The sequence below is a fragment of the Streptomyces sp. NPDC014656 genome, assembly GCF_043084305.1.
Classification (GTDB): domain Bacteria; phylum Actinomycetota; class Actinomycetes; order Streptomycetales; family Streptomycetaceae; genus Streptomyces.
On the sequence record NZ_JBIBZN010000007.1, the window covers coordinates 57,282 to 168,714 of the forward strand.

General features: G+C 73.7%; 106 protein-coding genes, 8 tRNA genes and 1 pseudogene (2 of these 115 only partly in view). 82 read left to right on the forward strand and 33 right to left on the reverse strand.

The window, feature by feature from the left end; genetic code table 11:
* A protein-coding gene (mycP, locus tag ACF1ED_RS17835) for a type VII secretion-associated serine protease mycosin (protein ID WP_391761433.1) crosses the window boundary here: on the forward strand, positions 1–999 show its 3' portion. 192 nt of this gene lie to the left of the window's left edge; 999 of the gene's 1,191 nt are visible here — the last part of the coding sequence; its start codon lies off the left edge, out of view; its stop codon occupies positions 997–999.
* A gap of 46 nt (positions 1,000–1,045) precedes the next feature.
* Positions 1,046–1,780, forward strand: coding sequence for an SseB family protein (locus tag ACF1ED_RS17840; RefSeq protein WP_391761435.1), 735 nt, complete (start codon positions 1,046–1,048; stop codon positions 1,778–1,780).
* Positions 1,781–1,811: 31 nt separating this feature from the next.
* Here the strand turns inward: ACF1ED_RS17840 and ACF1ED_RS17845 are convergent, their stop codons facing one another.
* On the reverse strand, positions 1,812–2,201 hold the full coding sequence (locus ACF1ED_RS17845) for a DUF1844 domain-containing protein (protein WP_391761437.1): 390 nt from the start codon (positions 2,199–2,201) through the stop codon (positions 1,812–1,814).
* Between the two features lie 330 nt (positions 2,202–2,531).
* Here ACF1ED_RS17845 and infC point away from each other — a divergent pair, with 330 nt between their 5' ends.
* From infC to ACF1ED_RS17895, 10 genes are all read left to right on the forward strand, one after another.
* Positions 2,532–3,215 (forward strand): translation initiation factor IF-3, encoded by a 684-nt coding sequence (gene infC, locus ACF1ED_RS17850; protein WP_391761439.1) that lies wholly within the window; start codon positions 2,532–2,534, stop codon positions 3,213–3,215.
* Between the two features lie 121 nt (positions 3,216–3,336).
* Entirely contained in the window at positions 3,337–3,531 is a 195-nt protein-coding gene (rpmI, locus tag ACF1ED_RS17855; protein ID WP_015032399.1) for a 50S ribosomal protein L35, read from the forward strand.
* 106 nt (positions 3,532–3,637) lie between these two features.
* Positions 3,638–4,024 carry a 50S ribosomal protein L20 gene (gene rplT, locus ACF1ED_RS17860; protein ID WP_030493496.1) on the forward strand — a complete coding sequence of 129 codons (387 nt, stop codon included), beginning with the start codon at positions 3,638–3,640 and terminating at the stop codon, positions 4,022–4,024.
* A gap of 114 nt (positions 4,025–4,138) precedes the next feature.
* Entirely contained in the window at positions 4,139–4,978 is an 840-nt protein-coding gene (locus ACF1ED_RS17865; RefSeq protein ID WP_391761442.1) for a TrmH family RNA methyltransferase, read from the forward strand.
* Positions 4,979–5,126: 148 nt separating this feature from the next.
* Positions 5,127–6,260 carry an ATP-binding protein gene (locus tag ACF1ED_RS17870; protein WP_391761444.1) on the forward strand — a complete coding sequence of 378 codons (1,134 nt, stop codon included), beginning with the start codon at positions 5,127–5,129 and terminating at the stop codon, positions 6,258–6,260.
* A gap of 166 nt (positions 6,261–6,426) precedes the next feature.
* Positions 6,427–7,554 carry a phenylalanine--tRNA ligase subunit alpha gene (pheS, locus tag ACF1ED_RS17875; RefSeq protein WP_391761446.1) on the forward strand — a complete coding sequence of 376 codons (1,128 nt, stop codon included), beginning with the start codon at positions 6,427–6,429 and terminating at the stop codon, positions 7,552–7,554.
* Entirely contained in the window at positions 7,554–10,082 is a 2,529-nt protein-coding gene (pheT, locus tag ACF1ED_RS17880) for a phenylalanine--tRNA ligase subunit beta (protein ID WP_391761448.1), read from the forward strand. The genes pheS and pheT overlap by 1 nt, the downstream gene beginning before the upstream one ends.
* Before the next feature lie 291 nt (positions 10,083–10,373).
* Positions 10,374–11,459 carry a PP2C family protein-serine/threonine phosphatase gene (locus ACF1ED_RS17885; RefSeq protein WP_391761450.1) on the forward strand — a complete coding sequence of 362 codons (1,086 nt, stop codon included), beginning with the start codon at positions 10,374–10,376 and terminating at the stop codon, positions 11,457–11,459.
* Between the two features lie 285 nt (positions 11,460–11,744).
* Complete coding sequence (locus ACF1ED_RS17890) at positions 11,745–13,085, forward strand: transcriptional regulator (RefSeq protein ID WP_391761452.1); 1,341 nt, start codon at positions 11,745–11,747, stop codon at positions 13,083–13,085.
* A 62-nt stretch (positions 13,086–13,147) separates the two neighbouring features.
* The gene (locus ACF1ED_RS17895; protein ID WP_391761454.1) at positions 13,148–13,678 is read left to right on the forward strand and encodes an NUDIX hydrolase; all 531 of its coding nucleotides are present in this window, start codon (positions 13,148–13,150) and stop codon (positions 13,676–13,678) included.
* 111 nt (positions 13,679–13,789) lie between these two features.
* Here ACF1ED_RS17895 and ACF1ED_RS17900 read toward each other — a convergent pair whose 3' ends face one another.
* The gene (locus tag ACF1ED_RS17900; protein ID WP_391761456.1) at positions 13,790–14,650 is read right to left on the reverse strand and encodes a 3-hydroxybutyryl-CoA dehydrogenase; all 861 of its coding nucleotides are present in this window, start codon (positions 14,648–14,650) and stop codon (positions 13,790–13,792) included.
* A gap of 198 nt (positions 14,651–14,848) precedes the next feature.
* Between ACF1ED_RS17900 and ACF1ED_RS17905 the strand changes: the two genes are divergently transcribed.
* A complete protein-coding gene (locus ACF1ED_RS17905) occupies positions 14,849–16,090 on the forward strand; it encodes a glycoside hydrolase family 10 protein (RefSeq protein WP_391761458.1) in 1,242 nt (413 codons plus the stop codon).
* On the opposite strand, the gene ACF1ED_RS17910 is transcribed toward ACF1ED_RS17905, so the two are convergent.
* Both ACF1ED_RS17910 and ACF1ED_RS17915 read right to left on the reverse strand, forming a co-directional pair.
* Complete coding sequence (locus ACF1ED_RS17910; RefSeq protein ID WP_391761460.1) at positions 16,087–16,284, reverse strand: DUF1918 domain-containing protein; 198 nt, start codon at positions 16,282–16,284, stop codon at positions 16,087–16,089. The two genes, ACF1ED_RS17905 and ACF1ED_RS17910, sit on opposite strands and share 4 nt — an antisense overlap.
* Positions 16,285–16,382: 98 nt before the next feature.
* Positions 16,383–17,354: a DMT family transporter gene (locus ACF1ED_RS17915; RefSeq protein ID WP_391761462.1), complete on the reverse strand. Its 972-nt coding sequence runs from the start codon at positions 17,352–17,354 to the stop codon at positions 16,383–16,385.
* Between ACF1ED_RS17915 and ACF1ED_RS17920 the strand changes: the two genes are divergently transcribed.
* The 4 genes from ACF1ED_RS17920 to ACF1ED_RS17935 all read left to right on the forward strand — a co-directional run bounded on the left by ACF1ED_RS17920 (position 17,353) and on the right by ACF1ED_RS17935 (position 21,253).
* Complete coding sequence (locus ACF1ED_RS17920; protein ID WP_391761464.1) at positions 17,353–18,786, forward strand: PLP-dependent aminotransferase family protein; 1,434 nt, start codon at positions 17,353–17,355, stop codon at positions 18,784–18,786. The genes ACF1ED_RS17915 and ACF1ED_RS17920 overlap by 2 nt on opposite strands.
* A gap of 101 nt (positions 18,787–18,887) precedes the next feature.
* Positions 18,888–19,352, forward strand: a complete 465-nt coding sequence (locus ACF1ED_RS17925) for a GNAT family N-acetyltransferase (RefSeq protein ID WP_391761466.1) — start codon at positions 18,888–18,890, stop codon at positions 19,350–19,352.
* Between the two features lie 68 nt (positions 19,353–19,420).
* Positions 19,421–19,999, forward strand: a complete 579-nt coding sequence (locus tag ACF1ED_RS17930) for a histidine phosphatase family protein (RefSeq protein ID WP_391761468.1) — start codon at positions 19,421–19,423, stop codon at positions 19,997–19,999.
* A gap of 93 nt (positions 20,000–20,092) precedes the next feature.
* Complete coding sequence (locus ACF1ED_RS17935; protein ID WP_391761470.1) at positions 20,093–21,253, forward strand: methyltransferase; 1,161 nt, start codon at positions 20,093–20,095, stop codon at positions 21,251–21,253.
* A gap of 18 nt (positions 21,254–21,271) precedes the next feature.
* Here ACF1ED_RS17935 and ACF1ED_RS17940 read toward each other — a convergent pair whose 3' ends face one another.
* From ACF1ED_RS17940 to ACF1ED_RS17955, 4 genes and pseudogenes are all read right to left on the reverse strand, one after another.
* A complete protein-coding gene (locus ACF1ED_RS17940) occupies positions 21,272–22,126 on the reverse strand; it encodes a sigma factor-like helix-turn-helix DNA-binding protein (protein ID WP_391761472.1) in 855 nt (284 codons plus the stop codon).
* A 160-nt stretch (positions 22,127–22,286) separates the two neighbouring features.
* Positions 22,287–23,600 (reverse strand): M48 family metallopeptidase, encoded by a 1,314-nt coding sequence (locus tag ACF1ED_RS17945; protein ID WP_391761474.1) that lies wholly within the window; start codon positions 23,598–23,600, stop codon positions 22,287–22,289.
* 191 nt (positions 23,601–23,791) lie between these two features.
* On the reverse strand, positions 23,792–24,289 hold the full coding sequence (locus ACF1ED_RS17950; RefSeq protein ID WP_391761476.1) for a MarR family transcriptional regulator: 498 nt from the start codon (positions 24,287–24,289) through the stop codon (positions 23,792–23,794).
* 164 nt (positions 24,290–24,453) lie between these two features.
* Positions 24,454–24,909, reverse strand: a pseudogene (locus ACF1ED_RS17955) (MarR family winged helix-turn-helix transcriptional regulator); the annotation flags it as partial.
* A gap of 240 nt (positions 24,910–25,149) precedes the next feature.
* On the opposite strand from ACF1ED_RS17955, the gene argC reads away from it, so the two are divergent.
* From argC to ACF1ED_RS17980, 5 genes are read left to right on the forward strand one after another with little or no spacing between them, the layout of a single operon-like run.
* Positions 25,150–26,178, forward strand: coding sequence for an N-acetyl-gamma-glutamyl-phosphate reductase (argC, locus tag ACF1ED_RS17960; protein ID WP_391761478.1), 1,029 nt, complete (start codon positions 25,150–25,152; stop codon positions 26,176–26,178).
* The gene (gene argJ, locus ACF1ED_RS17965; RefSeq protein WP_391761480.1) at positions 26,175–27,341 is read left to right on the forward strand and encodes a bifunctional glutamate N-acetyltransferase/amino-acid acetyltransferase ArgJ; all 1,167 of its coding nucleotides are present in this window, start codon (positions 26,175–26,177) and stop codon (positions 27,339–27,341) included. Before argC ends, argJ begins: the two co-directional genes overlap by 4 nt.
* A complete protein-coding gene (argB, locus tag ACF1ED_RS17970) occupies positions 27,338–28,243 on the forward strand; it encodes an acetylglutamate kinase (RefSeq protein WP_391761482.1) in 906 nt (301 codons plus the stop codon). The genes argJ and argB overlap by 4 nt, the downstream gene beginning before the upstream one ends.
* Positions 28,240–29,445 carry an acetylornithine transaminase gene (locus ACF1ED_RS17975; protein WP_391761484.1) on the forward strand — a complete coding sequence of 402 codons (1,206 nt, stop codon included), beginning with the start codon at positions 28,240–28,242 and terminating at the stop codon, positions 29,443–29,445. Before argB ends, ACF1ED_RS17975 begins: the two co-directional genes overlap by 4 nt.
* 7 nt (positions 29,446–29,452) lie before the next feature.
* A complete protein-coding gene (locus tag ACF1ED_RS17980) occupies positions 29,453–29,989 on the forward strand; it encodes an arginine repressor (RefSeq protein ID WP_030756161.1) in 537 nt (178 codons plus the stop codon).
* A gap of 7 nt (positions 29,990–29,996) precedes the next feature.
* On the opposite strand, the gene ACF1ED_RS17985 is transcribed toward ACF1ED_RS17980, so the two are convergent.
* The 3 genes from ACF1ED_RS17985 to ACF1ED_RS17995 form a co-directional block, all read right to left on the reverse strand.
* Positions 29,997–30,698, reverse strand: coding sequence for a L,D-transpeptidase (locus tag ACF1ED_RS17985; RefSeq protein WP_391761487.1), 702 nt, complete (start codon positions 30,696–30,698; stop codon positions 29,997–29,999).
* Between the two features lie 38 nt (positions 30,699–30,736).
* Positions 30,737–31,342, reverse strand: a complete 606-nt coding sequence (locus ACF1ED_RS17990) for a pyridoxamine 5'-phosphate oxidase family protein (protein ID WP_391761489.1) — start codon at positions 31,340–31,342, stop codon at positions 30,737–30,739.
* 125 nt (positions 31,343–31,467) lie between these two features.
* Positions 31,468–32,775, reverse strand: a complete 1,308-nt coding sequence (locus tag ACF1ED_RS17995; protein ID WP_391761491.1) for a hypothetical protein — start codon at positions 32,773–32,775, stop codon at positions 31,468–31,470.
* 177 nt (positions 32,776–32,952) lie between these two features.
* Between ACF1ED_RS17995 and argH the strand changes: the two genes are divergently transcribed.
* Positions 32,953–34,380 (forward strand): argininosuccinate lyase, encoded by a 1,428-nt coding sequence (gene argH, locus ACF1ED_RS18000; RefSeq protein ID WP_391761492.1) that lies wholly within the window; start codon positions 32,953–32,955, stop codon positions 34,378–34,380.
* Between the two features lie 9 nt (positions 34,381–34,389).
* Here argH and ACF1ED_RS18005 read toward each other — a convergent pair whose 3' ends face one another.
* Positions 34,390–34,899 carry an HAD domain-containing protein gene (locus tag ACF1ED_RS18005; RefSeq protein WP_391761494.1) on the reverse strand — a complete coding sequence of 170 codons (510 nt, stop codon included), beginning with the start codon at positions 34,897–34,899 and terminating at the stop codon, positions 34,390–34,392.
* An 84-nt stretch (positions 34,900–34,983) separates the two neighbouring features.
* Between ACF1ED_RS18005 and ACF1ED_RS18010 the strand changes: the two genes are divergently transcribed.
* Together ACF1ED_RS18010 and ACF1ED_RS18015 are read left to right on the forward strand one after the other, a co-directional pair.
* The gene (locus ACF1ED_RS18010; RefSeq protein WP_391761496.1) at positions 34,984–35,535 is read left to right on the forward strand and encodes a TetR/AcrR family transcriptional regulator; all 552 of its coding nucleotides are present in this window, start codon (positions 34,984–34,986) and stop codon (positions 35,533–35,535) included.
* Positions 35,536–35,579: 44 nt separating this feature from the next.
* Positions 35,580–37,091 (forward strand): MFS transporter, encoded by a 1,512-nt coding sequence (locus ACF1ED_RS18015; protein WP_391761892.1) that lies wholly within the window; start codon positions 35,580–35,582, stop codon positions 37,089–37,091.
* Positions 37,092–37,169: 78 nt separating this feature from the next.
* On the opposite strand, the gene ACF1ED_RS18020 is transcribed toward ACF1ED_RS18015, so the two are convergent.
* Positions 37,170–37,793, reverse strand: coding sequence for a lysophospholipid acyltransferase family protein (locus ACF1ED_RS18020; RefSeq protein WP_370531643.1), 624 nt, complete (start codon positions 37,791–37,793; stop codon positions 37,170–37,172).
* Positions 37,794–38,067: 274 nt separating this feature from the next.
* Between ACF1ED_RS18020 and ACF1ED_RS18025 the strand changes: the two genes are divergently transcribed.
* The 3 genes from ACF1ED_RS18025 to ACF1ED_RS18035 all read left to right on the forward strand — a co-directional run bounded on the left by ACF1ED_RS18025 (position 38,068) and on the right by ACF1ED_RS18035 (position 40,390).
* Entirely contained in the window at positions 38,068–39,249 is a 1,182-nt protein-coding gene (locus tag ACF1ED_RS18025) for a glycerophosphodiester phosphodiesterase (protein ID WP_391761498.1), read from the forward strand.
* A 93-nt stretch (positions 39,250–39,342) separates the two neighbouring features.
* Positions 39,343–39,885, forward strand: coding sequence for an RNA polymerase sigma factor (locus ACF1ED_RS18030; RefSeq protein ID WP_391761500.1), 543 nt, complete (start codon positions 39,343–39,345; stop codon positions 39,883–39,885).
* 25 nt (positions 39,886–39,910) lie between these two features.
* Positions 39,911–40,390 (forward strand): GNAT family N-acetyltransferase, encoded by a 480-nt coding sequence (locus ACF1ED_RS18035; protein WP_391761502.1) that lies wholly within the window; start codon positions 39,911–39,913, stop codon positions 40,388–40,390.
* A gap of 15 nt (positions 40,391–40,405) precedes the next feature.
* Here the strand turns inward: ACF1ED_RS18035 and ACF1ED_RS18040 are convergent, their stop codons facing one another.
* Positions 40,406–40,834, reverse strand: coding sequence for a hypothetical protein (locus ACF1ED_RS18040; protein WP_391761504.1), 429 nt, complete (start codon positions 40,832–40,834; stop codon positions 40,406–40,408).
* Positions 40,835–40,836: 2 nt separating this feature from the next.
* Positions 40,837–41,199 carry a hypothetical protein gene (locus tag ACF1ED_RS18045; protein WP_351848332.1) on the reverse strand — a complete coding sequence of 121 codons (363 nt, stop codon included), beginning with the start codon at positions 41,197–41,199 and terminating at the stop codon, positions 40,837–40,839.
* Positions 41,200–41,757: 558 nt separating this feature from the next.
* Here ACF1ED_RS18045 and ACF1ED_RS18050 point away from each other — a divergent pair.
* The 8 genes from ACF1ED_RS18050 (at position 41,758) to ACF1ED_RS18085 (ending at position 52,930) form a co-directional block, all read left to right on the forward strand.
* A complete protein-coding gene (locus tag ACF1ED_RS18050) occupies positions 41,758–42,837 on the forward strand; it encodes a methionine ABC transporter ATP-binding protein (RefSeq protein ID WP_391761506.1) in 1,080 nt (359 codons plus the stop codon).
* Positions 42,834–43,502 carry a methionine ABC transporter permease gene (locus ACF1ED_RS18055; RefSeq protein ID WP_391761508.1) on the forward strand — a complete coding sequence of 223 codons (669 nt, stop codon included), beginning with the start codon at positions 42,834–42,836 and terminating at the stop codon, positions 43,500–43,502. The genes ACF1ED_RS18050 and ACF1ED_RS18055 overlap by 4 nt, the downstream gene beginning before the upstream one ends.
* A 77-nt stretch (positions 43,503–43,579) precedes the next feature.
* Positions 43,580–44,434: a MetQ/NlpA family ABC transporter substrate-binding protein gene (locus tag ACF1ED_RS18060; protein ID WP_391761894.1), complete on the forward strand. Its 855-nt coding sequence runs from the start codon at positions 43,580–43,582 to the stop codon at positions 44,432–44,434.
* Positions 44,435–44,572: 138 nt separating this feature from the next.
* Positions 44,573–45,208 (forward strand): GNAT family N-acetyltransferase, encoded by a 636-nt coding sequence (locus ACF1ED_RS18065; protein WP_391761510.1) that lies wholly within the window; start codon positions 44,573–44,575, stop codon positions 45,206–45,208.
* 73 nt (positions 45,209–45,281) lie between these two features.
* Positions 45,282–46,505 carry a precorrin-6y C5,15-methyltransferase (decarboxylating) subunit CbiE gene (gene cbiE, locus ACF1ED_RS18070; RefSeq protein ID WP_391761512.1) on the forward strand — a complete coding sequence of 408 codons (1,224 nt, stop codon included), beginning with the start codon at positions 45,282–45,284 and terminating at the stop codon, positions 46,503–46,505.
* A gap of 314 nt (positions 46,506–46,819) precedes the next feature.
* Complete coding sequence (cobT, locus tag ACF1ED_RS18075) at positions 46,820–50,416, forward strand: nicotinate-nucleotide--dimethylbenzimidazole phosphoribosyltransferase (RefSeq protein ID WP_391761514.1); 3,597 nt, start codon at positions 46,820–46,822, stop codon at positions 50,414–50,416.
* Between the two features lie 373 nt (positions 50,417–50,789).
* Positions 50,790–52,022 (forward strand): uroporphyrinogen-III C-methyltransferase, encoded by a 1,233-nt coding sequence (gene cobA / locus ACF1ED_RS18080; protein ID WP_391761516.1) that lies wholly within the window; start codon positions 50,790–50,792, stop codon positions 52,020–52,022.
* Positions 52,023–52,111: 89 nt separating this feature from the next.
* Positions 52,112–52,930 (forward strand): RNA methyltransferase, encoded by an 819-nt coding sequence (locus ACF1ED_RS18085; RefSeq protein ID WP_351848311.1) that lies wholly within the window; start codon positions 52,112–52,114, stop codon positions 52,928–52,930.
* Between the two features lie 10 nt (positions 52,931–52,940).
* Here the strand turns inward: ACF1ED_RS18085 and ACF1ED_RS18090 are convergent, their stop codons facing one another.
* The gene (locus tag ACF1ED_RS18090; protein ID WP_391761518.1) at positions 52,941–54,110 is read right to left on the reverse strand and encodes a serine/threonine-protein kinase; all 1,170 of its coding nucleotides are present in this window, start codon (positions 54,108–54,110) and stop codon (positions 52,941–52,943) included.
* Between the two features lie 506 nt (positions 54,111–54,616).
* Here ACF1ED_RS18090 and ACF1ED_RS18095 point away from each other — a divergent pair.
* The 3 genes from ACF1ED_RS18095 to ACF1ED_RS18105 all read left to right on the forward strand — a co-directional run bounded on the left by ACF1ED_RS18095 (position 54,617) and on the right by ACF1ED_RS18105 (position 56,255).
* A complete protein-coding gene (locus tag ACF1ED_RS18095) occupies positions 54,617–54,784 on the forward strand; it encodes a hypothetical protein (protein ID WP_189949504.1) in 168 nt (55 codons plus the stop codon).
* Between the two features lie 175 nt (positions 54,785–54,959).
* Positions 54,960–55,925 carry a phosphotransferase family protein gene (locus ACF1ED_RS18100; protein WP_391761521.1) on the forward strand — a complete coding sequence of 322 codons (966 nt, stop codon included), beginning with the start codon at positions 54,960–54,962 and terminating at the stop codon, positions 55,923–55,925.
* Between the two features lie 45 nt (positions 55,926–55,970).
* On the forward strand, positions 55,971–56,255 hold the full coding sequence (locus ACF1ED_RS18105) for a zf-TFIIB domain-containing protein (RefSeq protein ID WP_079022306.1): 285 nt from the start codon (positions 55,971–55,973) through the stop codon (positions 56,253–56,255).
* 112 nt (positions 56,256–56,367) lie between these two features.
* Here the strand turns inward: ACF1ED_RS18105 and ACF1ED_RS18110 are convergent.
* The 6 genes from ACF1ED_RS18110 to ACF1ED_RS18135 form a co-directional block, all read right to left on the reverse strand.
* Positions 56,368–56,439: transfer RNA gene (locus tag ACF1ED_RS18110), tRNA-Val, on the reverse strand.
* A 27-nt stretch (positions 56,440–56,466) separates the two neighbouring features.
* Positions 56,467–56,541, reverse strand: a tRNA-Val gene (locus tag ACF1ED_RS18115).
* 27 nt (positions 56,542–56,568) lie between these two features.
* Positions 56,569–56,643 (reverse strand) — tRNA-Val (locus ACF1ED_RS18120).
* Positions 56,644–56,677: 34 nt separating this feature from the next.
* Positions 56,678–56,749 (reverse strand) — tRNA-Val (locus ACF1ED_RS18125).
* Between the two features lies 1 nt (position 56,750).
* Positions 56,751–56,824, reverse strand: a tRNA-Cys gene (locus tag ACF1ED_RS18130).
* A 39-nt stretch (positions 56,825–56,863) separates the two neighbouring features.
* Positions 56,864–56,936, reverse strand: a tRNA-Gly gene (locus tag ACF1ED_RS18135).
* Positions 56,937–57,169: 233 nt separating this feature from the next.
* Between ACF1ED_RS18135 and ACF1ED_RS18140 the strand changes: the two genes are divergently transcribed.
* Genes ACF1ED_RS18140 through ACF1ED_RS18150 form a run of 3 tightly spaced genes read left to right on the forward strand, consistent with a single transcriptional unit; the run spans position 57,170 to position 59,961 of the window.
* Positions 57,170–58,252, forward strand: a complete 1,083-nt coding sequence (locus ACF1ED_RS18140; protein WP_391761523.1) for a chorismate-binding protein — start codon at positions 57,170–57,172, stop codon at positions 58,250–58,252.
* Positions 58,249–59,079 (forward strand): aminotransferase class IV, encoded by an 831-nt coding sequence (locus ACF1ED_RS18145; protein ID WP_391761525.1) that lies wholly within the window; start codon positions 58,249–58,251, stop codon positions 59,077–59,079. Before ACF1ED_RS18140 ends, ACF1ED_RS18145 begins: the two co-directional genes overlap by 4 nt.
* A 42-nt stretch (positions 59,080–59,121) precedes the next feature.
* A complete protein-coding gene (locus ACF1ED_RS18150) occupies positions 59,122–59,961 on the forward strand; it encodes a GNAT family N-acetyltransferase (protein WP_391761527.1) in 840 nt (279 codons plus the stop codon).
* Between the two features lie 35 nt (positions 59,962–59,996).
* Here ACF1ED_RS18150 and ACF1ED_RS18155 read toward each other — a convergent pair whose 3' ends face one another.
* A complete protein-coding gene (locus tag ACF1ED_RS18155) occupies positions 59,997–60,509 on the reverse strand; it encodes a DsbA family protein (RefSeq protein ID WP_391761529.1) in 513 nt (170 codons plus the stop codon).
* 192 nt (positions 60,510–60,701) lie between these two features.
* On the opposite strand from ACF1ED_RS18155, the gene ACF1ED_RS18160 reads away from it, so the two are divergent.
* A complete protein-coding gene (locus tag ACF1ED_RS18160; protein ID WP_391761531.1) occupies positions 60,702–61,127 on the forward strand; it encodes a hypothetical protein in 426 nt (141 codons plus the stop codon).
* A 132-nt stretch (positions 61,128–61,259) separates the two neighbouring features.
* Positions 61,260–61,442 (forward strand): hypothetical protein, encoded by a 183-nt coding sequence (locus tag ACF1ED_RS18165; RefSeq protein WP_351112900.1) that lies wholly within the window; start codon positions 61,260–61,262, stop codon positions 61,440–61,442.
* Positions 61,443–61,473: 31 nt separating this feature from the next.
* Here the strand turns inward: ACF1ED_RS18165 and ACF1ED_RS18170 are convergent, their stop codons facing one another.
* Positions 61,474–62,031, reverse strand: coding sequence for a CGNR zinc finger domain-containing protein (locus ACF1ED_RS18170; protein ID WP_391761533.1), 558 nt, complete (start codon positions 62,029–62,031; stop codon positions 61,474–61,476).
* A gap of 193 nt (positions 62,032–62,224) precedes the next feature.
* A complete protein-coding gene (locus ACF1ED_RS18175) occupies positions 62,225–62,638 on the reverse strand; it encodes an SsgA family sporulation/cell division regulator (protein ID WP_030493555.1) in 414 nt (137 codons plus the stop codon).
* A gap of 189 nt (positions 62,639–62,827) precedes the next feature.
* Between ACF1ED_RS18175 and ACF1ED_RS18180 the strand changes: the two genes are divergently transcribed.
* The gene (locus ACF1ED_RS18180) at positions 62,828–63,250 is read left to right on the forward strand and encodes a TIGR02611 family protein (RefSeq protein ID WP_391761536.1); all 423 of its coding nucleotides are present in this window, start codon (positions 62,828–62,830) and stop codon (positions 63,248–63,250) included.
* Between the two features lie 54 nt (positions 63,251–63,304).
* Positions 63,305–63,379 (forward strand) — tRNA-Val (locus ACF1ED_RS18185).
* 62 nt (positions 63,380–63,441) lie between these two features.
* Here ACF1ED_RS18185 and ACF1ED_RS18190 read toward each other — a convergent pair.
* Positions 63,442–65,880, reverse strand: coding sequence for an SCO7613 C-terminal domain-containing membrane protein (locus ACF1ED_RS18190; RefSeq protein WP_391761538.1), 2,439 nt, complete (start codon positions 65,878–65,880; stop codon positions 63,442–63,444).
* Between the two features lie 80 nt (positions 65,881–65,960).
* Between ACF1ED_RS18190 and ACF1ED_RS18195 the strand changes: the two genes are divergently transcribed.
* Complete coding sequence (locus tag ACF1ED_RS18195; RefSeq protein ID WP_391761540.1) at positions 65,961–66,407, forward strand: SRPBCC family protein; 447 nt, start codon at positions 65,961–65,963, stop codon at positions 66,405–66,407.
* Positions 66,408–66,452: 45 nt separating this feature from the next.
* Positions 66,453–66,524, forward strand: a tRNA-Val gene (locus ACF1ED_RS18200).
* A gap of 59 nt (positions 66,525–66,583) precedes the next feature.
* Here ACF1ED_RS18200 and ACF1ED_RS18205 read toward each other — a convergent pair.
* Positions 66,584–67,312 (reverse strand): 3'-5' exonuclease, encoded by a 729-nt coding sequence (locus ACF1ED_RS18205; RefSeq protein WP_391761542.1) that lies wholly within the window; start codon positions 67,310–67,312, stop codon positions 66,584–66,586.
* A 122-nt stretch (positions 67,313–67,434) separates the two neighbouring features.
* Here ACF1ED_RS18205 and ACF1ED_RS18210 point away from each other — a divergent pair, with 122 nt between their 5' ends.
* The 3 genes from ACF1ED_RS18210 to thrS all read left to right on the forward strand — a co-directional run bounded on the left by ACF1ED_RS18210 (position 67,435) and on the right by thrS (position 71,390).
* Positions 67,435–68,001, forward strand: a complete 567-nt coding sequence (locus ACF1ED_RS18210; RefSeq protein WP_391761544.1) for a DUF4365 domain-containing protein — start codon at positions 67,435–67,437, stop codon at positions 67,999–68,001.
* Positions 68,001–69,302 (forward strand): hypothetical protein, encoded by a 1,302-nt coding sequence (locus ACF1ED_RS18215; RefSeq protein ID WP_391761546.1) that lies wholly within the window; start codon positions 68,001–68,003, stop codon positions 69,300–69,302. The genes ACF1ED_RS18210 and ACF1ED_RS18215 overlap by 1 nt, the downstream gene beginning before the upstream one ends.
* A 111-nt stretch (positions 69,303–69,413) precedes the next feature.
* Positions 69,414–71,390 (forward strand): threonine--tRNA ligase, encoded by a 1,977-nt coding sequence (gene thrS / locus ACF1ED_RS18220; protein ID WP_391761548.1) that lies wholly within the window; start codon positions 69,414–69,416, stop codon positions 71,388–71,390.
* 24 nt (positions 71,391–71,414) lie between these two features.
* Here the strand turns inward: thrS and ACF1ED_RS18225 are convergent, their stop codons facing one another.
* Entirely contained in the window at positions 71,415–72,116 is a 702-nt protein-coding gene (locus ACF1ED_RS18225) for a potassium channel family protein (protein WP_391761550.1), read from the reverse strand.
* Positions 72,117–72,181: 65 nt separating this feature from the next.
* On the opposite strand from ACF1ED_RS18225, the gene ACF1ED_RS18230 reads away from it, so the two are divergent.
* Positions 72,182–72,745: an HIT family protein gene (locus ACF1ED_RS18230; protein ID WP_391761552.1), complete on the forward strand. Its 564-nt coding sequence runs from the start codon at positions 72,182–72,184 to the stop codon at positions 72,743–72,745.
* Between the two features lie 50 nt (positions 72,746–72,795).
* Here the strand turns inward: ACF1ED_RS18230 and ACF1ED_RS18235 are convergent, their stop codons facing one another.
* Together ACF1ED_RS18235 and ACF1ED_RS18240 are read right to left on the reverse strand one after the other, a co-directional pair.
* Positions 72,796–74,454, reverse strand: coding sequence for a hypothetical protein (locus ACF1ED_RS18235; protein ID WP_391761554.1), 1,659 nt, complete (start codon positions 74,452–74,454; stop codon positions 72,796–72,798).
* Between the two features lie 176 nt (positions 74,455–74,630).
* Entirely contained in the window at positions 74,631–76,838 is a 2,208-nt protein-coding gene (locus tag ACF1ED_RS18240; RefSeq protein ID WP_391761896.1) for an elongation factor G-like protein EF-G2, read from the reverse strand.
* Positions 76,839–77,101: 263 nt separating this feature from the next.
* On the opposite strand from ACF1ED_RS18240, the gene pgsA reads away from it, so the two are divergent.
* From pgsA to ACF1ED_RS18320, 16 genes are all read left to right on the forward strand, one after another.
* Positions 77,102–77,767, forward strand: a complete 666-nt coding sequence (gene pgsA, locus ACF1ED_RS18245) for a phosphatidylinositol phosphate synthase (protein ID WP_391761556.1) — start codon at positions 77,102–77,104, stop codon at positions 77,765–77,767.
* A complete protein-coding gene (locus ACF1ED_RS18250) occupies positions 77,764–78,669 on the forward strand; it encodes a phosphatidylinositol mannoside acyltransferase (RefSeq protein ID WP_391761558.1) in 906 nt (301 codons plus the stop codon). The genes pgsA and ACF1ED_RS18250 overlap by 4 nt, the downstream gene beginning before the upstream one ends.
* On the forward strand, positions 78,666–79,820 hold the full coding sequence (locus ACF1ED_RS18255; protein WP_391761560.1) for a glycosyltransferase family 4 protein: 1,155 nt from the start codon (positions 78,666–78,668) through the stop codon (positions 79,818–79,820). Before ACF1ED_RS18250 ends, ACF1ED_RS18255 begins: the two co-directional genes overlap by 4 nt.
* Before the next feature lie 162 nt (positions 79,821–79,982).
* Positions 79,983–80,525: a hypothetical protein gene (locus ACF1ED_RS18260; RefSeq protein ID WP_043228051.1), complete on the forward strand. Its 543-nt coding sequence runs from the start codon at positions 79,983–79,985 to the stop codon at positions 80,523–80,525.
* Between the two features lie 135 nt (positions 80,526–80,660).
* Entirely contained in the window at positions 80,661–81,569 is a 909-nt protein-coding gene (pdxS, locus tag ACF1ED_RS18265) for a pyridoxal 5'-phosphate synthase lyase subunit PdxS (protein ID WP_169092686.1), read from the forward strand.
* Positions 81,570–81,575: 6 nt separating this feature from the next.
* Positions 81,576–82,166 carry a pyridoxal 5'-phosphate synthase glutaminase subunit PdxT gene (gene pdxT / locus ACF1ED_RS18270; RefSeq protein ID WP_391761563.1) on the forward strand — a complete coding sequence of 197 codons (591 nt, stop codon included), beginning with the start codon at positions 81,576–81,578 and terminating at the stop codon, positions 82,164–82,166.
* 63 nt (positions 82,167–82,229) lie between these two features.
* Positions 82,230–82,982: a YebC/PmpR family DNA-binding transcriptional regulator gene (locus tag ACF1ED_RS18275; RefSeq protein WP_391761565.1), complete on the forward strand. Its 753-nt coding sequence runs from the start codon at positions 82,230–82,232 to the stop codon at positions 82,980–82,982.
* A gap of 110 nt (positions 82,983–83,092) precedes the next feature.
* On the forward strand, positions 83,093–83,623 hold the full coding sequence (gene ruvC / locus ACF1ED_RS18280) for a crossover junction endodeoxyribonuclease RuvC (protein ID WP_391761567.1): 531 nt from the start codon (positions 83,093–83,095) through the stop codon (positions 83,621–83,623).
* The gene (gene ruvA, locus ACF1ED_RS18285) at positions 83,620–84,252 is read left to right on the forward strand and encodes a Holliday junction branch migration protein RuvA (RefSeq protein ID WP_043228056.1); all 633 of its coding nucleotides are present in this window, start codon (positions 83,620–83,622) and stop codon (positions 84,250–84,252) included. The genes ruvC and ruvA overlap by 4 nt, the downstream gene beginning before the upstream one ends.
* A gap of 38 nt (positions 84,253–84,290) precedes the next feature.
* Entirely contained in the window at positions 84,291–85,370 is a 1,080-nt protein-coding gene (gene ruvB, locus ACF1ED_RS18290) for a Holliday junction branch migration DNA helicase RuvB (RefSeq protein WP_391761569.1), read from the forward strand.
* Between the two features lie 202 nt (positions 85,371–85,572).
* Positions 85,573–86,019 (forward strand): preprotein translocase subunit YajC, encoded by a 447-nt coding sequence (gene yajC / locus ACF1ED_RS18295; RefSeq protein ID WP_391761898.1) that lies wholly within the window; start codon positions 85,573–85,575, stop codon positions 86,017–86,019.
* 147 nt (positions 86,020–86,166) lie between these two features.
* Positions 86,167–87,948, forward strand: a complete 1,782-nt coding sequence (gene secD / locus ACF1ED_RS18300) for a protein translocase subunit SecD (protein ID WP_391761571.1) — start codon at positions 86,167–86,169, stop codon at positions 87,946–87,948.
* Position 87,949: 1 nt separating this feature from the next.
* Positions 87,950–89,017: a protein translocase subunit SecF gene (gene secF, locus ACF1ED_RS18305; RefSeq protein ID WP_391761573.1), complete on the forward strand. Its 1,068-nt coding sequence runs from the start codon at positions 87,950–87,952 to the stop codon at positions 89,015–89,017.
* Positions 89,014–89,565, forward strand: a complete 552-nt coding sequence (locus ACF1ED_RS18310) for an adenine phosphoribosyltransferase (protein ID WP_391761575.1) — start codon at positions 89,014–89,016, stop codon at positions 89,563–89,565. The genes secF and ACF1ED_RS18310 overlap by 4 nt, the downstream gene beginning before the upstream one ends.
* Positions 89,566–89,683: 118 nt before the next feature.
* Complete coding sequence (locus ACF1ED_RS18315) at positions 89,684–90,094, forward strand: hypothetical protein (protein ID WP_391761577.1); 411 nt, start codon at positions 89,684–89,686, stop codon at positions 90,092–90,094.
* A 240-nt stretch (positions 90,095–90,334) separates the two neighbouring features.
* Positions 90,335–92,785: a RelA/SpoT family protein gene (locus tag ACF1ED_RS18320; RefSeq protein WP_391761579.1), complete on the forward strand. Its 2,451-nt coding sequence runs from the start codon at positions 90,335–90,337 to the stop codon at positions 92,783–92,785.
* A 69-nt stretch (positions 92,786–92,854) separates the two neighbouring features.
* On the opposite strand, the gene ACF1ED_RS18325 is transcribed toward ACF1ED_RS18320, so the two are convergent.
* Complete coding sequence (locus ACF1ED_RS18325; protein ID WP_391761581.1) at positions 92,855–94,084, reverse strand: DUF349 domain-containing protein; 1,230 nt, start codon at positions 94,082–94,084, stop codon at positions 92,855–92,857.
* A 226-nt stretch (positions 94,085–94,310) separates the two neighbouring features.
* Positions 94,311–95,063 (reverse strand): peptidylprolyl isomerase, encoded by a 753-nt coding sequence (locus tag ACF1ED_RS18330; RefSeq protein WP_391761583.1) that lies wholly within the window; start codon positions 95,061–95,063, stop codon positions 94,311–94,313.
* A 154-nt stretch (positions 95,064–95,217) separates the two neighbouring features.
* Between ACF1ED_RS18330 and ACF1ED_RS18335 the strand changes: the two genes are divergently transcribed.
* The 5 genes from ACF1ED_RS18335 to rpsD all read left to right on the forward strand — a co-directional run bounded on the left by ACF1ED_RS18335 (position 95,218) and on the right by rpsD (position 100,331).
* Positions 95,218–95,928: an MBL fold metallo-hydrolase gene (locus tag ACF1ED_RS18335; protein WP_391761585.1), complete on the forward strand. Its 711-nt coding sequence runs from the start codon at positions 95,218–95,220 to the stop codon at positions 95,926–95,928.
* Between the two features lie 10 nt (positions 95,929–95,938).
* A complete protein-coding gene (gene hisS / locus ACF1ED_RS18340; RefSeq protein WP_391761587.1) occupies positions 95,939–97,201 on the forward strand; it encodes a histidine--tRNA ligase in 1,263 nt (420 codons plus the stop codon).
* 137 nt (positions 97,202–97,338) lie between these two features.
* Positions 97,339–97,953 (forward strand): vitamin K epoxide reductase family protein, encoded by a 615-nt coding sequence (locus ACF1ED_RS18345; RefSeq protein WP_391761589.1) that lies wholly within the window; start codon positions 97,339–97,341, stop codon positions 97,951–97,953.
* A 51-nt stretch (positions 97,954–98,004) separates the two neighbouring features.
* Complete coding sequence (locus ACF1ED_RS18350; RefSeq protein WP_391761591.1) at positions 98,005–99,360, forward strand: replication-associated recombination protein A; 1,356 nt, start codon at positions 98,005–98,007, stop codon at positions 99,358–99,360.
* A 356-nt stretch (positions 99,361–99,716) separates the two neighbouring features.
* Positions 99,717–100,331 (forward strand): 30S ribosomal protein S4, encoded by a 615-nt coding sequence (gene rpsD, locus ACF1ED_RS18355; RefSeq protein ID WP_306313359.1) that lies wholly within the window; start codon positions 99,717–99,719, stop codon positions 100,329–100,331.
* 28 nt (positions 100,332–100,359) lie between these two features.
* On the opposite strand, the gene ACF1ED_RS18360 is transcribed toward rpsD, so the two are convergent.
* The gene (locus ACF1ED_RS18360) at positions 100,360–102,519 is read right to left on the reverse strand and encodes an ATP-binding protein (RefSeq protein ID WP_391761594.1); all 2,160 of its coding nucleotides are present in this window, start codon (positions 102,517–102,519) and stop codon (positions 100,360–100,362) included.
* Between the two features lie 168 nt (positions 102,520–102,687).
* Between ACF1ED_RS18360 and ACF1ED_RS18365 the strand changes: the two genes are divergently transcribed.
* From ACF1ED_RS18365 to aroB, 9 genes are all read left to right on the forward strand, one after another.
* Complete coding sequence (locus tag ACF1ED_RS18365) at positions 102,688–103,131, forward strand: DUF948 domain-containing protein (RefSeq protein WP_391761596.1); 444 nt, start codon at positions 102,688–102,690, stop codon at positions 103,129–103,131.
* A 5-nt stretch (positions 103,132–103,136) separates the two neighbouring features.
* Positions 103,137–103,472 (forward strand): DUF6167 family protein, encoded by a 336-nt coding sequence (locus ACF1ED_RS18370; RefSeq protein WP_391761598.1) that lies wholly within the window; start codon positions 103,137–103,139, stop codon positions 103,470–103,472.
* Positions 103,472–106,141 carry an alanine--tRNA ligase gene (gene alaS, locus ACF1ED_RS18375; protein WP_391761600.1) on the forward strand — a complete coding sequence of 890 codons (2,670 nt, stop codon included), beginning with the start codon at positions 103,472–103,474 and terminating at the stop codon, positions 106,139–106,141. Before ACF1ED_RS18370 ends, alaS begins: the two co-directional genes overlap by 1 nt.
* Before the next feature lie 2 nt (positions 106,142–106,143).
* Positions 106,144–106,608 carry a Holliday junction resolvase RuvX gene (ruvX, locus tag ACF1ED_RS18380; protein WP_063766091.1) on the forward strand — a complete coding sequence of 155 codons (465 nt, stop codon included), beginning with the start codon at positions 106,144–106,146 and terminating at the stop codon, positions 106,606–106,608.
* 101 nt (positions 106,609–106,709) lie between these two features.
* Positions 106,710–108,518, forward strand: a complete 1,809-nt coding sequence (gene mltG / locus ACF1ED_RS18385) for an endolytic transglycosylase MltG (RefSeq protein WP_391761602.1) — start codon at positions 106,710–106,712, stop codon at positions 108,516–108,518.
* Positions 108,515–109,342: a shikimate dehydrogenase gene (locus tag ACF1ED_RS18390; RefSeq protein ID WP_391761604.1), complete on the forward strand. Its 828-nt coding sequence runs from the start codon at positions 108,515–108,517 to the stop codon at positions 109,340–109,342. Before mltG ends, ACF1ED_RS18390 begins: the two co-directional genes overlap by 4 nt.
* A 178-nt stretch (positions 109,343–109,520) precedes the next feature.
* Positions 109,521–110,705 (forward strand): chorismate synthase, encoded by a 1,185-nt coding sequence (gene aroC / locus ACF1ED_RS18395; RefSeq protein ID WP_391761605.1) that lies wholly within the window; start codon positions 109,521–109,523, stop codon positions 110,703–110,705.
* Entirely contained in the window at positions 110,702–111,220 is a 519-nt protein-coding gene (locus ACF1ED_RS18400) for a shikimate kinase (RefSeq protein WP_391761607.1), read from the forward strand. Before aroC ends, ACF1ED_RS18400 begins: the two co-directional genes overlap by 4 nt.
* A protein-coding gene (aroB, locus tag ACF1ED_RS18405) for a 3-dehydroquinate synthase (RefSeq protein WP_391761609.1) crosses the window boundary here: on the forward strand, positions 111,217–111,433 show its 5' portion. The gene runs 881 nt beyond the window's last position; only the first 217 of its 1,098 coding nucleotides appear in the window; it begins with the start codon at positions 111,217–111,219; the stop codon falls past the right edge of the window. The genes ACF1ED_RS18400 and aroB overlap by 4 nt, the downstream gene beginning before the upstream one ends.

The window sequence follows — 111,433 nt, forward strand, 5'->3', positions numbered from 1 at the left end:
GTCGCCGTCCTCGACACCGGGGTCGACGCCGACCACCCGGACCTCACCGGCTCCGTCCTGCCCGGCCACGACCTCATCGGCTTCGGCGCCGCCGAGGGCGACGAGCACTGGGCCCGCCACGGCACCGCGATGGCCGGGATCATCGCCGGGCACGGCCACGGCTGGGCCGACGACAGCGGGGTCCTGGGCATCGCCCCCGGCGCCCGCGTCCTGCCCGTGCGGGTCATCCTCGAAGGCAAGGACAAGGCCCGCGAGAAGGCCCGCGAGACCCGGGGCACGGCCCTCGCCGAGGGCATCCGCTGGGCCGCCGACCACGGCGCCGACGTCATCAACCTCTCCCTCGGCGACGACTCGAAGTCCGCCCACCCCGACCCCGGCGAGGACGCCGCCGTCCAGTACGCCCTCGGCAAGGGCGTCTCCGTCGTCGCCTCCGCCGGCAACGGCGGCGAGAAGGGCGACCACATCTCCTACCCGGCCGCCTACCCCGGCGTCATCGCCGTCACCGCCGTCGACCGCTACGGCACCCGCGCCCTCTTCTCCACCCGCCGCTGGTACGCCACGGTCAGCGCCCCCGGCGTCGACATCGTCATCGCCGACCCCGACCGCAAGTACTACGAGGGCTGGGGCACCAGCGCCGCCGCCGCCTTCGTCTCGGGCGCCGTCGCCCTCGTCCGCTCCGCCCACCCCGACCTGACCCCCGCCCAGGTCAAGAAGCTCCTCGTCGACACCGCCCGCGACCGGCCCGAGGGGGGCCGCAGCGACGCCAAGGGCTACGGCACGGTCGACCCGGCCGCCGCCATCGCGGCCGGGGCGGCGCTGAAGGCCGGCGACCCGAAGGACGCCACCGCCGGATACCGCGGCCAGTACTTCGGCCCCGGTCCCCTCCCGGCCGCCGAGGAGAGCACCGCCCCCGGGCTCCTCGCCCCCCTCGCCGGCGGCCTCGGCGCCCTCCTCCTGCTGACGGCCCTCGTCCTCCACCGGGCCGGCCGCACCCGCTGACGGCCCGGCGGCCGGAGCCCCGCGCACGGCCCGTTAGGCTCGGGGCGTGGAGCTCAAGAACATCCCCGACCCCGGTTTCTCCGACGACGACGGCACCGCCGACCCGGCGCTCGCCGCGGCCCTCGCGGCCTGGGCGGAGGACAGGACCGCGCACGGCCCCGTCCTGGAGGCCCTGCGCGGCGCCCGGCTCCTCGTCCCCGTCGTCGCCGTCCTCGGCGAGGTGGAGACCGACCCGGAGACGGGCCTCAAGCGGGAGAAGACCAGCGACATGGCGGTGCCGACGCTGACCGCCGGCGACCGGCGCGGCCTGCCCGCCTTCACCTCGACCGCCTCGCTCGCCCTGTGGGACCCGGCCGCCCGGCCCGTCGCCGTCCCCCTCCGGCAGGCGCTCGCCGCGCTCGTCCACGAGAAGGCCGACACCCTGGTCCTCGACATGGCGGGACCCGTGCCGTACCAGGTGAGCGGCTCCGCGCTGCTGGCCCTGGCCGAGGGCCGCACCGGCACCGACCCGCTGGACGACCCGGCGGTCCGGGACGCGGTCCGCGCCGCCGTCGCCGCCGAGCCCGCCGTGCTCCGCGCCCACCTGGGCCCCGGCACCGCCGACGGCACCCTCGCCCTGGTCCTCGCCGGGGACGCGGCCCCCGCCGAGACCGCCCGGCGCGTGGCCCGCGCCCTGGCCGCCGACGAAACACTGAGGGCCCGCCTGGTGCGGGGCCTCGACCTGGCACTGCTGCCGGCCGCGGCCACCCCTCCGGGCGAGCCCTTCTACGTACGGGACTGAGCGGGGGAGCGGCGTCCCCCGCCCGGCGGCCCTAGCCGAACACCCGGCCCGTGTACTTCTCGCCCGGGCCCTGGCCCGGCTCGTCCGGGACGAGGGACGTCTCGCGGAAGGCGAGCTGGAGGGACTTCAGGCCGTCGCGCAGGGGGGCGGCGTGGAAGGACGAGATCTCCGTGGTGCTGGCGTCGAGGAGACCGGCGAGCGCGTGGATGAGCTTGCGCGCCTCGTCGAGGTCCTTGTGCGCGTCGCCCTCCTCGGTGAGGCCGAGCTTGACCGCGGCGGCGCTCATCAGGTTGACGGCCACGGTCACGATCACCTCGACCGCCGGGACCTCGGCGATGTCGCGGGCCATGGCGTCGAAGTCGGGGTTGTCGCCGGAGGCGTCGGGGGCGGTCGTGGACTCGTTCTGGGGGGTCTCGCTCATGCCCCACACGATAAGCGGGCGCACGGTTCGCGCCGACCGCCGGGTCCTGCTAACCTTGTGTAACGACCGGCCGGACACCTGTGTGCCCGGCCCACAAGTGGAGGCTCCGATCTCCCACCTGACCGCCCTCGCGGGCGGCGGGTCACCGGTCAGGTGGCGCCCATCGTTCCGTACGGACGATGGAGCCGCCCGATGTGCGCCCCGCGGCTGACCGTGGTGGTGTTCCGGTTTTTTCTTGGAGCCCCGCCTGTGTCCCGTCCGGGGCATTTTTCATGTGCCGGCTCGGTTGGTCTCAGAAACAGATGTTGCGCGTCCGTCCGCCAGGCGGTCGTGTGGTGCTACCGAGGAGGATCCATCAGCGCCGAGCCCCGCATCAACGACAGGATTCGCGTTCCCGAGGTGCGACTTGTCGGACCCAGCGGCGAGCAGGTCGGGATTGTTCCGCTTGCCAAGGCCCTGGAGCTCGCACAGGAGTACGACCTCGACCTGGTCGAGGTGGCGGCGACCGCCCGCCCGCCCGTGTGCAAGCTCATGGACTACGGGAAGTTCAAGTACGAGTCGGCCATGAAGGCCCGTGAGGCGCGCAAGAACCAGGCGCACACGGTCATCAAGGAGATGAAGCTCCGGCCGAAGATCGACCCGCACGACTATGACACCAAGAAGGGTCACGTCGTCCGGTTCCTCAAGCAGGGCGACAAGGTCAAGATCACGATCATGTTCCGTGGTCGTGAGCAGTCCCGTCCCGAGCTTGGTTTCCGGCTGCTCCAGCGGCTGGCGTCGGACGTCGAGGAGCTCGGCTTCATCGAGTCCAACCCGAAGCAGGACGGCCGGAACATGATCATGGTTCTCGGTCCGCACAAGAAGAAGACCGAGGCCATGGCCGAGGCTCGCGAGGCCCAGGCCGCGCGCAAGGCCGAGCGTCAGGGCATCACCTCCGACGAGGCGCCCGCGGCTCCGGCCGAGGAAGCCCCGGTCGCCGAGGCCGAGGCCCCGACCGACACCACCGAGGCGTGATCCGGCGGGCTGCCACCCAGGCAGCCCCAGGCCCCGCCCGGAACCACCAACGAAGAACTGACGCTCCCTGACGTCCGGTGCCCGCACCGGGGGAGCGCCACTGACGAGGAGATACGGCGCGATGCCGAAGAACAAGACGCACTCCGGTGCCAAGAAGCGCTTCAAGGTCACCGGCTCCGGCAAGATCCTGCGCGAGCGCGCCGGTAAGCGCCACCTGCTCGAGCACAAGTCGTCCAAGCTGACGCGTCGCCTCACCGGCAACGCCGAGATGGCCCCGGGTGACGCCGCCAAGATCAAGAAGATGCTGGGCATCTGAGCTTGATCTCCCGCCCTCGGCGACGAGGGCATCCGGCCAAGACCGGGTTCCATCCGTTTTTCGGGTCGTGTGAGGACCACCACGACCCCGCTGCAAGGAGTTAAAAGTGGCACGCGTCAAGCGGGCGGTCAACGCCCACAAGAAGCGCCGGGCGATCCTCGAGCAGGCCTCCGGCTACCGCGGTCAGCGTTCGCGCCTGTACCGCAAGGCCAAGGAGCAGGTCACCCACTCGCTGGTCTACAACTACAACGACCGGAAGAAGCGCAAGGGCGACTTCCGTCAGCTGTGGATCCAGCGCATCAACGCCGCTGCCCGTCAGAACGGCATGACGTACAACCGCCTCATCCAGGGTCTGAAGGCCGCCAACATCGAGGTGGACCGCAAGATCCTCGCCGAGCTGGCCGTCAACGACATCAACGCGTTCGCCGCGCTGGTCGAGGTCGCGCAGAAGGCCCTCCCGGCCGACGTCAACGCCCCGAAGGCCGCCGCCTGATCTTCCAGGCCGCAGTGCTTCCGCCCGGACCCGCAGGCCCCGCGCCTGCGGGTCCGGTGCGTTGACCACCGCACCCCGCACCCCGACGAGACCGAGACAGAGAGCCCCAGGCACATGTCCACCCCCGAGCTGATCTCCCCGCGTTCCCCGCGCGTCGTCGCCGCCCGGCGGCTCGCCAAGCGCAACTTCCGGGGGAAGGACCGCCTCTTCCTCGCCGAGGGCCCCCAGGCCGTCCGCGAGGCCGTCGCGCACCGGGGCCCCGACGGCGCCCCCGCCCTCGTCGAGCTCTTCACCACCGTCGAGGCCGCCGAGCGGTACGCGCCCATCGTCGAGGCCGCCCGCGCCGCCGGCGCCCGCGTCCACCACGCCTCCGACGCCGTCCTCGCCGAGGTCTCCCAGACCGTCACCCCGCAGGGCCTCGTCGGCGTCTGCCGCTTCCTCGACTCGCCGTTCGAGGAGATCCTCGCCGCGAAGCCCAAGCTGGTCGCCGTCCTCGCGCACGTCCGCGACCCCGGGAACGCCGGCACCGTGCTGCGCTGCGCCGACGCCGCCGGAGCCGACGCGGTGATCCTCACCGACGCCTCCGTCGACCTCTACAACCCCAAGTCGGTCCGCGCCTCCGTCGGCTCCCTCTTCCACCTCCCCGTCGCCGTCGGCGTCCCCGTCGAGCAGGCCGTCGCCGGCCTCAAGGCCGCGGGCGTCCGCATCCTCGCCGCCGACGGCGCCGGCCAGGACGACCTCGACGACGAGCTCGACGCCGGCACCATGGGCGGCCCCACCGCCTGGATCTTCGGCAACGAGGCATGGGGGCTCCCGGAGGAGACCCGCGCCCTCGCCGACGCCGTCGTCCGCGTCCCCATCCACGGCAAGGCCGAGAGCCTCAATCTCGCCACCGCCGCCGCGGTCTGCCTGTACGCCTCCGCCCGCGCCCAGCGCCCCCGCCGCACCGCCTGACGCGCCCCGCCGCCGCGCCCCGCCGCCGCGCCCCGCCGTCGCGATCCGGCCACCCCGTGTGTCCTTCCGGCTCCCGCCGGTCACCCTCGCCCAGTAGAGTGACGCACTCGGGGGCCCACTGCGCTACACGGAGGGGTGGGAGACGGGGATGACGGCCGGCACGGACAGTCCCGCACGGACCGCGCGACGACACGGCGACGGGACGCGCGCGCCCGAGCCGTGGCCCGCGATCGACCCCGACGACCTGCCCGACGGACTCGTCGTCGCCGACGAGCGGGGCCGCGTCGTCTGCTTCAACGCCGCCGCCAGCCGCATCACCGCCGTCCCCGGGGACGAGGCCCTCGGCCGCCCGCTCGACCAGGCGCTGCCCCTGGAGGACCTCAAGGGGCACCGCTGGTGGTCCCTCACCGACCCGTACGGCGGCCTCGCCACCCGGCGCGGCCAGCCCGAGCGCAACCTGCTGCTGCCCGGCGGCCGCGAGGTCCTCGTCTCCGCCCGGTACGTCCGGGAGCACCCCACGGGCCCCGTCCGCAGGGTCGTCGTCTCCCTGCGCGGCACCGAGGCCCGCCGCCGCTCCGAGCGCAGCCACGCCGAGCTCATCGCCACCGTCGCCCACGAGCTCCGCTCCCCGCTCACCTCCGTCAAGGGCTTCACCGCCACCCTCCTCAGCAAGTGGGAGCGGTTCACCGACGAGCAGAAGCGGCTCATGCTGGAGACCGTCGACGCCGACGCCGGCCGCATCAAACGGCTCATCGCGGAACTCCTCGACATCTCCCGGATCGACTCCGGCCGCCTGGAGGTGCGCCGCCAGCCCGTCGACATCACCGCCGCCGTCGGCCGCCACATCCAGGTGCACACCACCGGCGGCCAGCCCCCCGACCGCTTCTTCGTCCGGACCCGGCCCGGACTGCCCGCGCTCTGGGCCGACCCCGACAAGATCGACCAGATCCTCGGCAACCTCCTGGAAAACGCGGTGCGCCACGGCGCCGGAACCGTCACCATCGAGGTGGCGCCCCGCACCGCGGGCGACGACGGCACCGGCGAGGAGGGGACGGAGGTCACCGTGAGCGACGAGGGCCCGGGCATCCCCGAGGAGTCCGTGAACCGCGTCTTCACCCGCTTCTGGCGGGGCAGCAAGCGCGGCGGCACCGGACTCGGCCTCTACATCGTCAAGGGCCTCGTCGAGGCCCACGGCGGCACCATCACCGTCGGACGCGGCCCGCGCGGCGGCGCCGAGTTCCGATTTACCCTGCCCGTCGGCGCCCCGGCCCATCTCGTCTGACGTCTCACGCACCGAGACCCGACGGGAACCAGAGCCACCGGGGCCCCCACGGGCTCATCAGCGTGTCCCCACCCCGTTAGACTCGACCTTTGGCACGTTCGCGCCCTTGTCGTCTGTCGTCGAACCGGGGTCGCCCCAGCCAAGCCCAACGGAAGCACGGGAAGAAATGTCGGCACCCAATAAGTCGTACGACCCGGTCGAGGTCGAAGCCTTGAAACCGGAAGAGATCGAGCGCATGCGGGACGAGGCGCTCGCCGCCTTCGCGGCCGCCGGCGACCTCGACGCGCTCGCGCACGCCAAGACGGCGCACACCGGCGGCACCTCGCCGCTCGCCCTCGCCAACCGCGAGATCGGCGCGCTGCCCCCGCAGGCCAAGGCCGCGGCCGGCAAGCTCGTCGGCCAGGCCCGAGGCGTCGTCTCCAAGGCGCTCGCCGCCCGCCAGGCCGAACTGGAGGACGAGCGCGACGCGCGCGTCCTCGTCGAGGAGGCCGTCGACGTCACCCTGCCGTACGACCGCGTCCCGGCCGGCGCCCGCCACCCGCTGACCACGCTGATGGAGCGCGTCGCCGACGTCTTCGTCTCCATGGGCTACGAGGTCGCCGAGGGCCCCGAGGTCGAGGCCGAGTGGTTCAACTTCGACGCCCTGAACTTCGTGCCGGACCACCCGGCGCGGCAGATGCAGGACACCTTCTTCGTCCGGGGCCCGGAAGGGACGACGGGCGACGAGTCCGGCGTCGTCCTGCGCACCCACACCTCGCCGGTCCAGGCCCGCACCCTCATCGACCGGGAGCCCCCGGTCTACGTGGTGTGCCCCGGCCGCGTCTACCGCACCGACGAGCTCGACGCCACGCACACCCCGGTCTTCCACCAGATCGAGCTGCTCGCCGTCGACGAGGGCCTCACCATGGCCGACCTCAAGGGCACCCTCGACCACATGGTCCAGGCGCTCTTCGGCGCGGACATGAAGACCCGGCTCCGCCCGAACTTCTTCCCGTTCACCGAGCCGTCCGCCGAGATGGACATGCTCTGCTACGTCTGCCGCGGCGAGTCCGTCGGCGACCCCGACCGCCCCTGCCGCACCTGCGGCAGCGAGGGCTGGATCGAGCTCGGCGGCTGCGGCATGGTCAACCCGAAGGTGCTCGTCGCCTGCGGCGTGGACCCGGAGAAGTACAGCGGCTTCGCCTTCGGCTTCGGCATCGAGCGGATGCTGATGTTCCGGCACAACGTGGAAGACATGCGAGACATGGTCGAGGGTGACGTCCGGTTCACCCGGCCGTTCGGGATGGAGATCTGATGCGGGTCCCGCTTTCTTGGCTGCGGGAGTACGTCGACCTGCCGGCGACGGAGACCGGCCGCGACGTCCAGGCCAAGCTCATCACCGCCGGCCTCGAGGTCGAGACCGTCGAGCGGCTCGGCGCCGGCCTCACCGGCCCGCTGGTGGTCGGCAAGGTCCTCACCATCGAGGAGCTGACGGAGTTCAAGAAGCCCATCCGCTTCTGCACCGTCGACGTCGGCTCCGCCAACGGCACCGGCGAGCCCCAGGAGATCATCTGCGGCGCCCGGAACTTCGCCGTCGGCGACAAGGTCGTCGTGGCCCTGCCCGGCGCCGTCCTCCCCGGTGACTTCCGGATCGCCGAGCGCAAGACCTACGGCAAGGTCTCGCGCGGCATGATCTGCTCCAGCGAGGAGCTGGGCATGGGCGAGGACCCGAACCACGGGATCATCATCCTGCCGCCGGAGCACGAGGTCGGCATCGACGCCACCGTCCTGCTGGAGCTGTACGACGAGGTCCTCGACATCGCCGTCACCCCGGACCGCGGCTACTGCCTCTCGATGCGCGGAGTGGCCCGCGAGGCCGCCATCGCGTACGGGCTGCCGCTGCGTGACCCGGCGCTCCTCGACGTGCCCGCGCCGAACTCGTACGGCTACCCGGTCCAGATCGCCGACCCGGTCGGCTGCGACCGCTTCACGGCCCGCACGGTCGTCGGCCTCGCCCCCGAGGCCCGGTCGCCGATCTGGCTCCAGCGCCGCCTCCAGAAGGCGGGCATGCGCCCGATCTCGCTCGCCGTCGACATCACCAACTACGTGATGCTGGAGCTGGGTCAGCCGCTGCACGCCTACGACCGCACCCGGATCGACGGCCCCATCGGGGTCCGCCGCGCCGAGGCCGGCGAGAAGATCACCACCCTCGACGGCACGGTCCGCGTCCTCGACGCCGCCGACCTGGTCATCACCGACAACCGCGGCCCCATCGGCATCGCGGGCGTCATGGGCGGCGCCGACACCGAGATCGCCGACCCGGTGACCGACGCCGAGACCGGCGCCGTCACCGGCTCCAGCGAGGTCGTCATCGAGGCCGCGCACTTCGACGCGATCTCGATCGCCCGCACGGCCCGCCGCCACAAGCTGTCCTCCGAGGCGTCCAAGCGCTTCGAGCGCGGCGTCGACCCGCAGGCCGCGGCCGCCGCCGCGCAGCGCTGCGTCGACCTGCTGGTGCTGCTCGCGGGCGGCACCGCCGAGGCCGGCGTCACCGAGATCGCCGCCCCGTCCGCGCCGCGCACGATCACCATGCCGGCGAACCACCCCGACCGGGTGGCGGGCATGGCGTACGGCCGCGAGACCGTCGTCCGCCGCCTCCAGGAGGTCGGCTGCGACGTCTACGGCCAGGACGAGCTCGTCGTCACCGTGCCGTCGTGGCGCCCCGACCTGAACGCGCCGAACGACCTCGCCGAGGAGGTCATCCGGCTGGAGGGCTACGAGAACCTGCCCTCGACGCTGCCGAAGCCCCCGGCCGGCCGCGGCCTCACCGAGCGCCAGCGCGTCCACCGCCGGGTCGGCCGCGCGCTGGCCGGCGCCGGCTACGTCGAGGCGCTGAACTACCCCTTCATGGGGCAGCAGGCCCTCGACCAGCTCGGCCTCGACGCGGACGACGCCCGCCGGAAGGTCGTCACCCTCGTCAACCCGCTCTCCGACGAGGAGCCCGCGCTCCGCACCACGCTGCTCCCCGGCCTGCTCGCCGCGCTGCGCCGGAACGACAGCCGGGGCAGCCACGACCTGGCCCTCTTCGAGACCGGCCTGGTCTTCCGCCCGGAGGGCGAGCCGAGGGTCGCGGTCCGTCTCCCGGTGGACCGCCGTCCCACCGACGAGGAGATCGCCGGCGTCAACGCCGCGCTGCCCGCGCAGCCGCGCCGCGCCGCCGTCGTCCTCGCCGGTGCCCGCGAGCAGTCCGGCTGGTGGGGCAAGGGCCGCCCGGCCGACTGGGCCGACGCGATCGAGGCCGCCCGCACCATCGCCACCGAGGCCGGTGCGGAGCTGCTGATCGACGCCGACCAGCACGCGCCGTTCCACCCGGGCCGCTGCGCCGCCTTCCACGTGGTGATCGACGGGGTCAAGACCCTCGCCGGCCACGGCGGCGAGCTCCACCCGCGCGTCGTCAAGGCGCTGGGCCTGCCGGCCCGCTCCTGCGCGATGGAGCTGGACCTGGACGTCCTGGAGCGGGCGAGCGGGGGACCGGTCAAGGCCCCGCGCATCTCCGCCTTCCCGGTCGCCACCCAGGACGTCGCCCTGGTCGTCGACCAGGACGTGCCGTCCGCCGCGGTCGAGTACTACCTGGCCGGCGGCGCGGGCGAACTCCTGGAGTCCATCCGCCTGTTCGACGTCTACACCGGCGACCAGGTCGGCGAGGGCAAGAAGTCCCTGGCGTACGCGCTGAAGTTCCGCGCCGCGGACCGCACCCTCACCGTGGAGGAGGCCACCGCCGCCCGCGACGCCGCGGTCGCCCTGGCCGCCGAGCACACGGGCGCCGTGCTGCGCGGCGCCTGACCCGCCGGCGGAAACGCCACGAAGGGCCGCCCCGGGACCAGCTCCCGGGGCGGCCCTTCGCCGTCCGCCCGGACCCGCCCGCCTCGCACACGGCCGCGACCGTCGGGACCGTGTGCCCGTGGCGCGGGCCTGGCGCGGGGCGGCGCGCCGGGGGCGCTCACTCCTTCGGGTGAGATCGCCGGGGGGTGTTCCCCCGTGGTCCGTACGGTCGGCAGAATCGACGCGGCCACAGGGGCGGACCTGTGTGCCGCAGGGCCTCCGGGCGCTGTCGGGGCTCGGGAAGGGCCGTACATGATCCGTACCAGCCGTAGCGACCGCAGCCGTACGAGGACCGCCCTCGGGTCCCGGATCCGGGGCTCCGCCCCGCTCGCCCTGCCGGTCGGCTGGGGCGCGGTGGCGGTGGCGTGGAAGTTCGGCTGTCCGCTGGCCCGGCAGCCGGGGCTGCCGATGCGGATCGCGACCAGCATCGTCTTCCTGACCGTCGGCACCGGACTCGTCCTCGGGGTGCGGCGGCAGCTGCGGCGCGAGCTCGCCCGGGTGCGGGCCGTGGCCGAGGCGGCCCAGCGGGTGCTGCTGCGCCCGCCGCCCGCCCGGCTCGACGGACTCGCCCTGGCGGCGGGGCAGTTGTCGGCCACCCGCGGCGCCTCGGTCGGCGGCGACCTGTACGAGGCGGTGGCGACGCCGTACGGCGTGCGGATCGTCATCGGGGACGTGCGGGGCCACGGTCTGGCCGCGCTGGGCGCCGTCGTCGCGGTGCTGGGGAGCTTCCGGGAGGCCGCGCACGACGAGGCCGAACTCGGCGGGGTGCTGCGGCGGCTGGAGCGGGCGCTGCAGCGGCACCTGCGGGAGCGGGCGCGCGACGAGCACCCGGCGCGCGGCGCGGGCGCCCCCGAGCACCCGGTGGCCGAGGAGTTCGTGACGCTGCTGCTCCTGGAGGTCCGCGCCGACGGGCGGCTCGCCGTCCTCGACTGCGGCCATCCCGCCCCGTACCGGCTGGGACCCCGGACGGAGCGGCTGCCCGTCGGTGAGCCGCTGCCGCCGCTCGGCGTGCTGCCGCTGCCGGCCGTGCTCGTCCCGTACACCGGCGCCCGGCTGCTGCCCGGCGAGACGCTGGTGCTGCACACCGACGGGGCGGAGGAGGCCCGCGACCACCGCGGCCGCTTCTTCGGCCTGGAGGCGGAGCTCGCCCGCGGCGCCGGCGGCTCGCCGGAGGGGGTCGTCCGGCAGGTGCACGAGGCGCTGCTGCGCCACACCGGCGGCCGGCTCGCCGACGACGTCGCGCTGCTCGTCGTCCGCAACGACCGCGTCCGCGTGCCGGCGCAGCCCGCCGAACCCGGGCTGCGCCGTCCCCGGCCCGCTCCCTCCACCCACTGCTGAGCGGAGGGTCCGGGGGTACGGGCGCCACCCGCCCCGCCACGGAGTGTCGGGCAGATCGGCGGGGCGGGCGGCGCGGACCGGGCGACCGCACTGTACGAGGGGGGAGCCGGCGGCCCGGTCGCTCCTCGCCGGCCGGCGAGGAGGAGCCCAGTCAAGCGGTACGGCTCCGCCGGCGGCAGCGCGCGCGGAGCGGAAGAACGGGTACTTCATTCACACCCCGTGCGAAAACGCACCGGGCGAATTCGGCCACCGCTACGCTGAGTTCACCGAGCGACCGGAGGGGCCATGCAGCCCAACACCCTGCTCGACGCCCTCCTGGACGAGGCGGGCGTCTCGCACGCCGGGCTCGCCGACCGTGTGAACCGGGCCGGCCGGGCCAGGGGACTTGCCCTGCGTTACGAACACACCGCCGTGGCGCGGTGGCTGAAGGGCCAGCGGCCGCGCGGCCAGGTGCCCGACCTCATCTGCGAGGTGCTCGCGGCCCGGCTGCGCAGGCCCGTCACCCTCGACGACATCGGGCTCGGGGTGCCCGGCGGCGGGCCGCCCGCGCCCGGCAGCCCGCTCTCCGGCTTCGTCGACCGCGCCACCGCGCTGTGGCGTTCGGACGAGCAGCAGCGCCCGCACCTGGTGAGCGCGCCCGCGGTGACCGGCACGCCCGCGGTGATCCCGGTGTGGGAGTGGGAGAACCCGCCGGAGGACACCGACGTCTCCCGGTCCGGCCTGACCCGGGTGGAGCCCGCCGACATCGCCCTGCTCAGCGCGGCCCGCGCGCACTACGAGCAGATGTACCGCAAGGCCGGCGGCATCGCGACGCGCGCCCGGATCGTCGGCTTCCTCACCACCGAGGCCGCGCCCCGGCTGCGCGGCTCCTACAGCGACGCCCTGGGCCGCTCCCTGCACCGGGCCACCGGGGGGCTGGTGGCGGTGGCCGGGATCTGCGCCTACGACGCCGACGCGCACGGGCTCGCGCAGCGCTACTTCCAGCAGGCGCTGCGGCTGGCGAAGGCCAGCGGGGACCGGGCGTTCGGCGCCTATGTGATCGCGCTGATGGTCAACCAGTGCCTGCTGCTGGGGGAGTTCCGGCAGGCGGTGGCCTTCGCGGAGGCGGCGCTGCGGGCGGCGGACGGGACCATCACCCCGGCGCTGGCGGCGGACCTGACGGCGATGCAGGCGAAGGCGTACGCCAGGCTGGGGGACGGGGCGGCGGCGCTCGACTGCATCCTGCGGGCCGAGCGCGCGGCGGAGCGGATCGCGCCGGCGGCGGAGCCGGCCGAGACCGGTTACGTCCAGCCCGGGCTCGTCAACGTGCAGGTCGCGGAGGCCCTCCTCAGTCTGGGTGATCTCGCGGGGGCGTACGAGCACGCGGCGCGGGCGGCCGGGACGCCCTCGCACGACCGGGGCCGGGTGCACCGGCTGGCGCTGCTCTGCCAGGTCGAACTGCGGCAGGGCGAGGCGGACTCGGCGGCGCGTACGGCGGTCGAGATGACCGAGCGGGCGCGCGGTATGGAGTCGCGGCGGCTGCGGGACCGGCTGCTCCAGGCCCGGGAGCACCTGCTGGCCAGTGACGCGGGGGACGCGCGGGAGGCGGCGGCGCTGATCGACGGGGCCCTGCGCGTTCCGCTCTGACCGTCCAGCTGCTGCGATATTGCCACCGAACACGCACCTACCAGTCGGAAGGTGGCAAGAACGTGCAGTGGACGAAAGTAAGTGAGCGATCGGTCTATGAGAACCGTTGGTTCCGGGTGAACCTCGCGGACGTCGAACTCCCGGACGGCCGCCACCTCGACCACTACCTGATCAGGCTCCGCCCCGTCGCCGTCGCGACGGTCGTCAACGACGCCGACGAGGTCCTGATGCTCTGGCGCCACCGCTTCATCACCGACAGCTGGGGCTGGGAGCTGGCCGCCGGCGTCGTCGAGGACGGCGAGACCCCCGAGGCCGCCGCCGCCCGCGAGATGGAGGAGGAGACCGGCTGGCGGCCGGGGCCGCTGCGCCACCTCCTCACCGTCGAGCCCTCCAACGGGCTCAGCGACGCCCGGCACCACCTCTACTGGGCCGACCGGGCCACCTGGACCGGCCCGCCGGTCGACGGCTTCGAGTCCTCGCGGCGCGCGTGGGTGCCGCTGAAGGAGGTCCCGGAGCTGATCGCCCGGGGCGAGATCCCGGCGGCCAACATGGCGGCCGGCCTGCTGATGCTCCACCACCTGCGGCTCGGCTGACGGCCGCCGGGAAAGACGGAACGGCCCGTACCTGTGCGGGGGTACGAGCCGTTCCTGCCGCGGAGAGCGACATTCGGGGGACGCCGGGGGCGTCGGGGGGACGCCGGGGCGTCAGGAGTAGACGTAGAAGCCGGAGCCCGTCTTGCGGCCCAGCCGGCCCGCGTCGACCATCCGCTGGAGCAGCGGGGGAGCGGCGTACAGGGGCTCCTTGAACTCGGAGTACATCGAGTCGGCGATCGAGACGATCGTGTCGAGGCCGATGAGGTCCGCGAGCTTGAGCGGGCCCATCGGGTGGGCGCAGCCGTACTCCATGCCGTTGTCGATGTCCTCGCGGCTCGCGATGCCGGACTCGAACATCCGGATCGCGGAGAGCAGGTACGGCACGAGCAGGGCGTTCACGACGAAGCCCGAGCGGTCCTGGGCGCGGATCGCGTGCTTGCCGAGCAGCTTCTCGGCGAAGGCCTGCGCCCGGCTGATCGTGCCCTCGGAGGTGGTGAGGGCCGGGATCAGCTCGACGAGCTTCTGCACCGGGGCCGGGTTGAAGAAGTGGATGCCGATGACGTGGTCGGGGCGGGAGGTCGCCACGGCCAGCTTCACCAGCGGGATGGAGGAGGTGTTCGAGGCCAGGATGGCGTCGGGCCGGGTCAGGACCTGGTCGAGCACCTGGAAGATCTCGGTCTTGACCTGCTCGTTCTCGACGACCGCCTCGATGACGAGGTCACGGTCGGCGAACTCGCCCAGGTCGGTCGTGAAGGAGAGGTTCGCGAGCGCCGCGTCCCGCTCCTCCTCGCTGATCTTGCCGCGTTCGGCGGCCTTGGTCAGCGAGTTCAGCAGTCGGGTGCGGCCGATCTCCAGCGCCTCGCCGGTGGTCTCGGCGACCTTCACCTCGAGGCCGCTCCGGGCACACACCTCTGCGATGCCCGCGCCCATCTGGCCGCAGCCCACCACTCCGACGCGCTCAATGTCGGCCATGGAGTCCGTCACCTCGTGCCTTTCGCTCTTCTCTGGCGGCGGGCCCCCGTGTGATTCCGGTGCGCACGCCTCGACCCCATGACGTTACTCCGATTCGCGCGATGATCGATCGGCCGGAGCGGGCATGCTGTCCCGGGGGGTTGTGACGTATCCGACAGCTGAGGGGTACAAGTGCGGCCTATCGGGAGAAGAGGGTTTGTGACGACCGCCACGGGAGCGGCATTCGCCGTCCTGGGGGCGGGCGCTCCGGGCGTCGCCGCGGAGCGCCGTCCGGGACGGGAGCGGGCCGCGCCGGAGGGCGGCTTCCGGGGCATGTGGGTGGCGACCGTCGCCAACCGCGACTGGCCGTCCCGCCCGGGGCTCACGGCCGCCGCGCAGCGGGCCGAGCTCCTGGCCCACCTGGACCGGGCGGTGGAGCGGCGGCTCAACACGGTCGTCCTCCAGGTGCGCCCCACCGCCGACGCCCTGTGGCCCTCGCCGCACGAGCCCTGGGCGCAGTGCCTCACCGGCACGCAGGGCCGCGACCCGGGCTGGGACCCGCTGGGCACGGCGGTGACCGAGGCCCACGCGCGGGACCTGGAGCTGCACGCCTGGTTCAACCCGTACCGAGTGGCATCTCACACGGACCCCGGGCGGCTCGCCGCGTCCCATCCGGCCCGGCTGCACCCCGACTGGACCGTGCCGTACGGCGGGAAGCTGTACTACGACCCCGGGCTGCCCGAGGTCCGGCGCTTCGTCCAGGACGCGATGCTGGACGCGGTGCGCCGCTACGAGCTCGACGCGGTGCACTGGGACGACTACTTCTACCCGTACCCGGTGGCGGGGGAGGACTTCGCGGACGACGCCTCGTACGCCGCGTACGGCGCGGACTTCCCCGACCGCGCGGACTGGCGGCGGCACAACACCGACCTGCTGGTCTCCGAGATGTCCGCGCGGATCGAGGAGGTCCGGCCGGGGACGGCCTTCGGCGTCAGCCCCTTCGGGGTGTGGCGGAACAAGGCCGACGACCCCGAGGGCTCGGACACCCGCGCCGGCGTGGCCACCTACGACGACCTGTACGCCGACACCCGCAAGTGGATCGGGGAGGGCTGGATCGACCACGTGGTGCCGCAGCTGTACTGGCACATCGGCCACTCCGCCACCGACTACGCCACCCTCCTCGACTGGTGGGACGCGGCGGTACGGGGGACGGGCGTCGGGCTCTACATCGGCGAGGCGCTGTACAAGGCGGGCGACCCGGCCCAGCCCGAGGCGTGGCAGGACCCGAAGGAGCTGTCGCGGCACCTCGCGCTGGCCGCCGGGCGGCCCGGCGTCGGCGGGCACTGCTACTTCGCGGCGAAGGAGGTCACGGAGGACCGCAACGGCGCGCTCGCCACCGCCGTGGCCGACCACTACCCGTCCCGGGCCCGCGCGCCGCGGACCCGGCGGGACGCTCCCTAGCCCTGCTGTCCGCGGTGGCGGACGACGGTGTCGGGGCCGGGCGACATCAGGGCCTCGTGACCGTCGTCGTCGAACTTCACCTTGTACGGGGGAGTGCCGTTCTCCCCCAGCACCTGAAGGACCTGGGCCGTACGGTCGTGCTGACCTACGGTCCGGCCGTGCACCAGCAGCTTGTCGCCCACACTCGCCTGCATCGGGACCTCCTCGCGCGCGTAGGGCCTCTGTCTGTCATTGTGACCCCGGTCACGGGCGCCCGTCGCGCCGACCGGCCCGCGCGGTCACCCGGCGCGCGTCAGCTCTTCGCGCGCTGGGTCACCGCGATGCAGACCAGCACGCCGACCGCCGCGACGGGCGCGGCCAGCGGCAGGGACTCGCCGATCAGGAAGACCGACCAGAAGAGCGTGAGGAGCGGCTGGGCGAGCTGGAGCTGGCTGGCGCGCGGGATGCCGATCGCGGCCATGCCGCGGTACCAGACGTACAGGCCGAAGAAGGTGGAGCCGGCGGCCACCCAGACCAGGCCGACGACTCCGTGGGCGGTGAGGTGCACCGGTTCGAGGGCGAGCGCCACCGCGGAGGCCGGGACCATGAGCGGCAGGCAGAACACCAGCGCCCAGCCGATCACCTGCCAGCCCGGCATCAGCCGGGCGAGCCGGCCGCCCTCGGTGTAGCCCGCGGCGCACACCAGGAGCGCGCCGAAGAGGTAGAGGTCGCCCTCGGAGAGGGCGCCGCCGCTCTGCTGGACGGTGAAGGCGATGACGACGGCCGCGCCGGCGACGGCCGCCAGCCAGAAGGTGCGGGACGGGCGGCGCCCGGTCCGCACGGCGGCGAAGGCGGCCGTGGTGAGCGGCAGCAGGCCCACGACGACGGCGGCGTGCGAGGTCGTGGAGGTCTGGAGGGCGAGCGTGGTCAGCAGCGGGAAGCCGACCACCACGCCGCCCGCGACCACCGCGAGCCCGGCCCAGTGGCGCCGCTCCGGCAGCGCGACCCGGCCGCCGAGCAGGAAGGCCCCGGCGATCAGCGCGGCGAGCGTGGAGCGGACGGCCACCAGCGACCAGGGGCCGAAGCTCTCCAGGCCCCACACCGTGGACGGGAAGGTCAGCGAGAAGGAGACCACGCCGAGCAGGGCGAGCAGGGTGCCCTGGGCGCCGGGGGAGGCGGTGGCGGCCGACGCGGGGCCCCGGGCGGGCTCCGGGGCGGGAGCGCTTCCGGCCGTCATGTCGACCGCTATCGTCATCGGGGCAGTAGCGCTATTCTGTGCTCTCATGCATGAGCGTAGCAGTGTGGCCGAACTGGCGAAATCCCTGAAGGCGGAGCTCGACCGCTACTCTCCGGGTGGAAAGCTGCCATCGAGCCGGACGCTCGTCGAGCGCTACCGCGTCTCCCCGGTGACCGTCACCCGCGCCCTCGCCCAGCTCGCCGCCGAGGGCCTCGTCGTCACCCGCCCCGGCGCCGGCGCCTTCCGGGCCGAGGCCCCCGCCCCCGCCGCCGCGGGCGACACCTCCTGGCAGGAACTCGCCCTCAGCGCCGACGCCACCACCGAGCTCGCCCCCCGCGCCGTCGACGCCTCCGGCGTGCTCGTCACCCTCGCCGCGCCCCCGCCGGGCGTCGTCGAGTTCAACGGCGGCTACCTCCACCCCTCCCTCCAGCCCGAGCGGGCCCTGTCCGCCGCCCTCGCCCGGGCCGGCCGCCGACCCGGCGCCTGGGGCCGGCCGCCGACCGACGGCCTCACCGAACTCCGCGAGTGGTTCGCCCGCGAGATCGGCGGCGGCGTCACCGGCGCCGAGGTCCTCATCACCGCCGGCGGACAGTCCGCCCTCACCACCGCCCTGCGCGCCCTGGGCACGCCCGGCACCCCGGTGCTCGTCGAGTCGCCCACCTACCCCGGCATGCTGGCCGTCGCCCGCGCCGCCGGACTGCGCCCGGTGCCCGTCCCCACCGACGCCGACGGCATCCGCCCCGACCTCCTCGAAGCCGCCTTCCGCGCCACCGGCGCCCGCGTCCTCGTCTGCCAGCCGCTCTTCCAGAACCCCACCGGCGCCCTCCTCCCGCCGGACCGGCGCCGCGAGGTCGTCCGCATCGCCCGGGCCGCCGGCGCCTTCGTCGTCGAGGACGACTTCGCCCGCTGGCTCGTCCACGAGGACGCCGGACCGCTGCCGGCGCCGCTCGCCGCCGACGACCCCGACGGCGTCGTCGTCCACGTCTGCTCGCTCACCAAGATCACCTCGGCGAGCCTCCGCGTCGGCGCCCTCGCCGCCCGCGGCCCCGTCCTCGAACGCCTCCGGGCCATCCAGGTCGTCGACAGCTTCTTCGTCCCCCGCCCCCTGCAGGAGGCCGCCCTCGAACTCGTCGGCGCCCCCGCCTGGTCCCGGCACCTGCGGACCGTCTCCCAGGAGCTGAAGGCCCGCCGCGACGCCCTCGCCGCCGCCGTCGCCCTCCGGCTCCCCGAACTCGCCCTGCCCCACGTCCCCTCCGGCGGCTACCACCTCTGGCTCCGCCTCCCCGACGCCCTGCCCGAGTCCGCCCTCCTCGCCGCCGCGCTCCGCGCCGGCGTCACCGCCGCGCCCGGCAGGCCGTACTTCTCCGCCGAACCGCCCGCCGGCCACATCCGGCTGAGTTTCGCGGGTGTGGCCGGACCCACGGAGATCGCCGAGGGCGTCCGCAGGCTCCGGACGGCCATGGACGAACTCCTTCCGTGACGCCGCACGGCCCGCCGGGGCGGTGGCCGCGCGCGGCCACCGCCCCGGCGGGCGCGGAAAATCCCTCGGACACATGCCGGGGCCCCTGGGATCCTGCGTCCATGTCCGACACCACCGCGCCTGCGTCCGCCCCCGCCTCCGCCGTCCCCCACGAGACGTACGAGATCTCGTCCGACCCGGCCCGCCTCGACGCCGCCCGCGTCCACCACTGGCTCTCCACCGACTCCTACTGGGCGGGCGGCCGACCTCGGGAGAAGCAGGACCGGGCCATCGAGGGCTCGCTCAACTTCGGCGCCTACCACCGCGAGACCGGCGAGATGGCCGGCTACGCGCGCGTGGTCACCGACTACGCCACCTTCGCCTGGCTCTGCGACGTCTACGTCGACCGGCCGGCCCGCGGCACCGGTCTCGGCACCGCCCTCGCCACCGCCGTCCGTGACCACCTGGAGCCGTACGGGCTCAGCCGGATCATGCTCGCCACCGCCGACGCCCACGGCGTCTACGAGAAGGTCGGATTCACGCCACTGCAGAATCCGGACAAGTGGATGGCTCTCGGGCAGCAGTGAACGGGGGCCTCCCGGTCCCCCCTCCGCGCCCCTTGACCCGGGACCCCACCGGCCTCACGATCGCGCCCATGGGTCTTCGGGTCACGCTGGTCGCGGCGGCACGCAGTTCCTCCCTGCTCGCCGAACGCTTCGACGACGACCGGCCGCTCGACCAGGCCGGATGGTACGAGGTGCAGCAGGCCGCGCCCGCGCTCCTCCCGCTCGGCGCGGCCGAACTCCGCTACTGCTCCCCGACGCCGCGCAGCCGCGCCACCGGCACCGCCCTCGGCTACGCCCCGCTCGCGCAGCCCGCCCTGCGCGACTGCGACATGGGCCGCTGGCGCGGCCTCACCCTCGCCGAGGTCGCCGCCCTCGAACCGGCCGCCGTCGACGCCTGGCTCGCCGACGCCCGCTCCGCCCCGCACGGCGGCGAACCCCTCCTCGCCTTCATCTCCCGCGTCGGCGGCTGGCTCGACACCCGCCCCGCCGACGACGTCAGCGTCGTCGCCGTCGCCGAGCCCTCCGTCGTCCGCGCCGCCCTCGTCTACGCCCTCCGGGCCGCCCCCGCCACCTACTGGAGCGTCGACGTCCGCCCCCTGTCGACCGTCACCCTCGTCGGCCGCCCCGGCGCCTGGCACCTCCACCTGGACGCCCCCGCGCTGCGCTGAACCTGCGGAGCGGGCGGCCGACCCCTGGGGCGCGCCACCGCCGGGCCGGCGCGGCGACCGGGCCCGGGACGGACCGGCTAGCCTGGGGGCACGATGAACCGTTTGACCACGCCATGGGGCGACGTCACGCTCACCCGCCACCCCGAGGACCCGCGCGATCCGCTGCGCGCCTGGGACGCGGCCGACGAGTACCTGCTGAACCACCTGGCCGAGACCGGCACCGACCTCTCCGGCACCGTCGCCGTCCTCGGCGACCGCTGGGGCGCCCTCGTCACCGCGCTGCGGGCCGCCGGGGCCGGGGAGCCCGTCCAGATCTCCGACTCGTACCTCGGCCGCGAGGCCACTCGGACCAACCTCGCCCGGGCCGGAGCCGCCCCCGGCGCCGTCCGGCTCCTCACCACCCAGGATCCGCCGCCCGCGCGGATCGACGTCCTCCTCGTCCGCGTCCCGAAGAGCCTCGCGCTCCTGGAGGACCAGCTGCACCGGCTCGCCCCCGCCGTCCACGAGGACACGGTGATCGTCGGCACCGGCATGGTCAAGGAGATCCACACCTCCACCCTGACCCTGTTCGAGCGCGTCCTGGGCCCGACCCGCACCTCGCTCGCGGTGAAGAAGGCCCGGCTGATCCACACCACCCCCGACCCGGCCGCCGCGCCCGGGCCGAACCCGTGGCCGCACCGCTACGCCCTCCCCGCCGACACCCCCGCCCCCGGGCTCGCCGGCCGTACGGTCGCCAACCAGGCGGGCGTCTTCTGCGCCGACCGCCTCGACATCGGCACCCGCTTCCTCCTCGGACACCTGCCGCGGGACCTCGGCCACGCGCGCGTCGCCGACCTCGGCTGCGGCAACGGCGTCGTCGGCCTCGCCGTCGCACTCGCCGAACCCGACGCCGAACTGCTCTTCACGGACGAGTCGTACCAGGCGGTCGCCTCCGCCGAGGAGAACTTCCGCACCCACGCGGGGGAGGGCCGGAAGGCGGAGTTCACCGTCGCCGACGGGCTCGCGGGCGTCCCCGACGGCACCCTCGACCTCGTCCTCAACAACCCGCCCTTCCACAGCCACCAGGCCACCACCGACCGCACCGCCCGCCGGATGTTCTCCGACGCGCGCCGGGCGCTGGCGCCCGGCGGCGAACTGTGGGTCGTGGGCAACCGCCACCTCGGCTACCACGTCACCCTCCGCCGCATCTTCGGCAACAGCGAACTGGTCGCGAGCGACCCGAAGTTCGTGGTGCTGCGCGCGGTCCGGCGCTGACGCCTCCCGCCTCACGCCTCACGTCTCGGGGAGGACCAGGTCCAGGGCCCGGACGCGCTCCTCGCCGGTCGTGACGTCGACGCGGGCGATCCGGTCCCGGCGGAACGCGAACGCCAGCGCCGCGACGGGCCGTCCGGCCTCGGACGCCACCACGCCCACCGCGCCGTCCACCAGCACGGGCCGGAACAGCGCGCCCGGCCGCGCCAGGGCCGCCGCCACGACGGCCACGGCGCCGGCCCCGCGCACCGGCCCCCGCTCGCCGTACGCGACCGCCTCCGGATCGAGGAGTACGGCGAGGGCGGCGGCGTCACGCGCGCGTGCGGCCGCCAGGAAGGCGTCCACCAGCGCCCGCCGCCGGTCCGGCGACTCCCCGCCGCCGTACGCGCCTCCGCCGCGCAGCCGCTCCCGCGCCCGCCGGGCCCGGCGGGCGGCCTCGGCCGCGGATCCGCCCATGACCCGGGCGGTCTCGCCGGGCGGCAGCCCGAAGACGTCGTGGAGGAGGTACGCGACCCGCTCGCGGGGCCCGAGCCGGACGAGCACGGCGAGGAACCCCAGCAGGACGGTGTCGTCCGGACCGCCCCGCGGCAACCCGGCCCCGGAACCGCTGTCGGCCCCGCTCCCGGTCTCCCCGCTCCCGCTCTCCCCGCGCGCGGGCCCGGCGCCGTCCCGGCACGCGCGGACGACCAGGGCCGTCAGCCAGAGCCCCGCGAGGCCCGGCGCGTCCGCGCCGAGGCCGTCCCTGACCCGGGCGAGGACGGTCTCCGCCTCCCGCTCCGCCCCGGCGCCCAGGAGCCGCAGGGCCAGCCCGCGCAGCCGCTCCTCGTCGGCGTCGAACCGCGCGCCCAGCGCGGTCACCACAGCGTCGTCCCGCATGGGGCCTCGTCTCTCGTCAGGTGCCGTCACCGGACTGACGGTCCGCCGGCCGCCGTTGTGACGCCGTCGCGGGCGACCTCACCGGTGCGGGCCCGCTCGGTCGCTCAACAGCTCAACAGCTCAACAGCTCAACGGCTCAACAGTTCAGCCGTTCAGCCGTTCAGCCGTTCAGCAGTCGCCGGGCGAGCGTCCGGCGGGCGTCGCCGAGCTCCGCGTCGACGCGCGCTGCCCGTTCGGCGTCCAGGACGATCCGGGGCTCGTGCGCGGTGCCGGCGGTCAGCAGCCGCTGCCGCAGGTGCGTGGGCGGGTGGGTGCTGTCCACGCTGTGCCCGCGCAGCTCGGCGACCCGGCGCAGCCGTTCGTACTCGGTCGCGGGGACGGCGGCGGCCTGGGCGGCGAGCCGCCGCCACAGCCCCTCGGCCGGGTCCCCGGAGCGGTCGGCGCCCCGCCGGGTGCGGGCCGCGACGGCCTCCCGGCGCAGCATGCCGCTCAGGGTGCCGGCGCAGAGCAGGCGGTCCATCAGCGCGGCCGCCGCCCCGGAACCGCCGGCCCGGGCGGCGGCCTCGTCGGCCAGGTACTCGGCACGCTGCGAGCCCCGCAGGGTGAGGTGGTCCAGCAGGCCCGCGACCCCGTCGACGACCGCCCGGGGCAGCGCCGTGGCGAGGTTCATCAGGTCGTCGAGGAGGGACTCGGACTCCTGCGGGGCCAGTGTGTAGGACCAGGTGTCGAGGGACTGGAAGGCGGTGGAGACGACGAGGCCGTGCCGGGTGTCGCCGTGGGCGTAGTGCCCGAACTCGTGGCCGAGGAGGGCGATCCGCTCCTGCGGGGCGAGCACCTCCCAGAGGCCGAGGCCCACGGTCAGGACGCGTCGCTGCCGCACCCCGTAGGTGCGGACGGAGGCGTTGACGTCGGTGTCGACGACGACGGCCTCGACGCCCGTGGTGCCGACCGTCGCGGCGACCTCGTCGAGGAGGCCGAAGAGCTCCGGCGCGTCCGGGCGCCGCAGGACGGGCTGGTCGGCGGCGGCCTTCCGGAGACTGCCGAAGCGGGGGCGGAGCACCACGGCGAGGAGGATCGGGATCGCGCCGAGCACGGGGACGAGACCCGTGCCGGCGACGATCATCGCGAGGCCGGCCGCGAGGAGGGCGACGGTGAGGCCGTGCACGGCCAGGGCGAGGCAGCCGGCGAGCCGCCCGGAGCGGCCGCGTCCTGAGCGGGCGGTGTCCCCGCCGGCGCCGTCGGCCGCGGTGAGATCGGCGAAGAGCTGCTCCCCGTACCGGCGGGCGAGCCGTCGCCGCACCCGTTCGATCCGGCCGCGCGGCTCCTCCTCCGCGTCGGCGCCGGGGTCGGTGTTCCAGCCGCAGCCGGCGCACCAGGCGACATGCGGGCCGCCACCGGTGAGGGCGGCTCCGCAGTCGGGGCAGGCGGGGCGGGCGGCGTCGGCCGCCCGCCCCGCGTCGATGGTCTCGGTCAAGGTGGTACCCCCCACCGGGGGTCACCGCCGACGGCGTGCGCCCCCTTGTTCCTCATGGTGTCGCCGCCCGGCGTGTTCCTGACGTGTGCTGGGCGTGTGCCTGGCGTGTTCCAGCCGTTCAGGGAGGCGGCGGACGCACTTTAGGCCATGAGGGGCGGCGGGTCCCCACCGGTTCCGGCGAGGCGGGGGCGTCAGCTCCCGGGGGCGGCCTCGGCCAGGGCGGCGAGCTCCCTGTCGGCGCGTTCCCTGACGAGGGCGAGGACGCGGCCGGCGGCGGCCAGGTCGTCGGCGGGGATGCCGTCCCAGACGCGTGCGGAGAGCGGGGTGATCTCGGCGGTGACGGTGGCGAGGAGCGCCCGGCCCGCGTCGGCGGGGAGCAGCCGGGGGCCGTCCGCGAGGAGCAGCTCCTTCGCGCGTAGCGCGTCGAGGGCGGCACGGACCTCGGCCGGGGAGGCCTTGAGGGAGGCGCGGACCCGGGCGACGAGTTCGTCCGCGGTCAGCGGTTCCCCGGCCGTCACCGCCGTGCGCAGGGCCAGCTGCTGCACGAAGGTGACGCCGTGCCGGGCCAGGACGTGCTCCAGGAGGCCGCGGGCCGCGTAGTGCGCGAGGCCGAGCGCGCGGGAGTCCGCGGGCGCCGCGGTGGTGGCGGCCGTGTCGGCGGTGGTGGCCGTGGTGTCGGTGCTGGTCATGGTGTTGCCCCCTGAGTGCTCGTGTCGGTGCTCGTGTCGGTGCTCGTGCCGGTGGTCTCGGGTGCGGAGGGAACGGCGGGGTCGGAAGGTGAGGCGGCCCCGGAAGGAACGGCGGACCCGGAAAGTGCGGCGGGCCCGGAAGGTGCGGCGGGCCCGGAAGGGTCGAGAGGAACGAGGGGTACGTCGAGCAGGGTCGTCAGCTCCTCGGCGAACGCGCGCGTGCGTGCCGAGTCCAGCCCGCCCAGCGGCTCCAGCAGCTGCTGGAGCAGGTCCTGCACCACCTCGACGGCCCGCCGGGTGACGGCCAGCCCCTCCTCCGTGAGGGCGAGCCGCACGGCGCGCGGGTCGCGCGGGTCGCGGGCGCGCTCGACCAGCCCGGCCGCCTCCAGCGAGCGGGCCAGCTTCGAGACGTACAGCGCCTCCATGCCGGTGTGGTCCGCGAGCTGCCGCTGGCTGGGCCGCTCGCCGGTGCGCCGCATGCCGTGCAGGGACGCGACCAGCGAGTACTGCGCGTGGGTGAGGCCCAGCGGGGCCACCGCCCGGTCGACCGCGACCCGCCACTTGTTGGCGAGCCGCCACACCAGAAAGCCGGGCGTGGGGCCCGGGGAACCCTTGCTCATGACGAATACCGTACATGGCTACTATGTCCATGGCTACTAAATTTCCCGGGCGGCGGTCGGCGGCGGTCGGCGGCGGTCGGCGGCTCCCCGGCGGCGCGGCAGCGGGCCCTGACGCGGCGGCAGCCGGTCCGGCTGCGTCCCGTCGTCCCGCCCGGCACCCCGAGGAGTGAAGCCCTCCGTGCCTCGTTGCATAAAACTACGGCTGCACGTATAGTCATGCCATCCATGAGGAGGGTTTCGATGACGGTACGAGCAGCAGTCGCGGGTGCGAGCGGATACGCGGGCGGGGAACTCCTGCGCCTGCTCCTCGCCCACCCCCAGGTCGAGATCGGCACCCTGACCGGCCACTCCAACGCAGGCCAGAAGCTCGGCGGCCTCCAGCCGCACCTGCTGCCGCTCGCCGACCGCGTCCTCGCGCCCACCACCGCCGAGGAGCTCGCCGGTCACGACGTCGTCTTCCTCGCCCTGCCGCACGGCCAGTCCGCCGCCGTGGCCGAGCAGCTCGGCGACGACGTCCTCGTCGTCGACATGGGCGCCGACTTCCGCCTGAAGGACCCGGCCGACTGGGAGACGTACTACGGCTCCCCGCACGCCGGCACCTGGCCCTACGGCCTCCCCGAACTGCCGGGCGCCCGCGCCGCCCTCGAGGGGGCCAAGCGCATCGCGGTGCCCGGTTGCTACCCCACCGCCGTCTCGCTCGCCCTCTTCCCGGCGTACGCGGACGGGCTCGCCGCGCCCGAGGCCGTGATCGTCGCCGCCTCCGGCACCTCCGGCGCCGGCAAGGCCCTCAAGCCGCACCTCCTCGGCAGCGAGGTGATGGGCAACATGACCCCGTACGGCGTCGGCGGCGGCCACCGGCACACGCCCGAGATGATCCAGAACCTCTCCGGCCCGGCCGGCGAGCGGGTCACCGTCTCCTTCACCCCGACCCTGGCGCCGATGCCCCGCGGCATCCTCGCCACCTGCACCGCCGCCGCGAAGCCGGGCGTGACCGCCGAGGCCGTCCGCGCCGCCTACGAGAAGGCGTACGCGGACGAGCCGTTCGTCCACCTCCTCCCCGAGGGGCAGTGGCCCGCCACGGCGTCCGTCCACGGTTCCAACGCCGTTCACATCCAGGTCGCGTACGACGCGAACGCGCACCGGATCATCGCGATCAGCGCCATCGACAACCTCACCAAGGGCACCGCCGGCGGCGCGGTGCAGAGCATGAACATCGCCCTCGGCCTTCCCGAGGACACCGGACTCTCCACGATTGGAGTCGCTCCATGAGCGTCACCGCAGCGCAGGGATTCACGGCGGCGGGCATCGCCGCCGGGATCAAGCAGAACGGCAACCCGGACCTGGCCCTCGTGGTCAACACCGGGCCGCGCCGCGCCGCCGCGGGAGTCTTCACCTCCAACCGCGTCAAGGCCGCCCCGGTCGTCTGGTCCCAGCAGGTCCTCGCCGACGGCGAGCTGACCGCGGTCGTCCTCAACTCCGGCGGCGCCAACGCCTGCACCGGCCCGAAGGGCTTCCAGGACACCCACGCCACCGCCGAGAAGGTCGCCGAGGTCCTCAGCGCGCAGGGCGCCGAGGTCGGCGCCGGCGAGGTCGCCGTCGCCTCCACCGGCCTCATCGGCGTCCTCCTCCCCATGGACAAGCTCCTCCCCGGCGTCGAGAAGGCCGCCGCCGAACTCTCCGCGCACGGCGGCGAGAAGGCCGCCATCGCCATCAAGACCACCGACACCGTCCACAAGACGGCCGTCGCCACGAAGGACGGCTGGACGGTCGGCGGCATGGCCAAGGGCGCGGGCATGCTCGCCCCCGGCCTCGCCACCATGCTCGTCGTCCTCACCACCGACGCCGACGTCGACGCCCGGGGCCTCGACGCCGCCCTGCGGACCGCCACCCGCCTCACCTTCGACCGGGTCGACTCCGACGGCTGCATGTCCACCAACGACACCGTCCTCCTGCTCGCCTCCGGCGCCTCCGGCACCACCCCCGCCCAGGACGACTTCGCCGAGGCCGTCCGGGAGGTCTGCGCCGACCTCGCCCGCCAGCTCATCGGCGACGCCGAGGGCGCCAGCAAGGACATCCGCATCGAGGTGATCAACGCGGCCACCGAGGACGACGCCGTCGAGGTCGGCCGCTCCATCGCCCGCAACAACCTCCTCAAGTGCGCCATCCACGGCGAGGACCCCAACTGGGGCCGGGTGCTCTCCGCCATCGGCACCACCTCCGCCGCCTTCGAGCCCGACGAGCTGAACGTCGCCATCAACGGCGTCTGGGTCTGCAAGAACGGCTCCGTCGGCGAGGACCGCGAGCTCGTCGACATGCGCTTCCGGGAGGTCGTCGTCACCGCCGACCTCGCCGCCGGCTCCGAGTCCGCCGTGATCTGGGCCAACGACCTGACCGCCGACTACGTCCACGAGAACAGCGCCTACTCCTCATGAGCAACGCCACGCGGAAGCACACCGCCCTCCCGAAGGCCCAGACGTTGATCGAGGCGCTGCCCTGGCTCACCCGCCACCACGGCAAGACCGTCGTCATCAAGTTCGGCGGCAACGCCATGATCGACGAGGAGCTGAAGGCCGCCTTCGCCCAGGACGTCGTCTTCCTGCGCCACGCCGGCCTCAAGCCGGTCGTCGTGCACGGCGGCGGCCCCCAGATCAGCGCCGCGCTCGACCGGCACGGCATCGTCAGCGAGTTCAAGGCCGGCCTGCGGGTCACCACCGAGGACGCCATGGACGTCGTGCGGATGGTGCTCGCCGGCCAGGTCCAGCGCGAGCTCGTCGGACTGCTCAACCAGCACGGCCCGCTCGCCGTCGGCCTCACCGGCGAGGACGCCCACACCATCACCGCCGTCAAGCACCGGCCGGAGATCGACGGCGAACGCGTCGACATCGGCCGCGTCGGCGAGATCACCGCCATCGACACCGGCGCCATCCAGGCGCTCCTGGAGGACGGCCGCATCCCGGTCGTCTCCTCCATCGCCCGCTCCCAGGACGACGGACATGTCTACAACGTCAATGCTGATACGGCGGCTGCGGCACTCGCTGCGGCGCTGGGCGCCGAGACCCTGATGGTCCTGACCGACGTCGAGGGCCTCTACGAGGACTGGCCGAACAGCGACGAGGTCATCAGCCGGCTCACCGCGAGCCAGCTGGAGAAGCTGCTGCCCGAGCTCTCCAGCGGCATGGTCCCCAAGATGGAGGGCTGCCTGCACGCCGTCCGCAACGGCGTCACCACCGCCCGCGTGATCGACGGGCGCGTCCAGCACTCCATCCTGCTGGAGATCTTCACCGACGAGGGCATCGGCACGATGGTCGTGCCGGACGGACAGGGGGAAGCGTGAGCAACGAACAGCTGACCGGGCGGTGGCAGGGCTCGCTCATGGACAACTACGGCACCCCGCGCCTGCCCCTCGTCCGCGGCGAGGGCGCCAAGGTCTGGGACGCCGACGGCACCGAGTACCTGGACTTCGTCGGCGGCATCGCGGTCAACGCCCTCGGCCACGCCCACCCGGCCGTCGTCGACGCCGTCACCCGGCAGGTCTCCACCCTCGGCCACGTCTCCAACCTCTTCGTCGCCGAACCGCCCGTCGCCCTCGCCGAGCGGCTCCTGGCGCTCTTCGACCGCCCCGGGAAGGTCTTCTTCTGCAACTCGGGCGCCGAGGCCAACGAGGCCGCGTTCAAGATCGGCCGGCTCACCGGCCGGACCCACATGGTCGCCACCGACGGCGGCTTCCACGGCCGCACCATGGGCTCCCTGGCCCTCACCGGCCAGCCCGGCAAGCAGGCCCCCTTCCTGCCGCTGCCCGGTGACGTCACCCACGTCCCGTACGGCGACGCGGAGGCGCTGCGCGCCGCCGTCACCGAGGAGACGGCCCTCGTGATCATCGAGCCGATCCAGGGCGAGAACGGCGTCGTCGTCCCGCCGGCCGGTTACCTCGAGGCGGCCCGCGAGATCACCCGCGCCACCGGCACCCTCCTCGTCCTCGACGAGGTCCAGACCGGCATCGGCCGCTGCGGCCACTGGTTCGAGCACCAGGCCCACGAGGGCGTCGACCCCGACGTCGTCACCCTCGCCAAGGGGCTCGGCGGCGGCCTGCCGCTCGGCGCCACCGTCGCCTTCGGCGCGGCGGCCGAGCTCTTCGCCCCCGGCCACCACGGCACCACCTTCGGCGGCAACCCGGTCGCCTGCGCCGCCGGCCTCGCCGTCCTGGACACCCTCGCCGCCGACGCCGCCCTCGACCACGTCAAGGCCGTCGGCGAGCGGCTGCGCTCCGGAATCGAGGGCCTCGGCCACCCGCTGGTCTCCCATGTCCGTGGCGCGGGCCTCCTGCTGGGTATCGTGCTCACCGAGCCCCTCGCGCCCCAGGTGCAGCAGGCGGCTCAGGACGCCGGCCTCCTGGTGAACGCGCCCGCCCCCGACGTCGTACGGATCATGCCTCCGCTGGTCCTCACCGACGCCGAGGCGGACGCCTTCCTCCGGGCCCTGCCGGCCGTCCTGGAGAAGGCGCACGAGGCGAACGGGCAAGGACGAACCGGAGAATGAGGCGACGATGACCGACGCGCAGGGGAACGAGCACGGAGGGCCGTCGGTCCCGCAGACCCGCACCGCACGCCACCGCAGGATCGTCGACATCCTCAACCGGCAGCCGGTGCGGTCGCAGAGCCAGCTCGCCAAGCTCCTCGCGGACGACGGGCTGAGCGTCACCCAGGCGACGCTCTCCCGCGACCTCGACGAGCTCGGCGCGGTGAAGATCCGCAACACCGGCGGCGAGCTGATCTACGCGGTCCCCAGCGAGGGCGGCTTCCGCACCCCGCAGGCCCCGCTCGGCGAGTCCGCCAAGGAGGAGCGCATGCGCCGCCTCTCCGGCGAACTCCTCATCTCCGCCGAGGCGTCCGCCAACCTGGTGGTGCTCCGCACTCCGCCCGGTGCCGCCCAGTTCCTCGCGTCCGCCATCGACCAGGCCGAACTCCACGCCATCCTCGGCACCATCGCGGGCGACGACACCCTGCTGCTCATCTCCCGCGACCCGACCGGCGGCCAGGCCCTCGCCGACCACCTGCTGCGCCTCGCGCAGAAGGGCAACTGAGCGCCCCTCAGTAGCGCAGGATCGCCGTCGGTCCCCGCCGGGTGCCGACGGCGATGTGCGGCCGCCGTTCCGGATCGGCCCACGCCAGGATCGCCCGCATCGCGTCCGCCGGCACGGAGACGCAACCCGCCGTCGCCCCGCGCCCGTTGACGTGCAGGAAGATCCCGGCGCCCCGCATCCGCACCGGGCGGGCGTAGTTGAAGCCGATGACGAGCGCGTGGGCGTACTGCGTCCCGTACGCGACGAGGTGCTCGGCCTCGCCGGCGCGGCAGTCCACCGGCAGCCCCTCGACCCAGCGGTTGTACGCGCGCGAGTCGTTGTCCTGGCACCACCACGAGTCCTCGGTGGCCCGTACGTACCGGTAGCGGGTCCCGGCCGGCGCGGCCCGGATCCCGAAGGCGTACGGCAGGTCGAAGAGCCCGGTCGGCGTGGTGTTCGTGCCCTGCCGCCGGGTGGCCCCCTCCGCCAGCCCCTCCGCGCCGAACCGGGCCGGCGCGGAGCCCGCCCGCGCCCACCGCCCGCCCCGCCGGTCCCACCAGGTGACGGTCCCGGTGGTGGCGGAGGCGTCGGCGGCCACGGCGGTGATCAGCTGGGAGCCGCCGCCGGTGTCCGCCATCCGCGCGGGCAGCGGTGCCACCGGGGCGGCCGGGGCGGCCGGCGCGGAGGCCAGCGAGAGCAGCACCGCGCCGAGCGCGAGAAGGGTACGCATGGCGGCGACGCTAGGCCGCCCGCACACCCCCTGCCACGCTACTGACCCGAGTGGGGGAGCGGCGGGAGCGGCAGCGGCAGGGCGGGCAGCCCGTCGAGGCTGGTGGCGATGTGCTCCTTGCCCTCGCAGTAGGTGTTGAACTCCTCGTCCGTCTTGCGGTTGAAGTAGTCCGCGTGCAGCGACCGCTCCTCCCGGTACTCCATCACCGGCACGGCGAACCCGCAGGAGTCGCTGACCCGCCGCGCGTGCACGAGGACGATCGCCCGCGCGCTGATCTGGTCCTTCACCGCCTCCTCGGGGAAGCGGGCGAAGAGCTCGGCCCAGCGCGGGTCGTCGCGCAGCACGGCCTCGCCGTCGCCGTGCACCCGCACCACGGTCGGCGGCCCGGAGAAGGAGGTCCACATGAGGGTGATCCGGCCGTTGCCCGGTTCGCGGAGGTGGGCGATGGTCTCGGCGCTGCTGCCCCCGAAGTCGATGTAGGCCAGGGTCAGTTCGTCGAGGATGACGAGGGTCCCCTTCCGTCCCTTGGGGGAGAGGTTGACGTGCCCGTCACCCGACAGCGGCGCGGTGGCGGTGAAGTAGACGGGCTGGGCCTCGATGAAGGCACGCAGCCGCCCGTCAATACGCTCATATGTTTTTCCCATGCCCCCATTCTCCGCCCCCGGGGGGAACCGGGATCACCCGAACAGGGCCCGCCCCGCCCCCCGTACGACAGCGGGCTCGGGATCGCCGGGCGGCACGGTCGTCCGCCCCGGCCCCCGCCCGTGGTTCATCTCCGGTCGCGAGCGCGCGCGAGGCTCTCCCGCATCCAGGCGGCACGCCGGGCGAACAACCCGGCGTGCCGGTCCAGCAGTTCCAGCAGTTCGGCGGCGGCCGCCGGGGTGGTGCCGCCGGCGACCCAGCCGCGGCGGGAGGCCGCGAGGGCCGCGCGGGAGCGGAGGGTGGGGTGGGGGTCGTCGAGCATCCTCATCAGCTCGACGAAGGCTTCGGTCCGGTAGCTCTCCGCGAGCACGCGCAGGGCATGCGACCGCTGGAGGTACGAGCGGCCGGGCGCGGTGCGGGCCGCCAGGGCTTCCACGGGGACCCGGTGCGCGTTCTCCACCAGGGTCTTCCCGGTCTCCCGCACCACAGCCGCCGAGGGGTCGTCGAGCAGCGGCAGTACGGTCCGCCAGCCTTCGGGGTCCAGGAGGCGCAGCCCGGCGACGGCCGAGGCCCTGACCCGGGCCGTCGGATGGGCCGTCAGCTCCCGCAGCAGCGCGGTGTCCCCGTCCGTCCGCTCGGCGCACTCCGCGAGCCCGAGGGGGGCGTACGGCCACCGTTCCGCCTCCGCGCACCGCGCCCGGCACCAGTCGGCGGGCCGCCCGCCGGAGGTGCGTACGGCCTCCCGGGCGGCGGTCCGCACCGCCCGGGACCGGTCGGCGAGGAAGCGTTCCGCCGCCGCGCCCCGGCCCGTCGCGCCGAGCGCGTCGACCGCCGCCGCCCGGGCGTCCGGCCACTTCGAGGCCAGCAGCGCGTCGAGGTCCGCCTCCCGCGCGTCCGGCGCGTCCGCCACCACCGCCAGGCACATCGCCCGCACCCGCCGGTCCGGGTCCCACGTCGCCGCCCACGCGGCCCGCCCGGCCGGCAGCAGCCCGGCGTCGAGCGCCGTCCGGTGGGCGAACCGGCGGGTGGCGGGATCGGCGGCGGAGAGCAGCGCCTCCCGCACGCGCGCGTGGGCGAGCCGCTCGGCGACCAGTTCCCGGCCCCAGCCGCCGTGCCGCCGCCCGGCCGCCGCCAGCGCGACACCGGCGACGGCGACGACCTCGGCGGGCGCCGCCCCGTCCAGCGCCTCCCGCAGCAGGGCCCGCGCCCGCTCCCGTACGGGCTCCACCCGGTCCGCGCACCGCAGGGCGACCAGGGGCAGCGGGCGGTCCGTGCCGTCGAGGGCCGCCAGCCGCTCCTCCCAGGAGGCGGCCCGGAGCCCGCCGGCCCCGCCCCCCTCCCGCGCGGCCCGGTCGTAGCGGGTCCACGCCCCCGGCGGATCGGACGGCGTCGGCGGGCGGGGCGGCCCCGAACGTTCCTTCGTCCCGTGTCGCACGGCGGCGTCCCCTCTCCTCGGCGGCATCGTGGAGGCGGACTGTATCTCCGGGCCCGCCGTCCCCGCCGGGGCTTTTCCGGCCCGGCGGGGACGGCCGACCCCGATTGACGAAACATGCAGAGTTCTGCATACTCATGCATCAAGGGTTTCGGTGACCGAGGCGAGGAGCAACCAGAAGTGAGCAGCAACAACGGTGACGTCCGGCTCTGGGGCGGACGCTTCGCCGACGGTCCGGCCGAGGCCCTCGCGAAGCTCTCCGCCTCGGTGCACTTCGACTGGCGCCTCGCGCCCTACGACATCGCCGGCTCCCGGGCGCACGCCCGCGTGCTCCACAAGGCCGGGCTGCTCACCGAGGACGAACTGACCCGCATGCTCGCCGGGCTCGACCGGCTGGAGGCGGACGTCGCCGACGGCTCCTTCACCGGCACCATCGCCGACGAGGACGTCCACACCGCCCTGGAGCGGGGCCTCCTGGAGCGGCTCGGCGCCGAGCTCGGCGGCAAGCTGCGGGCGGGCCGGTCCCGCAACGACCAGGTCGCCACCCTCTTCCGGATGTACCTGCGCGACCACGCCCGGATCATCGGCGGGCTCGTCGCCGACCTCCAGGACGCGCTCGTCGGCCTCGCCGAGGCGCACCCGGACGTCGCCATGCCCGGCCGGACCCACCTCCAGCACGCCCAGCCGGTGCTCTTCGCCCACCACGTGCTCGCCCACGCCCAGGCGCTCTCCCGGGACGCCGAGCGGCTGCGCCAGTGGGACACCCGCACGGCGGTCTCCCCGTACGGCTCCGGCGCCCTCGCCGGCTCCTCCCTCGGGCTCGACCCGGAGGCGGTCGCCAAGGACCTCGGCTTCGAGCGCGGCTCGGCGGGCAACTCGATCGACGGCACCGCCTCCCGCGACTTCGTCGCCGAGTTCGCCTTCATCACCGCGATGATCGGGGTGAACCTCTCCCGGATCGCGGAGGAGATCATCATCTGGAACACGAAGGAGTTCTCCTTCGTCACCCTCCACGACGCCTTCTCCACCGGCTCCTCGATCATGCCGCAGAAGAAGAACCCGGACATCGCCGAGCTGGCCCGGGGCAAGTCCGGCCGCCTCATCGGCAACCTGTCCGGCCTGATGGCCACCCTCAAGGCCCTGCCGCTCGCCTACAACCGCGACCTCCAGGAGGACAAGGAGCCGGTCTTCGACTCCTGCGACCAGCTGGAGGTCCTGCTCCCCGCCTTCACCGGCATGATGGCCACGCTCACCGTCAACCGGGAGCGCATGGAGGAGCTGGCCCCGGCCGGCTTCTCGCTGGCCACCGACATCGCCGAGTGGCTGGTCAAGCAGGGCGTGCCGTTCCGTGTCGCCCACGAGGTCGCCGGCGAGTGCGTGAAGGTCGCCGAGTCCGAGGGCAAGGAGCTGGACGGGCTGACGGACGAGCAGTTCGCCAAGATCTCCGAGCACCTCACCCCCGAGGTCCGCACGGTCCTCAACGTCCCCGGCGCCCTCGCCTCCCGCGACGGCCGAGGCGGCACCGCGCCCTCCGCCGTCGCCGTCCAGCTCGTCGAGGTCAAGGCCGACCTGGTCATCCAGCACGCCTGGGCGACCGCCAAGAACTGAACCCGCTCCCTACGGCGCCGCCGCCCAGTCCGCGAGCCTGTCGAAGTCCGGCCGGAGCAGTCCGAGCCGGGGGTCGACGTGCAGCAGCAGGGCGGCGGCGAGGTGTTTTCGCTCCACGTACGCGTGGTCGTGCGGTGTGATGTCGTCGTCCACCCACGCGAACGGCCGCCCCCGCGCGTACTCCAGGACGTACTGGGTCTTCCAGAACGTTCCGCGCGGGGCGGCCCCGTGCATTTTGGGCCAGTCGACGAACGGCAGTTCCGGGAGGCCCAGATGAGGGCCTATCCACGCGTTGGCCTCGTCCTTCCACGTGGTCGCCCAGACCAGCTCGTACGCCTCCGCCAGCGCCAGGAGCTCCGCCCCGTGCCCGTGGTTCAGCCACACCCGCAGGGGCTTCGTCCCGAACCAGCCTCCCGGCCGCATCCGGTGGGTCGTGTACCCCTCCGGGCGGCGCGAAGCCTGCGCCGCGTAGGGGTTGAGCGGCCCGTCCACGTCGATCAGCAGCAGTGGCTTCGTCATGTCCACAGCATTCCCTCTCCTTTCGGGTGAGGCATCGGAATTTCTTGTGAGACATTGATGTCTCATGTGGTGTATGGTCGTCTCATGTCAGTCGACCGCACCCAGGTGCTCCGTACCGCCGCCGCCCTGCTCTCCCGCAAGGCGACCGCCACCATGGACGAGGTCGCCCGGGCCGCCGGCATCGGGCGGGCCACCCTGCACCGGCACTTCGCCGGGCGGGACGCGCTCGTGCGGGCGCTGGAGCAGATGTGCATCGAGGAGGCGGAGGCCGCGCTCGACGCGGCCCGGATCGAGGAGGGGCCGGCCGACGAGGCCGTCCGGCGGCTCGTCGCCGCCTCCGAGCCCGCCGCCCCGCTGCTCGCCTTCCTCGTCACCGAGAACCAGCTGTTCGAGGGCGACGGGCAGAACGAGGGCTGGGCCCGCCTCGACGCCCGCCTCGTCGCCCTCTTCCGGCGCGGCCAGGAGGAGGGCGCCTTCCGCATCGACCTGAGCCCCGCCTGGCTGTGCGAGGCGTTCTACGGGCTGATCGGCTCGGGGGCCTGGGCCGTCGCCGACGGGCGGGTCGCCGCCAACGACTTTACTTACATGATCGCCGAGCTGCTGCTCGGCGGAGCGCGCAGGAGCGTGGAGAAGTGACCACCGAAACCGTCCGGTACGACAAGGGCAACGAGGAGAGCCATATCGGGGGCGGGCGCCGTCCCGGCCGGTGGCTCGCCCTCGCCGCGCTCGTCCTGGCCGTGCTGCTCGTGGCCGTGGACGCCACCGTGCTCGGCCTGGCGACGCCCTTCCTCTCCGAGGACCTGAAGCCGACCGGCACCCAGCTGCTCTGGATCGGCGACGTCTACTCCTTCGTCATCGCCGGCCTGCTGGTCTCCATGGGCAGCCTCGGCGACCGCATCGGCCGCAAGAGGCTGCTCCTCGTCGGCGCCGCCGCGTTCGGCGCCGTCTCGGTCCTGAACGCCTACGCGTCCAGCCCCGAGATGATGATCGCCGCCCGCGCCCTGCTCGGCGTCGCCGGCGCGACCCTGATGCCGTCCACCCTGGCCCTCATCCGGAACCTCTTCCACGACCCGCGCGAGCGCAGCCTCGCCATCGGCGTCTGGGGCGCCATGGCCTCGGCCGGCGCCGCCGTCGGCCCGGTCGTCGGAGGCTTCCTCCTGGAGCACTTCTGGTGGGGCTCGGTCTTCCTCATCAACCTGCCCGTCATGGCCGTCCTGGTCGTCATCGGCGTCAAGCTGATCCCCGAGTCGAAGAACCCGGCCCCGGGCCCCTGGGACCTCCCCAGCGTCGCCCTATCCCTCGTCGGCATGATCGGCGTCGTCTACGCCGTCAAGGAGCTGGCCTCGCACGGCCCCACCCTCGACGTGGCCGTCGCCGCGCTCGTCGGCGCGGGCGGCCTCGCCTGGTTCGTCCGCCGCCAGCTCACCCTGCCGGCCCCGCTCCTGGACATGCGCCTCTTCCGCAACCGCGGCTTCTCCGGCGCCGTCCTCGCCGACCTGCTGACCATCCTCGGCCTCGCCGGCCTGGTGTTCTTCCTGTCCCAGTTCTTCCAGCTGGTCCAGGGCCGCGCCCCGCTGGAGGCCGGTCTCGCCGAACTCCCCGCCGCCGTCGGCTCGGTGACGGCCGGTCTGCTCGCCGGCCGGATCGCCCGGCGGTTCTCGGTCCGCTCGGTCGTCGCCGGCGGCCTCGCCGCCATCGGTCTCGCCCTCGCGGTCCTGACCGCCATCGGCCGGTCCACCGGCTACCCGGCCCTCGGCGCCAGCCTCCTCGTCGTCGGCATCGGCGCGGGCCTCGCCTTCACCGTCACCGCCGACGTGATCCTCTCCAGCGTCCCCAAGGAGCAGGCCGGATCCGCGTCCGCCGTCTCCGAGACCGCGTACGAGCTCGGCGCCGCCCTCGGCATCGCCGTCCTCGGCTCCATCGTGACCGGCGTCTACCGGGGCTTCACCACCCCCGCCGGCGTCCCGTCGGACGTCGCCGCGGCCGCCCACGACTCGCTCGGCGGCGCCGTCGAGGCGTCCTCGGCCCTCGACCCGGCCCGGGCCGGCCAGCTGGTCTCGGCCGCCCAGGACGCCTTCGTCGACGGCCTGCGGATAGCCGCCGGCGCCGGCGCGGCCGTCCTCCTCGCCACCGCCGTGGCCGCCTGGTTCCTCCTCAAGGACCAGAAGCTCGCGGACGGCGTCGGGCACTGACCCGCCCGCGGCGCCCGCGGCACGCGAAAGGGCGCCCCCGGAAAGCCCCGGGGGCGCCCTTTCGCGTACCGGCCGCCGCTACGCGGCCTCCTTCGCCTTCGTGGCGTACATGTCCACGTACTCCTGGCCCGACAGCCGCATGACCTCCGCCATCACCGAGTCCGTCACCGCCCGCAGGACGTACCGGTCGCGGTCCATGCCCTCGTAGCGGGAGAACTCCAGCGGCTCGCCGAAGCGGACGGTCACCTGCACCGGGCGCGGGAAGCCCGCGCCGGTCGGCTGCGCCTTGTCCGTGCCGATCACCGCGAACGGCACCACCGGCGCGCCGGTCATCAGCGTCAGCCGGGCCACGCCCGTACGCCCCCGGTAGAGCCGGCCGTCGGGGGAGCGGGTGCCCTCCGGGTAGATCGAGAAGATCTTCCCCTCCTCCAGCACCCTGCGGCCCGTCATCAGCGCCGCCACACCGCCGCGGCCGCCGTCCCGGTCCACCGGGATCATGCCGACGCTGGTGAAGAACCAGGCCATCAGCCGGCCCTTGAAGCCCTTGCCCGTCACGTACTCGTCCTTGCCGATGAAGAAGACCTGGCGGTCCAGGCAGATCGGCATGATCATCGAGTCGATGAAGGTGAGGTGGTTGCCCGCGAGGATCACCGGCCCGGTCCCGGGGACGTTCTCGGCGCCCTCGACACGGGGGCGGAACATCAGACGCAGGATCGGACCGAGGGTGGCCTTGACGATCGCGTGACGGGACAACGGTTCCTCCGGTGTCGGGCGGGCGGCTCCCGGGAGCCGACGGTGCAGCACGCGACGATACTCGCGGGTCACCGCCGTGCGCACATCGGGTTCACCGAACGGATACACGGTGTTGACGCGTGTTTCCGCCATGTTCGGCCCAGGTCTGCCGCCCGTAGGGGTGCCCTGCCTACCGTCGGGTCCACCCGCCGCCAGGTGCGGGACATCACACAGGAGGACCTCCATGACCCAGGGCGCACCCCGGACCCCGGACCGCCGTACGGTACTCGGCGCGGCCGGCGCCGCCGCGTTCGGCGTCTCCGCCGCACTGGCCGCCGGCACGGGCACCGCGCAGGCCGCCGGGACCGGCCGCCCGCACGGGCGGGGCCACGGCCACGGGCGCGGCTACCGCTCGCTCCCCGTGCCGACCGTCATCGCCCACCGCGGCGCCAGCGGCTACCGCCCCGAGCACACCCTCGGCTCCTACCGGCACGCCCTGGACCTCGGCGCCCACGTCATCGAGCAGGACCTCGTCCCCACCAAGGACGGGCACCTCGTCTGCCGCCACGAGAACGACATCACCGGCACCACCGACGTCGCCGACCACCCCGAGTTCGCCTCCCGCAGGACCACCAAGTCGGTCGACGGCGTCCCGTACACCGGCTGGTTCACCGAGGACTTCACCCTCGCCGAGCTCAAGACGCTGCGCGCCAAGGAGCGGATCCCCGGCACCCGCCAGGAGAACACCCTCTACGACGGCCGCTGGACCGTCCCCACCTTCGAGGAGGTGCTGCGCTGGGCCGAGGAGGAGGGCCGGCGCCGGGGCCGCGAGATCTGGCTCCACGTCGAGACCAAGCACCCCTCGTACTTCCGCTCGATCGGCCTCGGTCTGGAGGAGCGCCTGGCGAAGCTGCTCCGCCGCTACGGCCGCCACCGCGCGGACTCCCCGGTCTTCCTCCAGTCCTTCGAGCCGAGCAGCGTCCAGCGCCTGTCGAAGCTGGTCGACTCCCCGCTCGTGGTCCTGCTCTCGGGCGCGGCCACCCGCCCCTGGGACTTCACCGAGGCCGGCGACCCGCGCACCGTCGCCGACCTCGTCACCCCCGCCGGACTGCGCTGGATCGCCTCGTACGCCCAGGGCATCGGCCCCACCCTCGACCTGGTGATCCCCAAGGACGCCGCCGGCCGGCTGGGCACCCCGACCACCCTGGTGCGGGACGCCCACGCCGAGGGCCTGATCCTCCACCCCTACACCCAGCGCAACGAGAACGCCTTCCTGCCGGCCGACTTCCGCGAGGGCACCGACCCGGCCGCCTACGGAGACGCCTTCGGCGCCCTGGAGCGGTACTTCGCGACGGGCATCGACGGCGTCTTCTCCGACAACCCGGACACCGCCCTGCTGGCCGCCGAGGACTTCCGCGCCCGCTGACCCGGGCCGCCGCCCGGTCGGCGCCGTACGCCGACCGGGTGGTTCCCCGCCCGCGCCGCAACCGCGCCCCCGCGCCGCCGCATCGTGGCGGTCATGACCTCCCCGGAAACCCTCCTCGCCGCCCTCACCCCGCTGCTCGCCGCCGAATCGCGGGCCGAGGCCGCGGCCGCCGGAGTCGAGCCCGGCGACCTCGAACAGGCCGTCTGGCTGCGGCTCCTGGAACGGCTCAGCGCCGACGACGCCCCCGAGCGCCCCGCCGACTGGCTCCGCCGCGCCGTCCGCGCCGAGGCCCGCCGGGCCCGCCGCACCAGCGGCCGGGAGCGGCCGTACCACGGGGAGGCCCCGCCGGACGCACGCCACGAACCCCCGGGGCCCGAGGGCTCCGCGCTCACCGCCGAACGCCGCCGCACCCTGCGCGCCGCGGTCACCCGGACGCCCGGCCGCTGTCCCCGCCTCCTCGACGCGATGCTCGACCCCGCCGACCCCACCTACCGGGAAATCGCAGGAACGTTGGGTATCTCACAAGGCAGTCTGGGGCCGATGCGTTCCCGTTGCCTGGGATGCCTGCGCAGAATGCTCGCGGCAGAGGTTCCCGCCCCCGGCCGACGGGGAAGGGTGCGGGGTACCGATCGGTGACCAGATGAGCGGGAGGCATGCACACATGGGCCTGAGTGTGACCATCTCGGCGGCGGCCGCGCACGACGCGGAGCAGATCCTGAAGCTGCAGTACCTCTGCTACCAGAGCGAGGCCGAGCTGTACGGCGACTGGTCCATCGAGCCGCTGACCCAGCCGCTCGACGCCGTCCGGGCCGAGCTGGCCGACGGCCACTGCCTGGTGGCCCGGCTCGGCGACGAGGTCGTCGCCTCCGTGCGCGCCCGCACCGACGAGGACGGCACGGTGCACATCGCCAAGCTCATCGTCCACCCCCGCATGCGCCGCCACGGCATCGGCGGCCGGCTCCTCGACGCCATCGAGCGCCACTTCGCCGCGGCGGACACCGCGCCCAAGCGCTTCCAGCTCTTCACCGGCCACCGCAGCGAGGGCAACCTCCGCCTCTACCGCGCCAAGGGCTACGCCCAGGTCGGCACCCGCGAGGCCGGTCCCCGGCTCACCCTCGTCACCCTGGAGAAGGCCGCCTGACCCGCGTGGCCGGGCTCAGGCGGTACGCGACCGCCGCAGCCACCAGATGCCGCTCAGCGGCAGCAGCACCGGGATGAAGACGTAGCCGTAGCCGAACTCCGACCACACCGTGGAGTCGGGGAAGGCGGACGGCTCGACCAGCGTCCACGTCCCCACGACCAGTACGCCCGCGAGCTCGGCGGCGCAGCACACCAGCGCCGCCCTGCGGGCCGTCTCGCCGCCCCGCACCAGGGTGTACGTGATGAACACGTAGACGACCGCGGCCACCGCGGAGAGCGCGTACGCCAGCGGAGCCTCGTCGAACTTGGCGCTGATCTCGTACACCGAGCGCGAGGCCGCGCCCACCGACATCACGCCGTACAGCCACACCAGCAGCATGCCCGGGCCCGTGACCAGCCGGGTCCGCCCCTTCGCCGGCTCCGCCGTCTCCCTCGTGTCCGTCATGCTCAGCCCACCGTCCAGATGTCGAAGAGACGCACTTCCAGGACGGCGAGCACGACCGCGCCCGCCGCCACCGTCGCCGAACCCCAGCGGGTGCGCTCGGCCAGCGACATGAAACCGGCGATCGGCACCGCGCACAGCGCGCCGAGCAGATAGGCGACGAAGATCGTCGTCCCCTCCTCGGCCTTCTCGCCGCGCACCAGCTGCACGATGCCGACGACCAGCTGGGCCAGGACCAGGAAGGTCACCACGGCCATGCCGATGAAGTGCCAGTCCTTGGTCGGCTGGTCCCGGAAGGCGGCGAAGCCGCACCAGGCGGCGAGGGCGAGCGCGGCCACCGAGACCGCGACCGTGAGGGCGTCAAGCATGCGCCCGAGGGTATTACGGCCGGAATGGCCCGATGCCCTCGGCCCCGCCACGACCGGCCCGAACCCGCGCCGCCCCCGCCCGGGCTCCGCCGTGATCGTGGTCTTGGCCACACCCCGCTCCGCCGGGCGGCCCCCGGGGACCGGCTCCGGCGCAGGCCGTGGGGGGCGAGGAGGCCCGCCGAGGCCGTCCGCTCCGCATCTCAGAAGCGTCCGGAATGCGGACACGGGACTTCCGTTCGCGACTGCGCATGCTTTACTTGCAGCCATGACCACGACGAGCAGCCGCATCCTTGCGACCGAGGCGATCCAGACGCCCGGTGCTCTTCGCATGTGTCGAATGTGCGCCATCTGAGGGCCCCCGCCTGAGCCTCGCGCCCCGAAGCGAGACCCCGACGGCCGAGCCGATCCGCCCGCCACCCGGCGCGGACCGTGCCCGCCCCGCGCACACCGCCTCCCCGGCCCCGCCGGACGGCTCCCGTGCGCCTGCCTGTCCGATCGACGAACGCCCCGTGCACGGCGGACCCACGCGTCGCGCACTCGACAGTGACGGAAACCCCTGTGATCACCACTTCGGGCCTGACCAAGGTCTACGAGTCACGCGGCCGCCAGGTCACCGCCCTGGACGGCGTCGACCTCCACGTCCGCGAGGGCGAGGTCTTCGGCGTGATCGGCCAGAGCGGCGCCGGCAAGTCCTCGCTGATCCGCTGCGTCAACCTCCTGGAGCGCCCCACCTCCGGCACCGTGACCGTCGACGGCACCGACCTCACCGCCCTCGCCGGCAAGGGCCGCCGCGCCGGCAAGGACCTCCGCCGGGCGCGCAGCAGCATCGGCATGGTCTTCCAGCACTTCAACCTGCTGTCCTCCCGCACCGTCAAGGACAACATCGAGCTCCCGCTGGAGATCCTCGGCGTGTCCGGCGCCGAGCGCTCCCGCCGCGCCCTCGAACTCCTCGACCTCGTCGGCCTCGCCGACAAGGCCAAGAACTACCCGGGCCAGCTCTCCGGCGGCCAGAAGCAGCGCGTCGGCATCGCCCGCGCCCTCGCCGGCGAGCCCAAGGTCCTCCTCTCCGACGAGGCCACCAGCGCCCTCGACCCGGAGACCACCCGCTCGATCCTCCAGCTGCTGCGCGACCTCAACCGGCAGCTCGGCCTCACCGTCCTGCTCATCACGCACGAGATGGACGTCGTCAAGACCGTCTGCGACTCCGCCGCCCTCATGCGGAAGGGCCGGATCGTCGAGTCCGGCACCGTCGCGGAACTCCTCGCCACCCCCGGCTCCCAGCTGGCCGCCGAGCTGTTCCCGGTCAGCGGCCACGCCACCGCCGCCGACCGCACCGTCGTCGACGTCACCTTCCACGGCGAGGCCGCCACCCAGCCGGTGATCTCGCAGCTCTCCCGCACGTACAACGTCGACATCTCCATCCTCGGAGCCGCGATGGACACCGTCGGCGGGAAGCAGATCGGCCGCATGCGGATCGAACTGCCCGGACGGTACGAGGAGAACGTCGTCCCCATCGGCTTCCTGCGCGAGCGGGGCCTCCAGGTCGAACCCGTCGAAGACCCGCGGGAGCCCGAGGACCCCGCCGCCCCCGCGGTTCCCGCCCAGCAGCCCGTGCTCGTGAAGGAGAGTGCCAAGTGACCTGGGAAGAGATGCGCCCCCTGCTCGAACAGGGCACGGTCGACACCCTCTACATGGTCCTGTGGGCCACCGTCGTCACCATCGCCGCCGGCCTCCCGCTCGGCATCCTCCTCGTCCTCACCGACAAGGGCGGACTGCTCCAGAACCGGCCCCTCAACAAGGTCGTCGGTGCGATCGTGAACATCGGCCGTTCGCTGCCGTTCATCATCTTGCTGATCGCCCTGATCCCCTTCACGACCTTCGTCGTCGGCACCTTCATCGGCCCGACCGCGATGATCGTGCCGCTCGCCATCGGCGCCATCCCCTTCTTCGCGCGCCTCGTCGAGACCGCGATCCGCGAGGTCGACCACGGCCTCGTCGAAGCCGTCCAGTCCATGGGCGGCGGCATCCCCACCATCGTCCGCAAGGTGCTGCTCCCGCAGGCCCTGCCCTCGCTGGTCGCCGCCGTCACCACCACCGTCATCGTGCTCATCGGCTACTCCGCGATGGCCGGGGCGGTCGGCGGCGAGGGCCTCGGCTCCAAGGCCGTCACCTACGGCTACCAGCGCTTCGACACCACCTTCATGCTCGTCACCGTCGTCGTCCTGGTCGCCATCGTCACGATCGTCCAGCTCCTCGGCGACGGGGCCGTACGGCTCCTCGCCCGCCGCGGCCGCACCGCCTGACGGCCCCCGAACCACCCCCCCTGAGCCCGGACTTGTTGTCCAGGCGTCCACCGCTCCACATGAAAGAGGCACTCTTCGTGCGCAAGAACACCAAGCTCGCCGCCGGCTTCGCTTCCGTCACCGCCCTCGCCCTCGGCCTCACCGCCTGCGGCACCTCCTCGGACCCGGCCTCCGACAAGGACGGGGCCGGCTCCGCCGACAAGGCGCTCGTCGTCGCAGCGTCCCCGACGCCCCACGCCGACATCCTCAAGTTCGTCCAGGACAACCTGGCCGCCAAGGAGGGCCTCAAGCTGGAGGTGAAGGAGTTCACGGACTACGTCCTGCCGAACACCGCCACCCAGAACGGCCAGGTCGACGCCAACTTCTTCCAGCACAAGCCCTACCTGGACGACTTCAACGCGAAGAACAAGACCACCATCGTCCCCGTGGTCGACGTCCACCTGGAGCCGCTCGGCCTCTACTCCAAGTCCGTGAAGTCCCTCAAGGACCTCAAGGCCGGCCAGACCGTCGCCGTCCCCAACGACACCACCAACGAGGGCCGCGCGCTCCACCTCCTCGCCGACAACGGCCTCATCACCCTCAAGGACGGCGTCGGCACCGACGCCAAGCTCTCCGACATCACCGACAAGAAGGGCCTGGAGTTCAAGGAGCTGGAGGCCGCCACCGTGCCCCGCGCCCTGAACGACGTCGACGCCGCCGTCATCAACGGCAACTACGCGATCGAGGCCGACCTGTCCCCGGCGAAGGACGCCCTGGTCCTGGAGAAGGGCGAGGGCAACCCCTACGCCAACATCCTCGCCGTCAAGAAGGGCGACGAGAAGGACGTCCGGGTCGAGAAGCTCGCCAAGCTCCTCAACTCGCCCGAGGTGAAGAAGTACATCGAGGACACCTACAAGGGCTCCGTCATCCCCGCCTTCGGCGCCGCCAAGTAACGCCCCGGCCACAGTCCTTGACCACGAGGCCCCGCCCGCCCCGCCCGGCGCGCGGGGCCTCGTGCCGCCCCGCGCATGCGCGTCGGCCGCACCATGCTGCATGCTGTGCCTTCACGGTCTTCACGTATGGAGCTGCGCATGACTACCACCTTCCCGGACGTCTCCATCAACACGGAGCGACTGGTGCTGCGCCCGTACGAAGAGGCCGACATCCCCGCCTTCGTCGAGATGATGAACGACGAACTCGTCACCGCCTGGACCTCGGTGCCGCACCCCTACACCCGCGCCCACGCCGAGGACTGGGTCCGCAGGATCGCTCCTGCGGAGCGCACCGAGGGCCGCGGCATCGTCTTCGCCGTCACCGAGTTCCTGACCCAGCGTCTGGTCGGCACCGTCCACCTCCACTCCACCGACTGGAGGGTCCGCGCCACCGAGGCCGCCTACGTCACCGCCCCCTGGGCCCGCGGCGAGGGCTACGCCACCGAGTCCGTCCTCGCCACCGCCCAGTGGCTCTTCCGCGACCGCGGCTTCGAACGGCTCCAGCTGCGCACCGCCGCCGACAACACCGCCTCCCAGCAGGTCGCCCAGAAGATCGGGTGCATCAGCGAGGGCGTCCTGCGCAACGCCTGGATAGCGCGCAGCCTCACCGAGGGCGGCGAGTGGACCGACATCCGCACCGACCTCATCCTCTGGGGCCTCCTCCCCGAGGACCTCGACGGCGTCGCCGACCACATGGCCGAGGCCGGATACTCCTCCTACACCGACTGGAGCTGAGCATTCCGGGGGCCGACCCGGGGTACGCTCGGCACGCCCCCGACCTGCGACGACAGCACAGGAGACAGACGCGATGGCCGACCGGGTCACGGTGATCGGCTGGGACGGCTCGCCCCTCACCGCGGCGGCCCGGTCCGCGCTCTCGGCCGCCACCCTGGTGGCCGGCGCCGCCCACCACCTGGCGCTCCCCGAAGTACCCCCCGGCGCCGAGCGCGTCCGCCTCGGCAGCGTCGGCCTCGCCGCCCGCCGGATCGCCGGCCACCGCGGCACCGCCGTGGTCCTCGCCGACGGCGACCCCGGCTTCTTCGGCGTCGTCCGCACCCTGCGCGCCCCCGAGCACGGCCTGGAGGTCGAGGTCGTCCCCGCCGTCTCCTCGGTCGCCGCCGCCTTCGCCCGGGCCGGCATGCCCTGGGACGACGCCCACGTCGTCGTCGCCCACGAGAAGACCCTGCGCCGCGCCGTCAACGTCTGCCGCGCCCACCCCAAGGTCGCCGTCCTCACCTCCCCGGGCGCGGGCCCCGCCGAACTCGCCCTCCTCCTCGACGGCGTCCACCGCACCTTCGTCGTCTGCGAGCAGCTCGGCACCTCCCGCGAACAGGTCTCCGTCCTCACCTCCGACAAGGCCGCCGACCACACTTGGCGCGACCCCAACGTCGTCCTCGTCATCGGGAGCGCCGGCGGCACCGGAGCCTCCGCCGCCCCCTGGCTGATGGGCCACCACCCGGCCGCCGGAGCCGTACGGGGCTGGGCCGGGCGGCCCGAGGAGCCGGAGCCCGGGGAGCTCCCCGGCATCGGCCACGACCCCACCCTGCGCGCCGTCCAGCTCGCCCGCCTCGGCCCCCGCGCCGGCGACCTCGTCTGGGACGTCGGCAGCGCCGGCGGGACCTTCGCCGTCGAGGCCGCCCGCTTCGGCGCCGCCGTCATCGCCGTCGACGCGGACCCCGCCGCCCGCGCCCGCACCGAGGCCGCCGCCCGCCGCCACGGCGTCCTCCTGCAGACCGTCACCGGCCGCGCCCCGCACGTCCTGGAGAGCCTCCCCGAGCCGGACGTCGTACGGGTCGGGGCCGGCGGCGTCCCCGTCGTCACCGCCTGCGCCGACCGCCGGCCCGAACGGATCGCCGCCCACGCCACCACCCGCGACGAGGCCGAGGCGATCGGCACCGCCCTCACCGCCGGCGGCTACGCCGTCGAGACCCTCCTCCTGCAGACCGTCGGCCTCGATCCCGCCGACTGGTCCGAGCGCGAACGCTCCGTCGTCTTCCTGCTCACGGGCCGCCGGACCACCGGCGCCCCCTGACCCCGGCCGCGCGCCGGGGCAGGTAGGCTGGCCGATTGTTGTACCGCGCGGGGATGTTCGGCAGGTTGTTCGTCAATGTCCCGAATCGATGACCGTCTTGACCCGTTCTCGGTGGTCACCGGCGCGCGGGACACCGGGGGGACCGCGCGACGTGGCGCAGTCCACAGCGCACCGTGGCGGATCCGCCTGCCACGATGGCCGCGGGCCGCGACAATGCATGGGTGTCGGCGCGCCTCCGTGCCGCGCGGCGCACGCGCTCGTTCTCGTTGACGGGCGCAGCTCTGAACGAACACAACGATGGGCGAGGGGTACGCATGACGGACACCGGCCAGGTCCCGGGCGAGGGGCTGCCGGAGAACGCAGGCATGGTCGAGCAGCCGGGCATCCCCGCTCCGGGCGCGTACACCTACCTGGACCCCTCCGGCCCCACCCCCGGGCAGCTCCCCGAGGACGACGACATGCTCCTGATGCCGGGCGCCCAGGGCGCCTGGAGCGAGCAGGCCCCGGGCATCGTGCCCGCCCCACCGGTCGCCGTCCCCGCCCCGCCCGCGGTCCCGGCGCAGGGCGGCCCCGAGGGCGCCGTGCCGCAGGCGGTCCCGATGGGCGACCCGCTCACCGACCCGCTGCCGGACCCGCTCACCGGGCCCCTGCCGGACCCCCTCACCGGCCCGCTCCCGGACGGCCTCGTCCTCGCCGACCGGCTCACCGCCCCGGCCACCCCGGCGCACGGCGTCCCGATCCCCGGCGCCACCCCGCCGCAGGGCGTGCCGCTCGCCCCGCAGCCGCCGCTCGGCACCCCGGCGCACGGCGTCCACGTCGCCCCGGCCGCCCCGCAGGAGCCCGTCGCCACCGCCCACGGCTACGAGCCCGGCATCCTCGACACCGGCGCCCACGAGGCCGCGGGCCGCGATTCCGGCTCCGTCGACCTCGGCGGGGTCCGCACGGCGCCGGCCGCGCCGCAGGCGGCCCCCTCGCGCCGCCCGCTCCACATGGGCCCGCCCGTGCCCGAGACGGGCGGGGTCGTGCGCTCGCTCGCCGACCGGGGCCCGGCCGCGCCGGTGTCCGCCGCCCCGCAGGTCCCGGCGCCCGCCCCCGAGCCCCTGGTGGCCACGGGCCCCGCGCCCGTGCCCGTGCGCAACCCCGGACCGCCCACCACCGGGCCCGAGTACTTCGACATCGCGCAGGACCAGCAGACGGCCCCGCAGGGCGCCGAGCCGTGGGCCGCGCAGCCGCAGGAGCCCCCGGCGCCCGCCGGGGCCCCCGCAGAAACGGTCGTCCCGCAGAGCGGGCAGTTCGTGCAGGTCGAGGGCTCCGTCCCGACCGCCGCGCAGCCCGCCCCGACGCCGCCGGCCGGCACCGAGATCCCCGCGCCCGAGGCCCTCGTCCCCGCGCCGCGCGAGGGCGAACCCGCCGCGGAGGCCGCCCCGGACGCCGGGCAGCCGTCCGCCGAGCCGGTGGCCCCCGAGGCGGAGGCCGCCGCGCCCGTCGAGGCACCCGTGGCCGAGCGGCCCGCCGAGGCCCCGGAGACCGGACTCCAGGCCGAGGAGGCCCCGGAGGCGGAGGCCCCGGTCGCGGAAGCCCCGGTCGCGGAGACCCCGGAGGCGGAGGCCGCCCCGGAGCAGCCCTCCGAAGCCCCGACCGTCCAGGAGCCCGTCGCCCAGGAGCCCGCCGCCCAGGAACCGGTCGTCGAGGAGCCCGTCGCCGAGGAGGCGGTCGCCCAGGAGCCCGTCGCCGAGGCCCTGGAGACCGCCGCGCCCGCCGACGTACCGGCGGAGCCCGAGGCCGAGGCCCCGGCCGAGGAGGCCCCTGCCGCCGAGCAGCCCGCCGAGCAGCCCGCCGAGCAGCCCGTGGAGCCGGTCGTCGAGCCCCAGCCGGTGGCCGTCGCGGCCGAGACGCCCGTCGCTGCGGAGGCCCCCGCCGAGCCCGTCGCCGCCGAAGCCGAGCCGGAAGCCGCCGCCGAAGCCGAGGCCGCGCCCGAGGCCCCCCCGGCCGAGGCCGAGCAGGCCGAGCCCGTCGCGGAGCAGACCGAGCAGACCGAGCCCATCGCCCCGGCCCCCGTCGAGGCGTTCGCCGACGCCGCCGCCGAGGTGCCCGCCGAGGCCCCCGTCGTGGCCGTGGCCGAGGAGATCCCGGTCGTCGCCGAGGACGCCGCCGAGGCCGAGGAGGAGGCCGAGCCCCGCCCGGCGGCCCCCGGCTACGACGACGCCGAGCGCGAGGCGGTGCTGCGCGTGATGCGCGAGCGCCGCGACATCCGCAACGGCTTCCGCTCCGACCCGATCCCGCACGAGGTGCTGCTCCGCGTCCTGGAGGCCGCCCACACGGCCCCCAGCGTCGGCCACTCGCAGCCCTGGGACTTCGTCGTCATCCGCTCCGCCGAGACCCGGCAGAGCATGCACGAGCTGGCCCAGCGGCAGCGCGAGGCGTACGCCAAGTCGCTGCCGAAGGCCCGCGCGAAGCAGTTCAAGGAACTGAAGATCGAGGCCATCCTCGACACCCCGGTCAACATCGTGGTGACCGCCGACCCCACCCGGGGCGGGCGGCACACCCTCGGCCGCTACACGCAGCCGCAGATGGCCCCCTACTCCTCGGCCCTCGCCGTCGAGAACCTGTGGCTCGCCGCCCGCGCCGAGGGCCTCGGCGTCGGCTGGGTCAGCTTCTTCGACGAGCGCGAGATGGTCCGCGCCCTCGGCCTGCCCGAGCACCTGGAGGTCGTCGCGTACCTCTGCGTCGGCTACGTCGACGAGTTCCCGGACGAGCCCGAGCTGATGCAGGCGGGCTGGTCCAAGCGCCGCCCGCTCGCCTGGGTCGTCCACGAGGAGACCTACGGCCGCCGCGCCCTGCCCGGCGAGGAGCCGCACGACCTGCTCCAGGAGACCGTCGCCTCCATCCGCCCGCTCGACGCCAAGGCGCTCGGCGAGGCGTGGGAGCGGCAGAAGCGGATGACCAAGCCGGCCGGCGCGCTCGGCATGCTGGAGATCATCTCCGCGCAGCTCTGCGGCCTCTCCCGGGCCTGCCCGCCGCCGATCCCGGAGCCCGCCGCCGTCGCCATCTTCGCCGGCGACCACGGCGTGCACGCCCAGGGCGTCACCCCCTGGCCGCAGGAGGTCACCGGCCAGATGGTGGCCAACTTCCTCGGCGGGGGAGCGGTCTGCAACGCCTTCGCCAACCAGGTCGGCGCCGAGGTCTGCGTCATCGACGTGGGCGTCGCCACCGAACTGCCCGCCACCCCCGGCCTGCTGCCCCGCAAGGTCCGCGCCGGCTCGGGCGACTTCACCACCGGCCTCGCGATGACCCGCGAGGAGACCGTCGCGGCGATCGAGGTCGGCATCGAGACCGCCCGCGACCTGGTCGCGGCCGGGAACAAGGCGCTCCTCACCGGTGAGATGGGCATCGCGAACACCACCGCGTCCGCCGCGCTCATCTCCGTCTTCACCGGCGTCGACCCGGCCGAGGTCACCGGCCGCGGCACCGGCATCAACGACGAGACCCACGCCCGCAAGGTCGACGTCGTCCGCCGCGCCATCGAGCTGCACAAGCCGGACCCGCAGGACCCGATCGGCGTCCTGTCGCAGATCGGCGGCCTGGAGCACGCGGCCCTCGTCGGCTTCATCCTGGGCGCCGCCTCGCTGCGCACCCCGGTGATCCTCGACGGCGTCTCCACCGGCGCGGCCGCCCTGGTCGCCCGCGCCATCGCCCCCGAGTCGCTGGCCGCCTGCATCGCGGGCCACCGCAGCGCCGAGCCCGGCCACGTGGCCGCGCTGAACAAGCTGGGCCTGCGCCCGCTGGTCGACCTGGACCTGGCCCTCGGCGAGGGCACCGGCGCCCTGCTGGCCCTCCCGCTGGTGCAGAGCGCGGCCCGCGCCATGCACGAGGTCGCGACCTTCGACTCCGCGGGCGTGACGGAGAAGTAGCCCGTACGGCCCCGGTGCCGCCGCTCCCGAGGGCGGCGGCACCGGGGCCGCGCCATGCCCGCGTGCCCTCCCGACCCCGCCCAGGGACGAGGGTCACAGGGTGCCCACGCCGGCTCACCGATATCGTGGTGTCCGGGCCGAACGCCCGCCCACCAGCCGCTTCACCGCCGCAGCGGCCGCCCAGGGCCTGCCCGACCATCCCCGTCGGGTCCGGCCCGCCCGGCACGCACGCTCGCCGCACGGCAGAATCGCCCGAGTAGTTCCGCTACGAGGGCGCCTCCGCCGCACGCCGATCGCACGCACCGAACGACCCGGCCTGATCCGACGCGCATGGTCGGCCAGGCCCCAGCCCCGTCCGAGGAGCCGCCCGCACATGGCCCAGCACGCCGAGCACCCCGCCTATCCCGTCGGCCTCCGCCTCGCCGGCCGGCGCGTCGTCGTCCTCGGCGGCGGCACGGTCGCCCAGCGCCGCCTGCCCGCCCTCATCGCCGCCGGCGCCGACATCACGCTGATCTCCCCCTCCGCCACCCCCTCCGTGGAGGCCATGGCCGAGACCGGGGAGCTCACCTGGGTCCGCCGCCGCTACGAGGACGGCGACCTGGCCGACGCCTGGTACGCGCTCGTCGCCACCACCGACCCCGCCGCCAACGCCGCCGCCTCCGCCGAGGCCGAGCGCGCCCGCGTCTGGTGCGTCCGCTCCGACGACGCCGAGGCCGCCACCGCCTGGACCCCGGCCACCGGCCGCGGCGACGGCGTCACCGTCGCCGTCCTCACCGGCCACGACCCGCGCCGCTCGGCCGCCGTCCGGGACGCGATCCTGGAGGGCCTGCGCGACGGCTCGCTCGCCGCGCCCGCGCAGCGCGCCCGCGTCCCCTTCGTCGCCCTCGTCGGCGGCGGTCCCGGCGACCCCGACCTCATCACGGTCCGCGGCCGCCGGCTGCTCGCCGAGGCCGACGTCGTCATCGCCGACCGGCTCGGCCCCCGCGACCTCCTGGACGAACTGCCGCCGCACGTCGAGGTGATCGACGCGGCGAAGATCCCGTACGGCCGCTACATGGCCCAGGAGGCCATCAACAACGCGCTGATCGAGCACGCCAAGGCCGGGAAGTCCGTCGTCCGCCTCAAGGGCGGCGACCCCTTCGTCTTCGGCCGGGGCATGGAGGAGGCGCAGGCGCTCGCCGCCGAGGGCATCGCCTGCACCGTCGTGCCCGGCATCTCCAGCTCCATCTCGGTCCCCGGCGCCGCAGGCATCCCGGTCACCCACCGGGGGATCGCCCACGAGTTCACCGTGGTCAGCGGCCACGTCGCCCCCGACGACCCGCGCTCGCTCGTCGACTGGGCCTCGCTCGCCAAGCTCACCGGCACCCTGGTGATCCTCATGGGCGTCGACAAGATAGGCAAGATCGCCGAGGCGCTGGTAGCCCACGGCAAGGCCCCCGACACCCCGCTCGCCCTCGTCCAGGAGGGCACCACCGCGACCCAGCGCCGGGTGGACGCCACCCTCGCCACCGTCGCCGAGGTCGTCAAGGCGGAGGAGGTCCGTCCGCCGGCCGTCATCGTCATCGGCCCGGTGGTCGCGGAGGGCCCCGACAAGCTCACCCGCTGACGCCCCGCACCCACCCGCAGGAGGACGGGCGGCGACCGCCGCCCGTCCCACGCATTGGCACCACTCCCCGGACAAGGCAGTATCACCCCGTGGCCGAACTCATCACGATCACCGACCCCGACGACCCCCGCCTCCACGACTACACCGGCCTGACCGACGTCGAGCTGCGCCGCCGGCGCGAACCCGCCGAAGGACTGTTCATCGCGGAGGGCGAGAAGGTCATCCGCCGCGCCAGGCAGGCCGGTTACGAGATGCGGTCGATGCTGCTCTCCGCCAAGTGGGTCGACGTCATGCGCGACGTCATCGACGAGGTCCCCGCCCCGGTGTACGCGATCCAGCCCGACCTCGCCGAACGCGTCACCGGCTACCACGTGCACCGCGGCGCCCTCGCCTCCATGCAGCGCAAGCCGCTCCCCGAGGCCGCCGAACTCCTCGCCGGCGCCCGCCGGGTGGCGGTCATGGAGTCGGTCAACGACCACACCAACATCGGCGCCATCTTCCGCAGCGCCGCCGCCCTCGGCATGGACGCCGTCCTGCTCTCCCCGGACTGCGCCGACCCGCTCTACCGCCGCTCGGTGAAGGTCTCCATGGGCGCCGTCTTCTCCGTGCCGTACGCCCGCCTGGACACCTGGCCGCGCGGTCTGGAGGCGGTGCGGGAGGCGGGCTTCAAGCTCCTCGCCCTCACCCCGGCCGAGAAGGCCACCTCCATGGACGAGGCCGCCCCGCACCGGCTGGACCGGGTCGCCCTGATGCTCGGCGCGGAGGGCGACGGCCTCTCCACCCAGGCGCTGCGCGCGGCCGACGAGTGGGTGCGCATCCCGATGGCCCACGGCGTCGACTCGCTCAACGTGGGCGCGGCCGCGGCCGTCGCCTTCTACGCCGTCACGGCGGGCCGCCCCGAGGCGTGACCGCCCCGGATCAGCCCTGGAGGGCCTGGGCGGCGGCGATGCCCAGCGCCACCACCAGGGTGACCACCACGAAGACGACGAGCCGCTGGCGCAGCAGCCGGGGATTGGCCGGGCGGCGTCCGGTGGACGTCGAGCGGGCCCCCGGACGGGTCCCGGCCCGGGACTGGGGGTTGCGGGAGCCACCGGTACGGGCCGGCGCCGAGGGGCGCGAGGACGGCCCGGCACCGCGCCCCCTGGCCGCCGCGCGCTCCGGCTCGCGGCCCGGCGCGTCCCGCTCCGTGTACCGCTCGGTCGGCCGCAGCGTGCCGCGCTCCTCCATCCGCTCGCGGGGGGCCGGCGGGCGGGCGGACGGCAGCCCCTGCGCCTCGCGGGCCGCGATCTCCTTGAGCCGCATCGACAGCTGGAGGGTGCTGGGCCGGTCCTCCGGGTCCTTCGCCAGACAGGCCCGGACCAGGGGAGCCAGCGCGTCCGGCACGCCCTGGAGCTGTGCCTCCTCGTGCACCACGCGGTAGAGCATGACCTCGGAACTGCCGTGCCCGAAGGGGGAGTCGCCCATCGAGGCGTACGCGAGGGTGGCGCCGAGCGAGAAGACGTCCGTCGCCGGGGTGACGGCGGCGCCCCGCACCTGCTCGGGCGCGAGGAAGCCGGGGGAGCCGACCGCGGTGCCGACGTGGGTGAGGGTGCTGGCGCCGGTGGCCCAGGCGATCCCGAAGTCGATGATGCGGGGGCCCTTGGGGGAGAGCAGGATGTTCGACGGCTTCAGGTCCCGGTGCACGACCCCGGCCTCGTGGACGGCGACTAGGCCCTCGGACAGCGCCGCACCGATCGACGCCACGTCGGCGGCGCGCAGCGGGCCCTCCTCGGCGACGCGGTCGTGCAGCGAGGGGCCGGGCACGTACTGGGTGGCGAACCAGGGCCGCTCGGCGTCCAGGTCGGCGGCGACCAGCCGGGCGGTGCAGCCGCCCCGGATCCGCCGGGCCGCCGACACCTCGCGGGCGAACCGCGACCGGAACTCCTGGTCCTCGGCCAGATCGGGCCGGATCACCTTCAGCGCCACCCGCTGGCCGCGGCGGTCGGAGCCGAGGTACACGACCCCCATCCCTCCGGCGCCCAGCCTGCGGTGGAGCCGGAACGCCCCGACGATCCGCGGGTCCTCGCGCCGGAGCCGCATCATCGCCATGTCCGTCCCCTCGTCCGTTCGACGTGGCACAGCTTACGTAGTGCCGCCCCCACGTGCTCATAGGCCGCGCCCTCCCCCCGGCATCGATTGTCAGTGCTGAGGGGGACGGCGATCCGTGCCGCACCGACTCTCCCCGCCAACACCCCTTGCCGTCCAGAGCACTTGACAAGGGTCCCGGACAACTCCCGCCGCCCCGCGCCCCTCACGGGACCCGCTCCGCGCGCCCCGGCCCGCCCCGCTCCCCGCCGCACGTGACCCATGTCACGCGGGGCGCGCCCCCTCCGGGAAGACCCCCAGGCGCGCGCCCCCGTCTCCACCCAGGGGAGTACGCCAGGGGGAGCGGCGTCATCCTCCCGTAGGCCCGAAAGCCGGTACGCGGGCATGACGCCCCCGGCCCTCCCGCTCCCTAGTGTTGAGGTCATGCGGTGGGCGCGGCTCTCGTCCCCCGAGGAACACGCGCCCACCGCACCGGAATCCGGAACAACGAGAAGCGACAGGAGAGGACCATGGCCCACACGGCACACCGGCCGACCCCCCGCCCCGCGGGACGCCGTCACCCCCTGGTGGCCACCGCCATGGTCCTCCCCCTCGCGGCCCTGCTCGTGGTCGTCTTCGGCGGCTGGGAAGCGGTGGTCACACAGGCGTCGTCCGTGGGCGTGATGCTGGGGCGCTGAGCGGCGCCCCGGACCCGGGAGAGCGGCCCGGGTCGGGGACATCGGCCGACAGCCCCGTGGGGACGGGGGTGCGGCGGACGACAGCGCAGGGGCCGGTCGGCCGGGGAGCCGACCGGCCCCTCCGCGTGCCCGCACCCGGTGCCGGCCCCCGCCCCGCGCCGCGTACGCTCGCCGGATGGACCTCGCGCAGACCACCGGTGACGTGTTGGGGGCGCTCGCCCTGATGGCCCGCGGGGCCGTGCACGGCGAGGGGGCCTGCGGGTGCGGGCCGGAGACGGTCCGGATCCTCGCGGACCGGGAGGACGGGGCCGTCGTGCGGCACGGCGGGCTCGTCGCCAAGGCGCACGCGCCCGGGACCGAGGACGCCCCGCACGCGGCCCGTCTCGCCCTCGCCGGCCGCCCGGAACTCGACGGGATCCTCCTCCCTCCGGTGCCGGGCCCGCGCCCCGGGCCCGTCGCGGGACGGCCCGTGACGCTCTGGCCGTACGGGCCGCCGGTCGACCCGGGCGACCCGGACACCGCCCCCTGGGAGGAGGCGGCCCGGCTGCTCGCCCGGCTCCACCGCACCCCGCCCCCGGCGGACCCCGCCCTGCCCGCGATGCGCGCCCCCGCGAAGGCGGCCCTCGCCGTCGAGCGGATGCTCCGTACCGCGCCCGGCCACCCGGCGGCGGCCACCGTCCTCGCGGCCTGGCGCACCGTCACCGACGCCGGCTCCGGCTCAGGCGGGGAGGGCGGCGGCACGCGCGCGTACCTGTGTCACGGCGACTTCCACCTCGGCCAGCTCGTCCGGGACTTCCGCGGCGCGTGGCGGCTCATCGACGTCGACGACGCCGGACTCGGCGACCCCGCCTGGGACCTGGCCCGCCCCGCCGCCTGGTTCGCCGCCGGGCTGCTCCCCGCGGAGGTGTGGGCCCGTTTCCTCGGCGCGTACGAGGAGGAGGGCGGCCCGGCCACCGGCGCCGATCCCTGGGCCCGTCTCGACCTGCCCGCCCGCGCCCTGACCGTGCAGACCGCGGCCCTCGCGCTCGCCAAGTCCACGGCGGAGGGACGCGCGGTGGACGAGGTCGAGGCAGTGATGATCGACACCTGCGCCCGGATCACGCTTTCCCGAACCGCCCCCGCCCCCGCCGCGTCCTCTTAAGCTGAACCCAGTATTCGAACGGCGAGCAGGGGAGTTGAGCCGAGCATGCAGTGTCCCAAGTGCCACGCGGCCATGCACACGTACAACCGCAACGGCGTCCAGATCGAGCAGTGCAGCGGCTGCCGCGGGATCTTCCTGGACTACGGCGAGCTGGAGGCCCTGACCCGCCTGGAGTCCCAGTGGCAGGCCCCGCAGGCCCCGCCCGCCCCGCCGGCCGCCTACCCGGCCCAGGCCGCCCCGGCCGCGCCCGCCTGGGGCGCCCCGCACGGCGGCCACCACGGCGGTCACTACCGGCAGCGCGGCTTCGGCCGGATGCTCTTCTCCTCTTGAGCCCTTCCGGCCGGGTCCGCCGCGTGCGGGCCCGGCCGGGGTGCGCGCCGGTCCGTCCGGCACGACGACGAAGCCCCCGGCCGCGGATGCGGCCAGGGGCTTCGTCGTCCTGTGCGCGATACTGGGATTGAACCAGTGACCTCTTCCGTGTCAGGGAAGCGCTCTCCCGCTGAGCTAATCGCGCGGGTCGCACCCGGAGGTGCGGGAGTTGTGGTGCGCGATACTGGGATTGAACCAGTGACCTCTTCCGTGTCAGGGAAGCGCTCTCCCGCTGAGCTAATCGCGCGGGTCGCACCCGGGGGCGCGGGGGATGTGGTGCGCGATACTGGGATTGAACCAGTGACCTCTTCCGTGTCAGGGAAGCGCTCTCCCGCTGAGCTAATCGCGCGGAGGATCCGGAGATCCGGGACCCGAAGGTCCAGTGGACGATACTGGGATTGAACCAGTGACCTCTTCCGTGTCAGGGAAGCGCTCTCCCGCTGAGCTAATCGTCCTTGGAGGTGGAGACGGGATTTGAACCCGTGTAGACGGCTTTGCAGGCCGTTGCCTCGCCTCTCGGCCACTCCACCAGGAGTGAATACGGGGGTTCGGGAAGATCCCCCACATCGAGCGGACGACGAGATTCGAACTCGCGACCCTCACCTTGGCAAGGTGATGCTCTACCAACTGAGCCACGTCCGCTTGTCGGTTCCGGCCCGCTTGCGCGTCCCGGCGACGTGTTGAACTCTAGCGGATTCCCGGGCCAGCACAAAAACGCGTTTCCGCAGCGTGCTGACCTGCGCGCCCTTCGTCACGCCCGGCGCGGGCTCCCGGAGGCTTCGAACGGCGTTCACCCGCCGTGTCCCCGAGGTCGCGCGGAGCCCCCGCCGCCCGCGCGCCCCGTGTTCCCCGGCGACCCGACCTAGACTCGTTGCGTGTACGACCTTGCTCCCCTGGCCCGCTTCGGCGGCCTCGTCGCGACCGACCTCCGGGACGTCACCCATGATCCCGGGGCCCTGGACTCCACCGGCTTCTGGGCCGTCTGCGCCGACTTCGAGGGCCGGCTCACCTGCGCCCGCTTCGGAGACGTCCGCAAGGCGCCGGTGCCCCCCGCCGTCCCCGGCGCGTGGGTCGGCCCCCGGCCCGGCGACTGGACGTCGTCGCTCGACCGCGCCGCGTACACCGCGGGCGTGCGCCGGATACGCGGGCACATCGCGCGCGGCGAGGTCTACCAGGCGAACCTCTGCCGGGTGATGAGCGCGCCGCTGCCCGACCCGGCCGCGGCCGACGTGGACGCCCTCACCGCGCTGCTCGCGGCCGGCAACCCCGCCCCGTACGCGGGCACGATCCGGCTGCCCGCGCACGGCGTGGAGATCGCCACCGCCTCGCCCGAGCTGTACCTCCGGCGCGAGGGCGACCGGGTCTCCTCCGGCCCCATCAAGGGGACCGGCCGGACCGCCGCGGACCTGCTGCCCAAGGACCACGCCGAGAACGTGATGATCGTGGACCTGGTCCGCAACGACCTCGGCCGCGTCTGCGAGACCGGCTCCGTCGCCGTCCCCGCCCTCTGCGAGCTGGAGGAGCACCCCGGCCTCGTCCACCTCGTCTCCACCGTCAGCGGGGTGCTGCGCGAGGACGAGGGCTGGCCCGGGCTGCTCGCCGCCACCTTCCCGCCCGGCTCCGTCACCGGCGCCCCCAAGTCCAGCGCCCTGCGCATCATCGAGGCCCTGGAGACCGCGCCCCGCGGCCCCTACTGCGGGGGCGTCGGCTGGGTGGACGCCGACAGCGGCCACGGCGAGCTGGCCGTCGGCATCCGCACCTTCTGGATCGACCGCCCGCAGGGCGTCCTGCGCTTCGGCACCGGCGCCGGGATCACCTGGGGCTCCGACCCCGAGCGGGAGTGGGAGGAGACCGAGCTGAAGGCCGCCCGGTTGGTCGCGATAGCGTCGGGCGCCTACGAGTCAGGCGCCCCGGACACCGACGTCGCGGGGGCGAGCGGAAAGGCCATCTCTCGATGAAGATCTGGGTCAACGGCGGGCTGCACGACGAGGAGACCGCCCGGGTCTCCGTCCTGGACCACGGACTGACCGTCGGCGACGGCATCTTCGAGACGGTCAAGGCCGAGCGCGGCGAAACGTTTGCGCTCACCCTGCACCTGGAGCGGCTGACCCGGTCCGCCCGCGGCCTCGGCCTGCCCGACCCCGACCTCGACGAGGTCCGCCGGGCCTGCGCCGCCGTCCTGGAGGCCAACCCGCTGGAGCTCGGCCGGCTCCGGATCACCTACACCGGCGGCCTCTCCCCGCTCGGTTCGGAGCGCGGCGACGCCGGCCCCGGCCTCGTCGTCGCCGTCGGCGGGACCTCCCGCCGCCCCGACACCACCGCCGTGGTCACCGTCCCCTGGACCCGCAACGAGCGCGGCGCCCTCACGGGCCTGAAGACCACCTCGTACGCGGAGAACGTCGTCGCCCTCGCCCGGGCGAAGGAGGCCGGTGCCACCGAGGCCCTGTTCGGCAACACCGTCGGACAGCTCTGCGAGGGCACCGGCTCCAACGTCTTCGTCGTGCTCGACGGCCGGATCCACACCCCGCCCGTCTCCTCCGGCTGCCTCGCCGGCATCACCCGCGCGCTGGCCGCCCGGTGGACCGGCGCCGTCGAGACCGACCTGCCGCTCGACGTCCTGGAGACCGCCGAGGAGGTCTTCCTCACCTCCACCCTGCGGGACGTCCAGGCCGTCCACCGGGTCGACGGGCGCGAACTCGCCGGCGCCCCCGGCCCGGTGACCGCCAAGGCCATGCGGATCTTCGAGGAGCGGGCCGCCGCGGACCGGGACCCCGAGCTCGGCTGAATCCGGATGACGGAAGCCCTCCGGGCGGGTAGAACACCCCTGATGACCACCACCCTGCGGCCGTCCGAGCCGCTTCAGCACTCCGCCGACGGCGGCCGTTCGCGCACCTACGACATCTGCGTGAACAGCCGCCGGGTCGGTTCCGTCCGCGTCGCCACCGATCCGAACTTCGGAGGCGCGGCGGGGCTGGTCGAACGGCTCCGGGTCGACGAGCCGGACCGGGGCCGCGGCCGGGGCACGGTGGCCGCGCTTGCCGCCGAGGAGGTGCTGCGCGGCTGGGGCTGCGCGGACGTGTCGATATCGGTGCCCGCCGAGGCGGCCGCCGCCCTCGCCCTGGCCCGCGCGCTCGGCTACGCGGAGCGCAGCCGGAACATGCTCAAGGAGCTCACCGGCGGGACGCCCGCGCCGCCGCCCGGCGTCGAGGCGCGGCCCATGACCGAGGAGGAGTTCGCGGTCTGGGAGGCACGGGCCAGGGACGCCTTCGCGCAGAGCTGGATCGACCGGGGCGTCCCCGAGGACCGGGCCCGCGCCAAGGCGGAGGCCAGCCACCGCGAGCTGCTGCCCGAGGGGCTCGCCGGTCCCGGCACGGCGATCCAGGTCGCCGTCGCCGGCGGACGGGTCGTCGGCCACGTCTGGACCGGCGTGCGGGAGCTGGAGCCGGGCGTGAGCGCCGGGTACGTGTACGACGTCGAGGTCGCCGCGGAGCACCGCGGCAAGGGCTACGGCCGGGCGCTGATGCTGCTCGCCGAGCGCGTGACGCGGGAGGCCGGGGAGACCCTGCTCGGACTGCACGTCTTCGCGGGCAACACCCCGGCGATCCGCCTGTACGAGTCGCTCGGCTACCGGACCACCCACGTCAACAGCTCCAAGCCGCTGCTCTGAGGGCCCGGCGCCGGGCTCCCCGGACCGGGCGGAGGTCAGCCGGCCAGGAGGCGGTCGGCGATCTCCTCGATCCGGGCGCGCAGACCCTCCTGGCTCTTGCCGCCGTCCAGGCGCTCCCCGCCGATGACGTAGGTCGGGGTGCCGGTGACCTTGAGGGCCTGGCCCTCGGCTTGGTCGGCGTCGACCGTGAGCAGGTGGCGGCCGTCGATCAGCGCGGTGTCGAACTCCTCGGCGTCCAGGCCGAGTCCGGCCGCGACCTCCAGGAGCACCGGCTCGCCCCGGTCGGCCAGGTCGGCGGTCCGGGCCAGCAGCGCCTCGGCGTAGGCCCAGCCCCGTCCCTGGTCGACCGCCTCCTCGGCGGCCTGGGCGGCGGCGTAGGCGTGCTTGTTCTTGGCGAGCGGGAAGTGGCGCAGCTGCACGTCGAGGCGGTCGCCGTACTTCGCGCGCAGCGCCTGGAGGTCGTCGAGGGCCTGGAAGCAGTCCGGGCACTGGAGGTCGAACCACGCCTCCAGGACGACCGGGGAGGGTGCGGTGGTGGAATCACTCATGAGCGGCAGTCTTCCAGCCGCGCCGCCCGGGTCCCTCATCGGCACCGCCCGGAGGGGCGACCGGGACCTGAGGAGGAGATCCCGTCCGGGACGACCCGGAGATCTCCCTGAGACGGGGCCGCGGGCGTGGCCCCCGGCGGCGGTGCCGGTGCAGGATGGAAGGGACGTATCACCCGGGAACTGGAGGATCGCATGCTCGCCGAGACCATCTGCTCCGCGTTGTCCGCGGCGGGCCTGGGCATCGCCGCGATCACGGCGTACCGGAAGAAGTACCTCTCCGCGGCACGGATCGCCGGCTGGTCGCTGGTCCCGCTGGGCCTGGTGATGACCGGCGCCGTCGAGTGGGCCTTCGACACCGTCTTCAGCCCGGTCGCCTGGGCCGGCTTCGGTGTGCTCGGGGCCGCCTGGCTGTTGCTGCTGACGACCCGGGGCGTCGAGCGGCGCCGGGGCGGCCGGAAGGCGGCCGGCGGGGGAGCGGAGCCCGCGGCGGTCGCGCCCGGTGCCTCGGCCCCGGCCCGGGACGCCCTGACCCGGCCCGCGGCCGCCGGACGGCCCCGCGGCGGAGACGCCGAGGACTTCAGCGACATCGAGGCGATTCTGAAGAAGCACGGAATCTGACCGCTTCTGGCCGTTGCCTGCCGGGCCGCGACCGGGCGCTGATCCGGAGATCCACGGGAAGGGATGAACCGCCCCGCACGGGGGCGGTTTCCGGTCTTTCCGGGGCGCGGGGTGCGCGATCATCCCCCCGAGATGCTGGAAACCTCGCGGGAACCCGCCCCCGCCTCCGCCGAGTCCGTCCCCGCCGCCGACCCTCCGCTCGACGAGCCGAGGGGCTGTCTCTTCGCGCTGTCGCAGCCACCGCTGATGATTTTCCTGACGGTGATCGGGGCGCTGCTCCTGATGGCGGCCCTGCACGACCTCTATGTGCTGTGAGGTCCGCGCCGGCCGGCGTCCGGCGGCCGGATCAGCCGCCGGCCTCCTTGCGCCGGGCCCGGTAGGCGGCCACGTGCAGCCGGTTGCCGCAGGTGCGGCTGTCGCAGTAGCGGCGGGAGCGGTTGCGGGAGAGGTCGACGAAGGCGCGGCCGCAGTCCGGCGCCTCGCACCGGCGCAGCCGCTCGCGCTCGCCCGAGACGACGATGAAGGCGAGCGCCATCCCGCAGTCGGCGGCCAGGTGGTCGGCGACCGAGGCGCCCGGCGCGAAGTAGTGCACGTGCCAGTCGTAGCCGTCGTGGTCGGTGAGCTGCGGGGTGGTGCCCGCGGCGGCCACCAGCTGGTTGATCAGCGGGGCCGCGATCCGCGCGTCGGGGGCGGAGAAGACGGCGGCGAAGCGGTCGCGGACCTCGCGGACGGCCCGCAGGTCCCCGGCGTCCAGGTCGCCCACGTCGCTGATCCGGTGCTCGCGCACGAAGACGCCCAGCGCGTCGAGGTCCGCGAGCGTGTCCTCACGGTCGCCCTGCGGGGCGGTGTTCATCAGATCGACGACGGTGTCGAGGGCGATCCGGGTGTCGTGGGGGATGAGCACGCTTCGCTCCCTGGCCGGCCGCGGGCGGGCGCCCGCGGACTGGCGACGACTCTAGCGCGCCCCGGAAAAGCGCGACGGCGCCCTTCACCGCGCCGGCTGCGTGGTGAGGAGCGCCTGGGGTCGAGCGGTCGTGGCTGCCCGCGCGGCGCCGTCGCCCCGAGTCGGACGGCGCCGTGCGGTCTGGTGCCCTGGCTCAGCTGTCGGCCAGGATGTGGGACAGCTCGGTATCGAGGTCGAAGTGCCGGTGCTCGGTGCCCGGTGGCACCGCGGCGTCGGTCCGCTTGAGGAACGACTCCAGGGCCCGCGCAGGGGCCTCGAGCAGGGCCTCGCCCTCGGGCGAGCTCAACGCGATGCAGACGACTCCCTGGCCGTGGCTACGGGAAGGCCAGACTCGGACGTCGCCCGTGCCGGTGGGCCGGTGCAGCCCCTCGGCGAGAAGGTCGCGGGCGAAGACCCACTCGACCGTCTCCTCGGCTCCGGTGTGGAAGGTGGCGTGCACGGCGTACGGATCCGCCGTGTCATACCGCAGGCCCGCGGGTACAGGCAGTGAGGACTCGCTCGACACAACGAGGCGCAGGTGCAGCTCGCAGCTCACCACGGTGTTCATAAGCGCCAGGGCCTTTCGCTCAGTGTGCGCTCGGGGATTCGCACGTCGGCGAAATCGACATGCCACCTCCGGTGCCGTTGTAAACCCCTCTGTCGTTTTTGTGGTCGTTCAGGTAGCTCGGACGGCGGTATGTAACTTTGGGTAATACCGCCATACCGGTGGGGCTGGTGAGTCGGGTAAATTGGCCCCATGAATGCGGAGAGTGACGAGCGTGCGCCCGAGCCCCAGCCCGCCGAGCAGGCCGAACTGGGATCCCGCGCCCCGGAGTTCATCAAGGCCCGCCGGGGCCTGCACCTGAGCTGGCAGGTCGGCGTCTTCATCGTCGGACTCGCCGTGATCGGAGCGGGCATCCTGATGCTCGTCTTCCCCGGACCCGGCTGGCTCGTCATCTTCGCCGGCATGGCGATCTGGGCGACCGAGTTCGTCTGGGCACAGATCGTGCTCCGCTGGACCAAGCGCAAGGTCACCGAGGCCGCGCAGCGCGCCCTCGACCCCAAGGTCCGGCGCCGCAACATCACCCTCACCGTCATCGGCCTGGTGATCATCGCCGCGCTGCTCGGCTGGTACCTCTGGAAGTTCGGCATCGTCATGCCCTGGAAGATCGACGAATGACCCGGGGACGGTTCGGAAGCCCCGCTGACATGCGGTAATGTTTGCGGTGCGCCGGGGCGATTAGCTCAGCGGGAGAGCACTTCGTTCACACCGAAGGGGTCACTGGTTCGATCCCAGTATCGCCCACCACCCGGTCCGAGGGCCTGGAGACGATCACCGTCTCCGGGCCCTCGGCGCGTCCCGGCCCCGGCTCACCGCATCCGGGCCAGCCGCTCGCGCAGCATCCGCGCCTCGCGCAGCCGCCGCTCGTACGTCGCCCCCACGGCGAGCAGCAGCAGGCCCGCGGCCGCCGGCGGCAACCAGCGCGGCAGCGCGCCGACCAGCTGCACCACGTACGGCGCCAGCTCGTGCGCCCCCACCAGGACCAGCGCCGTCCCGCCCAGCACCAGCGGCGCCTGGAGCCGGAACCGCGCCCCGAGCAGCGTCACCGCCAGCGCCCCCGCCCCCAGCAGCAGCGGACGCGTCCCGTACGGGTCCGACCACACCGCCGCCAGGCCCGGCACCAGCGTCACCGCGAGCCCCGGGCCGTACGCGGCCCAGGACGAGGCCTCCCGGTCCCGGCGCCGCCGCAGGAAGCCCACCACCAGCGCCGGCACCGTCACCGGCAGCGTGTACGCCTCCGGCACCGTCACGCCCCAGACCGCCAGCCGCACCCAGGCCGCGGCCAGGAACAGCGCGCCCGCCGTCCACGAGGCGGCCGGACGCCGCTCCGCCCGCAGCGCCGTCGCCGCCGCGATCACCCCGCCCAGCGCCAGCGCCAGGGCGAGCACCGCCGGACGCGGCACCGTGAGCGCCAGCGCCAGGGCGCCCACCGCCACCCCCGTCAGCTCAGCCGCGGCCGACCGGGCCCGGACCGCCAGCGCCGCCGTGCCCGCCGGCACGAGCAGCAGCACCAGCCCCGCCGCGGCCGCGGACAGCCCGGCTGCCGCGGCCCCGGCGCCCACCAGACCCGCCGCCGCGAGCACCGCCGCCCCGGCCGCCGTCCCGCGGACCGCCCCGCCGCCGAGCACCGCCGCCGCCGTGAACAGCGCCAGCAGCACGCCCAGCACCCCGAAGGTCGCCGCCCGCACGTCCAGCGCCAGGAGCAGCGCCGACACCGCCGAGGCCGTCCCGGCCGCCAGCCCCGTCCACGCGAGCAGCGCGCCCGGCGCCACCGGGACCACCGGCGCTGCGGTCATCGCCGTCCAGGACGCGCCCCAGGCGCCTTCCGGGCGCTCCGGCGCGGGCGCGGGCTCCGGTGCCCGCCCGGGCCGGTCGTGGGCGGGCCCACCGGGCCGCACCGCGAGCCCGAGCGCCCCGGCCGTCGCCACCAGCCGGACGGCGATCCCCGCCGCGTAGGGCAGCTCCAGCACGACCGGCAGCGCCATCAGCAGCGACCACCCGAGCGCCACCGAGCCCCACCGCCCCCACGGCCCTCCCGCCGTCGCCGCCGCGACCGCGCCGAGCAGCAGCACCAGGACCGCCGTCGCCGGCCAGTCCGCCAACGGCTGCGCCGCGTGCGACCCGGACCAGATCCCCCCGCTCCGGGCGGCCGGCCCCAGCAGCCCGGCCAGCACCGGCGGCAGCGCCCACAGCACGCCCAGGGCCGCGACCGCGCCCCCGGCGAGCCCGAACCCGCCCCGTACCGCCTCGGGGATCCACCCGGCGCGGACCGGGCGCCACAGCGCCGCCAGGGCCAGCCCGCAGACCACGTACACCGGCACCGCCCACTCCGACGCCAGTGCGGCCCGCGGCGGCCCGGCCACGGCCGCCACCGCCGCCAGGCCGGCCACCAGCGCGAGCGCCGAAGCCGCCGGACGGGCCGCCCGGGCCGCGTACAGGCACAGCGCGGCGCAGCTCAGCAGCAGCGGAGCGCCCGTCCACGGGTCGGTCAGCGACAGACCGGCGCCGGTCAGCAGCGCCCAGGCCGCCAGCACGCCCGCCGACACCCCCGCCGTGATCCGCACCTCGCCCCGCAGCGGGCGGCCGAGCACCAGCACGTCCGCCGCCGCCGTCACCGCCGCCGCCCACGCCACGACCGCCGGACCGCCGCCGGCCGCCAGCGCGCCCAGCGGCAGCGGCAGCTGCGCGGCCGCCACCGCGGCGGGCAGCGGCAGCCGCGGCCCCCGCAGCAGCCCGCCGTACCCGGCCCACACGCCCGCCAGGACCGCCGAGGCCGCCGCCGTGTAGCCGAGCCCGTCCGCCCCCGGCAGCGCCACCCGGTGCAGGGCGTACGCGTCGAGGACCGTCAGGACCAGACCCAGCGCGCCCACCGCCTCCGCCGTCGACGCCAGCCCCCGGCGCAGCAGCGCCGCCGGCGCCGCCAGCGCGGCCGAGGTCACCGCGAGCAGCACCGCCGAGCGCCCCGCGATGCCCATCGAACCCCAGCTCACCAGCGTGAACGCGAGGGCGGCGATGGCCAGCAGGGTCCCGCCCAGCGTCAGCAGCACGTTCTGCGCGCCGCGCGGCGAGGTCTCCGCGGGCGCCACGGCCCCCGGGAACGGCGGAGCGGCCGGCCGGCCGGACGGCGCGTACAGCACGCCCAGCAGCCAGGCCCGCCGGGCCAGCAGCTCGGCACGGCGCGCGTCGAGCCGGGCCAGCTCGGCGTCGACGCGCCGCAGCTCCTCGACGGGGGGCGGGTTCATGTCCATGCCCGGAGTGTCGCGCCGCGCCCCCGCGCGGGGAATGCGCGCTGCTACTCAGATCCGGCCCGAGTACCCACACTGGACCCATGGACTGGTGCCGGTACCGCTTCCGCAGCGTCTGGCGGCTCCCCGCCCCGCCCGACCGGGTCTACGCCGCCCTCGCCCGCGCCGAGGACTACCCCCTCTGGTGGCCCCAGGTCCGCGCCGTCGCCCCCCGCGACGACACCAGCGGCACCGCCCGCTTCCGCTCCCTGCTCCCGTACGACATCGAGGTCACCGTCCGCGCCCTGCGCCACGACCCGGCGGCCGGCGTCCTGGAGGTCCGGCTCGACGGCGACCTGGAGGGCTGGGCCCGCTGGACCCTCACCGCCGACGGCACCGGCACCCGCGCCCTGTACGAGCAGGAGGTGGAGGTCAGGGCCCGGCTGCTGCGCCTCCTCGCCGTCCCCGGCCGCCCCTTCTTCCGCGCCAACCACGCGCTGATGATGCGCGGCGGCAGACGGGGGCTCGCCGCGCACCTGCGCGCGCGATGAATTTGGAGCCCGGACCGGAATCCCTGTATGGTTCAACCCGTTCCCGGGCGATTAGCTCAGCGGGAGAGCACTTCGTTCACACCGAAGGGGTCACTGGTTCGATCCCAGTATCGCCCACCGGGAGAGGCCGGTCCGTCATCACGACGGACCGGCCTCAGCCTTTTCCGGCCCGCTCCTCACGCCGCCTTGCGCAGCTCCGGACGGAGCGGCCACGCCGGATCCACCAGCTCCGGCGTCCCCTGCCGCGCGAACCACGCCTGGAGGCCCCGCGCCTGCGCCGCGTGCCACACCGCCTGGAGGGTGTGCAGCTCCGCGGGCGACAGCCGCTCCAGCCGGGACGCGAACCGCCGCCCCACCGCCCGCACCACCTCCAGCGCCGCCGTGGCGTCCGCCGCCGCGTCGTGCGCCCCCTCCAGCTCCACCTCGTAGTGCGCGCACAGGTCCGTCAGCGTCCGGCGGCCCTTGCGGTACCGGTCCAGGTGCTTGTCCAGGACCCGCGGGTCGAGCACGCACAGCGAGGTGTGCTCCAGGTACCGGCCCAGCGTCGACGCCCGATGGCGCCTCAGCTCCCGGTCCAGGATGGTGAGGTCGAACGGCGCGTTCATCACCACCAGCGGCCGGCCCGCCGCGTTCTGCTCCGCCAGGGCGCGCCCCAGCTCCTCCATGACGGGCGACGGCCACCGCCCGTTCCGCTGGAGGTGATCGTCCGTCAGCCCGTGCACCGCCGTGGCCCCTTCCGGCACCGGTATGCCCGGGTTGACCAGCCAGCGGCTCACCCGGGGCCGCGCCCCGGCCGCGTCCTGGACGACGAGCGCGGCGGACACGATCCGGTCCTGCTCGACGTCCACTCCGGTGGTCTCCGTGTCGAAAGCGGCCAGGGGCCCTTCGTACCAGTTCGTCGTCATACCCGAACTCCTCGCACCCGCGCGGCAGATGGCCAACCCCCTGCCCCGAAGCGGTGATACCCGGACTGTTTGCGCCGTACGCGGACCGGTCACAACACAGGTGACGGGGGAAGGACGTTCACATGGCGCTCGCCCAGCCCGAGTCGGGAGGACTGCCGCCCCAGCGGGCGGCCCCGGCCCGCGGTTCACTCGCCACCACCGCCTGCATGGAGACCCTCCAGGTGGGATACCTGCACGCCGTCGCCGCCGCGGCGGGCTGCTCGCTCGCGCAGCCCTTCCCGGACAACGGCGTCGACTGGCACGTGAGCCACGGCTCGCCCGGACACACCGTCGACGACGAGGTCACCATCAAGGTGCAGCTCAAGTGCACCTACCAGCTGCCGGCACGCCCGGCGGGAAACACCTTCCCCTTCACCCTCGACAACGACCACCTGGTGAAACTGGCCCGGACCCCCGTGGCGGTGCACAAGATCCTGGTCGTGATGATCGTCCCGAGAGACCCGGAGGACTGGCTGAGGTCGAGCCACGACCGGCTCGACCTGCGGCACTGCTGCTACTGGATGAACCTGGCCGGGCACCCGGTCACCGGACGCCGCCGGACCACCGTGCGCGTCCCCACGGCACGGATCTTCGACGACCGGGCGCTCTGCGAGATCATGACCCGGGTCGGCCGGGGAGGGAGACCCTGATGCACCGACCGATCGACGAACCCGGACACGGCGCGGGGGACGGGGCCGGCCGCGGCCCCGTCCCACCGCCCTGCCGGCCCCACCCGGTGCCCCCCGCCGACACCGGCGGCCGGGGGGCGCCGGGCGACGGCGTGCCCGACCCCGGCCGGGTCGACCCTCGCGTCCTCGGCGCCCTCCTCGCCCGCCACGGCTGGCAGCGCCGGGGCGGGGCCGCCGGCCGCTACGGCCGCTGGACCCCGCCCGGGAGCCGGCCGGGAAGCGGCGGCACCAGCCTGCTCGTCCCCGACACCCTCGCCTTCCCCGACTGCGAGGACCTGATCGGCGAGGCCCTCACCGCCCTCGCCCGCAGCGCCACGCCCTCCGCCCGCGAGGTCCTCACCGGCCTCGCCGTCCCCAGCGACGAGATCCGCTGGTGGCGCGAGGTGCCCCCGGGCCCGGCCGGCACCGTGCCCTGGCCCGTCCAGGAGCAGCTGCGCTCCGCCGCCCGCAAGATCCTCCTCGCCGGCGCCCTCGCCGTGCGCGGCCGGGCCGGCTACCACGGCTCCCGGCACCGGGCCGCCGCCCGGGCCGCCCTCGAACCCGTCGTCGTCGGCACCGACCCCGGCGGCCGCGCCCTCACCGCCTTCCTGCCCGTCCCGCCCGGCCGGCCCGTGGCCGTGCGGCTCCACCACGCCCTGCACGCCGCCCGCGAGGCCGTCGACTACCAGCGCGCCACCGGCGGCATGGAGGCCTTCGACTCCGCCGTCGGGGCCGGTGTGAGCCGTGAGCTCACCGAGGCGCTCGTCGCCCTCGTCCGGGGGACCGAAGGCGCCCGCGTCGCCCTCGCGTGGGCACCGGCCGCGGGCGTCCCCGAAGGCTGCGCGGCCCGGCCCGAGCCCGTCGAGTTCTCGCCCGGCGACCTGCCCGCGCTGCGCGAGGCGAGCGCCCGCTACCTCACGGACGAGCCCTCCGTCCCGGTGCGCCTCACCGGTGCCGTCGTCCGGATGCGCCGCTCCGGGCCGCGCGGCGAGGGCCGGGTCAAGCTCCGCGTCCTCGGCGGCGCGGACGTCGGCCACGTCCGGGTCACCCTGGACGAGGAGGCGTACCGCACCGCCGGCCACGCCCATCTCGTCGGCCTTCCCATCCGGGTCGTCGGCCGGCTGGAGAGCCGCGGCGGCTTCCGCCGCCTCACCGGCGCCTCCGGGGTGGTCCCGGTGCAGGTGGACGAGGCGGAGCGGGACCGGCTGATGAAGTCCCTCCAGGGGGCCGACGGGGACGCGGACTTCTTCGAGGAGGCGTGCGGGCCGGAGGAGGAGCGGTGAGCGGGGCGCGGCCGGGCCCGTAAGATCGAGGGGACGCGGCACCTCGTCTCTGCCGCGCGCCGCCGGCGCCGGCACCTCGTGTCTGCCAGCGCCCCGATGCATGGAGTACCCGTGTCCGAAGTCCGTGTGACCGTCCCGACCGCCTCAGGACCCGAGGAGAGGACGGTGAGCGCGGGCACCACGGCCGGCGCCCTGTTCGCCGACGACCGCACCGTCATCGCCGCCCGTGTCGCGGGCGAGCTGAAGGACCTCTCGTACGAGCTCGTCGACGGTGACGTCGTCGAGGGCGTCGAGATCTCCTCCGAGGACGGCCTGAACATCCTGCGCCACTCGACCGCGCACGTGATGGCGCAGGCCGTGCAGGAGCTCTTCCCCGAGGCCAAGCTGGGCATCGGCCCGCCGGTCCGTGACGGCTTCTACTACGACTTCGACGTCGAGAAGCCGTTCACGCCCGAGGACCTCAAGGCCGTCGAGAAGAAGATGCAGGAGATCCAGAAGCGCGGCCAGCGCTTCTCCCGCCGCGTCGTCACCGACGAGGCCGCCCGCGAGGAGCTCGCCGACGAGCCGTACAAGCTGGAGCTCATCGGCATCAAGGGCTCCGCGTCGACCGACGACGGCGCGAACGTCGAGGTGGGCGGCGGCGAGCTGACCATCTACGACAACCTCGACGCCAAGACCGGCGAGCTGTGCTGGAAGGACCTCTGCCGCGGTCCGCACCTGCCCACCACCCGGAACATCCCGGCGTTCAAGCTGATGCGGAACGCGGCCGCCTACTGGCGCGGCAGCGAGAAGAACCCGATGCTCCAGCGCATCTACGGCACCGCCTGGCCGTCGAAGGACGAGCTGAAGGCGCACCTCGACTTCCTCGCCGAGGCCGAGAAGCGCGACCACCGCAAGCTGGGCAACGAGCTCGACCTCTTCTCCATCCCGGACGAGATCGGCTCCGGGCTCGCCGTCTTCCACCCCAAGGGCGGCATCATCCGCCGGGTCATGGAGGACTACTCGCGCAAGAAGCACGAGGAGCACGGGTACGAGTTCGTCTACTCGCCGCACGCCACCAAGGGCGCCCTCTTCGAGAAGAGCGGCCACCTGGACTGGTACGCGGAGGGCATGTACCCCCCCATGCAGCTCGACGGTGGTACCGACTACTACCTCAAGCCCATGAACTGCCCGATGCACAACCTGATCTTCGACGCGCGCGGACGCTCCTACCGTGAGCTGCCGCTGCGCCTGTTCGAGTTCGGCACCGTGTACCGGTACGAGAAGTCCGGCGTCGTGCACGGCCTGACCCGGGCCCGGGGCTTCACCCAGGACGACGCGCACATCTACTGCACCCGCGAGCAGATGGCCGAGGAGCTGGACCGCACCCTCACCTTCGTGCTCGACCTGCTCCGCGACTACGGTCTGAACGACTTCTACCTGGAGCTGTCCACCAAGGACCCGGAGAAGTTCGTCGGCTCCGACGAGGTGTGGGAGGAGGCCACCGCCGTCCTCCAGCAGGTCGCCGAGAAGCAGGGCCTGCCGCTCACCCCCGACCCGGGCGGCGCCGCCTTCTACGGCCCGAAGATCTCGGTGCAGGCGCGGGACGCCATCGGCCGCACCTGGCAGATGTCGACCGTCCAGCTCGACTTCAACCTGCCGGAGCGCTTCAACCTGGAGTACACCGCCCCGGACGGCACCAAGCAGCGCCCGGTCATGATCCACCGCGCCCTGTTCGGTTCCATCGAGCGCTTCTTCGCGGTGCTCCTGGAGCACTACGCGGGCGCCATGCCGCCGTGGCTGGCCCCGGTGCAGGCGGTCGGCATCCCGATCGGCGACACGCACGTGGACTACCTGCAGGAGTTCGCCGCCGACGCGAAGAAGAAGGGCCTGCGGGTCGAGGTGGACTCCTCCTCGGACCGCATGCAGAAGAAGATCCGCAACCAGCAGCGCCAGAAGGTGCCGTTCATGATCATCGTCGGCGACGACGACATGAACGCCGGCACGGTCTCCTTCCGCTACCGCGACGGCTCGCAGGAGAACGGCATCCCGCGGGACGAGGCGCTGGCCAAGCTCGTCGACGTGGTGGAGCGCCGCGTCCAGGTGTGACGTGGTCCCCGCGCGAGCGGGGATTCAGGCCCCCGGGGGATCCCCCCGGGGGCCTTCGCCGTTCCCCGGCTTCTCGTCCTCCCTGGTGAACGCCTGGATCAGCCAGGACGAGAAGGAGCCCGTCACCGCGCCCAGCAGGGCCAGGCCGCAGGCCATCAGGCCGACCGCGACCACCCGGCCGATGGGGGTCACCGGGGTCACGTCGCCGTAGCCGACCGTCGCCAGGGTGGCGCAGGCCCACCAGACCGAGTCGCCGAAGGTGACGATCGAGGCGCCGGGGGCGTCCACCTCGTGGTGGTAGACGGTGAGCGCGGCGGCGAAGCCGAGCAGGGAGACCGAGAGGCCGGAGTAGACCATGACCCGGGCGTAGAGGCTGAGCCGCGGCTGGTCCCGGCGCCGCTGGACCCGGTCGTAGAGGGTCACCATCCGGACCGGGCGCAGCAGCGGCAGGACCAGGACGACCGTGTCCAGGAGGTGGGTGCGGACGAAGCGGAGCGGGCGCTGGCCGCTGAGCCGGAGCCGTACCGCGTAGTCGGCGATGAAGACCGCCCAGGCTCCGAGGACCACCCCGACGCAGAGGTCCACCCCGAGCCGGGGGAGGTGGTCGCGGGCGAGGACCCGGACCGCGTACCCGGCGAGGTAGGCGGCGGAGGCCACGGCGAGCGGCAGCTCCATGCGGTGGTCCCAGCGTTCCTGCCGGGGCGGTTTCGGGGGCCTTTCGCTCATCGGATCAGGATCACCCGGGGCGGCTTCCCGCGCCCCGCCGACACGTTCCGAACGGGCGACGCCATATGCTGCACAGCATGACGACTGAGCCGGAACAGCAGATCGGAGTGGGGGCGCCGGACGCGTTCCAGCGCCTGTGGACGCCTCACCGGATGGCGTACATCCAGGGGGAGAACAAGCCGACCGGGCCGGGGGCCGACGACGGCTGTCCGTTCTGCTCGATCCCGGCGAAGTCGGACGAGGACGGGCTGGTGATCGCCCGCGGCGGAAGCGTGTACGCGGTCCTCAACCTGTACCCGTACAACGGCGGGCACCTGATGGTCGTCCCGTACCGGCACGTCGCCGACTACACGGACCTGGACGCGGCGGAGACGGCCGAGCTGGCCGACTTCACCAAGCGGGCGATGATCGCGCTGCGGGCGGCCTCGGGTGCCCACGGCTTCAACATCGGCATGAACCAGGGCGCCGTCGCGGGCGCCGGGATCGCCGCGCACCTGCACCAGCACGTGGTGCCGCGCTGGGGCGGGGACACCAACTTCATGCCGGTCGTCGGTCACACCAAGGTGCTGCCGCAGCTCCTGGCCGACACCCGGAAGATGCTGGCCGACGCCTGGCCGGCCACGGTCTGAGCCGTCGTCTCCGTACGGCCCCGGGGCGCGCGCCCCGGGGCCGTACGGCGTCACGCGTCGTAGACGTCGGCCTTCTTCGGGCCGGGGTCCTGCACGCCCCCGCCGAGGACGAGGGAGCGGTTGGTGAAGCGCTCGGTGTCGACGTTGTGCTCGTCGAGGAAGCGGATCGTCGCGGTGTGGACGGCGCGCAGCACCGGCGTGGCCATGCGGATGGCGTCGTCGGCCATGAAGCGGTTCTTCCAGAGCGGCCCGGCCCACACGTGCCGCAGGCCGAAGGGCTCGGGCAGGCTCATCTTGCCGCCGAGGAAGTCCAGGACCGGCGGGTACCAGGTGAGCGGGGCGCGGACGGCGAGCCGGACGATGTCGTCGGCGAGGAGCAGCGGCTGCGCGATCTCCTTGGTCTCCCAGAAGCGGACGGACTTGGAGACCTCCTTGGTCTTCGCCTTGGGCTTGGTGGTGAAGAGGCCGTGGACGGGGCCGAGGGCGTGGCCGGTGACCTCGATGCGCAGGGTGTGGTGGAGCGAGGTGACGGTGACCATCATGGTCAGCACCACGTTCCCGTCCCAGAGGGTGAACTGGACGCCCAGGTAGTGGCGGTTGCCGGCGCCGAACTGCTGCTCGTTGCAGATCCGCTGTATCTCGTGCGGCTTGACCTGGTAGTGGACGATGTTGTCGCCCTCGGGGCGGCTGACCTCGTCGGCCCCCTCGCCCACGGGGGAGACGATCCAGTGCTTCACGGTCGGCTTGGGGAAGCCGCTCTTGAGGGAGCCGCGCTCCAGCAGGGTGAGCTGGTCGTGGATCTTGCGGACCAGGTCCCAGGCGCGGAAGTCGTGCATCTCCAGGCCGGCCACCGGGACCAGCTCCTCGGCCAGCGTCCAGCTGCCCCAGCGGGTGCCGAGGCCGAGGATGCCCTTGGGCCCGGCGTAGAAGACCACGTTGGACTGCTGCTCGGCGGAGAGCTTCTCCAGGTTGAGCCGCAGCTCCTCGGCGGACTTCTCGCCCGGGTCGGTGGGGACGGACTTGGGCACGTGGGCGCCGACCCCGCCGCCGCTGAGCAGACCGGTCCAGCGCTCGCGGAGGTCCACGGCGGTGTTGAGGCAGATCCGGCCCGCGAGGTACCAGCCGATGACCGGGGCGACCATCATCGCCCGCAGGTAGTTGGTCAGCAGGCCGTCGAAGGGGAGCTTGAGGAGGATGAGCACGACGACGATGCCGAACGCCCAGAGCAGGACGGTGCCGAGGACGCTGGACCGCTTGTTCTCCGAGCCGGCGGCGATGCGGCGCAGGTGGATGAGGCCCAGCCAGAGCAGCAGGCCGGGCAGGAACAGCACGCCGCAGAAGAAGGTGACCAGGGTGAGCTTGATGTCGCGCTGCCGGCGGATGTGGGTGGCGGCCAGGCAGTGCTCGACGATCGGCTGGGGCTCGGCGCCGAAGGACTGGATGAGGGCCTTGCGGCCGCCGCCGAGCATCCGGACCTGCACGGCGCGGGAGAACGCCTCGCCGAGGTCGGGGCGGAACAGCTTCTCCCACTTCCCCTTCTTGACCCCGGTCTTGTAGTGCTCGTTGTCGGCTTCCTGGATGGTCTCCAGGGGGCTGTCCCGGTACGCGGCCGAGGCCAGCGCGTTCGTCGCCCCGGTCAGGCCGCTGCCGCCCTGGAGGGGGACCTGTGCCCCCGGTCCGAAACCGTCGATCGCCACTTCCGCCCCCATCACCGCGAGTACCCGTGCGGGCCGATCCCGACTGCCGTGCCCGGCGACGCCTGCCGCACGCGGCACCACAGCGTAACCGGGCGGCGTGGTATGCGTCACGGGCTGTGGACAACCGGGGCCGGAACCCGTCCGCCCGGTCGCGGCCGGGCGGACGCGAACCGCTGTCGGCGCGTCAACTAGGAGCGCTTTCCGGCCTGTTCGCGGAGGCGTTCGGCGAGCTGAGGGGGCATCGGTTCGTGCCGGGCGTAACTGCGGTCGAAGCGGCCCGTGCCGTGCGAGACGGACCGCAGGTCGATCGCGTACCGCCCGATCTCGATCTCGGGGACCTCGGCCCTGACCACCGTCCGGCCCGGGCCCGCCTGGTCGGTGCCGACCACCCGGCCGCGCCGCCCCGACAGGTCGCCCATCACCGCGCCCACGTACTCGTCGGGGACGAGCACCCGCACCTCCGCGACCGGCTCCAGGAGGTGGACCGGAGCCCCGGCCGCCGCCTCGCGCAGCGCGAGCGCCCCGGCCGTCTGGAAGGCGGCGTCGGAGGAGTCCACCGAGTGGGCCTTGCCGTCCTTGAGGGTGACCCGGACGTCGACCAGCGGGTGCCCGGCGGCGACGCCCCGCGCGGCCTGGGCCCGTACGCCCTTCTCGACGGAGCCGATGAAGGGGCGGGGGACCGCGCCGCCGACCACCTTGTCGACGAACTCGACGCCGCTGCCCGGCGGCAGCGGTTCGACGTCGATCTCGCAGATCGCGAACTGCCCGTGCCCGCCGGACTGTTTGACGTGCCGGCCGCGGCCGGAGGCGGGGGCGCCGAAGGTCTCGCGCAGCGGCACCCGGTACGGGACGGCGTCGACGCGCACGCCGTAGCGGCCGCGCAGCCGCTCCAGGACGACGTCCTGGTGGGCCTCGCCCAGGCACCACAGCACGACCTGGCCGGTGTCCTGGTTCTGTTCGAGGCGGAGGGTCGGGTCCTCGGCGACCAGCTTGGCCAGGCCCTGCGAGAGCCGGTCCTCGTCGGCCTTGCCGTGCGCCTCCACGGCGAGCGGCAGCAGCGGTTCGGGCATGGTCCAGGGCGCGATCAGGAGCGGGTCGTCCTTGGCGGAGAGGGTGTCGCCGGTCTCGGCGTGCCCGAGCCGGGCCACGCAGGCGAGGTCCCCGGCGACGCAGTGCGCCATCGGCCGCTGCTGCCTGCCGAAGGGGGAGGTGAGGGCGCCGACCCGTTCGTCGGCGTCGTGGTCCTCGTGGCCCCGGTCGGCCAGGCCGTGCCCGGAGACGTGCACGGTCTCGTCGGGGCGCAGTGTGCCGGAGAAGACCCGGACGAGGGAGATCCGCCCCTGGTAGGGGTCGGCGGCGGTCTTCACGACCTCGGCGACCAGCGGCCCGTCGGGGTCGCAGGCCAGTGGCGGCCGGGGCTCGCCCGAGGGGGTGGTGACGGCCGGCGGCTCGTGCTCCAGCGGGGAGGGGAAGCCGCGGGTGATCAGCTCCAGGACCTCGACCGTGCCGAGGCCCTGTCCGCCGCCCCCGGCGGCGGGGGCGGCGGCGAGCACGGGGTGGAAGCCGCCCCGTGCGACCGCCTTCTCCAGGTCGCCGACGAGGGTTCCCAGGTCGATCTCCTCGCCGCTCAGGTAGCGGTCCATGAGGGTCTCGTCCTCGCTCTCCGCGATGATCCCCTCGATGAGCCGGGCCCTCGCCGGGGCGATCGTCTCCCGCTCCGCGTCGCCGGGCTCCCGCTCGGCGCGCTCGCCCGTGGAGTAGTCGTGGACCCGCTCCGAGAGGAGGCCGATCAGGCCGGTCGCGGGGGCGTGCCCGTCGGAGCCCTCGGGGCCGTGCACCGGCAGGTAGAGGGGGAGCACGGCGTCGGGGTCGTCGTGGCCGAAGAGTCCGGCGCAGACCCCGGTCAGCTCGTCGAAGCCGGTGCGGGCGGTGTCGAGGTGGGTGACGACGATGGCGCGGGGCATGCCGACGGCCGCGCACTCCTCCCAGACCATCCGGGTGGAGGCGGCGACGGCGTCGGCCTCCTGGGCGGCCGAGACGACGAAGAGGGCCGCGTCCGCGGCGCGCAGACCGGCCCTCAGCTCTCCGACGAAGTCGGCGTATCCGGGGGTGTCGAGCAGGTTGATCTTGAAACCGTCCCAGCCGACCGGGACGAGGGAGAGCTGGACGGAGCGGTGCCGGCGGTGCTCGATCTCGTCGTGGTCGGAGACGGTCGCCCCGTCCTCGACCCGGCCGGGCCGGGTCAGCGCCCCGGCGGTCTGCGCGAGCGCCTCGACGAGCGTCGTCTTGCCCGCTCCGCTGTGGCCGACCAGCACCACGTTCCGTATCTCCGAGGGCCGGTCGGCCGTCGGTGCCCTGCCGGCGGCTCCGGCGGGGGTGTGCGCCTTGTCGCCCATGGTGTCCTCCCGGCTGTGCGGCGGTGAGGGGGAGCGGGCGCGGGGGAGCGGCATCGCGGTGCGGCTCCTGCGGTGCCCGCGGCGTGCTCCTTCGAGCTTTGCACCGACGCCGGGACGCGTCCATCCGTCGTGCCCCGGTGGGCCCCCCGGGGTACGCCGACGCGGCGGGGTGGGTGCGCTCCCGTGCCGCGCCACGCGCGTGGCTACGATGGGTGAGCCGGTGGTCATGGGACCGCGCGGCCCGCCGAAACCTCGGGAAGGCCATGCTGAACAAGTACGCGCGTGCGTTTTTTACGCGTGTCCTCACACCGTTCGCCGCGTTTCTGCTCCGCCGGGGCGTCAGCCCCGACGCCGTGACGCTGATCGGCACGGCGGGAGTGGTCGCCGGAGCGCTGGTCTTCTTCCCCAGGGGCGAGTTCTTCTGGGGCACGATCGTGATCACGCTCTTCGTCTTCTCCGACCTCGTCGACGGCAACATGGCCCGGCAGGCCGGGATCTCCAGCCGCTGGGGCGCCTTCCTCGACTCGACCCTCGACCGGGTCGCCGACGGGGCGATCTTCGGGGGCTTCGCGCTCTGGTACGCGGGCAAGGGCGACGACAACGTGCTCTGCGCGGTGTCGATCTTCTGCCTGGCCAGCGGTCAGGTCGTCTCGTACACCAAGGCGCGTGGCGAATCGATTGGCCTGCCGGTCGCGGTCAACGGCCTGATCGAACGGGCCGAGCGGCTGGTGATCTCGCTGGTCGCCGCCGGTCTCGCCGGACTGCACGCCTTCGGCGTGCCGGGGATCGACGTGCTGCTGCCCATCGCCCTCTGGGTGGTGGCCGTCGGCTCGGCCGTGACCCTGGGGCAGCGGGTCGTGACGGTACGCAGGGAATCGGCCGAGGCGGACGCCGCCGCGGCCGCCGGGGGGAGCGGGACGCCATCGTGAGCACGCTGAAGGACAAGGTGACCGACGGCCTGTACGGGCTCGGCTGGGCCACCGTCAAGAAGCTTCCGGAGCCGGTGGCCAAGGCCCTCGGCCGGAAGATCGCCGACACCGCGTGGAAGCGCCGCGGCAAGGGCGTCCTCCGGCTGGAGGCCAACCTCGCGCGCGTGGTGCCCGACGCCACGCCGGAGCGGCTCGCCGCGCTGTCGAAGGCGGGCATGCGCTCGTACATGCGCTACTGGATGGAGTCCTTCCGGCTTCCGACCTGGAGCAGGGAACGGGCCGAGAACAGCTTCTCGCTCAAGGACGCGCACCACCTGAAGGACGGCCTGGCCTCCGGCCGGGGCGTCGTCCTCGCCCTGCCCCACATGGGCAACTGGGACCTGGCCGGCGTGTGGGTGACCCGCGCGCTCGGCGTGCCCTTCACCACCGTCGCCGAGCGGCTCAGGCCCGAGTCCCTCTACGACCGCTTCGTCGCCTACCGCGAGTCCCTCGGCATGGAGGTGCTGCCGCACACCGGCGGCGCCGCCTTCGGCACCCTGGCCCGGCGGCTGCGCGCCGGCGGGCTCGTCTGCCTGGTCGCCGACCGGGACCTGTCCGCCTCCGGCGTCGAGGTCTCCTTCTTCGGCGAGGCCGCCCGGATGCCCGCGGGACCGGCCATGCTCGCCCTCCAGACCGACGCGATCCTGCTGCCGGTGACCCTCTGGTACGACGACTCCGACGTCATGCGCGGACAGGTGCACGCGCCCGTGGAGGTACCCGGGTCAGGCACCCGGGCCGAAAAGGCGTCCCTCATGACACAGGCCCTCGCCGACGCCTTCGCCGGGGCCATCGCGGACCACCCCGAGGACTGGCACATGCTCCAGCGCCTCTGGCTGGCCGACCTGGAGGAGCGCACTTCGTGAGGATCGGCATCGTCTGCCCGTACTCCTGGGACGTACCGGGCGGCGTCCAGTTCCACATCCGCGACCTCGCGGAGCACCTGATCCGGCTCGGGCACGAGGTCTCCGTCCTCGCCCCCGCCGACGACGACACCCCGCTGCCGCCGTACGTGGTCTCCGCCGGGCGGGCCGTGCCCGTGTCGTACAACGGCTCGGTGGCGCGGCTCAGCTTCGGTTTCCTGTCCGCCGCGCGCGTGCGGCGCTGGCTGCACGACGGCACCTTCGACGTCGTCCACATCCACGAGCCGACCTCGCCCTCGCTGGGGCTGCTCACCTGCTGGGCGGCGCAGGGCCCCATCGTGGCCACCTTCCACACCTCGAACCCGCGCTCGCGGGCGATGCTCGCCGCCTACCCGATCCTCCAGCCGGCGCTGGAGAAGATCAGCGCCCGGATCGCCGTCAGCGAGTACGCGCGCCGGACGCTGGTGGAGCACCTCGGCGGCGACGCCGTCGTCATCCCCAACGGCGTCGACGTCGACTTCTTCGCCCGCGCGGAGCCGAAGGCACAGTGGCAGGGCGAGACGCTCGGCTTCATCGGCCGCATCGACGAACCCCGCAAGGGCCTGCCGGTCCTGATGAAGGCCCTGCCCCGGATCCTCACCGAGCGCCCCGGCGCCCGGCTCCTGGTCGCCGGGCGCGGCGACGAGGAGGAGGCGGTGGCCTCGCTGCCGGCCGGGATGCGCTCCCGGGTGGAGTTCCTCGGCATGGTCAGCGACGAGGACAAGGCACGGCTGCTGCGCAGCGTCGACGTGTACGTGGCGCCCAACACGGGCGGCGAGTCCTTCGGCATCATCCTCGTCGAGGCGCTGTCGGCCGGAGCGCCGGTCCTCGCCTCCGACCTGGACGCCTTCGCGCAGGTCCTCGACCAGGGCGCGGCCGGCGAACTCTTCGCCAACGAGGACGCGGACGCGCTGGCGGACGCGGCGGTCCGGCTGCTCGGCGACGGAGCCCGCCGCGCCGAGCTGAGCGCGCGCGGCTCCGCCCATGTGCGGCGCTTCGACTGGTCGACGGTCGGCGCGGACATCCTGGCGGTGTACGAGACGGTCACGGACGGCGCGGCGGCGGTCGACACGGACGAGAAGGCGGGCGGCCTCCGGGCCCGGCTGGGCCTGTAGATCCAGGGGCCCGCCCGTCCGCCCACCTGCCCGCCCACCTGCCCGTCCGCTCCGCCGGCGCGGGCGCGGGGCGGGCCCACGCCGCGGCGGGCGGGTCCGGTACGCCCGTGACCGCGGCCTTCGGGAAGGTGCGCCGGCCCCGCCCGGGTAGCCTGTGCGCCCGTGACCGAAACCCTGATCTGGACCGTCGTCGCGCTGATCTTCATCGGCGTCTACCTGAGCTGGACCGCCGGACGGCTCGACCGGCTGCACACCCGCATCGACGCGGCGCGCGCCGCGCTCGACGCCCAGCTGCTGCGGCGGGCCTCGGTCACCCAGGAACTGGCCACCTCCGGCGTCCTCGACCCGGCCGCCTCGATCGTCCTGTACGAGGCCGCGCACGCCGCCCGGCAGGCCGAGGAGGACCACCGCGAGGTCGCGGAGAGCGAGCTGAGCCAGGCCCTGCGCGCGGTCTTCGGCGAGCCCGAGCAGGTGGAGCTCGTACGGGAGGCGCCCGGCGGCGAGGAGGCCGCGGGGGAGCTGGCCGCCGCCGTCCGCCGGGTCCCGATGGCCCGCCGCTTCCACAACGACGCCGTCCGCGCCGCCAGGGCGCTGCGCCGCCACCGCAAGGTCCGCTGGTTCCGCCTCGCGGGCCACGCGCCCTTCCCGATGGCCTTCGAAATGGACGACGAACCGCCGGTGGCCCTGGCAGATCGCCCTTCGTGATCCACTCCGGCCTCGGATTCGCGCGAAAAGGATCCACAGCCTGCACATTGGCCCTTGCTGTGGACCGCTCCCGGATTGTTTCCTCGCTCTAGTCGTCAACGTCCCGTTGAACCCGTTGTCACGAGTGAGGTCCCCGTGTCCAGCTCCACCACCCCCCAGTCCCCCGAGACCGGCACCGCGCGCGTCAAGCGCGGCATGGCCGAGCAGCTCAAGGGCGGCGTGATCATGGACGTGGTCAACGCCGAGCAGGCGAAGATCGCCGAGGACGCCGGCGCCGTGGCCGTCATGGCCCTGGAGCGGGTCCCCGCGGACATCCGCAAGGACGGCGGCGTGGCCCGCATGTCCGACCCGAACATGATCGAGGAGATCATCGGCGCGGTCTCCATCCCGGTGATGGCCAAGTCCCGCATCGGCCACTTCGTCGAGGCCCAGGTCCTCCAGTCCCTCGGCGTCGACTACATCGACGAGTCCGAGGTCCTCACCCCGGCCGACGAGATCAACCACTCCGACAAGTGGGCCTTCACCACCCCCTTCGTCTGTGGCGCCACCAACCTGGGCGAGGCCCTGCGCCGCATCGCCGAGGGCGCGGCCATGATCCGCTCCAAGGGCGAGGCCGGCACCGGCAACGTCGTCGAGGCCGTCCGCCACCTGCGCCAGATCAAGAACGAGATCGCCAAGCTGCGCGGCTTCGACAACAACGAGCTCTTCGCCGCCGCCAAGGAGCTGCGCGCGCCGTACGAGCTCGTCAAGGAGGTCGCCGAGCTCGGCAAGCTCCCCGTCGTCCTCTTCTCCGCCGGTGGCGTCGCCACCCCCGCCGACGCCGCGCTGATGCGCCAGCTCGGAGCCGAGGGCGTCTTCGTCGGCTCCGGCATCTTCAAGTCGGGCGACCCGGCCAAGCGCGCCGCCGCCATCGTGAAGGCCACCACCTTCTACGACGACCCGAAGATCATCGCGGACGCCTCCCGCAACCTGGGCGAGGCCATGGTCGGCATCAACTGCGACACCCTCCCCGAGTCCGAGCGCTACGCCAACCGGGGCTGGTAAGCACCGATGAGCAGCACCCCCGTGATCGGAGTCCTGGCTCTCCAGGGCGACGTACGGGAGCACCTGATCGCCCTGGCCGCGGCGGACGCCGTGGCCAGGCCGGTCCGGCGCCCCGAAGAGCTCGCCGAGGTCGACGGCCTGGTCCTCCCCGGTGGCGAGTCCACCACCATCTCCAAGCTGGCCGCGCTCTTCGGCCTCATGGAGCCGGTCCGCGAGCGGATCGCCGCGGGCATGCCCGTGTACGGCACCTGCGCCGGCCTGATCATGCTCGCCGACAAGATCCTCGACCCGCGCTCGGGCCAGGAGACCTTCGGCGGCATCGACATGATCGTCCGACGCAACGCCTTCGGGCGGCAGAACGAGTCCTTCGAGGCCGGAGTCACCGTCACCGGAATAGACACCCCCGTCGAGGGCGTCTTCATCCGTGCCCCGTGGGTGGAGTCCGTCGGCGCCGGGGTCGAGGTGCTCGCCGAGCACGAGGGCCACATCGTCGCCGTCCGCCAGGACAAGGTCCTCGCCACCTCCTTCCACCCCGAGCTCACCGGCGACCACCGCATCCACGAACTCTTCGTGGACATGGTGCGCGCGGAACGGTGACGTGATCCCGGTAGGATCGCTGGGGTTCGTTCAAGAAGTTGGTTACGCGAAGGAGACAGGCAGATGTCCGGCCACTCTAAATGGGCTACGACGAAGCACAAGAAGGCCGTGATCGACGCCAAGCGCGGCAAGCTCTTCGCGAAGCTGATCAAGAACATCGAGGTCGCCGCCCGTACCGGCGGTGCCGACCTGGACGGCAACCCGACGCTGTTCGACGCCGTGCAGAAGGCGAAGAAGCAGTCGGTCCCGAACAAGAACATCGACTCGGCGCTCAAGCGCGGCGCGGGCCTCGAGGCCGGCGGCGCCGACTACGAGACGATCATGTACGAGGGCTACGGCCCGAACGGCGTCGCGGTCCTCATCGAGTGCCTCACCGACAACCGCAACCGCGCCGCCTCCGACGTGCGCGTCGCCATGACCCGCAACGGCGGTTCGATGGCCGACCCGGGCTCCGTCTCGTACCTGTTCAACCGCAAGGGCGTCGTCGTGCTCCCCAAGGGCGACCGGTCCGAGGACGACATCCTGGAGGTCGTCCTCGACGCGGGCGCCGAGGAGGTCAACGACCTCGGCGAGTCCTTCGAGGTCATCAGCGAGGCCACCGACCTGGTCGCGGTGCGCACCGCGCTCCAGACGGCCGGCATCGACTACGACTCGGCCGACTCCAGCTTCGTCCCGACCATGCAGGTCGAGCTCGACGAGGAGGGCGCGCGCAAGATCTTCAAGCTGATCGACGCGCTGGAGGACAGCGACGACGTGCAGAACGTCTTCGCCAACTTCGACGTCAGCGACGAGGTCATGGAGAAGGTCGACGCCTGATCGCGGCCTTCCGCGCAGCGGGCCGACGGGGGACACGCCCCCCGTCGGCCCGCTGCGTTGTCAGTGGCAGCCGATAGCCTGCACGAATACCTGATCGAACGGAGGGCGGCGTGCGCGTACTGGGGGTGGACCCGGGACTCACCCGGTGCGGTGTCGGCGTCGTCGAGGGCGTCGCCGGCCGGCCGCTCACCATGCTCGGGGTCGGCGTGGTCCGCACCCCCGCCGACGCCGACATCGGCCTCCGCCTCGTCGGCATCGAGCGCGGCATCGAGGAGTGGATCGACCGCTTCCAGCCCGAACTGGTCGCCGTGGAGCGGGTGTTCAGCCAGCACAACGTGCGGACGGTGATGGGCACCGCCCAGGCCAGTGCGGTCGCCATGCTCTGCGCCTCCCGGCGCGGCATCCCCGTCGCCCTGCACACCCCCAGCGAGGTCAAGGCCGCCGTCACCGGCTCGGGCCGCGCCGACAAGGCCCAGGTCGCCGCCATGGTCACCCGGCTGCTGAGGCTCTCCGCCCCGCCCAAGCCGGCCGACGCGGCCGACGCCCTCGCCCTCGCCATCTGCCACATCTGGCGCGCCCCCGCCCAGAACCGCCTCCAGCAGGCCGTCGCCCTGCACGCCTCGAAAGGCCGCACGTCATGATCGCCTTCGTCAGCGGCCCGGTGGCCGCCCTCGCCCCCACGACCGCCGTCGTCGAGGTCGGCGGGGTCGGCATGGCCGTCCAGTGCACGCCGAACACCCTCGCGGGCCTCCGCCTCGGCGAGCACGCCCGGCTCGCCACCTCCCTCGTCGTGCGCGAGGACTCGCTCACCCTGTACGGCTTCGCGGACGACGACGAGCGCCAGGTCTTCGAGCTGCTCCAGACCGCCAGCGGCGTGGGGCCCCGGCTCGCCCAGGCCATGCTCGGCGTCCACAGCCCCGACGCGCTGCGCCTCGCCGTCTCCACCGGCGACGAGAAGGCGCTCACCGCCGTTCCCGGCATCGGCAAGAAGGGCGCCCAGAAGCTGCTCCTGGAGCTGAAGGACAAGCTCGGCCAGCCGCTCGGCAGCAGTGGCCTCGTCGGCCAGCAGCGCGCCGTCGCCGCCGGCCCCGCCCCCTGGACCGAGCAGCTCGCCGCCGCCCTCGTCGGCCTCGGCTACGCGAGCCGCGAGGCCGAGGAGGCCGTCGCCGCCGTCACCCCGCAGGCCGAGGCCGCGCTCGCCGAGACCGGCTCCGCACCCGTGCCCCAGCTGCTGCGCGCCGCCCTGCAGACGCTCAACCGCGCCCGCTGACCGCCCGCAGCCCCTCCCGTACGAAGGAAGACACCACCGTGAACTGGGACGACGAGACGGCACCCGCCCAAGAGGAGCGGATCGTCGGCGCCGCCGCCGAGGGCGACGACCAGGCCGTCGAGGCCGCCCTGCGCCCCAAGGACCTCGGCGAGTTCATCGGCCAGGAGAAGGTCCGCCAGCAGCTCGACCTCGTCCTCAAGGCCGCCCGCCAGCGCGGCGCCACCGCCGACCACGTGCTGCTCTCCGGCGCCCCCGGCCTCGGCAAGACCACCCTGTCGATGATCATCGCCGCGGAGATGAACGCGCCGATCAGGATCACCTCGGGCCCCGCCATCCAGCACGCCGGCGACCTCGCCGCGATCCTCTCCTCCCTCCAGGAGGGCGAGATCCTCTTCCTCGACGAGATCCACCGGATGTCCCGGCCCGCCGAGGAGATGCTCTACATGGCGATGGAGGACTTCCGCGTCGACGTCATCGTCGGCAAGGGCCCCGGCGCCACCGCCATCCCCCTGGACCTGCCGCCCTTCACCCTGGTCGGCGCCACCACCCGGGCCGGCCTGCTGCCGCCCCCGCTCCGCGACCGCTTCGGCTTCACCGCCCACATGGAGTTCTACGAGCCGCACGAGCTGGAGCGCGTCGTCGCCCGCTCCGCCGGACTCCTCGACGTCGAGATCGACGCCGACGGCGCCGCCGAGATCGCCGGCCGCTCCCGCGGCACCCCCCGCATCGCCAACCGGCTGCTGCGCCGCGTCCGCGACTACGCCCAGGTCAGGGCCGACGGCGTGATCACCCGCGAGATCGCCGGCGCCGCCCTCGGCGTGTACGAGGTGGACAGCCGGGGCCTCGACCGCCTCGACCGGGCGGTCCTCGAAGCGCTGCTGAAGCTCTTCGGCGGCGGACCGGTCGGCCTCTCCACCCTCGCCGTCGCCGTGGGGGAGGAGCGCGAGACCGTGGAGGAGGTCGCCGAGCCCTTCCTCGTGCGCGAGGGCCTGCTCGCCCGCACCCCCCGCGGCCGGGTCGCCACGCCCGCCGCGTGGACCCACCTCGGACTGGTCCCGCCGCAGGCGGCGGGCCCGGCGGGGGCGGGATCGGGACAACAGGGGCTCTTCGGCTCCTGAGGCCGCTGTGACGGGTGGGTGACGGCGCGGAGTCTCGCCCGACCAGGAACCGCGGTGCCATGCTGGGCGTTGTTCCATCGATGCGGACTCGCCTAGACTCCGCCGATGCCGCCCTTTCTGGTCGGCGTACCCACCCCCGAAGATCAGGCCGCGGGTTCTCCGTGACCGTGCGAAGGATTTCCGTCCCGTGAATAACATCGGCATGCTCCTCCCCTTCATCGTGCTCATCGGGGCGATGTTCCTGATGACCCGCTCTGCCAAGAAGAAGCAGGCACAGGCGGCGGAGATGCGCAACCAGATGCAGCCCGGCACCGGCGTACGCACGATCGGGGGAATGTACGCCACCGTCAAGGAGATCCAGGACGAGACCGTCCTGCTGGAGGTCGCGCCCGGCGTCCACGCCGTCTACGCGAAGAACGCCATCGGCGCCGTCCTCGACGACGCCGAGTACAACCGGATCGTCCACGGTGACACCGAGGACGACGGCGCCACCGACTCCGACGCGGTCGTCCCGGACGACGCCTCCTCGCTCACCGACTCCGTCGACGAGGCCCCCAAGGCCGACCTGACGAAGAAGTCGGACGCGACCGAGGCCGAGGCCGAGGCCGAGAAGGACGGCAAGGCCGACGGCGAGACCGGGGCGAAGTAAGAGTCGCACCCGGGGCACCGCGGCACGCCCACCGGCGGGCCGCGGCCGGGAACGGTCCGACGTCTGCGGGGGATGGTCCCCACACATACTTCGTGGCCTCCGTGCGCCCACCCGGCGCCGGACGGTTTGGACAGGGAGAAACGACAGGTGGCAGCACCGAAGAAGGGCCGAGGGCCGGCGGGGGGACAGAGCCGGCCTGGGCGCGCCCTGGCTTTCATTCTGATCGCCATGGTCGCGCTCACCGGCGGCATGTTCTGGTCGGGGCACACCACCCCGCGCCTCGGCATCGACCTCGCCGGCGGCACGTCGATCACGCTCAAGGCCAAGGCTGAGCCCGGCCAGGAGTCCGCGGTCAACGAGACCAACATGAACACGGCCGTGGGCATCATCGAGCGCCGTGTCAACGGTCTCGGCGTCTCCGAGGCCGAGGTCCAGACGCAGGGCCGCGAGAACATCATCGTCAACATCCCCAAGGGGACGAACGAGAAGCAGGCCCGCGAGCAGGTCGGCACCACCGCCCAGCTCTACTTCCGGCCCGTGCTCACCGTCGCGGCCGCCTCGCCCGAGACCGCGCCGACGGCGACCCCCTCGGGTTCGGCCACGCCGAAGCCCTCCGCGTCCGCCTCCGTCAGCGGCAAGAAGTCGGCCACGCCGACCGCCACCGCCTCCACCCAGGGCCGCGCGCTCTCCGAGGCCCTCAAGGCCCCGAACGCCACCGGGACGCCCACGCCCACCGGCAGCGCCTCCGGCACGCCGAAGGCGAGCACCACGCCGAAGGCGAGCGGCACCCCGCAGGCGACCCCGACCGCGGACGCCGCCACCGCCGCCCTCCAGCAGAAGTTCGCCACGCTGAACTGCCTGGACCCGAAGCAGCGCACCGCCGCCGCGGCCGGCACCAAGCCCACCGACACCATCGTGGCCTGCGGCAAGAACGCGATCGACCAGTGGGAGAAGTACCTCCTCGGTCCCGCCGAGGTCGAGGGCCGTGACGTCGACGACGCCAAGGCCGCCATCGACCAGCAGAGCGGCCAGTGGATCGTGGACATGGAGTTCACGGACGCCGGCTCGAAGAAGTTCCAGGCGATCACCAGCAAGCTCTCGCAGCAGGCCGAGCCGCAGAACCAGTTCGCGATCGTCCTCGACGGCGAGGTCGTCTCGGCGCCCCGCGTCCAGACCACGCTGAGCGCCAACGCCCAGATCTCCGGCAGCTTCAACCAGCAGTCCGCCCAGGACCTCGGCAACATCCTGGCCTACGGCGCCCTGCCGCTCTCCTTCGACACCCAGAGCGTCGACACCGTCACCGCCGCCCTCGGCGGCGAGCAGCTGGAGGCCGGTCTGATCGCCGGCGCCATCGGCCTCGCCCTGGTCATCATCTACCTGGTGGTCTACTACCGCGGCCTGTCGTTCATCGCGATCCTCAGCCTCGGCGTCTCCGCCCTGCTCACCTACGTGATCATGGCCCTGCTCGGCCCGGCCATCGGCTTCGCGCTGAACCTGCCGGCCGTCTGCGGCGCCATCGTCGCCATCGGCATCACCGCGGACTCGTTCATCGTGTACTTCGAGCGCATCCGCGACGAGATCCGCGAGGGCCGCACCCTGCGTCCGGCCGTCGAGCGCGCCTGGCCGCGGGCCCGCCGCACCATCCTGGTCTCCGACTTCGTGTCGTTCCTCGCCGCCGCGGTGCTCTTCATCGTCACCGTCGGCAAGGTCCAGGGCTTCGCGTTCACGCTCGGCCTGACCACCCTGCTCGACGTCGTCGTGGTGTTCCTCTTCACCAAGCCGGTGATGACCCTGCTCGCCCGCACGAAGTTCTTCGGCAACGGCCACAAGCTGTCCGGCCTGGACCCGAAGAGCCTCGGCGCCAAGCCGCCGCTGCGCCGCACCCGTCGTGCCACCTCCGCCAGCTCCGTCGAACCGAAGGAGGCGTGAGATGTCGAAGCTCGGAGATCTCGGCGCCCGGCTCCACCGCGGTGAGGTCGGCTACGACTTCATCGGCAACCGCAAGATCTGGTACGGCCTGTCCATCCTGATCACCATCACGGCGATCGTCGCCCTGGCCGTCCGCGGCCTCAACATGGGCATCGAGTTCCAGGGCGGCGCCGTCTTCACCACCCCGAAGACGGACGTCTCCGTCAGCCAGGCCACGGAGTACGCGGAGGAGGCCTCCGGCCACGACGCGATCGTCCAGCAGCTCGGCAACGGCTCCCTGCGCATCCAGGTCGGCGGCCTCGACACCGAGCAGTCCGACCAGGTCCGCACCGAGCTGGCCAAGGACCTGAACGTCCCCGAGGACAAGATCGCCGCCGAGCTGGTCGGCCCCAGCTGGGGCGAGCAGATCGCCAACAAGGCGTGGACCGGCCTCGGCGTCTTCATGATCCTCGTGGTGATCTACCTGGCCATCGCCTTCGAGTGGAGAATGGCCGTCGCGGCGCTGATCGCGCTGATCCACGACCTCACGATCACGGTCGGCATCTACTCGCTGGTCGGCTTCGAGGTCACGGTCGGCACGGTCATCGGTCTGCTGACCATCCTCGGCTACTCGCTGTACGACACCGTCGTCGTCTTCGACTCCCTCAAGGAGCAGACGAAGGACATCACGAAGCAGACCCGCTTCACCTACAGCGAGCTGGCCAACCGCTCGATCAACGGCACCCTGGTCCGCTCCATCAACACCACGGTCGTGGCCCTGCTGCCCGTCGCCGGCCTGCTCTTCATCGGCGGCGGCGTCCTCGGCGCCGGCATGCTGAACGACATCTCGCTGTCGCTCTTCGTGGGTCTGGCCGCCGGCGCCTACTCCTCGATCTTCATCGCCACCCCGCTCGTCGCCGACCTCAAGGAGCGCGAGCCGGCGATGAAGGCGCTGAAGAAGCGGATCCTGGCCAAGCGCGCCTCCGCCGCCCGCGGCGAGGACGGCCTGGACGACGACGGCACCGAGGCGGCCGAGACCGCGGTCGTCGGCCCGCGCGCCGCCCGCCGCGCCCAGGAGCGCCGCGGATGACCGCCGGGGCCCAGGACGTGACCGGCCTGCTGCTCAGCCGGATCCGTGACGTCCCCGACTACCCGAAGCCGGGCGTGCTGTTCAAGGACATCACGCCGCTGCTCGCGGACCCGGAGGCGTTCACGGCCCTCACGGACGCCCTCGCGGCCCTCTGCGCCGCACAGGGCGCGACGAAGATCGTCGGCCTGGAGGCCCGCGGCTTCATCCTCGCCGCGCCGGTCGCCGTCCGCGCGAGCCTGGGCTTCATCCCGGTCCGCAAGGCCGGCAAGCTGCCCGGGGCCACGCTCCGGCAGGCGTACGAGCTGGAGTACGGCACCGCCGAGATCGAGGTGCACGCCGAGGACCTGGCCGCGGGCGACCGCGTCATGGTCATCGACGACGTCCTCGCCACCGGCGGCACCGCCGAGGCCTCCCTCGACCTGATCCGCCGCGCCGGCGCCGAGGTCGCGGGCGTCGCGGTCCTCATGGAACTCGGCTTCCTCCCGGGCCGCGCCCGGCTGGAGCCCGCCCTCCGGGGCGCTCCGCTCACGGCACTCATTCGAGTGTGATGCGTCAAGGAGCGCGACCACCGGTCCGATGACGAAGAAGGGCCACGCGAGGGGCACCCCGGGATCTCCCGAGGTGCCCCTCGCTTCTTGGGCCTTCGACACGACCGGAGGAGAACGCATGAGGATGTTTCGTAGGAGCGCCGTCGGAGCGGCGTCGATCCTGGCGGTGGCCGGCCTCGTCTCGGCGGCGGGCCCCGCCGGCGCGGGCCTGCCGACCGGCGCCCCGGCCGCCGCGGCCGACAGCTGCGTGGGCTGGAAGAACGCGGGCAGCGTCCCCCTGAAGTGGACGAAGGCCGACGACGGCTGCGGGCACTTCGGGGCCAACGGGATGACGATGCGGTACGACTGGGCCGTGTTCAAGGGCGGGAGCGTCTGCCTGCGGGCCAAGGGCTTCGACCGCCGCACCAAGGAGATCTGGTCCGACCCCGTGTGCGGCAAGAGCGGGTCGGTCAAGGTCCACTGGGGCAACGTCGCCGCCCACAAGGAGATCCAGGTCAAGGGCGGCCCCTCGCTGCTCCGATGGAACTGAGGACAGGTCCCCGGCCGGGGGCGCCCCGGGAATTCCCGGGGCGCCCCCGGCGTTCTCCCCGTGACGCCCGCCACCGGCGGGGCGGGTGCGCGCCCCACGGGCGGAACCTCCGGCCCCGTCCGTCCCCCGGGCCCGTGAGCACGGGGAGTCGTGGCTCGATACGATGGGCTCTCCGGGCCTGACCGGGGGACCCGGAACCTCCCCCAGACCCCGTCCGGGGGGACGCCAGAGGAGCGCTCTTTGCCAGACGAGGCCCAGTCACTCTCCGCCGCGCAGCCCGACCCCGAGGCCCACCAGGCCGCGCAGGGTACCGGCACGCCCCAGGACAAGCCCGCGGAGAACAGGCCGAAGCCTGCTGCGCCCGCTCCCGCACCGGCCCCCGCGCCCGCCCGCTCCGGCGGCTCCTCGAACCGGGTGCGCGCCCGCCTCGCCCGGCTCGGCGTGCAGCGCTCCTCGCCGTACAACCCGGTCCTCGAACCCCTGCTGCGGATCGTCCGCTCCAACGACCCCAAGATCGAAACGGCGACTTTGCGTCAGATCGAGCGGGCCTACCAGGTGGCGGAGCGCTGGCACCGCGGCCAGAAGCGCAAGAGCGGCGACCCGTACATCACCCACCCGCTCGCCGTCACCACCATCCTCGCCGAGCTCGGCATGGACCCGGCGACGCTGATGGCGGGCCTCCTCCACGACACCGTCGAGGACACCGAGTACGGCCTCGACACCCTCCGGCGCGACTTCGGCGACCAGGTCGCCCTCCTCGTCGACGGCGTCACCAAGCTCGACAAGGTCAAGTTCGGCGAGGCCGCGCAGGCCGAGACCGTCCGCAAGATGGTCGTCGCCATGGCCAAGGACCCCCGGGTCCTCGTCATCAAGCTCGCCGACCGCCTGCACAACATGCGCACCATGCGCTACCTCAAGCGGGAGAAGCAGGAGAAGAAGGCCCGCGAGACGCTGGAGATCTACGCCCCGCTGGCGCACCGGCTGGGCATGAACACCATCAAGTGGGAGCTGGAGGACCTCGCCTTCGCGATCCTCTACCCCAAGATGTACGACGAGATCGTCCGGCTCGTCGCCGAGCGCGCGCCGAAGCGGGACGAGTACCTCGCCATAGTGACCGACGAGGTCCAGACCGACCTCCGCGCCGCCCGCATCAAGGCGACCGTCACCGGCCGCCCCAAGCACTACTACAGCGTCTACCAGAAGATGATCGTCCGCGGCCGTGACTTCGCGGAGATCTACGACCTGGTCGGCATCCGCGTCCTCGTGGACACCGTCCGCGACTGCTACGCGGCCCTCGGCACCGTCCACGCGCGATGGAACCCGGTCCCCGGCCGGTTCAAGGACTACATCGCGATGCCGAAGTTCAACATGTACCAGTCGCTGCACACGACGGTCATCGGCCCCAACGGCAAGCCCGTCGAGCTGCAGATCCGCACCTTCGACATGCACCGCCGCGCCGAGTACGGCATCGCCGCGCACTGGAAGTACAAGCAGGAGGCCGTCGCCGGCGCCTCCAAGGTGCGCACCGACGTGCCCAAGGGCGGCGGCAAGGACGACCACCTCAACGACATGGCGTGGCTGCGCCAGCTGCTCGACTGGCAGAAGGAGACCGAGGACCCGGGCGAGTTCCTGGAGTCCCTCCGCTTCGACCTCTCCCGCAACGAGGTCTTCGTCTTCACGCCCAAGGGCGACGTCATCGCGCTGCCGGCCGGCGCGACCCCCGTCGACTTCTCCTACGCCGTCCACACCGAGGTCGGCCACCGCACGATAGGGGCGCGGGTGAACGGGCGGCTCGTGCCGCTCGAATCCACCCTCGACAACGGCGACCTGGTGGAGGTCTTCACCTCCAAGGCCGCCGGCGCCGGCCCCTCCCGCGACTGGCTCGGCTTCGTCAAGTCCCCGCGCGCCCGCAACAAGATCCGCGCCTGGTTCTCCAAGGAGCGCCGGGACGAGGCCATCGAGCAGGGCAAGGACGCCATCGCGCGCGCCATGCGCAAGCAGAACCTGCCGATCCAGCGGATCCTCACCGGCGACTCCCTCGTCACCCTCGCCCACGAGCTGCGCTACACCGACATCTCCTCGCTGTACGCGGCGATCGGCGAGGGCCACGTCACCGCCCAGTCCATCGTGCAGAAGCTGGTGCAGGCGCTCGGCGGCGAGGAGGCCGCCACCGAGGACATCGAGGAGGCCGCCCCGCCGACCCGCGGCCGCTCCAAGCGGCGCTCCAACGCCGACCCCGGGGTCGTCGTCAAGGGCGTCGAGGACGTCTGGGTCAAGCTGGCCCGCTGCTGCACCCCGGTGCCCGGCGACCCGATCATCGGCTTCGTCACCCGTGGCAGCGGCGTCTCCGTCCACCGCAGCGACTGCGTCAACGTCGACTCCCTCTCCCGGGAGCCGGAGCGGATCCTGGAGGTCGAGTGGGCCCCGACCCAGTCCTCGGTCTTCCTGGTCGCCATCCAGGTCGAGGCGCTGGACCGCTCCCGGCTCCTCTCGGACGTCACCCGGGTCCTCTCGGACCAGCACGTCAACATCCTCTCGGCGGCCGTCCAGACCTCCCGGGACCGGGTGGCCACCTCCCGCTTCACCTTCGAGATGGGCGACCCCAAGCACCTGGGGCACGTCCTCAAGGCGGTCCGGGGCGTGGAGGGCGTGTACGACGTCTACCGCGTGACCAGCGCCCGCAGGCCGTAGCCGCACGGACACGAGGAAGGGCCCCCGGCACGCGCCGGGGGCCCTTCCCGTGTCCGTACGACGGCGAGGTCAGCCGCCGAACTCCTCCAGGCCCTTGAGGGCCTGGTCGAGCAGGGCCTGGCGGCCCTCCAGCTCCTTGGCGAGCTTGTCGGCCTTGGCGTCGTTGCCCGCCGCCCGGGCCGCGTCGATCTGCTTGCGCAGCTTCTCGACGGCGTCCTGGAGCTGGCCGGTCAGACCCGCGGCACGCGCGCGCGCCTCCGGGTTGGTCCGGCGCCACTCGGCCTCCTCGGCCTCCTGGATCGCCCGCTCCACCGTGTGCATCCGGCCCTCGACCTTCGGCCGGGCGTCGCGCGGCACGTGGCCGATGGCCTCCCAGCGCTCGTTGAGGGCCCGGAAGGCGGCGCGGGCGGCCTTCAGGTCCGTCACCGGCAGCAGCTTCTCGGCCTCGCCTGCGAGCTCCTCCTTGAGCGCGAGGTTCTCGGTCTGCTCCGCGTCCCGCTCGGCGAAGACCCCGGAGCGGGCCGCGAAGAAGACGTCCTGGGCGCCGCGGAAGCGGTTCCACAGGTCGTCCTCGTGCTCGCGCTGCGCGCGACCGGCGGCCTTCCAGTCGGCCATCAGCTCGCGGTAGCGGGCCGCGGTCGTGCCCCAGTCGGTCGAGTTCTGGAGCGCCTCGGCCTCGGCGACCAGACGCTCCTTGGCCTTCCTCGCGTCCTCGCGCTGCGCGTCGAGCTGGGCGAAGTGGGCCTTGCGGCGCTTGGAGAAGGCCGAGCGGGCGTGCGAGAAGCGGTGCCACAGCTCGTCGTCGGACTTCCGGTCGAGCCGGGGCAGGCCCTTCCAGGTGTCCACGAGCGCCCGCAGCCGCTCGCCGGCGGACCGCCACTGCTCGCTCTGCGCCAGCTCCTCCGCCTCGGTGACCAGGGCCTCCTTGGCCGAGCGCGCCTCGTCGGCCTGCTTGGCCTTCTGCGCCTTGCGCTCCTCGCGGCGCGAGTCCACCGTCTCCACGAGCTTGTCCAGGCGGGCGGAGAGCGCGGCCAGGTCGCCGACGGCGTGGTGCTCGTCGACCTGGTGCCGGATGTGCTCGATCGCCGTCTGGGCGTCCTTCGCCGAGAGGTCGGTGGTCTTCACCCGCTTCTCGAGGAGGCCGATCTCGACAACCAGGCCCTCGTACTTGCGCTCGAAGTAGGCCAGCGCCTCCTCGGGAGTGCCCGCCTGCCAGGATCCGACGACCTTCTCACCCTCGGCCGTCCGCACGTACACGGTGCCGGTCTCGTCGACGCGGCCCCACGGGTCGCTGCTCACAGCGCCTCCTCACCATGATGCCCTCGTGGGGTGGTGACCCCGGGCATCGTCCACAGTTCCTGGGCGGGCCTCGCCCGCCTTCCGCGGCGCGGCCGACGGATCGGACCGCACCGCACAACGCCAATCTAGGCGAACGGCGGCCCGGCTGTCCGCACTCAGCGCGACCGAAATTCCACGGTCACGCGCGTGCGGACCCCCGGGCCGCCGTCGCGCCCGCCACCCCGCCTCACTTCGCGGAGACGGTCGCCTTCTCGATGGTGACCGGCTTCTTCGGGGCCCCGTCGCCCTGGCCTCCCTCGGCGCCGGCGGCGCCGACCTTCTGCACCGCGGCCAGACCGGCCGCGTCGATCGTGCCGAAGGGGGTGTACTGCGGCGGCAGCTTCGAGTCCTTGTAGACGAGGAAGAACTGCGAGCCGCCGGTGCCCGGCTGCCCGGTGTTGGCCATGGCGACCGTGCCGGCCTTGTACGTGACCTTGCCCTCGGCGCCCGGCTTGCCCAGGGCGTCGAGGTTCTCGTCCGGGATGGTGTAGCCGGGGCCGCCCATGCCGGTCCCCTCCGGGTCGCCGCACTGGAGCACGAAGATCCCGGCGGTGGTGAGCCGGTGGCACTTCGTGCCGTCGAAGTACTTCTTGTCGGCGAGGTGCTTGAAGGAGTTCACCGTGCGCGGGGTCTTCGCCGCGTCCATGGTGATGGTGACGTCGCCCTCGTTGGTCTTCAGGGCCATGGCGTACGTGCCCTTGGCCTCGATGCCCATCTTCGGCTCGCCGGATGCCGTCTCCTCCGTGGTGTTCTTGGCGTCGTCGCCGAGGAACTGCACGGAGGCGTACACCGCCCCGCCCGCGGCGAGCACCACCGCGAGGGAGGCCGCGATCACGGTGGTGCGGCGCTTCGCCTTGCGCTGCGCCTCCGCCCGTCGCTGCTGCTGGCGTGCGTACTTGTCCCTGGCGAGCTGCCGCCGCCGCTGATCGCTGGTGACCACCGGGTCCGCTCCTTGTCGGTCGTGTGTTCCTGTCCTGGCCGGATGTGCCCGTACCGTATACGGGTTGGCTGTGGAATACGCAGCGCCGGTAGGCTCTGATCTGCTGCATTCCACAGGACCGCAGTCATCTGCCGGACGACACCGAAGGACGATCGTGCTGATTGCCGGGTTCCCCGCCGGGGCCTGGGGCACCAACTGTTACGTGGTTGCCCCCGCCGCGGGCGAGGAGTGCGTCATCATCGACCCGGGCCACCAGGCCGCCCAGGGAGTCGAGGAGACGCTCAGGAAGCATCGGCTCAAGCCCGTCGCGGTGGTCCTCACCCATGGCCACATCGACCACGTCGCCTCCGTCGTCCCGGTCTGCGGCGCCCATGACGTACCCGCGTGGATCCACCCCGCCGACCGGTACATGATGAGCGACCCGGAGAAGGCCCTCGGCCGCTCCATCGGGATGCCGCTCATGGGCGAGCTGACCGTGGGCGAGCCGGACGCCGTGCACGAGCTCACCGACGGCGCCGCGCTGAAGCTCGCCGGCATGGACTTCTCCGTCGCGCACGCGCCCGGTCATACCAAGGGGTCGGTGACCTTCCGGACGCCGGAGACCTCGGAGGTCCCCTCCGTGTTCTTCTCCGGCGACCTGCTGTTCGCCGGCTCCATCGGACGCACCGACCTGCCCGGCGGTGACATGGCCGAGATGCTCGAATCGCTGACCCGCGTGGTCCTGCCGCTCGACAACTCGACCGTCGTCCTGTCCGGCCACGGTCCCCAGACGACCATCGGCCAGGAGCGCGCCACCAACCCGTACCTGCGGCAGGTGGCCTCCGGCCTCGGGAGCGATACGCAGGCTCCCCGACGAGGAATGTGACGAGACCTTCGTGAGCACCTTTCAGGCCCCCAAGGGCACGTACGACCTGATCCCCCCGCGCTCCGCCGTCTTCCTGGCGGTCCGCGACACGATCGCCACCCAGGTGAGGAACGCCGGCTACGGCTACGTCGAGACCCCCGGCTTCGAGGACGTGAACCTCTTCGCCCGCGGCGTCGGCGAGTCCACCGACATCGTCACCAAGGAGATGTACACCCTCACCACCAAGGGCGGCGACCAGCTCGCCCTGCGCCCCGAGGGCACCGCCTCCGTGCTCCGCGCGGCCCTCCAGGCCAACCTGCACAAGCAGGGCAACCTGCCGGTCAAGCTCTGGTACTCCGGCTCCTACTACCGCTACGAGCGGGCCCAGGCCGGCCGCTACCGCCACTTCTCGCAGGTCGGAGCCGAGGCGATCGGCGCCGAGGACCCGGCGCTCGACGCCGAGCTGATCATCCTCGCCGACCAGGCGTACCGCGCCCTCGGCCTGCGCCAGTACCGCATCCTGCTGAACTCGCTGGGCGACAAGGAGTGCCGCCCCGTCTACCGCGAGGCCCTGCAGACCTTCCTGCGCGGCCTCGACCTCGACGAGGAGACGCTGCGCCGCGCCGAGATCAACCCGCTGCGCGTCCTCGACGACAAGCGGGCCGACGTGCAGAAGCAGCTCGTCGACGCGCCGCTGCTCCGCGACTACCTGTGCGACGCCTGCAAGGCGTACCACGAGCAGGTCCGCGAGCTGATCACCGCCGCCGGCGTGGTCTTCGAGGACGACCTCAAGCTGGTCCGCGGCCTCGACTACTACACCCGGACCACCTTCGAGTTCGTCCACGACGGCCTCGGCTCGCAGTCCGCGGTGGGCGGCGGCGGCCGTTACGACGGCCTCTCCGAGATGATCGGCGGCCCCGCGCTGCCCTCCGTCGGCTGGGCCCTCGGCGTGGACCGCACCGTCCTCGCCCTGGAGGCCGAGGGCATCGCCCTCGACCTGCCCGCCCCCACCAGCGTCTTCGCGGTGGCCCTCGGCGAGGAGGCGCGCCGCGTCCTCTTCGGCAAGGTCACCGAGCTGCGCCGGGCCGGTGTCGCCGCGGACTTCTCCTTCGGCGGCAAGGGCCTCAAGGGCGCGATGAAGGACGCCAACCGCTCCGGCGCCCGCCTCGCGCTCGTCGCGGGCGAGCGCGACCTCGCCGAGGGCGTGGTCCAGCTCAAGGACATGGAGTCCGGCGAGCAGCGCGCGGTCGCCCTGGACGAGGTCCTGGACGCCGTCCGGGGTCTGCTCGGCTGACCGCCCGTGCCCCGGGGAGGGTCCGGTCCGCCCGGGGCGGCCGGGCCCTTCCTTATGCCCCGCGAACGGCCGACGGCGTACGCCTTGTTGCAGAATGGCCGGGGTCGCCCGACCCGCGAGCGAGGGAAAAGGACAGCATGACGAAAGCCGACACGGAGCCGACGGGGACCACGGGGACCATCGGCGCGAGCAGGGGCCTCGCCTGGCTCCTGGTGATCACCGGAGCGGCCGGTCTGCTCGCCGCCTGGGTCATCACCCTCGACAAGATCAAGCTCCTGGAGGACCCGAACTTCGTCCCCGGGTGCAGCCTCAACCCCATCGTGTCCTGCGGGAACATTATGAAGAGCGAGCAGGCCTCGGTCTTCGGCTTCCCCAACCCGATGCTCGGCCTGGTCACCTACGCCATGGTGATCGCCATCGGCGTCGCCCTGCTCGCCGGCGCCCGCTACCGCCGCTGGTACTGGCTCGGCCTCAACGCCGGCACCCTCTTCGGCGTCGGCTTCTGCACCTGGCTGATGCAGCAGTCCCTCTACGAGATCAACTCGCTCTGCCTGTGGTGCTGCCTCGCCTGGGTCGCCACCATCGTCATGTTCTGGTACGTGACCTCGCACAACGTCCGGCACGGCGTCGTCCCCGCCCCGGCCGGCCTGCGGACCTTCTTCGCCGAGTTCACCTGGGTCCTGCCCGTCCTGCACATCGGGATCATCGGCATGCTGGTCCTGACCCGCTGGTGGGACTTCTGGACGAGCTGACCGCTCCCGTCCCGCCCGGTCTGTCGGTGGCGTGACCTAGGCTTCGTGGACGTGGAGCCCGACCTCTTTACCGCAGCCGCCGAAGAACGCCAGGAGAAGGACCCGGCCAGCAGCCCGCTGGCGGTCCGGATGCGCCCCCGCACCCTCGACGAGGTGGTGGGCCAGCGGCACCTGCTCAAGCCCGGCTCGCCGCTGCGGCGGCTCGTCGGGGAGGGCGGCGGCGGCCCCGCCGGGCCCTCCTCGGTGATCCTCTGGGGCCCGCCCGGCATCGGCAAGACCACCCTGGCGTACGTGGTCTCCAAGGCCACCAACAAGCGCTTCGTCGAGCTCTCCGCGATCACCGCCGGCGTCAAGGAGGTCCGGGCCGTCATCGACGGCGCCCGCCGCGCCTCCGGCGGCTACGGCAAGGAGACCGTCCTCTTCCTCGACGAGATCCACCGCTTCTCCAAGGCCCAGCAGGACTCCCTGCTCCCCGCCGTCGAGAACCGCTGGGTCACCCTCATCGCCGCCACCACCGAGAACCCGTACTTCTCGGTGATCTCCCCGCTCCTCTCCCGCTCGCTGCTGCTCACCCTGGAGTCGCTCACCGACGAGGACCTCAGCGGCCTCATGGACCGGGCCGTGGCCGAGGAGCGCGGGCTCGGCGGCGCCGTCGAGCTCCCCGGCGACGCCCGCGCCCATCTGCTGCGGATCGCCGGCGGCGACGCCCGGCGCGCCCTCACCGCCCTGGAGGCCGCCGCCGGCGGCGCCCTCGCCAAGGGCGAGCGGGAGATCACCCTCCAGACCGTCGAGGAGACGGTCGACCGGGCCGCCGTGACCTACGACCGGGACGGCGACCAGCACTACGACGTCGCCAGCGCCCTCATCAAGTCCATCCGAGGCTCCGACGTCGACGCGGCCCTGCACTACCTCGCCCGCATGATCGAGGCGGGGGAGGACCCCCGCTTCATCGCCCGCCGGCTGATGATCTCGGCCAGCGAGGACATCGGCCTCGCCGACCCCCAGGCCCTGCCGCTCGCCGTCGCCGCCGCCCAGGCCGTCGCCATGATCGGCTTCCCCGAGGCAGCCCTCACCCTCAGCCACGTCACCATCGCCCTCGCCCTGGCCCCCAAGTCCAACGCGGCGACCAACGCGATCTTCGCCGCCCGCGAGGACGTCAGGAACGGCCTCGCGGGCCCCGTCCCGGCCCACCTGCGCGACGGCCACTACAAGGGCGCCGCCAAGCTCGGCCACGCCCAGGGGTACGTCTACCCCCACGACGTGCCCGGCGCGATCGCCGCCCAGCAGTACGCCCCCGACGCCCTCCACGGCAAGCGCTACTACGAGCCCACCCGCTACGGCGCCGAGGCCCGCTACGCCGACGTGGTCGAGAAGGTCCGCGAGCGCCTGAGGAGCGACGGCGGCTGACGGGCGGCCCGCCCCCGGGCGGCGGCGCTCCCGGGAGCCGGTACACTGGTCGGGATCGCTGCGTCCCGTGTCCGGCCCCGGCCGGCGCCACCAGAGCGGGACAGTCAGCAGGAGACCCGGCCCCCGGGCAGGGTTTCCAGGAGCGTCGCGCACCTCGAAGGTGTCGCGTGCCACCCACCACCCCCCGGATTCCCGGGACCGGCGGTGGGTCGTTCGCGTGCTGCACGTACGTGCCCAGACCGGGAAGCGGCTGCCCGACGGGTCCCCCGTGGACCCCGAGGGTTTTCCCGGCTGCGGATTGCGACCTCCCTAACCACTGGTGAAGCCGTATTCGTTCAGATGAGAGAGGTTGGTTCATGCCGAACCAGGCCCGCCCCAAGGTCAAGAAGTCGCGTGCGCTCGGTATCGCGCTGACGCCGAAGGCCGTCAAGTACTTCGAGGCCCGTCCCTACCCGCCGGGCGAGCACGGCCGCGGTCGCAAGCAGAACTCGGACTACAAGGTCCGTCTGCTCGAGAAGCAGCGTCTGCGCGCCCAGTACGACATCAGCGAGCGCCAGATGGCGCGCGCCTACGACCGCGCCAAGAAGGCCGAGGGCAAGACGGGCGAGGCGCTGGTCGTCGAGCTCGAGCGCCGTCTCGACGCCCTGGTCCTGCGTTCGGGCATCGCCCGCACCATCTACCAGGCCCGCCAGATGGTCGTCCACGGCCACATCCAGGTCAACGGCGGCAAGGTCGACAAGCCGTCCTTCCGCGTCCGTCCCGACGACGTCGTGATGGTCCGCGAGAAGTCCCGCGCGAAGACCCTCTTCCAGGTCTCCCGCGAGGGTGGCTTCGCCCCCGACGGCGAGACCCCGCGCTACCTCCAGGTCAACCTGAAGGCCCTGGCCTTCCGCCTGGACCGCGAGCCGAACCGCAAGGAGATCCCGGTCATCTGCGACGAGCAGCTGGTCGTCGAGTACTACGCCCGCTGATCCAGCGGTCGCGGTACCCCCGCGGTCTTCAGCCCGCCGCCTCCCCGCCCTTGCCGGTGGGGGAGCCGGCGGGCTTCCGCGTTCCCGGCACCACCGGCGGACGCGCGGTACGGAACGGCCGCGGCGCCGCGGCCCCCGGCCGGTCCGCCCCGGCCGCCCCCGGACGGTCCGTCACCGCCCGCTCCGCCGTCTCGTCCAGGGACAGGCCCCGCCCGAGCCGGAACGCCTCCGCGTACCGCTCGGCCCCCAGCTCCTCCACCGCCCGCCCCGCGCACAGCGCCCGCGGTCCGTCGAAGGAACCCGACCCGAAGAGCTGGATCCCCACCGCGTCCCACACCGACAGCGCCGCGCCCTGGAGCACCGCCGCCTCCGCCGCGTCGCCCTCGTCCACCGTGACCAGCGCCAGCAGCTCCACCGCCAGCACCAGCCCCACCAGGTCGCGGAAGAGGTGGTTGATCGTGACGCACTCCACCAGCAGCTCCCGCGCCTCCGGCAGCGCGCCCCGGGTCCACGCCGAGTACGCGAGGACGTACAGCGCGTAGGCCCGCGACCACCGCTCCCCGCGCTCCTCGCAGACCTCCCGCACCTCCCGGCAGATCGCCGTCGCGCCCTCCAGATCGCCCCGGAAGGCCCGCGCCATCGCCAGCTCCACCTGGCCCATCAGCACGTTGCTGTTCAGCTCGCCCAGCTCGCCGTACGCCTCCAGGGCCCGGCCCAGCAGCTCCTCGGCGCGCGGGAAGTCGTCCGAGAGCAGCGCCAGACAGCCCATCCGGTGCGTCGCGTACGCCTCCGCCAGCCGGTTCCGCGAGGCCCGGGCCCGCTCCCGGCAGCTGTGCAGCGCCGCCACCGCGGCCGTCGCGTCGCCCTGGAGCACCGCCACGTAGCCCAGCACCCACAGCGCCTTGAGCCGCGCCTCCTCGTGCCCCGACTCCAGCGCCAGCGCCCGGTCCAGCCAGTGCCGCCCCTCCGAGAGCCGGCCGCACCCCACCCACGCGAACCAGAGCGTCCCCGCCAGGTGCTGGGCCAGGTGCGCGTCGTCCGGCAGCTCCAGGCAGAGGTCGAGGGCCGCCCGCAGGTTGGGGAGCGCCGCGGCCGTCCGGGCCGCCACCTCCGCCTGCCGGGGACTGAACCACTCCAGCTCGCACCAGGTGGCCAGGCCCATGTACCAGTCCCGGTGCCGCCGCCGCATCCGCTCGGTGTCGCCGAGCGCCGCCAGCCACTCCGCCCCGTACGCCGCCACCGTGTCCAGCATCCGGTAGCCCGGGCCCGCCGCCGTGTCCTCGCGGGTCACCAGCGACTGGGCCAGCAGACCGTCCAGCAGGTCGAGGACCGCCTCCTGCGGCAGGTCGGGACCGCCGCACACGTACTCCACGGCCTCCAGGTCGAAGGGGCCGGCGAAGACCGAGAGCCGCGCCCACAGCAGCCGCTCCCGGGGCGTGCACAGCTCGTGGCTCCAGCCGATCGCGGTGCGCAGCGTCCGGTGGCGGGGCGGGACCCCGCGCCCGCCGTCGCCGAGCAGCCGGAAGCGGTCGTCCAGCCGGACCAGGAGCTGCTCCGCCGACAGCAGCGGCAGCCGCCCGGCGGCCAGTTCGAGCGCGAGCGGGATCCCGTCGAGCCGCCGGCACAGCTCCCGTGCCGCCCCGTCCCGGTCGAGGGCGGGCGCGCCGGCCCGGGCCGCCCGATCGGCGAGCAGCGCGAGGGCGTCCGGCTCGTCCATCGGCGCGAGCCTCAGCACGGTCTCGCCCGGCAGCCGCAGCGGCCGGCGGCCGGCGGCCAGCACGGTCAGTCCCGGGGCCGCCGCGAGCAGTTCGTGGACGAGCGCGGCGGACGCCTCCACCAGGTGCTCGAAGCCGTCGAGGACGAGCAGCGTCCTGCGGTCGGCGAGGTGCTCCACCAGCACCTCGCGGGGGGCGCGGAGCGTGTGGTCGGTCAGGCCGAGCGCCTCCACGAGGGCGTGCTCGACCAGCCCGGGATCGCGCAGCGGTGCCAGCTCCGCGAGCCGGACCTCCTCGCCGTAGCGTTTCTGCACCGCCGCCGCGACCCTGAGGGCCAGCCGGGTCTTGCCCACCCCGCCCACGCCGAGGACCGTGACGAGACGGGACTCGCCCAGGAGCGCGGCCAGTTCGGCCTGCTCGCCGGTCCGTCCCACGAACCGGTTGGGCTCCGCCGGGAGATTGCTGCGTCGCATGGGACACGGAGCGTACTCATCCGTGCGCGCTCCGTACAATCTGATCACGCAACTCCCGCCCCGCGGGCGGTAATGCGGTACGGCGTCCCAGCCCCGGCGCGATAGGCTCGGGGGACGACTTTTCGCAGGACCCCAACGAACGATGACGACAGCAGAGAGCGGTGCTCAGTGACCGGTGGAGAGGTTGCCGGGATCCTGGTGGCCGTGTTCTGGGCGATCCTCGTCTCCTTCCTCGCCGTGGTGCTGGCGAGGCTGGCGCAGACGCTCAGGGCGACCACCAGGCTCGTGGCGGACGTGACCGAACAGGCCGTGCCCCTGCTCGCCGACGCGTCGGCGACCGTCCGCTCGGCACAGACCCAGCTGGACCGGGTGGACGCCATCGCGTCCGACGTCCAGGAGGTCACCGCCAACGCCTCCGCGCTCTCGACGACCGTCGCCTCCACCTTCGGCGGCCCGCTCGTCAAGGTCGCCGCGTTCGGCTACGGGGTCCGCAGGGCGCTGGGCGGCCGCGGCCGGGACCGCGAGGAAGTGCCGCCCGCCACCGGGCGACGTACTGTGATCGTCGGCCGTACCGTGCCCCTGGCACGGCGCCGGAAGCAGAAGGGCCGATAGCCGCGATGTTCCGCCGCACGTTCTGGTTCACGGCCGGCGCAGCCGCCGGCGTCTGGGCCACCACCAAGGTCAACCGCAAGATCCAGCAGCTGACCCCCGAGAGCCTCGCGGCGCAGGCCGCGAACAAGGCGCTCGACGCGGGCCACCGGCTCAAGGACTTCGCCCTCGACGTGAGGGCGGGCATGGTCCGGCGGGAGGCGGAGCTGGGCGAGGCGCTCGGCCTCGACGCACCGCCCCCCGGGGACCGGGAGCTGCCGGAGCCCCGCCGCCGGGCAGCCCTCGGCCCCACCCCGCACAAGACCACCACCACGATCTCGTACAACCGGAATGAGGACCACTGATGGAGTCGGCTGAAATCCGCCGCCGCTGGCTGAGCTTCTTCGAGGAGCGCGGGCACACCGTCGTCCCTTCGGCGTCGCTCATCGCGGACGACCCGACTCTGCTGCTCGTCCCCGCCGGCATGGTGCCCTTCAAGCCCTACTTCCTGGGTGAGGTCAAGCCGCCCTTCACGCGCGCCTCCAGCGTGCAGAAGTGCGTGCGCACGCCGGACATCGAGGAGGTCGGCAAGACCACCCGGCACGGCACCTTCTTCCAGATGTGCGGCAACTTCTCCTTCGGCGACTACTTCAAGGAAGGCGCCATCAAGCTCGCCTGGGAGCTGCTGACCTCCCCGGTGGAGCACGGCGGCTACGGTCTTGAGCCGGAGAAGCTCTGGATCACCGTCTACCTGGAGGACGACGAGGCCGAGCGCATCTGGCGCGACGTCGTCGGCGTCCCGGCCGAGCGCATCCAGCGCCTCGGCAAGAAGGACAACTACTGGTCGATGGGCGTCCCCGGCCCCTGCGGCCCCTGCTCCGAGATCAACTACGACCGCGGCCCCGAGTTCGGCGTCGAGGGCGGCCCGGCCGTCAACGACGAGCGGTACGTGGAGATCTGGAACCTCGTCTTCATGCAGTACGAGCGCGGCGAGGGCACCTCGAAGGAGGACTTCGAGATCCTCGGCGACCTCCCGTCGAAGAACATCGACACGGGCCTCGGCCTGGAGCGCCTGGCGATGATCCTCCAGGGCGTCCAGAACATGTACGAGACGGACACCCTCAAGGTCGTCATCGACAAGGCCACCGAGCTCACCGGCGTCGCCTACGGCAAGTCCCACGACAGCGACGTCTCGCTGCGCGTGGTCGCCGACCACATGCGCACCTCCGTCATGCTCATCGGCGACGGCGTCACCCCGGGCAACGAGGGCCGCGGCTACGTGCTCCGCCGCATCATGCGCCGCGCCGTCCGCAACATGCGCCTGCTCGGCGCCACCGGCCCGGTCGTCGGCGCGCTCGTCGACACGGTCATCCGGACCATGGGCGAGCAGTACCCGGAGCTGGAGACCGACCGCAAGCGGATCGAGACGGTCGCCCTCGCCGAGGAGGCCGCGTTCCTCAAGGCCCTCAAGGGCGGCACCAACATCCTCGACACCGCCGTCACCGAGACCAAGGCCGCCGGCGGCACGGTCCTCGCCGGCGAGAAGGCCTTCCTGCTCCACGACACCTGGGGCTTCCCGATCGACCTCACCCTGGAGATGGCCGCCGAGCAGGGCCTCTCCGTGGACGAGGACGGCTTCCGCCGCCTGATGAAGGAGCAGCGGGACCGCGCCAAGGCCGACGCCAAGGCCAAGAAGACCGGCCACGCCGACGTCTCCGCCTACCGCGAGATCGCCGACACCTCCGGCGCCACCCAGTTCACCGGCTACACCAACACCGAGGGCGAGTCCACGGTCGTCGGCCTGCTGGTGAACGGCGTCCCGTCGCCGGCCGCCTCCGAGGGCGACGAGGTCGAGGTCGTCCTCGACCGCACCCCCTTCTACGCCGAGGGCGGCGGCCAGATCGCCGACCAGGGCCGGATCCGGCTGCACTCCGGCGCCGTCATCGAGGTCCGCGACGTGCAGCAGCCCGTCCCGGGCGTCTCGGTGCACAAGGGTTCGGTCCAGGTCGGCGAGGTGACCGTGGGCTCCACCGCCTACGCCGTCATCGACGTCCGCCGCCGGCAGGCCATCGCCCGCGCCCACTCGGCCACCCACCTCACCCACCAGGCGCTGCGCGACGCCCTCGGCCCGACGGCCGCCCAGGCCGGTTCCGAGAACCAGCCCGGCCGCTTCCGCTTCGACTTCGGTTCGCCGAACGCCGTCCCGGGCACGGTCCTGATGGACGTCGAGCAGAAGATCAACGAGGTCCTCTCGCGCGAGCTGGAGGTCCACGCCGAGGTCATGCCGATCAACGAGGCCAAGCGCCAGGGCGCCATCGCCGAGTTCGGCGAGAAGTACGGCGAGCAGGTCCGCGTCGTCACCATCGGCGACTTCTCCAAGGAGCTGTGCGGCGGTACCCACGTCGGCAACACCGCCCAGCTGGGCCTGGTGAAGCTGCTCGGCGAGTCCTCCATCGGTTCCGGCGTGCGCCGCATCGAGGCCCTGGTCGGCGTCGACGCGTACAACTTCCTCGCCAAGGAGCACACGGTCGTCGCCCAGCTCCAGGAGCTGGTCAAGGGCCGCTCGGAGGAGCTGCCGGAGAAGATCGCCGCCATGCTCGGCAAGCTGAAGGACGCCGAGAAGGAGATCGAGAAGTTCCGCGCGGAGAAGGTCCTCCAGGCCGCCGCCGGCCTGGTCGACTCCGCCCGGGACATCCGCGGCCTCGCCCTGGTCACCGGCCAGGTGCCGGACGGCACCGGCGCCGACGACCTGCGCAAGCTGGTCCTGGACGTGCGCGGCCGCATCCCGTCGGACCGCCCGGCCGTCGTGGCCCTGTTCACCACGGCCAACGGCAAGCCGCTCACGGTCATCGCCACCAACGAGGCCGCCCGCGAGCGCGGCCTCAAGGCCGGCGAGCTGGTCCGCACGGCCGCCAAGACCCTCGGCGGCGGTGGCGGCGGCAAGCCGGACGTCGCCCAGGGCGGCGGTCAGAACCCGGAGGCCGTCGGCGAGGCCATCGCCGCCGTCGAGCGCCTCGTGGTGGAGACGGCGTGACGATGCGCCGCGGCCGCCGCATCGCGGTCGACGTCGGGGACGCCCGGATCGGGGTCGCCTCGTGCGACCCCGACGGGGTCCTCGCCACGCCGGTGGAGACCGTGCCGGGACGTGACGTCCCGGCCGCCCACCGGCGGCTCCGCCAGATCGTCGAGGAGTACGAGCCGATCGAGGTCGTCGTGGGCCTGCCCCGCTCGCTCAGCGGGCGGGAGGGTCCGGCGGCCACCAAGGTCCGGGCCTTCGCGAAGGAGATGGCGAAGGGCGTCGCCCCGGTGCCGGTCCGGCTGGTCGACGAGCGGATGACCACGGTGACGGCGACGCAGGGGCTGCGGGCCTCCGGCGTGAAGTCCAAGAAGGGGCGGTCCGTCATCGACCAGGCCGCCGCTGTGATCATCCTTCAGAACGCTCTTGAGTCCGAACGGGTATCAGGTAATCCGCCCGGTGAGGGCGTCGAAGTGGTCATCTGATCGCGATACGGTAACGTTCCGCGCGATGCGGCGGTGTTCGAACAGCTGCCGCACTACGTAGAGGCGGATCGTCCGGAAGCCTCGCGGCTGTTTGGGGATCGATGACTGAGTATGGCCGGGGCCCGGGCTCCGAACCGTGGCACCCCACGGACCCCTTGTACGGGGACCAGGGGTGGGAAGGTCAGCAGCAGTACCACCAGCAGCCGCAGCAGCAGGCGACGCCGTACGCGCAAGGTGGCCAGGCCTATCAGGACCCGTACGCCCAGCAGGGCTACGGGACCGACCCGTACCAGCAGCAGGCCGCGTACCAGCAGCAGCAGTACCCGCAGCAGGAGTACGTCGACCCGCAGCAGGGGTACGTCGACCCGCAGCAGGCGCAGGCGTACGGGCAGACCGGCTGGGACCAGGGGTCCCAGGGACACGAGGGGTACCAGGGGCAGGGCTACGACACGCCCGGGCAGCCCGGACAGCTGTACGACGGCAACTGGGAGACCGGCCAGGCCGCCATGGCCTACAACGCGCCGCCCGCCGATCCGTACGGCGGCCAGCAGCCCGACCTCTACGGCACGCCCGAGGCGTATCCGCCGCCGCAGCCCCCCGGCCACCGGCGGCAGCCGCCGGAGCCGGTCGTCGACTGGGCGCCGGAACCCGAGCCGGAACCCGTACGCCCCGAGCCGGAGCCTGAGGAGTCGCACCCCTTCTTCACGGGGGACGACGACGAGGACGGCTACGAGGAAGAGGAGCCGGGCTCCCGCCGGGGCCGGGGCGGCCGCGGCGACGACCGGGACCGCGAGCGGCGCGGCAAGGAGAAGAAACGCAAGGGCAAGAACGGGGTCGCCTGCCTCGTCGTCGCCGCGGTCCTGGTGGGCGGCGTCGGCGGCATCGGCTACTTCGGCTACCAGTTCTGGCAGGGCCAGTTCGGCGAGGCCCCCGACTACGCGGGGACCGGCAGCGGCGAGGTCCAGGTCGAGATCCCCAAGGGCGCGTTCGGCAACGAGATCGCCAACATCCTCAAGCAGGCCGGCGTCGTGAAGAGCGTCGACGCCTTCGTCGCGGCCCAGAACAAGAACGCCAAGGGCAACTCGATCCAGGCCGGCGCCTACACCCTGAAGAAGGAGATGTCGGCGGAGAGCGCGGTCGCGCTGATGCTGGACCCGGCGAGCCAGGCCAACCTGATCATCCCCGAGGGCAAGCGCAACGCCTGGGTGTACGAGCAGATCGACACCCGCCTCAACCTCCCGCCCGGCAGCACGAAGGAGATCGCCCTCGAACAGGCCGACTCCCTGGGCCTGCCGGACTGGGCGAAGGGGCACAAGAACGTCAAGGACCCGCTGGAAGGATTCCTCTTCCCCGCGAGCTACCCGGTCGCGAAGGGCGGCAAGCCCGAGGACGCGCTGAAGAAGATGGTCAGCCGCGCGAACGCGGAGTACACGAAGCTGGACCTGGAGGGGAAGGCGTCCGCGCAGGGCCTGAAGGGGCCGTGGGAGCTGCTGACGGTCGCGAGCCTCGTGCAGGTCGAGGGCAAGTACAAGCACGACTTCGACAAGGTCGCGCGCGTGGTCTACAACCGGCTCCAGCCGGACAACACGCAGACGGCCGGCCGCCTGGAGTTCGACTCCACGGTGAACTACCTCAAGGGCACGAGCACCCTCGATGTCGGAAGCGTCGAGAAGATGCGTGCGATCAAGGACCCGTACAACACCTACTCGTACGAGGTGAAGGGCCTGACCCCGGGTCCCATCAGCAACCCCGGCGCCGAGGCGCTGAACTCGGCGATGGCTCCCGCCGACGGCCCGTGGTACTACTTCGTGTCGATCAACGAGAACAAGACGGTCTTCTCCGTGACCCTCAAGGAACACAACCAGAACGTCGCGGAGTACGAGAAGGAACGGGAGAAGTCCGGCCAGTGAGTACGCAGCGCCGCGCCGCCGTCCTCGGTTCGCCGATCGCCCACTCGCTCTCCCCGGTGCTGCACCGGGCCGCGTACGCGGAGCTCGGTCTGGACGACTGGTCCTACGAGCGGTTCGAGATCGACGAGGCGGCCCTGCCGGGCTTCGTCGCGGAGCTGGACGACTCGTGGGCGGGCCTGTCGCTGACCATGCCGCTCAAGCGGGCGGTCATCCCGCTGCTCGACGAGGTCAGCCCGACGGCGGCCGCCGTGGAGGCGGTGAACACGGTGGTCCTCCGCGAGGACGGCCGCCGGGTCGGCGACAACACCGACGTCCCCGGCATGATCGCCGCCCTGCGCGAGCGGGGCGTCGAGAAGGTGGAGTCCGCGGCGATCCTCGGCGCGGGCGCCACCGCGTCCTCCGCGCTCGCCGCGCTGGCCCGCGTCTGCGCGGGCCCGGTCACCGCGTACGTACGCAGCGAGGCCCGGGCGGCGGAGATGCGCGGCTGGGGCGACCGCCTCGGCGTGGACGTCCGCACCGCCGCCTGGGACGACGCGGCGGAGGCGTTCGCCGCGCCGCTGGTGATCGCCACGACCCCGGCCGGCACCACCGACGCCCTGGCCCCGGCCGTCCCCGCCCGCCCCGGCACCCTCTTCGACGTCCTCTACGACCCCTGGCCCACCGCCCTCGCGGCCGCCTGGTCCGACCGGGGCGGCAAGATCGTCGGCGGCCTCGACCTCCTGGTCCACCAGGCGGTCCTCCAGGTCGAACAGATGACGGGCGTCCCGGAGGCCCCGCTGGCCGCGATGCGCGCCGCGGGAGAGGCGGCCCTCGCCGCCCGCTGACCCCGTCGCCGGCCCCGCACGACCGCGCCCCGCCGTCCACGACGGCGGGGCACGCGTCCGATAGCTGGACCGGAGGCCGGGGTGAGGCCCCGGACGTGGGAGGATCGGGGGTGGCGGGTCAGGGCCGCGCGCCCGGTCCTGCCGTCGCAGTGCCCAGGCGCGAGCATGAGGAGCATCGTTGAGCAGGTTGCGTTGGCTGACCGCTGGGGAATCCCACGGACCCGCGCTGGTCGCGACGCTGGAGGGTCTTCCCGCCGGCGTCCCGGTCACCACTGAGCTGGTGGCGGACCACCTCGCGCGGCGGCGCCTCGGCTATGGGCGCGGCGCCCGGATGAAGTTCGAGCAGGACGAGGTCACCTTCCTCGGCGGCGTCCGGCACGGCCTCTCGCTGGGTTCGCCGATCGCCGTGATGGTCGGGAACACCGAGTGGCCCAAGTGGGAGAAGGTCATGTCGGCCGACCCGGTCGACCCCTCCGAGCTCAAGGAGACCGGCCGCAACGCGCCGCTGACCCGGCCCCGCCCCGGCCACGCCGACCTCGCCGGCATGCAGAAGTACGGCTTCGACGAGGCCCGGCCGATCCTGGAGCGCGCCAGCGCCCGGGAGACCGCCGCCCGGGTCGCCCTCGGCGCCGTCGCCCGGTCCTTCCTCAAGGAGGCCGCCGGCATCGAGATCGTCTCGCACGTGGTCGAGCTGGCCGCCGCGAAGGCGCCGTACGGCGTCTACCCGACCCCCGCCGACGTCGAGAAGCTCGACGCCGACCCGGTCCGCTGCCTCGACGCCGACGCGTCGAAGGCGATGGTCGCCGAGATCGACCAGGCCCACAAGGACGGCGACACCCTCGGCGGCGTCGTCGAGGTCCTCGCCTACGGCGTGCCCGTCGGCCTCGGCTCGCACGTCCACTGGGACCGCCGCCTCGACGCCCGGCTCGCCGCCGCGCTCATGGGCATCCAGGCCATCAAGGGCGTCGAGGTCGGCGACGGCTTCGACCTCGCCCGGGTGCCCGGCTCCCAGGCCCACGACGAGATCGTGAGGACCGAGGACGGCATCAAGCGCACCTCCGGCCGCTCCGGCGGCACCGAGGGCGGTCTGACCACCGGCGAGCTGCTGCGCGTCCGCGCCGCCATGAAGCCGATCGCGACCGTGCCGCGCGCGCTCGCCACCATCGACGTCGCCACCGGCGAGGCCGCCGCCGCCCACCACCAGCGCTCCGACGTCTGCGCCGTCCCGGCCGCCGGCATCGTCGCCGAGGCCATGGTCGCCCTCGTCCTCGCCGACGCCGTCCTGGAGAAGTTCGGCGGAGACTCGGTCCCCGAGACCCGCCGCAACGTCCAGGGCTACGTCGACAACCTGCGCATCCGGTGACCGGCGGCCCCCTGGTCGTCCTCGTCGGCCCGATGGGCTCCGGCAAGTCCACGGTGGGCGCGCTCCTGGCCGAGCGGCTCGGCGCGCCCTACCGGGACACCGACGCCGACATCGTCGCCGCCGAGGGCCGCGAGATCTCCGACATCTTCGTCGAGGACGGAGAGGAGCGCTTCCGCGCCCTGGAGAAGGCCGCCGTCGCGAAGGCCGTCGCCGAGCACGAGGGCGTCCTCGCCCTCGGCGGCGGCGCGGTCCTCGACGCCGGCACCCGCGCCCTGCTGGCCGGGCAGCCCGTCGCGTACCTCTCGATGGACGTCGAGGAGGCCGTGCGGCGGGTCGGGCTCGGCGCGGCCCGGCCGCTGCTCGCGGTCAACCCGCGCCGCCAGTGGCGGGAGCTGATGGACGCCCGCCGCCCCCTGTACGAAGAAGTCGCGCGCGTCGTGGTCGCCACCGACGCCCGCACCCCCGAAGAGGTCGCCGCGGCGGTCCTCGACGCACTGGAGCTGAAGGACGCATGAGCACGGACCAGGAAGTGACCCGCATCCACGTCGGCGGCAGCGCGGGCACGGATCCGTACGAGGTGCTGGTCGGCCGGCAGCTGCTCGGCGAACTGCCCGCCCTCATCGGCGACGGGGCCAAGCGGGTCGCGGTCATCCACCCCGAGGCGCTCGCCGAGACCGGTGAGGCGCTGCGCGAGGACCTCGCCGCGCAGGGCTACGAGGCCGTCGCCA

Excerpts from the sequence above, each read along its gene's own strand:
- ACF1ED_RS18095 (WP_189949504.1), top strand. The coding sequence starts at position 54,617 with ATGGCCCACACGGCACACCGGCCGACCCCCCGCCCCGCGGGACGCCGT.
- ACF1ED_RS17925 (WP_391761466.1), top strand. The coding sequence starts at position 18,888 with ATGTCCGACACCACCGCGCCTGCGTCCGCCCCCGCCTCCGCCGTCCCC.
- yajC (WP_391761898.1), top strand. The coding sequence starts at position 85,573 with ATGCTCCTCCCCTTCATCGTGCTCATCGGGGCGATGTTCCTGATGACC.
- ACF1ED_RS18310 (WP_391761575.1), top strand. The coding sequence starts at position 89,014 with ATGACCGCCGGGGCCCAGGACGTGACCGGCCTGCTGCTCAGCCGGATC.
- ACF1ED_RS18035 (WP_391761502.1), top strand. The coding sequence starts at position 39,911 with ATGGGCCTGAGTGTGACCATCTCGGCGGCGGCCGCGCACGACGCGGAG.
- ACF1ED_RS18370 (WP_391761598.1), top strand. The coding sequence starts at position 103,137 with ATGTTCCGCCGCACGTTCTGGTTCACGGCCGGCGCAGCCGCCGGCGTC.
- ACF1ED_RS18360 (WP_391761594.1), bottom strand. The coding sequence starts at position 102,519 with ATGCGACGCAGCAATCTCCCGGCGGAGCCCAACCGGTTCGTGGGACGG.
- ACF1ED_RS18005 (WP_391761494.1), bottom strand. The coding sequence starts at position 34,899 with ATGACGAAGCCACTGCTGCTGATCGACGTGGACGGGCCGCTCAACCCC.
- ACF1ED_RS17900 (WP_391761456.1), bottom strand. The coding sequence starts at position 14,650 with ATGGCCGACATTGAGCGCGTCGGAGTGGTGGGCTGCGGCCAGATGGGC.
- argJ (WP_391761480.1), top strand. The coding sequence starts at position 26,175 with ATGAGCGTCACCGCAGCGCAGGGATTCACGGCGGCGGGCATCGCCGCC.
- cobA (WP_391761516.1), top strand. The coding sequence starts at position 50,790 with ATGGCCCAGCACGCCGAGCACCCCGCCTATCCCGTCGGCCTCCGCCTC.
- ACF1ED_RS17885 (WP_391761450.1), top strand. The coding sequence starts at position 10,374 with ATGATCCGTACCAGCCGTAGCGACCGCAGCCGTACGAGGACCGCCCTC.
- ACF1ED_RS18180 (WP_391761536.1), top strand. The coding sequence starts at position 62,828 with ATGAATGCGGAGAGTGACGAGCGTGCGCCCGAGCCCCAGCCCGCCGAG.
- ACF1ED_RS18215 (WP_391761546.1), top strand. The coding sequence starts at position 68,001 with ATGCACCGACCGATCGACGAACCCGGACACGGCGCGGGGGACGGGGCC.
- ACF1ED_RS18165 (WP_351112900.1), top strand. The coding sequence starts at position 61,260 with ATGCTGGAAACCTCGCGGGAACCCGCCCCCGCCTCCGCCGAGTCCGTC.
- argB (WP_391761482.1), top strand. The coding sequence starts at position 27,338 with ATGAGCAACGCCACGCGGAAGCACACCGCCCTCCCGAAGGCCCAGACG.
- ACF1ED_RS18205 (WP_391761542.1), bottom strand. The coding sequence starts at position 67,312 with ATGACGACGAACTGGTACGAAGGGCCCCTGGCCGCTTTCGACACGGAG.
- rpmI (WP_015032399.1), top strand. The coding sequence starts at position 3,337 with ATGCCGAAGAACAAGACGCACTCCGGTGCCAAGAAGCGCTTCAAGGTC.
- ACF1ED_RS18030 (WP_391761500.1), top strand. The coding sequence starts at position 39,343 with ATGACCTCCCCGGAAACCCTCCTCGCCGCCCTCACCCCGCTGCTCGCC.
- ACF1ED_RS18195 (WP_391761540.1), top strand. The coding sequence starts at position 65,961 with ATGGACTGGTGCCGGTACCGCTTCCGCAGCGTCTGGCGGCTCCCCGCC.
- ACF1ED_RS17990 (WP_391761489.1), bottom strand. The coding sequence starts at position 31,342 with ATGGGAAAAACATATGAGCGTATTGACGGGCGGCTGCGTGCCTTCATC.
- ACF1ED_RS18235 (WP_391761554.1), bottom strand. The coding sequence starts at position 74,454 with ATGGGGGCGGAAGTGGCGATCGACGGTTTCGGACCGGGGGCACAGGTC.
- ACF1ED_RS17930 (WP_391761468.1), top strand. The coding sequence starts at position 19,421 with ATGGGTCTTCGGGTCACGCTGGTCGCGGCGGCACGCAGTTCCTCCCTG.
- ACF1ED_RS18240 (WP_391761896.1), bottom strand. The coding sequence starts at position 76,838 with ATGGGCGACAAGGCGCACACCCCCGCCGGAGCCGCCGGCAGGGCACCG.
- cbiE (WP_391761512.1), top strand. The coding sequence starts at position 45,282 with ATGGCCGACCGGGTCACGGTGATCGGCTGGGACGGCTCGCCCCTCACC.
- ACF1ED_RS17940 (WP_391761472.1), bottom strand. The coding sequence starts at position 22,126 with ATGCGGGACGACGCTGTGGTGACCGCGCTGGGCGCGCGGTTCGACGCC.
- ACF1ED_RS18275 (WP_391761565.1), top strand. The coding sequence starts at position 82,230 with ATGTCCGGCCACTCTAAATGGGCTACGACGAAGCACAAGAAGGCCGTG.
- ACF1ED_RS18210 (WP_391761544.1), top strand. The coding sequence starts at position 67,435 with ATGGCGCTCGCCCAGCCCGAGTCGGGAGGACTGCCGCCCCAGCGGGCG.
- argC (WP_391761478.1), top strand. The coding sequence starts at position 25,150 with ATGACGGTACGAGCAGCAGTCGCGGGTGCGAGCGGATACGCGGGCGGG.
- ruvA (WP_043228056.1), top strand. The coding sequence starts at position 83,620 with ATGATCGCCTTCGTCAGCGGCCCGGTGGCCGCCCTCGCCCCCACGACC.
- alaS (WP_391761600.1), top strand. The coding sequence starts at position 103,472 with ATGGAGTCGGCTGAAATCCGCCGCCGCTGGCTGAGCTTCTTCGAGGAG.
- ACF1ED_RS18175 (WP_030493555.1), bottom strand. The coding sequence starts at position 62,638 with ATGAACACCGTGGTGAGCTGCGAGCTGCACCTGCGCCTCGTTGTGTCG.
- ACF1ED_RS17910 (WP_391761460.1), bottom strand. The coding sequence starts at position 16,284 with ATGCAGGCGAGTGTGGGCGACAAGCTGCTGGTGCACGGCCGGACCGTA.
- ACF1ED_RS18155 (WP_391761529.1), bottom strand. The coding sequence starts at position 60,509 with ATGAGTGATTCCACCACCGCACCCTCCCCGGTCGTCCTGGAGGCGTGG.
- ACF1ED_RS17980 (WP_030756161.1), top strand. The coding sequence starts at position 29,453 with ATGACCGACGCGCAGGGGAACGAGCACGGAGGGCCGTCGGTCCCGCAG.
- ACF1ED_RS18090 (WP_391761518.1), bottom strand. The coding sequence starts at position 54,110 with ATGGCGATGATGCGGCTCCGGCGCGAGGACCCGCGGATCGTCGGGGCG.
- ACF1ED_RS18225 (WP_391761550.1), bottom strand. The coding sequence starts at position 72,116 with ATGAGCGAAAGGCCCCCGAAACCGCCCCGGCAGGAACGCTGGGACCAC.
- pgsA (WP_391761556.1), top strand. The coding sequence starts at position 77,102 with ATGCTGAACAAGTACGCGCGTGCGTTTTTTACGCGTGTCCTCACACCG.
- ACF1ED_RS18020 (WP_370531643.1), bottom strand. The coding sequence starts at position 37,793 with ATGTTCCGCCCCCGTGTCGAGGGCGCCGAGAACGTCCCCGGGACCGGG.
- ACF1ED_RS18190 (WP_391761538.1), bottom strand. The coding sequence starts at position 65,880 with ATGGACATGAACCCGCCCCCCGTCGAGGAGCTGCGGCGCGTCGACGCC.
- ACF1ED_RS18045 (WP_351848332.1), bottom strand. The coding sequence starts at position 41,199 with ATGCTTGACGCCCTCACGGTCGCGGTCTCGGTGGCCGCGCTCGCCCTC.
- pheS (WP_391761446.1), top strand. The coding sequence starts at position 6,427 with ATGTCGGCACCCAATAAGTCGTACGACCCGGTCGAGGTCGAAGCCTTG.
- ruvX (WP_063766091.1), top strand. The coding sequence starts at position 106,144 with ATGCGCCGCGGCCGCCGCATCGCGGTCGACGTCGGGGACGCCCGGATC.
- pdxT (WP_391761563.1), top strand. The coding sequence starts at position 81,576 with ATGAGCAGCACCCCCGTGATCGGAGTCCTGGCTCTCCAGGGCGACGTA.
- ACF1ED_RS18230 (WP_391761552.1), top strand. The coding sequence starts at position 72,182 with ATGCTGCACAGCATGACGACTGAGCCGGAACAGCAGATCGGAGTGGGG.
- ACF1ED_RS17865 (WP_391761442.1), top strand. The coding sequence starts at position 4,139 with ATGTCCACCCCCGAGCTGATCTCCCCGCGTTCCCCGCGCGTCGTCGCC.
- ACF1ED_RS18145 (WP_391761525.1), top strand. The coding sequence starts at position 58,249 with ATGAAGATCTGGGTCAACGGCGGGCTGCACGACGAGGAGACCGCCCGG.
- mltG (WP_391761602.1), top strand. The coding sequence starts at position 106,710 with ATGACTGAGTATGGCCGGGGCCCGGGCTCCGAACCGTGGCACCCCACG.
- ACF1ED_RS17935 (WP_391761470.1), top strand. The coding sequence starts at position 20,093 with ATGAACCGTTTGACCACGCCATGGGGCGACGTCACGCTCACCCGCCAC.
- ACF1ED_RS18105 (WP_079022306.1), top strand. The coding sequence starts at position 55,971 with ATGCAGTGTCCCAAGTGCCACGCGGCCATGCACACGTACAACCGCAAC.
- ACF1ED_RS17950 (WP_391761476.1), bottom strand. The coding sequence starts at position 24,289 with ATGACCAGCACCGACACCACGGCCACCACCGCCGACACGGCCGCCACC.
- ACF1ED_RS18315 (WP_391761577.1), top strand. The coding sequence starts at position 89,684 with ATGAGGATGTTTCGTAGGAGCGCCGTCGGAGCGGCGTCGATCCTGGCG.
- ACF1ED_RS18025 (WP_391761498.1), top strand. The coding sequence starts at position 38,068 with ATGACCCAGGGCGCACCCCGGACCCCGGACCGCCGTACGGTACTCGGC.
- ACF1ED_RS18040 (WP_391761504.1), bottom strand. The coding sequence starts at position 40,834 with ATGACGGACACGAGGGAGACGGCGGAGCCGGCGAAGGGGCGGACCCGG.
- cobT (WP_391761514.1), top strand. The coding sequence starts at position 46,820 with ATGACGGACACCGGCCAGGTCCCGGGCGAGGGGCTGCCGGAGAACGCA.
- ACF1ED_RS17985 (WP_391761487.1), bottom strand. The coding sequence starts at position 30,698 with ATGCGTACCCTTCTCGCGCTCGGCGCGGTGCTGCTCTCGCTGGCCTCC.
- ACF1ED_RS18150 (WP_391761527.1), top strand. The coding sequence starts at position 59,122 with ATGACCACCACCCTGCGGCCGTCCGAGCCGCTTCAGCACTCCGCCGAC.
- ACF1ED_RS17890 (WP_391761452.1), top strand. The coding sequence starts at position 11,745 with ATGCAGCCCAACACCCTGCTCGACGCCCTCCTGGACGAGGCGGGCGTC.
- secF (WP_391761573.1), top strand. The coding sequence starts at position 87,950 with ATGTCGAAGCTCGGAGATCTCGGCGCCCGGCTCCACCGCGGTGAGGTC.
- ACF1ED_RS18345 (WP_391761589.1), top strand. The coding sequence starts at position 97,339 with ATGACGAAAGCCGACACGGAGCCGACGGGGACCACGGGGACCATCGGC.
- ACF1ED_RS17870 (WP_391761444.1), top strand. The coding sequence starts at position 5,127 with ATGACGGCCGGCACGGACAGTCCCGCACGGACCGCGCGACGACACGGC.
- ACF1ED_RS17915 (WP_391761462.1), bottom strand. The coding sequence starts at position 17,354 with ATGAGAGCACAGAATAGCGCTACTGCCCCGATGACGATAGCGGTCGAC.
- pheT (WP_391761448.1), top strand. The coding sequence starts at position 7,554 with ATGCGGGTCCCGCTTTCTTGGCTGCGGGAGTACGTCGACCTGCCGGCG.
- rpsD (WP_306313359.1), top strand. The coding sequence starts at position 99,717 with ATGCCGAACCAGGCCCGCCCCAAGGTCAAGAAGTCGCGTGCGCTCGGT.
- ACF1ED_RS18010 (WP_391761496.1), top strand. The coding sequence starts at position 34,984 with ATGTCAGTCGACCGCACCCAGGTGCTCCGTACCGCCGCCGCCCTGCTC.
- ACF1ED_RS17920 (WP_391761464.1), top strand. The coding sequence starts at position 17,353 with ATGCATGAGCGTAGCAGTGTGGCCGAACTGGCGAAATCCCTGAAGGCG.
- ACF1ED_RS18065 (WP_391761510.1), top strand. The coding sequence starts at position 44,573 with ATGACTACCACCTTCCCGGACGTCTCCATCAACACGGAGCGACTGGTG.
- ACF1ED_RS17845 (WP_391761437.1), bottom strand. The coding sequence starts at position 2,201 with ATGAGCGAGACCCCCCAGAACGAGTCCACGACCGCCCCCGACGCCTCC.
- ACF1ED_RS18100 (WP_391761521.1), top strand. The coding sequence starts at position 54,960 with ATGGACCTCGCGCAGACCACCGGTGACGTGTTGGGGGCGCTCGCCCTG.
- ACF1ED_RS18160 (WP_391761531.1), top strand. The coding sequence starts at position 60,702 with ATGCTCGCCGAGACCATCTGCTCCGCGTTGTCCGCGGCGGGCCTGGGC.